This window comes from Thalassovita mediterranea (genome assembly GCA_019448215.1).
Lineage (GTDB): Bacteria > Pseudomonadota > Alphaproteobacteria > Caulobacterales > Hyphomonadaceae > Henriciella.
Genome location: CP080408.1, coordinates 2255940 through 2368213, shown reverse-complemented (window position 1 = coordinate 2368213; position 112274 = coordinate 2255940). Strand labels below are relative to the sequence as shown.

Sequence of the window (112274 nt, the reverse complement as noted above, 5' to 3'; positions counted from 1 at the left end):
TGACCGCGACCAGGCCGAAGTAGATGCCAAGCTCGACGCCATCGCGCTCGCGGCCGAAAGCGGCAAGGGCAACCTTCTCGCGCTCGCCGTCGAAGCCGCCAGCGCCAAGGCGACCGTCGGAGAAATCTCCGAAGCCGTTGAGCGCAGCCAGGGCCGTCACCAGGCCGTGATCCGCTCCATCAAGGGCGTCTATGGTGGCTCCATCGGCAACAATGACAAGGCCGAGGAAGCGCGCAACCTCGCTGAGGCATTCGTCTCAAAGAATGGTCGCAAGCCGCGGATTTATATTGCAAAAATGGGCCAAGATGGACATGACCGCGGCCAGAAGGTCGTCGCCTCCGCGCTGATGGACCTTGGCTGGGATGTCGAGATCGGCCCCCTCTTCCAGACGCCGGAAGAAGCCGCCCGTGACGCCCGCGCCGCGAATGTCGATATCGTTGCAGCCTCCTCGCTCGCCGCTGGTCACCTGACGCTCATTCCAGAGCTTCGCCGCGCCCTCGGCAATGAAGGCGCCGTCAGCACACAGATCATCGCAGGCGGCGTGATCCCGCCCGGCGACTATGATGCACTGAAAGCAGCTGGTGCGTCGGCCATCTTCCCGCCCGGCACGGTGATCGCGGATGCCGCACGCGCCATGCTGGAATCGCTGGGAGACAAACCAGCCCCGGCGGCGGCCGAATAGTTTGAAGTCGGAGCAGCCGGCATGAGACGTTTCGCGGGCCTGCTAACGGGTCTCAGCGCGATCGTCGTCGCTGGCTGCACCGTGGTGGTTCTCAGCGGCCACTTCTCAGCCCTTCACTGGGTGCTCGACTTTGTCGGCCAGTTCCAGCTGCCCGCGCTCTGGATCATGATGACCGCCGCCATCGTGCTCGTCGCGATGATGCCATTCAATAAGGGCCATCTGGTCAATCTGATCTTTGCCAATGCGGCCGTTATCGTCGCCGCGTTTGGCTGGTACTGGCTACTGCCAACCGCGCCAGACGTGGACGCCGACGAGAGCATAAGCGTCTACCAGCACAATGTGTGGGGCAATCACCCTGACCCCGCCCAGACGGTCGAGGGTGCGATAGAGGCCGACCGGGATATTACAGTGCTCATCGAAGCCTATGGCGACAGGCTCGGCCCTGTTGAAGACCGTCTGCGCGCACACTGGCCATACTACTCGCTCGACAAGATCGAAGGCCGCGGGCCATCGGGCCTGCGCGTCTATTCACGCTATGAGATATTGAGTGCGGTCGGGCAGAACCCTGACGGGTCGCCCGCAACGCTGGCCGTGCGCCTGCAGACGCCCGAAGGCGTCCTGACTGTGCTCGTCATCCACTTCACCCGGCCCTGGCCGTTCGAAGACCCGGAAGCCCAGCTACGTCAGCTGGAGGGCCTGCTCGACGTAATCGATGATATCGACGGCCCGCTTATCATGCTGGGCGATGTGAATTCAGCCGCATGGGGCCGGATCGCCTCGCCGCTGGTGGAGGAACATGGCTTCACACTGGTGAATGACCCACGCGCGGGGACCTGGCCCTCACGATTTCCGCTCAAATTCGATCTACCGAGCACCAGCCTCGCCCCTACGCTCGCCATACCCATCGACCTTGCCTTCTGCCGGGGTGAGATCGCTTGCGGACATCACAAGGTCGGCAGGCATCTTGGCTCAGATCATCGGTCCGCAAGCTTCGACGTCGAGCTGGGAAGCAACGAATAGCTGAACGGGTTGCTGCCACGGCGCGCCGATGCGAAACTCATACAGATTCAGATCAATAGGGATGTCCATGCTCAAAGCTTCGTACTGCCTCGCCGCTTCTGCCTTTCTGCTCGCCGGTATGGCCCACGCAGAACCAATTACGCCAGAGGGCGCAAGGCAGCTACTCGCGTCAGTCGATGCCGAAACCGGGAACCCGCCCGATGAGGATGGCTCTGTCTATGTTCTCAACTTTCGTCTGAACGGGCTATCCCAGACGCTTCGACTGACGGATTGCGAGCCAGAGAGCGGATGCCCATACGCGATCATTTTCGCAACGTTTGACCCACCTGCGGGCGTACCAGCCGTCCAGCTGCTCGACACCGCAAACCGCTATAATGACAGCTACCCCTTTGGGCGCGCTTTCGTTCTGCCAAATAACGATGGCTCGGTTCGGGCTATAGGCGTGGACTATTCACTCGACCTCCGAAACGAAACCAGTCTGGGTGAAGACGATCTCAATCTGTTTTACCAGATCGTCGTCGCCTATACCGACCACCATTCAGAAGGCGCCAGCGAATAGTCTTGCGTGCGGAGCCAGACCTCGACCGTTTTCAGGAAATGGCGGAAGCCGCCTATGCCGGCCTGCCGGAAAACTTCCGGCGCGCGGCAGGCCGGATCGAGATCCATGTGCGTGATTTTGCCGAGGCGGATGTTCTGGCCGAACTTGGCATACGTGACCGCTGGGAGCTGACCGGCCTCTACCAAGGCATCCCGCTAATCCATGACAGCGTGACCTTCCCGAGCCCCGACAGCCCGCGCATCTTCCTCTACCGCCAGCCGCTACTGGCAGAGATCAAAACCCGCCCGGATGTGACGCTGGAGGAGCTGATCGAGCATGTGGTTATCCATGAGCTTGGTCATCATTTCGGTTGGTCTGACGAGGAAATGCACCAGCTTCTGGAAGACGACTGAAGAAGGGCCTTCCAGATGATCACCGAAACAGACCGGCGCCACCTTAAACGTTGCGTCGAGCTTGCGCATGAAGGCGTCTCAAAAGGCCATGCGCCATTCGGGGCCCTGCTGGTCGACCGGAACGGCGAGGTGCTCAAGGAAGACTATAACCGGACTGGCGACGGCGACGTGACGGCGCATCCGGAGCTGGCGCTCGTCCAGTGGGCGAGCCTCAATCTCAGCGAAGAGGACCGGGCGGCAGCGACCGTCTACGCCAGCTGTGAGCACTGCCCGATGTGCGCGACGGGCCACGCCTTTGCAGGGATGGGGCGCATCGTCTTCGCCATTTCGGCGAAGCAAATCGACGGCTGGTTCAGCGAGTTCGGCTCTGGCGGCTTTCCAATCGAACTGGTGACCGTCCGCGAGCTGTTGCCGGACCTTGAGGTTGACGGACCGGATGATCGCTTCGCTGACGAAATGTATGACCTCTTCAATCGCGTGTTCGCAGACTAATCTTGCGCACGCAGGGCTTCCTGCGGGTATGCCTGTTCATCTTGCGGCTCTAGTGTTAGACACGCGCGATCGTTGGGTGATGCCTGCACCCAACATCTTTTACGCGTGTCTTGCTTTTTACTGCGCCGCGCGACAGGCTGATTTTATTCAGGTTTATTGAAAGACCATCTCGCTTGCCTCGATCTGCGCAACCTCCTGTCTTCTCCACCAACCGCGTTGGTGAGTATGACCTGCCGACCCGCTTCGCAAAGCAGCTTCCGCCTCTGGCGACGATGGTGATTTTTGGCCTGCTCTGCGCGCTGGCAGCAATCCTGCTCCGCGGCCTCCTGAGCTTTGGCATTGGCGGCGCAGGCCCGTATTCACTGATCTATCCGGCGATCCTGATCTCGACCCTTTTCGGGCGTTGGCGCGCAGGCCTTGTCTGTTTCATCGTCTCATTTCTCTATGCCTGGTATTTCATCCTGCCCTTTCCGGGCTCGTTCCAGTTCGAGAATGCGCAGGACGCACCTCGCACCCTGATCAATGGTGCTGCGGCCTTCGTGATTATCATCTTTGCAGAAACGTTCCGGCGCGCGGTGCAACGCGCTGTGGCAGAGCGCGATGTGGAGCTTGCCGCACGTGAGCTTCTGCTGAAGGAGCTCGACCACCGCACGAAGAATAATTTTGCCATGGTGGCAAGCCTGCTCGACATGCAGCGCCGCCAGCAGGTGAGCGAAGAGGCACAGGGCGTGCTGACGGCTGCCGCTGCGCGTGTGCAAAGCTTCGCCGCCCTTCACACATCGCTTTATTCGGGCCGCGCCTTTATCGAGGAAGTCTCAATGAGCGACTATCTCGCCTCGCTGCGCGATGATCTTCAGCGCGCCCTGTTCGAGACTGGCCGTATCGAGATTTCCCTGACCAGCGATGATTTCATGATGCCGCGCGACCGCGCGCTTGCGATTGGTCTGGTTACGAATGAGCTCGTCACCAATGCGGCCAAGCATGCCTTCAAGGACACCGGCAGCGGCACGATCAAGATCAGCTTCGTGGCAAAGTCAGAGGATGACTGGATGCTCACCATTGCTGATGACGGGGTGGGCATGCCGGACGACAGTATTGGCGGCAAGACGCCAACTGGCCTCGGCTCCCGCCTGATCGATGCCTTCACCAGGAAGGCCGGCGCGGAACTAAAGGTCGAGCGCGCTGAGCGCGGCACGGTTTTCATACTGGAAGCGCAGGGCGAGGCCTGATTTTTCCTTTCCCTCTCGCCGTGTAGCGTCCAGACTGGCACGCAGAAAACCGACGGGAGGAGAGGCAGGATGAAGGGTCTTGGAGACAAGGATGCGAGCGCGCTCGCCTCCATGGTGCGCAAGAAGGAAGTCTCACCGACAGAGCTTCTGGATCTCGCGCTGGAGAGCGCGCAGGAGGCGCAAGGGGGGCTTAATTGCTTCTCCGCCTTCTTTGAGGATGCCGCCCGCAAGCAGATCAAGGACGGCCTGCCGGAAGGCCCGTTTACGGGCGTCCCCTTTGCGGTGAAGGACCTTGGCGCGCGGCTGAAAGGCCAACCCATCACGAGCGGGTCACGCGCCTTCAAGGGCACGATTGCGGATTTGGACGCTACGCTGGTGAAGCGCCAGCGCGAAGCGGGGCTTGTCATCTTCGGCCAGACGACCAGCCCGGAATTTGGCCTCACCACATCGACGGAAAGCGCTCTTTACGGCAAGACGCGCAACCCGTGGAACACCGAGCATACCTCAGGCGGCTCCTCAGGCGGCGCGTCGGCTTGTGTGGCGTCTGGCGTGATCCCGATGGCGCATGCGAGCGATGGTGGTGGCTCTATCCGTATCCCCGCGGCCTGTACGGGCCTTGTAGGCCTTAAACCCTCTCGCGGACGCGTGCCGATGGGCCCGCCGCAGTCAGAGAACTGGTTCGGCCTCTCGACCAATCACTGTGTCGCCCGCTCGGTGCGCGACAGCGCAACGCTGCTGGATGTGACCCATGGGCAGGAGCCCGGCGCGCGCTATATCGCGCCGCCGCCGGAAGGCAGCTTCCTCTCTGCAGTCGACCGCGAGCCAGACGCGCTAAAGATCGCCGTCTGGAATACCGCCCCAAATGGTGTGAAGCCGGACAAGGACGCGCAGGCAGGGCTTGATGCGACGGTGAAACTGCTTGGTGCGCTGGGACATCATGTCGAGGAGGCGGGACCCTTCCTTGATGGCGAGGCGCTGGGCAAAGGCATGATGATCATGGTGTCCTCCTTCATGGCGTCCGTCGCCGATGAACGGGCCGCGCATTTCGGCCGTCCAGTGGGAGAGGAAGACTTCGAGCCGGTTTCGCTGCGCTTCATTGAGCTTGGCCGTCAGATCCCGATGTCGGAACTGGTGAAGACCAACAATGCTTTCATGGAAGCGGCCTGGCAGATGGAAACTTTCATGGATGAGGGCGGCTATGACCTCATCCTTGCGCCGACCCTGTCGCGGGCGCCGGTGAAGCTTGGCGTTCTGAGCCTCGATCCGCCGGATTTCGACCAGTATGGCGTCGACATTTCGAGCTTTGCTGCTTGGTGCCCTGTCTTCAACCAGACGGGCTGGCCAGCCATCTCTCTGCCCCTTCACTGGACCGATGACGGCCTGCCGCTCGGCATGATGTTCGGCGCGCGTCTCGGCAAGGAAGAACTTCTCTATTCGATTGCAGGCCAGATTGAGCGGGCCCAGCCCTGGGCTGACAAGCGCCCGCCTGTCTGGGTCGGGTAGGACAGGTATGGATCTATCAACACATCAGGGCGGGTGTCACTGCCGCGCCGTGCGTTTCGAAGTTGAGCTGACGCCCCATGTGGAGGTGGAAGACTGCAACTGCTCGATCTGCGCGATGAGCGGCAATGACCATATCATCGTCCCGGCGAGCCGCTTTCGCCTGCTTCAGGGCGAGAGCGCGCTGACCGAATACCGCTTCAACACAGGCGCAGCGCGTCACCTGTTCTGTAAGGTCTGCGGGATCAAGAGCTTCTACGTGCCCCGCTCCAACCCTGATGGCTATGCGGTGACCTGGCGTTGCATTGATAACTGGCAGGCGCTGGACGCCGCCGTAGAGCAGTTCGATGGCCAGAACTGGGAAGCGAACGCTGCCGCCCTAGCGCACAAATCAAAGGATTAGCGCGGCGGCGGGGGCCCGCGTCTCTCGCCGTCCTCATCAGGGCCGCCCCGGCGATCAAACCGGCCACGTCGCTCTGCCCGGCGCGCCTCGACCTCTTCAAGCCATTCGACGAGCTCCAGACGCTGGGCGTCATCAAGCGCGGCGAGCTGTTCTGTCAGCGTTGTCTGGAAGGTTTCGTTGAGGGAGCCATCTGCTGCGCGCATGTCGGCAAAGGCCTGATCAACGGCGGCGCGGTCGAAGGGCGTCTGACGCAGCGCTTCGACGAGACGGTCCTGCGCCATACGCTTTTCCCGCCACTGGCCGCGCGCAGAGCGGAAGGCATCGCGGAAGGCGCTGCGGATCTCGCCCCGCTCTGTTTCAGGCACGATGGACTGGATGCCGCGCGCGATCATGTGCTCGGTGCCGCGCGGGCCGCCGCGGCGCTCACGCTCCTTCTCACCAAGCTGGCCACCGATCAGGAAGCCGATGAGCAGCGCATTGGCCACGAGCGAGACGATCAGCGCAATCGAGGTTCTGGACAGGCGTTTGCGGTCACTCATCTAGGGGCGCCTCTTCAAGATAGGTGTCGTACTGATCATAGCCGAGCGCAGCATAGACGACGGCTTCAGCCTCGGTTTCATAAGTTGCAGGCACGCTTGACGCAGACGCTGTGTAGCCTGCGAACAGCCCCATGCCGAGGCTGGCGAGCGCTGCGCCAGCTGGCCAGCGCTGACCATTGGGCATCAGGATACGGGTGAGCCGGGCGCCCAGACTGTCCCGCGCTATGCGGGGCTGCGGCGCATCGGCAAGAATGCGCGCGGCAAGCGACGCGTCTGGCTCTGGCAACGGCTCAGCCTCGAACGCGGCATCGAGAAGCTGCGCCTCGGCCAACGCATCCGCAAACCTCTCCGGATGGGCGGCAAGGTGAGCCTCGGCCGCCTCGCGCTCCTCCTCGGGCCAGGCCATCGGCCAGGCCCCGTAGGTTTCGAGCAATTGAAGGACGCGCGCGTCAGTCATGTCTGTCTGTCTCATTCTTCCTGTCCTTCTGCCAAGCCCTGCCGGAGCGTTCTGCGCGCTCTCGATAACAGGCTTTCCAGTGCCTCTACGCTGACCTGCATCGCTGCGGCCGCTTCCTTGTTTCCCATCCCCTCCAGGGCAGAGAGGGTGAGGGCTTCCTTCTGGCGCTCGGGCAGCGCGTCTATCAGCGCGCTGATGCGGGCACCGGCTTGTTTCTGGTGAAGCGCCTGCTCTGGCGGCAGGTCACCTGCTTCGCGCTCGGGCAGCGTCTCCATCAGGACGGGCGCTTTCTTCTTCATCCGGTCACGGCAAAGATTGATCGCCACCGTGCAGGCCCAGGTCGAGAACTTTGACCTGCCCTCCCACTCGGGAAGCATTTTCCATGCCCGAAGGAAGGTCTCCTGCGTCACGTCTTCGGCCTCCTGACGATCGCGAAGCATGCGAAAGGCCACACGCCAGACGACCGGCATGTGGCGATTGACCAGCGCGGACTGGGCCATCCGGTCTCCGGCAGCTGCCCGCGCGATCTGATCTCTCTCAGAAGGGTCTGACACGTGTCGAGCATAGCGGCGGCCACGCGAGTTGCGAGGGAGGAAATCGTCATATCCCGCGCTGGCCGCCGCATCGCTCATTCCTGGCTAGTCCGGACGCGGACTATTCCTGGACCGGGCGTTCGCCGCGATGATGCCAGCCGCCACGGCGGTGACCGCGATGACCTTTCATCTCGGAAAGTTCAGCTTCGGTGATCTCACCGTCGCCATCAGCGTCGATGCGCTCGAACATCGGCATGCCGCGCGATTCAAACTCGTCGATCGAGATCACGCCGTCGCCATTGGTGTCCTGACGGTCAAACATGCGCTGCTTGCGCATTTCCATGCGGCGCTCGCGCTCTGCTTCGCGGAAGGCTTCGATTTCCTCGAGGCTCAGGCCGCCATCGCCATTGGTGTCGGCAGCGGCGAAACGTTCGGCTTTCAGGGCCTCGACTTCTTCGGTCGAGATCACGCCGTCACCATTGGTGTCGAACCGCTCAAGCATGCGCTGCTTGTGCATTTCGCTGCGGTCAGGGCGCTCGCCCTCTTTGTGATTGTCAGCGACAGCGAAGCCAGCTGCGGCCACGGACAGGATGCCGGTCATTGTTGCGGCAAGTGCAAGTTTCTTCATGTCGGGTCCTCTTATTTTTGCGTTACCCGACAAGTGAGACGATGACCGGTCAGGAATCCGTCGCGAGAGGCCCTATTTTTTTGCAGCGAATGTCAGCTACGGTCCGGCGGACCTCGCTGTAGCGATGCTCAAGCACCTGGAATCCGGGGCAATCTGCGGCCAGCGCCAAACGTTCTTTCAGGGCTCTTGAGAAGTCCTCAGACGACACTTCACTGCCAACCGCGACGCGCTGGACCTGTTGCAGCGATTGCAGGAGGCGGAAGGCATGGTCGAGTGACTGCGCCTCATCTTCTGACAGGAAGCCATCATCGCGAAGTGTCTCGATGGCCTCGCCGGTGTTTGCACGGATAATGTCTGGATTGCGGCTGAGCAGCATGCCCTGCTGCAGGACGAATTCCAGATCGACGAGGCCGCCCTCGGTGAGTTTGATGTCCCATTCCCCGCGCGGAGGCTTTTCACGCCAGAGGCGCCGGCGCATGTCGAGGATGTCGGCTTTGCGCTCTTCATCCGGCTTGCCGTTGATGATGGCGTCGCAGGCGACCTCCTCCATCCGGCGGGCCAGTGTCTCATTCCCAGCGACCGTGCGAAGCCGCGTCAGCGCCATCAGCTCCCACGTCCAGGCGTCATTGTGCTGATACTTGTCGAAGGCAGAGAGCGAAACCGCGACAGGCCCTGCCCGCCCTGACGGGCGAAGGCGCATATCGGTCTCATAGAGATTGCCTTCTGCCGTTTCAGCGGAGATCGCCGTGATGAGGCGCTGCGCAAAACGGGTGAACCAGCCGCCCGCTTCGAGAGCGCCCTCTTCGCTCGGCTCAAAGACAATGAGAAGGTCAAGGTCCGAGCCCGCCGTCAGTTCCCGGCCGCCGAGCTTGCCAAGGGCCGCGACAACCCAGTGTCCGGGTTGTGGACCGTATTTGCGCGCTGTCTCGATTGCGGCGGCGTCCGCCATGAGGCGCACGCAGGTATCAGCGAGGTCACTCCATGCAAGTGCGGCCTGCGACGCCGGAAGGCGCGAATGGAGCAGCCTGTGGCCGATCAGGAAGGCGCGCTCATTCTTCCAGCGGCGGACTTCGTCCATCCGGCTCTCGAAATCCATTGCCTTGTCGAAGGAGGGCGGAAATTCCGGCGCATTCTGCGAGACGAGCGTCTCGAGCAGGACGGGCCTGCGGGCCAGCGTCTGTGACAGGCGCGGCGCGATGGCGAGCGTGGTGACGAGGTCTTCCAGAAGCGCCTCTTCGGCGACCAGCATGGAGAGGGTCTGGATGCCGGCGCGCAGGCCTTCAAAGAACTGGGTGAAGCGCAGGAAGGCCGTGTCTGGCTCCCCTGTCCGGCTCATATTCAGGAGCAGGTCTGGCAGGAGGGCTGTGAGCAGTCCCCTGCCCCGTTCAGTACGGGTCGCCGCCGTCTTGCCGCGGTGCCAGTTCTGAATGGTGGAGATGACGCGGGACGGATCAGAAAAGCCAAGCGAGGAGAGCGTCGCGACGGTGCCTGGGTCCTCATCGACCCCGGTGAAGACGAGATTGCCTTCTGCGGCGGAGCGGGTCTTGCGCTCTTCTTCAGCAAAGAGATTGCTGTAGTGGCGCGAGACGATGGTCCGCGTGGTGAGTAGATCTTCGTCAAAGGCGGCAAGGTCATCATAGCCGCAAAGCCGGGCGACCAGCGTGCGGCGCTCCTTGTCCTTAGGCATGCGGTGGGTCTGCTCGTCCTGCAGCATCTGGATGCGGTGCTCTGCTGCGCGAAGGGCGATGTAGGCGGCCGACAGTTCCTCAGCGACAGTGGCCTCGACCGCCTTGGCCGCGACAAGCGCGTGCAGGCTGGAGAGAGTCTTGCGCCCGCGCAGGTATTCATCGCGCCCGCCGAGGATGATCTGCTGTGTCTGGACAAAGAACTCGATCTCGCGGATGCCGCCCGGCCCGAGCTTCACATCCGGCGCTTCATCAGCAAGGGCAGCCCCCGCCTTCGAGTTGATCATGCGCTTGACCGCCTGAACATCGGCGATGGCCCAGTAATCCATGTGACGGCGCCAGACGAATGGCGCGAGCGTTTCGAGAAACTCTTCGGCAGAGCCAATGTCGCCCGCTACAGCGCGCGCCTTGATCCAGACCATCCGCTCCCAGTTCTGGCCAACGCTTTCATAGTACAGGCTCGCCATGCGCGTGGAGACCGCTGGCGGGGTCGATGACGGGTCTGGGCGCAGGCGAAGGTCGGTTCGGAAGACATAGCCGTCGCCGGTCTGCTCCTGCAGGATACGCATCGTCTCCTGGATAACCCGGTTCGCCTTGTCCTGCGCCTCGCCGGAACCTTCATGAAAGACCTCAGCGTCGAAGAAGGCGGCAACGTCGATATCTGAGGAATAATTGAGCTCGAACGCGCCCATCTTGCCGAGGGCGAAGATGAAAAGGCCGTCGGGCTTCAGGCATTTTGCGTTCAGCGCCGCCTTGAGGGCAGCTCTCAGGGCGGCGTCGGCAAAGCCGGTCAGCTTCGCGGTGACGTCTTCCACTGGCCATTCGCCCGCAAGGTCAGCGGCGGCGACGGCCATGTGATGGGCGAGTTTCGCCCGGCGGAGGATGGCCATCGTCTCGTCGATGGAGGCAGCATTGCCAGCCACTTCGGCCTGCGAGATCGCATGGTCATGCAGCGCGCCGGCGCCCTCGCTTTTCAGAAGCTCCAGCGCCTCTGGTACGCGCCGGGCCAGCCGGGCGAGGTATGGCGCAATGTCTGAACCGGTCTGGAAGGCATCGGCCGCGGTGGCCGCGATAGGATGGATATTCAACATCCTGAGGGTTCTAGCGTTCGCGCGGCAGAGAAAAAACCGTTTTCAGACCAAAAGGCTCTGGTTCCTGATGTGCCCAGAGAAGCTCGATCTCGCCCTTGTGCAGGTCAGCGACTGAATCCACCAGCGCCAGACCGAGGCCGGAGCCGCTTTGGGTACGTGCCTCATCAAGGCGGAAGAAGCGTTCCTTGGCCCGCTCGCGCATGTCCTCGGCGATGCCGGGACCCGTGTCGCTGACCTCTATGATGATCTCATCATTGGTTCGCATGGCCTTCAGCGAGATGCTGCCATTTTCTGGCGTGTACTTGATGGCATTGTCGAGAAGGTTGGAGATGGCCTGCGCCAGAAGCTCGCGGTCACCCAGCACGAAGAGATTATGGCCGATCTCGCTTTCGAATTTGAGGCCTGCATCCTCGCAGGCCGGTTCATAGAGGTCAGCGAGTTCCAGCAGCATTTCGCGCATGTCGAAACGCACCAGTCGCCCTTCGGCGCCCGCGTCGAGCCTTGAGAGGCGGAGGATAGCATTGAAGGTGGCGAGCACCCGGTCAACTTCCTCGACGGTGTGAGCAAGCGTTTCGCGGGCGGTCTCAGTGTTCATTTCACCGAGCAGCGCCGTCTCCAGCCGGTTGCGCAGGCGCGACAGGGGTGAGCGGAGGTCGTGCGCGATGGAATCGCCGGTATGGCGGCTGGACGCCATCAGGCGTTCCAGTTTTTCCAGCATGGTGTTGAGGTGGGTGGCGAGCCGATCGAACTCGTCGCCCGAGCCCTGCACCGGGGCGCGAACATAGAGATTGCCCGCGACGACGGCTTCAGTGGTACGGGTCAGCTGTTCTGCGCGGCGGGCCGCATAGCGCGAGATGAAAATGCCGCCGATCAGCGCCAGAAGGACGCCAATTGGCGCGGCCGTCGTCACGGCCTGCGTAATCCGGCGGACGATCCGGCCACGCTCGCCGGTTTCGATCGCCACCAGAAGGACATTGCCATTCGGGAGGCGCACGATGCGTCCTTCAGCCTCGGTGAGGCCCGGCTCTGCGCCTGGTCTCGGGATTTCGATGGTGAGGCTGACATTGCTCACATCGCCGACTGTCGCAGGCGGTGTAACGGGCAAGTTCGGAAAGTCTCCGATGAGGCGTTCGCCGTCGGGCGTTTCAAGCTGATAGCGGAACGGCGCGCCGGGCACGAGCGCGCGCTCGATCAGCGACTGCTCTAGTCGCTCCATGCCGCCGGTATAATAGGCAAGCTCCAGCGCGCCCATTTCGGCTTCAAGACGTTGGTCGGCCTCTGCGCGCAGAGAGCCGACCGTTGCCTGGAAAAGGTAAGAAAGGAGGAGGAAGGAGAAGAGTCCGAAGAGAACTGAATAGACCAGCGCAAGCCGGAACGTCGTCGTCCGGACAAATGCGAAACGGCCTGACTTCATCCTTGCAGGCAGTAGCCTGCGCCGCGAACAGTCTGCAGGAGCTGCTCGTCGAAATCCTTGTCGATCTTGGCGCGCAGGCGCGAGACGTGAACGTCGATCACATTGGTCTGGGGGTCGAAATGATAATCCCAGACCTTCTCGAGAAGCATGGTGCGGGTCACGACCTGACCGGCGTGGCGCATCAGGAATTCCAGAAGGCGGAATTCGCGCGGCTGCAGGTCGATCTTCTGACCTTCCCGCCAGACCTTGCGGGCCAGCAGGTCCATTTCGAGGTCGGCCACTTTCAGCTTCGTGACAGGCGGCTCGCCCGTGGTCTGACGACGGCCGAGTGCCTCGACGCGGGCAGCAAGCTCCTGCGGCGCGAATGGCTTTGCGAGATAGTCGTCAGCGCCAGCCTTTAGGCCTTCGACGCGGTTGTCGACGTCAGACAGGGCAGAGAGGAAGAGGGCCGGCGTCTGCCCGCCCCCATTCCGGTATTCCTCAACGAGCTTGAGCCCGTCCTTTTCAGGAAGCATCCGGTCCACGACCAGCGCATCGAACTCGCCCTCGCGGGCCTGGATAAGGCCGTCTGCGCCGTTTTCGGCGATGGCGACCTCATGACCAGCCTCTGAGAGGACCTGATTGATGAATTTCGCATGCTCGCGATCATCCTCGATGACTAGAACCCGCATGAACCGGATCTCCTGTATGAGCGTCAGTCCGACGCTGCCTCACTAATGTCGGCAGTAACGAACAGTGTCCGCTGACCGTTCCGCACGGCGAGAAGCAGCTTGTCGCGGCCTTTCTCTTTCATATCGGCAATCGCCTCTTCGAGATCGTCGACAGAGCGAAGCGGTGAACCAGCTGCGCTCAGGATCGCCATGCCGGCACGAAGGTCGTATTCGGCAAGCGGACTGTCGCTATCGACGCCCGAGATCATCAGGCCAGCCTCATTGGAGCCAAGGCCGAGCGTACGACGGTCAGTGTCCGTGAACGGACGCAGAGCGAGACCAAGCGGGCCGTCCTTTGCAGAGTCAGCCGAGTTCTTCTCAGTCGAGCTGGAAGAGGACGAAGCGATCTCGTTCGGGTTTTCCGGGCGTTCGCCGACCTTCACATTGACGGTCTGCCGCTCGCCGCCGCGAAGGACGGTGAACGTGTTGTCAGAACCTGCCAGCAGGCCGCCGACAAGACGAGTCACGGAGGTGGCGTCCGTCGTGTTCGTGCCATTTACCGAAAGGATGATGTCGCCGCGCTGCAGACCGCCGGACTGGGCCGGGCTGTCTGGATTGACGTCAGCGATAATAGCGCCGCGGGCTTCTTCGAGGCCCTGCGCATCAGCCATGTCTTCCGTCACATCCTGGATGGTGACACCGAGCCAGCCACGCGAGACGCGACCGTCGCGGATCAGCGCTTCGGTCACGGAGACAGCAAGCTCTGCCGGGATTGCAAAGCCGATGCCGACCGAACCGCCGGTTGGTGAGAAGATTGCGGTATTCACGCCAACAACGCGGCCCTGAAGATCAAAGGTCGGGCCGCCCGAGTTACCGCGGTTGATGGCTGCGTCGATCTGGAGGAAGTCGGTGTATGGGTTGTTGCCGCCAAGCTCACGGCCATCAGCAGAAAGAATGCCTGCCGTTGCCGTGCCGCCAAGACCAAACGGGTTGCCGAGGGCTACGACCCAGTCGCCGCGGCGAAGCTGCGTGTCTGTCTCGAATTCGACAAATGGAAATGGGCCGCCTTCGGTGACACGGATCACGGCGAGGTCGGTCTGCGTGTCCGTGCCGACCAGTTCGGCCGCAAGTTCACGCCCATCTTCGAGGACGACTTCGATCTCGGTAGCATCCTGAACGACGTGGTTATTGGTGACGATGTAGCCTTCTTCGGAGATGAAGAAACCGGAGCCGAGCGAACGTGCCTCACGGGTCTGCGGCTCGTTCTCCATTTCCTCTTCACGCTCGCGCATATAGTCATCGAAGCCCGGAAGGCCGCGGAAGCGTTCGAAGAACTCTTCCATATTGCCCATACCGCCTACTTCGCGCTCAGAAACGACGTTCACGCTGACCACAGCGGGGCTTACCTTCTCGATGAGGTCTGCAAAGCTCATCGGTGCGCCGGCTGGCGGCTCGATCGAAATAGGCTGTCGTGCGTCAGCCTGCTGATAGAGGGCCGGGGCATAGACCAGAGCACCTGCGCCAGCAGCACCAAAGACAGCGGCGACGAGGGCCTGTTTCGACATAGAGATCGCTTTCATATTCCTCACATACTCCTCAGAATTTCTTGACTCGAATATTGTGCCTAATCCTCAGTGTGTACCAGTCCACAGACTGATTAAACATCGGTTAGACTTGAATTTTTCGGTTTCCCGGAAACCGTATTTGACTGCGACTTCCGTTCGATTGCGCTGCGCACCCTGCTGCCAGACTCAAGCGTCCTGTGTACGGGGCATCTGTCCGCGATCTCCAGCAAGCGCGCAAGCTGATCATCGTCCACGGCGCCCTCTATAGAAACCGTACGGGTGAATGTGTCGACCTTGTCGGCTTCTCCGCAGTCCGTGCAGTCCTCGGCGTGTTCGCGCTTATGATCTACGGCGACGCTTATATGGTCCACCGGCCAGCCCTTGCGGTCTGCGTACATGCGCAGCGTGATCGACGTGCAGCCGCCAAGCGCCGCAGACAACATCGAATAAGGGTCGGGCCCTGTATCACTGCCGCCAAGCTTGCGCGGCTCATCGATGATCTGGCGGAAACCGCGCGTGAGGACCTCGTTCTGATAGGGGCCAACACCCTGGGTTTCGCGGACGAGAACGCCGTCACCTCTGAAATCATCGCCCTGATCTGCATCAGGCGTCACATAACGCTCCGCCCAGCCAGCGATGACACTGGCGGCAAAATCAGTGTCTTCGTCGCGGTCGAGAAAATGCGAGGCGTCATCGAGACTGACAAAGCTCTTGGGATGGCGCGCCTCCATGAAGAGTGCAGTCGCATGGTCGACGCTGACTTCCTCGTCGCCCGGCGCGTGCAGGATGAGTATCGGCAGGCGAAGTCTGGAAATCGCCTGCCCGACCTGCGCTTTGCGCAAGTCTTCGAGTAGCGACTTGGTAATCGTGAAAGGACGCCCGCCAAGCTTTACCTCGGCAGATCCCTCAGCTTCAGCGCGTTCACTGCCGTCGCCGAACTGGCTAATGACATGCGCTGCCTCAGCGGGCGCGGCGATGGTGACGAGCGCTTTCAGCGTTTCCATGCCCGAAGCGGCGACGATCGACGCCGTGCCGCCCAGTGAGTGGCCGACCAGGAGCGATACGGGACGCCTCTGCCCTGCCATCCAGGACGCTGCGGCGTGGATATCAGCGACATTGCTGGAAAAATCGGTGTCGGCAAACTCGCCTTCGGACTCCCCTATTCCGGTGAAATCAAAGCGCAGGACGCCGATGCCGTGCTGAGCCAGCTCCCGCGACAGGGCCACCGCCGCGCGTGACTGCTTGGAGCAGGTGAAACAATGAGCGAAGATGGCCCAGCCGCCGAAACGACCAACCGGGTGTTCAAGCCTGCCGGAAATCGTCTGGCCGAGACTGCCTTCGAAGCTCACTTTCTCGCTGTACATGCCGCTTCCTCAACACCGCTGCGCCTTTCACCGAGATAGGCGCGCTGGGCATGAGTTGCCAGCAATCAGCACGAATGCCTCAGATACTGTCTTCCGGCGCCACAGCTTCGACCCGCCCGGATGCGCGGCGGTTACGGCTGATCATGAAGGCGAGCACACCGCCCGCGAGCAGGAAAATGAATGGCGCTCCCCAGAGGAGGAAGCCGCTTATTCCCCGCGATGGCGGGCGGAAAAGGACGAAATCGCCATAACGTTCTGCGAACCAGGTGCGAATTTCCTGATTGGTCTGACCTTCCGCGACCATCGCCCGGACACGCTCACGCATATCGGCGGCAATGTCAGAACCGGAATTGGAGATCGGCTCATTCTCACAGGCGACGCAGCGAATCTCACGCATCAGATCCTGTGCGCGTGCCTCTTCCTGCGGGTCGGCGAGCGGGCCTTCAGCGGCAAAGAGAAGGATCAGGGATGCGAGGATCGCTTTCATTCTTCAGCCTCTTTCGCTCGTGCCTTGCGCCCGAACATGCTGAGCAGCGCTCCAAGGCCAATCAGGATCGTCCCGAGATAGATGAGGTCGATGAACGGGTTGAGGAAGACTTCGAACGTCCAGCGCGTCTCGCCTTGCGTATTCCTGCGACCATCGCCGAGCGCGACATAGAGGTCAGCAAGACCTGTCTTATGGATCGCGGTTTCGGTCGTCGGCATCTGGGCGGCCGGATAGAAGCGCTTGTGCGGTTGCAGCTCTGTGACTGTGCCGCCGCGCCGGGCCGTGAGGGTGGCGCGTTCGGCGTACCAGTTTGGCCCTTCGATACTTTCCACATCGTCTAGCGTGAGCTGCCAGCCAGCCACATTGGTCGCCTGGCCTTCCTGTAGCGCAATCGTCGTGTGCTCGCGGCCCGATGTTTCCAGCACGGCGCCCATGACGAAGAAACCAAGGCCCGCATGCGCAAGCGTCATACCCCAGACGCGAGCCGGCATCTTGCCAAGGCGCTGCACTGTCTTGGCGCGGCGCCAGATCTCCATCGCAGCGCCCGCGATCAGCCAGACTGCGATGGCAAGACCGATGCCTGCGAGAAGTGGAATGTCGAACGGGCCGATCCCTGCGAGCCAGAAGACAGCGACGATCCCGGCAAAGGCGGCCGCCCATTGCCAGAGCGAGGAGAGGTCCGCCTTGCCCCAGCTCCAGGCCTGCACGATCGGCAGCGCAATCAGCGCAAGCGACATGATGGGGGTGAAGGTTAGATTGAAGTAAGGCTCACCGACGGACATTGTCTCACCTGCCGCTTCGGCGATAAGCGGAAAGAGCGTGCCGAGCAGGACCGTCGCTGTCGCAACGATCAGGACAAGATTATTGCCCATGAGCGCGCCTTCGCGGCTGCCGGTCGTCCAGTTCGGGCCCGCCTCCAGCTTGCCCGCACGAAGCGCGAAGAGAATGAGCGCGGCGCCGCCGAAGAAGAGGAGTCCTGCGAGCAGGAGAGAGCCACGGAGCGGGTCAACGGCGAAGGCGTGAACGGAAGTCAGCACGCCGGAGCGCACAAGGAAGGCGCCGAGCATGGAGAAGCAGAAAGCCAGAACCGCGAGGAGCGCCGTCCAGACGCCGAAGCTGCCGCGCTTCTCGGTGACGATCACTGAATGGAGCAAGGCCGCGCCAATCAGCCAAGGCATGAGGCTCGCATTTTCGACTGGGTCCCAGAACCACCAGCCGCCCCAGCCAAGCTCATAATAGGCCCAGTAGCTGCCAAGCGCGATTCCGACAGTCAGAGGTGCAAAGGCCGCGAGCGCCCAGAGCCGCGCGGTGCGCGCCCAGACCCTGTCGATACGCCCTTCAATGAGGCCGGCCGCCGCCAGCGCGAACACGAAGGAATAGCCAACATAGCCGAGGTAAAGCATGGGCGGGTGGGCTGCGAGCGCAGGGTCCTGCAAAAGCGGATTGAGACCTGCCCCCTGAAGCGGCGCCGGGTCGAGACGTGTGAATGGCGAGGACGCCAGCAGGAGATAGAGAAGAGAGCCGCCATTGAGCAGGCCCTGCACGCCGAGCGCGCGTGCCTCGAAAGTCGGCCTGCCGGTGGACAGCAGCTTCGCGGCGGCCGCGCCGAAACCGATCCCCACCAGGCACCAGAGCGCCATGGAGCCTTCATGATTCCCCCACGTGCCCGCAATCTTGTAGACGAAGGGTTTGAGCGTGTGGGAGTTGGCCGCAACCAGCTGGACCGAGAAATCCGAAGTCGCAAAGGCGACGACCAGCGTGGCGAACGAAAACGTCATCGCCCCAAATGCGACGATGGCAGAGAGACCCGCCGCGCGGCGTTGCCCCATCAGCCCTTGACCAGCCTGAAAGAAGCTCAGGATCAGCGCAAGGAACGCCGCAAAGTGGCCGGCCTCAATCATGAAGTGGCCTGGCGCGCATTCTTCAGTTCGCGCGGCTGATAGTTCTCATCATGCTTGGCGAGAATGTTTTCAGCCGTGAACGCACCGCTCTCGTCGAAGCGTCCGGTGGCGACGACGCCCTCACCTTCGCGGAAGAGGTCCGGCACGACGCCAGTATAGCTGACGGCAAGCGTCTCGCCCGACCCATCTTCAATGAGGAAGGTCATATCAGCGCCGTCGCCATATTCGATCGAATCGATCTGGACCCAGCCGCCAATGCGCACACGCTTGCCAACATCGGGCTGCCCCTGCTCGGCCAGCAATTGCGGCGTATAGAACAGGTCGGCGTGCTGTTTCAGCGCGACGGCTGACAGTGTCACCGCGCTCACCAAGAGCAGGCCAGCAATGGCCACGCCCCAAAGTCGTTTTGATCTTGCTCTCATAACAAGCGGGGTTTTAGTCGATACTGCAGGGTTTGACACTGCGACCGAAACATCCAGACTGCTCGCGTGTTATCGCAAGCCTTGTTTTTGCGCTGAGAGGTTCGACATGCCGCAATTCCCTCATCTCTGGGAAATCGAGAAGCAGCTATGGACCGGTCCTGCCGACGACTATGACAAGCTGATGGCGGAAAATTGCGTCATGGTTTTCCCCCTGCCTGCTGGCATTCTTTCACGCGAAGCCATCATCGAAACAGTGAAGATGGCGCCGCGATGGGATGATGTTGAGCTCGACAGCGTCAGCGAAATCCAGTCCAGCGAATCGACCGTGACGCTTGCCTATGTCGGACGTGGTCTCAAAGGTAGCGACACGTACGAAGCCTATTGCAGCTCGACCTATGTCTGCACCGATGGCGACTGGCGCATCGTACAGCACCAGCAGACGCCGGCCTGATCAGTCTTCTGTCTCGCGCGCTTCGCGGGCAGCGTCGGCTTCAGCGCGCATGGCGTTCAGCATGGCGCGGCGGGGGTCGTCCTCGGGCAGGTCTGCGAAGACACGCTCCCAATGCGCCTGTGCCGCGTCGAGGTCACCTGCCTGATAGGCTGGCATGGCGGCAAGAATGCCGGCGCGCGTCTGCGAATTATCGAGCCGCCAGGCGCGATCATAAAGGCGCGCGGCAGGCTCTGTGATCATTCCGCCATCGCGGGTCACAACGGCGTCAGCTAGACCGAGTAGCGCGGGGACATGGTCCGGATCACGCCGGAGCGCTGACTGGAAGGCGCGCAAGGCATCATCCGTCCGGCCCTGCGCGCGAAGCAGCACGCCGATATAGTATTGCGGCTCGGCCTCGTCGGGGCGTTCGCGCGCCGTGCGCTGCAGACGCGCAAGCATCTCACCAGGAGAGAGGTCTTCGGCCGGGCGTGAAGCAATCTCGGCCTCGCGGTCTGCATAGGGCTGGTCAGGCAGCAGCGGCTGGCCCTTCAGTAAGTAGGCGCCGCCAGCGAGCAGCACCGCTGCGCCCATCCATATGAGTGTTGCGTGCTTCATTGGCCGCGCAACGTGATCGTGGCGCGAAGGCCGCCTAAGGGGCTTTCGGAAAGGTCTAGCCGCCCCCCATTCATTTCAGAGATGTCGGCCACGATGGACAGGCCAAGCCCTGTCCCCGGCGCCGTCTCGTCCAGCCGGACACCGCGCTGGAGTGCTGCTTCCCTGGCTTCCGGGGCAAGCCCCTTGCCGTCATCATCAACATGAATGTGCATGAAGCCGTTCTGACTGCGGCTGCAGGAAACTTCAACGCGCGAATTGGCCCACTTGCAGGCGTTCTCCATGAGGTTCCCCAGCATCTCTTCCAGATCCTGCTGCTCGATCCGGGCCACCCTGTCAGCGCCAATTTCAGTCGTGACGGTGATGTTTCTCGCCTCGAATAGACGATTGAGAAGGCGCGCCAGCCCAGCTGCGACGGGGGCGATTTCAGTGCGCACGCCCAGCGCCTCAGACCGCGCTGCCGCCTGGGCACGCTTCAGATAGTGCTCGACATTGGCGCGCATGGATTCAGTCTGGCGCCGCACGACATCATCAAGTCCTGTGTCACCCGTGGCTTCATTGCGCAGCACGGCGAGCGGCGTTTTCAGCGCATGGGCAAGATTGCCGACATGGGTCTGCGAGCGTTCGACGATCTTGCGATTGCTATCGAGCAGCTTGTTGAGTTCATCGGTCAGCGGGATGACCTCGATCGGGTAATCACCATCGAGACGGGCTCGCTGCCCCTCGCTGATTTCGGCGATGTGGGACTGGACCCGGTCGAATGGGCGAAGTGCCACGCGCAAGCCGATCCAGAGCGCGAGGAGCGTCCCGCCTGCCAGCGTTGCCATAGCGACGAGGAGGATAAGGCGCAGCTGGTTCGCGCCTTCGTCCGTCACGGCGCGGTCTGCGGCGGCCATCAGAAGGATGGGGTTGTCGCGGTTGGGGACCGTGATGGATCGCACCGCGACGCGCAGGCGCTCATCATTCGGCCCGCTCGTCGTTCCGTATTGCGTCTCGCCCGGCGCGATGAGTGCGGCGTCAGCAAGGCCCCGCGGCAGGGGAAGCGGGCCGTCCCACACACTCTGGGAGCGGATATCATTGCCGAAGCTGCCGTCCGACTGAACGGCGATCATCGCCCAATACCGTCCGGAAAGTGGCAGCTGAAAACGTGAATCGCTTGGAAGCCGTTCTGGAATATCGATGACGCGGCCATCTGGCAGAATCTCCAGGGCCCGCGGCAGCGTGACCAGCGTGGAATCGAGTTCCTGCTGCAGGATACGCACGGTCTGGGTGCGATAGGCCGCGGTCATGGCGATGACGCCGCCGACAACGACGATCAGGCTCCAGACAATGGCACCAAGAAACAGGCGGCGAGAGAGCGACAGGCTCGGCTTCGCCTGCTGTGCCGTGTCGCTCATCCTTGCATCACCGGTTTCCGTCAGATCAGGCAAGGCCTGCTGTCTCACCTTCCGGCACGACGAGGCGGTAGCCGAGGCCACGCTCCGTCTGGATCCGGTCGGTGCCTATCTTCTTACGGAGCCGACCGATGAAGACCTCGATCGTGTTTGAGTCGCGATCAAAGTCCTGGTCGTAGATGTGCTCAACCAGTTCGGTACGAGGCACGACCCGGCCCTGATGGTGCATCAGGTAAGACAGGACGCGGTATTCATGCGCGGTCAGCTTCACAGGACGGCCATTGACCGTTGCCCGGGCGGCGCGGGTGTCGACGCGGAGGCTACCTGCTTCCAGCGCGGCAGCTGAGTGACCGGTTGCCCGGCGCAACAGCGCCCGAAGGCGTGCCAGAAGCTCTTCAGTGTAGAAGGGCTTGGTCAGATAGTCGTCAGCGCCCGCATCGAAACCGGCCACCTTTTCGCTCCAGCGGTCGCGCGCGGTCAGGATCATCACGGGGAAGTCCTTGCCGTCATCGCGCCAGCGCTCAAGGATCGTCACACCGTCCATCTTGGGCAGGCCAAGATCGAGAATGACGGCGTCATACGGCTCTGTATCGCCGAGGAAGTGTCCGTCTTCGCCATCGGCGGCAAGATCAACGGCATAGCCTGACTGGGTCAGGGCATCGGCAAGCTGCCGGCGAAGATCAGCATCGTCTTCAACAACAAGAATTCGCATAAATGTTTACCTAGCTAACGCTTATGATCCGACCAGTCTGTGCGTCGATCGTGAACTGCACGAGTTCACCCTGACGCGTCGTCCAGTCGATGACATAAACTTTTTGTCCGTTCCTATCAAAGAGGCCGACGAAACGGCGCATCTCGCCTCCATAGCGCGACTCGATAGGACGTAGAATGTTCTTCAACGGGAGTATCTCTCCGCGCTCACGAGCATTACGCGCGTCATCCGCCGTGAAGGAATTGCTCCACTGGCCTTGCGCGGTGGCGCAAGGCGAGAAGGCGGCAAGGCCAACGCAGAGAGAAAGAATGATCCGTTTCATGAGACGGGTTATGCACCTTCGGCCCTGAATACATGCTGAATGACAAGCGGGGAGTTTAGTCAGAATTGAAGTCAGCTCAACGCTGGCGGGCCCATTCGCGAAGGCCTTCATCCTTCGGATCTTCAAGCGTGACCTCCAGCCGGGCATAAAGATGCCCCGGCGTATCCTTGAACTGAACGCCTTTATTGCGAAGGCGAAGCACCATCCCCGTATTGGCGCCCTCGGGGACTTTGAGGGTCACCGTACCAGCGGGCGTGGGGACCTCGATATTGCCGCCAAGTACTGCCGTCTTGAGCGGCAGCGGCACTGACATTCGCAGGTCTGACCCTTCACGCGTCCAGGTCTTGCTTGGGCGCACGTGAAGCTCCAGCAGCGCATCGCCCGGCGGGCCGCCTGTCTGCGATGGCTCACCCTGGCTTTTCAGGCGCAGCACCTGTCCCGTGGCAACGCCCGGCGGGATGGAGACATTCAGGCTCTTATTGTCGGCCATCGTCATCTGACGCTTCGCGCCGAGGACCGAGTCCTCGAACGAGATATCGACGCGGTAACGGATATCGGCGCCCTTGCGCGGCCCTGCCCGGCGTCTCTGGCCACCGAACATGCCGGACAGGATGTCCTCAAACGGATCGCCCTGGAACGAGCTGCCGTGCTGGCGGAAACCGCCGCCGAAGCCGCCGCCATAACCACCGCCTGCACCCGCAAAGCCAGTCGGGTTACCATCGGCATCGATTTCGCCCCGGTCGAACTGGGCGCGTTTGGATTCGTCGCTCAGGATTTCGAAGGCCGCTGACGCTTCCTTGAAGGCGTTCGCTTTCTTCTCGTCATTCGGGTGAAGGTCGGGGTGAAGTTCCTTGGCCTTCTTGCGATAGGCCTTCCGGATCTCCTCGGTCGAGGCAGATTTGGTCACACCGAGTGTCTGATAGGGATCGCGGGTCAAGGACGTCTTTCTCTTTCTTCAAACTGAAAATCCAATGCCTAGTTAGAGTGCGCCCGCGCCGATTGAAACCCACCTGCCTAAACGTCCATCAGCTGCGACTTCCGCGACACGCAGCTCATTCACCAAAACGTCCAGCGCGACAGCCGATTCCGGCGTCCTGAAATTCACGACTTCTGTGCCGTCTCGCAGGCCGACAACCTCAAAAAGGCGCGGCCCGGTCGGGTCCGGCAGGTCCCAGCTATCAGGGATGTCCGGCGCGCTGGCGAGCCAGCTCACCTGCATTCCTCCAGCCGTTTGCTTGCCCCGCAGCTGAGAGACCGGCCAAGGCAGCCCGGCCCTGTCTTCATGCCTGAAGACTTGCGGGTCAGACCCACCAGCCCGCCAGTACATCTCGATACCAACTTCGGCGCGCTTGAGCGCAGACGGCTCGAGCGCGTCATCGATGAGGACGACAAGCGCGCCCTGCCCTGCCGCAGCAGGCGCTGAGCCGTAGAGTCCCCGGAGCAAGCCGGACAGGAGCCAGCTCCCATCCTCCTGCAAGTCAGCCCTTTGAAAGGATAGCGCTTCCCACTCCTCCGCGCCCTGCACCAGCAGTGTGTTGGCACCGGCCAGCACGCTTTCAGTTTCAGCACTGGAGACTTCACCATCGAAGAGCTCAAGCACTATCTCGGAGCCGGTATCCCATCGGTGCGCCGGTCCCGCGACCAGCGGCGCGAGCAACCGCCCTATGGAAGCAGGCGCTGGCACGCTTGCCCGTACCGTCAGTCCATTCAGGCTCCGCCCCGCTTCGACGGAGACGGGTCCCACCCACGGCGATCCGGTCGCCGCGACCAGCGGACCGTTGCCTGACTTACCCGGCAGCGCTGGCGCATCGATCAGTATGAGTTCGGGCGCCGCCGGAATGAGCGCGGCGGTGCCCGTGTCCGGTACCGAGCCAGCGAGCACCGACACCGCCTCTACCGGCCGCGACAGCTCTAGCCTGCGCGCGATGCCGTCATCAGTGATGTCGTCAATCACCCAGTCTCCGGGCAGCGTCTCAACCGATATCCGGTCGCCCGGCTCCAATGCCAGAAGGTGCGGTGGGAGCGTGAGCGATGCACGCTCGCTTTCCACCGCCGCGTTCAGCAAGTCATTTGCGACGCGGCTTGCCTCAGCCTCGGACATGAGAAGCGGCAGGCTTGTTTCGATGCGGTAGCGCGCGTCGCCGTCCGGAAGGCGGGCATGGGCAACGGCGGGAGCATACCCGTCATCGGCGCTGATATGGGTGAGCGTGAGATGACCCGGCCGCTTGTCGAGCAGGACATGCGTCATCGAGGGCCCACCCCCGGCAATCTCACCGCCAGCGACGTTCAGCGCGGCGCTTCTTGATGCTGGCCGCAATGAAAGCCCAGCCTCGCTCTCACGGCAGCTGAACCGGTGCAGCGCCTGAAGCGGCTCCAGCACCGACCGTAGCGTCGAGGGCGCTGGCACGCCGAAACCCTCCACCAGACCGTCGAGCGAGCCTGCCTCTATCTCTACGCTCGACATGGCCGACAGGTCTTCGATCACGGCAGAGAGCGGTACAAGGCCTGCCCGCCCGTTCAGCCAATGACCAAGCGACCAGTTCGGGCCATCGCTCCAGACGTCCTCGCGAACAGGAAAGTCGGGCCAAGGCCGCGCATCCCACGCCCAGGCGAAAGCGGCGTCGACAAAGGACTGCGCCTGCCAATAGGAGAGCGACACCTCCAGCGCCCGCCGCTGCAGCACATCATTACGCGCGCCATCCGAAAAGTGCGGCAGAGCACTCTCGGAGCTTTTCGGATCATAAAAGACATTCGGCGCATTCGTGCCGCGGTCGACGGCTGGAAAGCCAATCTCCATGAGGCGGACGGGTTTCAGGCCGGGCGTCCAGCTGGTCGCCGTCGAGGAGCGCGTGCCGCCGAGCCTTGGATAGTGCGACTGGCTTAACCAGTTCGCGATATCCTTCTGCCGGAAGACCCAATGCTCGCCATGAGCACTGTCCGCGATCGGCGTTCGCTCCTGTGCCGCGCGTGCCTCCGCGGAGGCATAATACCAGTCATACGCCTCCCCGCCCTGAAGGTTGGCGGCGAGGTAGGCTGCGTCCGAAGCCCCTTCGAAACCTGCCAGCGCATCGAGATGATCAGACCCGCTCCGCCAGTCGCTGAGCGGCGGGTACCAGTCCACGCCAATGAAATCCAAATCCGGTGATGCCCAGAGCGGATCGAGCGGGAAGAGCACGTCGCCAGACCCGTCCTGCGGGACGTAGGCGCCATATTCGGTCCAGTCCGCCGCATAGGAGATGAGCGTGTCGGGCCCGAGAATGTCTCTCGCCTCTGCCGCGATCCCGATGAGCGCCTCAACGAATGGGAAGGCGCCGGTCTCATCGCGAAGGCGCGTCAGGGCGACCATCTCGCTACCGATCAGGAAGGCATCGACACCGCCCGCCTCAACCGCAAGGCGCGCATGGTGCAGGATGAAGTGACGATACCCGAACGCGCTGTCGGTGCCGACGAAGGTGTCGATCTCTGTGCGCACCGATGCCGTCCCGTTCAGCAGCGAAGTGATCCGTCCGCGCCACGAGAAAGCGCCCTGCTCTTCCCCGCCGTAAGGGTCGGGAAATCCGTTTCCACTCGGAATGTCCATCAGCAGGAAAGGCGACAGCGTGACCTCGAGTCCGTCCGCCTTCATCTGCGCAATTGCTTGCAGAACCGACCTATCGGACGGCGTCCCGCCATAGTTCGCTTTTCCGCCCGACTGGCTGACGAGCCGCGCTTCCGCGCGTGAGAGACCCGCAACCTCCCAGCCGAAGGGCACGCTCATACGCTCACGGGTCTCGACACCTGGCCGAATGCGGCACGCACCTGCGCGAAGGTCATCCCCGAACCATGCGACCGTCAGGGCGGCGCGCCGAAGCTGCGGGAAATCATCCTGCGCCTGCGCCAATGAGTGGGTGAAATTGGCTGCGCCGGCAGGGTTATTCATGTTGAGCGGTGTCTCGACCCCCGGGAAGCGCCGTTCACGGACGACATCGGTCGCATAGGCGAACTCACCTGTCGCGGGGATGATGTCCAGCCCCTCGACGACGCGCCGCAGGCTGCCCTCATCTTCCAGCGCACGAAAGACCTCAAAGCTGAGTTGCGGCAGGCGATTGCCGAAGCGGTCCAGCGGCAAGTCCTCGAAGACGATATAGGCCGTCCCGCGATAGGCGGGCGCATTACCTGCGCCTTCCACCGCTTCAATCAGCGGATCTGGAAGCTGGCTCTCATCGCCGCGATAGAAGCGGTGATTGATGTCGGCGAGCGCCAGCACTTCGCCATTCGCCCAGATGCGCCCGACCCGCGTGACGGGGCCCTGCGCGATCGCGACAGCGAAGCTCACCGAATAGCTGTAGTCATTCAGTTTAGGGCCGCCCTTTCCGGCTGATCGCTCGCGGCGCTTTTCCTTGAACCGGGCCGCCCAGATCACCTGTCCACCGACCCGCGCGCGTCCATAGACAAGCGACAGGCCCGCGCCCTCGCGGCTCTCCATCAGGTGAAGCGCGCTCATTCGCGGGCCGTGAACGTCGCTGGCGAAAGCGCTGTCCACGGCCCGGCCCGCAAGCCCGCCCAATGCGCCGCCAAGGGCAGCGCCTGAAATCTCCGCTCCCAGCAGGTTGAGACCGCCCGGAAGCAGCGCGCTGCCAAGGGCCGAACCGGCCTGCGATAGAATGATCTGTCCCATGAGTATCAGTCCTCCAGACCGGGAAATGAGAAAGCGCCGGCGATGCGCCGCCGCCACCAGGGCACCAGCCGGGTCGCGCATACGCTGCGCCCCCAATAGGCGTGGATGATCGTGTCAGGACTGGTCGCGATGGCGCAGTGCTTGGCCGCGCAGCCTGCGCCCATCCGAAACATCAGGACATCGCCCGCATTCGCCGCGCCCACCGGGATTTCCCGCAACCAGATGCGCCCAGCCTCCAGCAGCGTGTCGTCACTGCTGATGTCTGCCCAGTCCGGCGTATAAGGCGGCACAGGTTCCGGCTCCGCGCCGACAAGTTCGCGCCAGACGCCGCGTACGAGGCCGAGGCAATCAGCCCCCGCGCCCCTCCGGCTTGCCTGATGCTGATAGGGCGTGCCCAGCCAGCCGCGCGCGGCCTTGACGATGTCGGCACGTCTCATCGACGGCCTCCATCATTGCCTGCCGCTGCGGGCCCGGAAAGCACGAAATCCTGTCCGGGCAGATGCGGAAATCCGCGATAGTTTTCGGCGTTCGAGAAGACATCGCGGCAGGTCTCGAATCGCTTGTCGCAGCTCTGCCCATCCACACCCGCAAGTCCGCACCTTGCATCGCCCAGCGCGGCATCGCAGCGGCGCGAGACGAGACGGCCCACTGGCCGCTCGAGTTCTGCCTTCAGCGAAATCAGCTCGGCCTCGAACTGGTCACCGCGCTGCGTGATCTCACTCAGAAAGCCGGTCCAGATGAGGATGCAATCTTCGGTCGACTGCCAGTCCACGCGGTAAACATGCACCCGCGCCCGCGTCCACAGACCCGCAGCAAGGTCTGCCTCTGTCAGCGCGTCCGCGACAAGCGCGCCGTCACCGCTCGCCCGGCCGGGCCGCAAGCCGCCGGCAGTTTCAAACCTCGCCGCCGAAAGGGCCGCGCCGGGGCTGTAGGTCAAGCCGTCAAACGACAGTGCACGGTCATGATCCGTCAGTCCCAGCGTAAAACCGTCCCGCCGCTCTAACCGCCAGCAGAGGCAGGTGGTCGCCGCGCCGCTCGCGAGCCTCGCCTCAAACGCTTCGCTTATCTGTTTCATGTTGCCCCCGCTCAGAAAATTTCGACCAGAGGTAAGCTCACCACCCGCCCGGATCCGGCCGTCTCGAAGCTCACTTCCAGGGCGTCCGTGTCGAAGCGCACCGGCCAGTCATATTCGAAGCCTGCTGTGAGGATGGCTCCCGCTTCCGGGGCGACGTCGAAGGTGACCTCGCCCGTCACATCGTCCACCTCCCACCCACTGAGGAGTTCGGCGCCATTCACGCCGATGCGCACACTCCCAGGGGCAGGTTTCAGGACGGGGCGCTCAATGCCGCCATCCGCCATAACCAGCTGGAATACGACGCGGGCCCCATCTCCCGTGCCAAGCGCTTCATCTGTGGGCGACACGGCCATGCCGGGCGCTGCGCTGGAGAAGGCGGCCGGGTCACGAAAGCGGAAGCCTGACAAACGCCCGCGCCGCGCATTGAAGAAACTGACCAGACTGTCGAACGCCTCCACATTGAGCGGCGGTGTCAACACGTCCCAGCGCCGCTGTGGACGCGACCAGCGGGCATTGCGCACTTCCCTTCCGCTCGACAGCACCAGCGTCTCGGTCTCCCAGACAGGCCCGCTGACAGAGCCAAACCCGGGCGGCACCGGCAGGCGGCCTTCGTGAAATCCTGCAAGGCTCATGTGAACCTCCGCCCGATTGCGGCGGCTTTTGCCACGGCCTTGGAAAGCTCGCGTGTCGAGGTGGCTTGTGTGGCAGCTACACTTGATCGCGGCAGGTTGAAGGTCAGCGACGTACCCGCCCCGCCAATACCAGCCCGCGCGAGCGCCGCCTCTGCCGCAATACTTGCCAAGTCCGCCAGAACCGCCCGCGTCATCTGCGAGAAGTCGAGCTCGCCAGACCGCGCGGCGCGCGACAGGGCCGCTTCTATGCCTGCGCCTGCCTCACTGAAGGCGGCCTCAAGCGACGCCGCCGCGGCCTGTCCCGGCCCCTCTGCGAGAGCGGCCAGCGCATCGCCTGCGCGGTTCAGCTCTGTCGTGAAATCATCCATTCGCCTCTGTCCTTTCATCCGGACGTGTGTTCATCATCAGGTCGAATTGCTCACGCGGCAGCGCCGGACCGGAAGGGGTCGTCAACGCGCGCCATTCGCGCAGGCTCAGTTTCCAGAATTGCGCAGGCGCGACCCCCATAAGGGCCGCCGCGCGCAGCATTTCACTCCACGCCAGCACGGAACGCCTCCGCTACGGCCGCCGCAGCGGCTGCCGGCTGGATGTTGAGCTGCGCCAGCTCTTCCGGCTCCAAGCGTTCTCCGCCGCCGTTCATCAGTATAGAAACAAGCTGCAGGAACTCCGCTGCCGACAGGCGTTTCAAGCGCGCCTGAAGGTCTGCCAGAGATGCACACCCGAAGGCGCTCTCGATCTCGGCTAGCGCACCTAGCGTCAGGCAGAGGACCCGCTTCTGGCCAGCCACGTCCAGGCTCACTTCCCCCCGCGCGCCGTTCATGCGCTTGCCTCGAATGTGATCTGTCCGGCGCTCTGCAGGTCGATCGAGAAGGTCGCCTCGCCATCGAAACTACCCGCCCAGCCAAGCTGCGCGATCTGGAATGGCCCGGTGAAGTCTCCAAAGCCCGGCACGCACAGCTTGAAACTGCAAAGCTCCCCCGAAAGAAACACCGCGCGAAGCCGGGCGTCACTGGCCGCATCCTTGAACAGGCCGCGTCCCCGCACCCGTATGGAGCGCAGCCCTGCCTCGCCGAGCAGTTCACGCCAGCCACCCGGGCTGTCCATGCTCGTCGCGTCCACACTCTTCTGTTCGAGGTCGAAGCTGCTTGTGCGGATGCCCGCCACCGTCGAAAAGGTATCCGGCGTGGCGCCGTCAGAAATCTTGATCAGGACGTCGCGTCCTCTTTGCCCGCTCATTCGCCCACTCCCTCAAGAATAATCCGCACCCGGAGCACACCACGAAACTCACGAAGGTCCGGCGTGCGCATCACGTCGCTATAGAGCGTCTGGGACAGCACACTTCGCAGCCCTTCAGAGGCAAAGGAAAACGCGTCCATCACACGGCGAAGCTCGCTTAGAATGCCCATCGCCTCAGCGCGCCCACCCATCCGGCTTCGCAAGCCAAAGCTCAGCGTATGAGCGCTTCCGGCATGGCCTGCACTCCCATTCGGGCGCACATCGTGGCGCTCCAGCTCGACACAGGGAAAGACGGGCTCATCGCTATCGCCATCAAAGATCCGCGCAGGATTTCCGAGATAGGCCTGCACACCCGCATCGCTGCGCAAAGCCTCCATCACGGCAAGCTGGAGCTCTGTCTCGACGCCTGATGGGAATGTCGCTGCGCTCATAGCCGCACCTCACGGCGCGCAGCGATGATCGCCTCTGCCGCTTCGGATACGATGACATCACTGCTGCCGCGCCGATAAGCGGCGTCGGCCATGACCAGCACCGCAAGCGACAGGTCCTCTGGCACATCCGCCGCGCCGCCAAACCCAGCAACGAAATCGACGTCCACCCGCGCGCCTGCCTCTATCGCTGGCAACCAGCTGCCTTGGCGCGGGCACAGGCGCTGGCCATCCAGCACGAAGCGGCTGGTCAAGTCGGTCTCAACCTCCCCCGCCCAGCTCCGAACAGACACAAGCTCGCTGACAGGCCCGGCGGGCAGCCTGACACCAGACCTCACCATCAGGTCACGCGGCCAGACCGCAAAGCTCCACCGCAGCGTCCGGCGCACCAGGCACAGCCCGGCTTGCGTTTCCAGCGCCGCGCGCGCCCCGGCGATGAGCGAGGTCACCAGCTCATCTTCGCCGTCATGCCCGATGCGCAGATAGGATTTCGCCTTTGAAAGAGACACAGGCTCTTCGTCTGGCGGTGTAAGAACCGTCAGCGTCATAATCGTTTTCCATCTATTGAGAGCTGCCTGCCCGACGGGCGACACGAGGCGGTCGCGGTACGGGGCGGTATCAGCCTGCGATCGCTCGCAGGCTGACTTTGGTGACCGCGCTAGAAGACCATGGCCTTGATGGCGTCGAAGTTCTGGACGCCGCCGCCCACACGCTTGGTCGTGTAGAACAGGACATATGGCTTGGCCGAGTAGGGATCGCGCAGCACCTGCGCGCCCTGCCGGTCTACGATCAGATAGCCGCGCCGGAAATCACCAAAAGCGATCGCCGCATTGCCCGTACCGATGTCCGGCATGTCTTCCAGTTCAGTCACCGGATAGCCGAAGATCGTCTGCCCCTCGCCATTCATGCCAGCGCGCCAGAGATAGCGGCCGTCCGCATCCTTCAGCTTACGGACGGATGCGACCGTCTTGCGGTTCATCACGAAACGACCATTGGAGCGGTACTGGCTCTTAGGCGTCTGGATGAGGTCGATGATCTGGTCACCCGCATCGCTGGCGGTAAAATCGCCCGCGACCGAGCCGATCTTGCCCCAGACATGGCTCGCCTCAGCGACGACATCATAATCGAGGAAGCCCCTCGGCTTGCCGTCGCCATCACCTGTCACGAAGGCTGCGCTCTCCTGAATGGAGAAGGCTGCCTCGACCTCATCGGCCAGCCAGGCATCGACGTCGGCATAGCTGTCATTGAGCAGCGTCTGCGTCGCTGCTGGCATGGCATAGAGCTCGCCCGCAGGGAATTCGAGCAGGCTGAGCCCCGCCGTCGTCGTTTGCGCCCGCGCGCCCGTTTCAGCAACCCAGGCCGCACCGACACCGAGGCTGACAGGCTTGCGGTAAACGCCTGCCGTCGTCTGGCGCACGCTTGCAATCTGACGCATCGGCGAGGCCTGCATCAGCCTTGCCTCAATCAGGCGATCGAGTTCCGGCGGCGCTGTATAGCCGCCCTGATCATCGGTGCCCGCAGACAGGGATTTGACATCCAGACGTGCCAGCCCACTCTCATCGCCGCTGCGCAGATAGCGCGACCAGGCCTCGCCCTGCTCGGTGCCCGATCGTGCTGGTGAGGCTTCTTCCGGGCGGGCAGCTTTCAGGCTGATCTCATCAAGGCGGCGGTCCAGCTTTTTCAGCTTTGCATCCAGCAGCGGGTCATGCGTGCCCTTCGCCTCGATCTCGGCAAGGCGCTCATCATTGGCCTGCTTATAGGCCTCGAACGCCGCCAGCACGTCGGCTGTCGCAGCAGCGCCTGCATCGGCTGCCATCTTCGTTTCCTTGGTCATTCTTCTCCTTCCTCAGGCCGCCCGCGCGGCCCCTCCAATCTGTGTGAACCGGGCGAGTGGCTGCATTGGCGCGGCCACCAGCGATATCTCGACAAGGTCTATGTCGATGAGGTCACGCCCGCCTTCGGGCCGGGGCTTCCAGAGCCGCGCGCGAAAGCCGATAGACAGGCCCGAAAGCCCAGACTGAATTGCGCGCGATGCGGCAGCGCCATCAATCAGCCCGCGGACGAAAAGCCCGCGACCATCCTCGACAAGGCGCGTCCAGCGCCCGGCGATTGCACCGGACCGATGCTGCAACAGCATGGGCACAGCGCCCGCTCTCAGGCTGCGCGCAAACGCACCGGCCCGCACCACGTCGCCAGACAGATCCGCCGCGCCAAACAGGGCCGCATAGCCTTCAACCAGAAACGGCGCGGTTTTCATGGCTTCGCCTCCAGCCGGGCTTCAATCCGGTCCAGCTGGTTCTCGATGGCCGCGAGATGGGCTTCCACGCGCGCCAGTCGCTCGGCGACCGGGCGTGCAATATCCGCGCGCTGTTCCAGCATGGAAATCCGCTCTGCCGCGGCCCCTGCCCAGACGAGCGCCCCGCCCGTCTGAAGCGCGAGCGCCAGAATGAAACCGGCCGTTATCTTGCGCTCGATCATTGGCTGAGCCCCGCGAGCACACGCTTCTCTTCGGTGGTCAGGAAACTCGCCGCCTCAAGCCGCGCCCAGAGTGCATCACGCTCACCTGAAAAGGCTGGCACATTCTCAAGGTCCGGGCGCACCTCGACATCCTCGAACCGTCCCGACAGCCAGACACTCAACGCGTCGGCAACCTTGTGGACCAAAGGCAGAACCGTCAGGCGCCAGAAGGCGAGGTTCGCTTCCTTATAGGTCGCATATGTGTTGTCGCCCGGAATGCCGAGCAGCATGGGCGGCACGCCGAAGGCGAGCGCGATCTCTCGCGCGGCCGCATGGCGCGTGCCTGCAAAATCCATCTCTGCGGGGGACAGTGACATCGGCTTCCAGTCGAGTCCGCCATCGAGCAGCAACGGACGCCCGGCATTCGCCGCACCCGAATGCGCGCTTTCCAGCTCTTCCTTCAAACGGTCGAATTGCGACGGCGTCAGGCCCGCCCCCTCGCCGTCATAGACCAGCGCGCCAGAGGGCCGCGCCGCATTCTCGATCAGCGCTTTTGCCCAGGCTGCGGCGCCATTGTGCAGATCCAGCGCCTTGCGCGCCGCCGCCAGTGGGGAAAGCCCCATCACGCTGTCAGACGGGTGATAGAGTTTGAGGTGCAGTACAGGGCTCCAGCCATCGGCCTCGCGATAGATGATCCGCTCGCCGCGGCGCTTGCGCACGGCCCATCCGATCAGGCCGCCTTCGCTATTCATCTGTAGACGGACGGTATTGGCGCGCAGCCCGTAAAGACCTTTGGGCGTGGCCTCCCCGGCTAGCGTCACGGCCTCTGCCCAGGCATTGCCCGTAATCTGCAGATCGCCATAAAGCCGCTCTAGCAGCACCCTGCCCGCTTCATCTGGCGACGGCCGCGACAGGAGCGCGCTTACATCTTCATCATTCGTCGTCAGCGGTATGGACGCGGCCGCCTCCGCAATCATCCGCACGCAACGGTAGGCGATTGCGTTTCCGGCATAGCCATCGCGCATCAGCGCGCTCGCATCATGACTGCCCCAGCCTGCGCCCGGCAGGCTCGCCAATGCGATAAAGGAGGTCTGCGCCGAACGCGTCTCGACTGTCTGCCAGGGCCATCTCATCTATCACCGCTCTCCTTCGCTTGGGGCGCTCCGCTAAGGCGCGCCCCGTGTTTTTCAGCGTTGATGAAGTTCTAGCCGGGAGAACCCTCCGGTCGGACGAAATGGCGGGACGCCAATAGTGGCGGCTGGATCGCGCGGGACACCGCAACATCCGTCCCAGTACGAAACTACCAGAGCTGACGAATGCTCGGCTGACGCCCGGTAGCTGTCTCCAGCGTCGTGATTGCCCAGACCAGTGCATCCACCCTGTCTGGTGAGCCCTGCATCCCGCTGCTGCCAAACTGCAGCATCTCTTCTTCCAGTTCGGCAAACTGTCCCGCATGCGACACTCGCCCGCGCTCATAAAGCGCGATCACGGGCGCCGCCCGCGCTGTCTTTGAAAGCCGCGCATGCACAAGCTGGATCGGCACATCGCACCCGCCTGACCGCAAGACGGAACGGACCAGTTCACCGCCCTGATTGGCTTCGGCAACAATCCGGCTCGCGCCCATACGGACCGCCAGCGTCACGGCCGCTTCAGCCCATACTGCAGGCGATTTTCCCAGAAGCGTTGCATCCTCCAGCACCCAGAATTGAACGCCACCTCCGGCCGCATTGGTCGTTCCTGCCGCGATCAGGCCGCAGGCATCGGCGCCTTCCCCGATACTGACAGGTGGGTCGACCGCGACGATGATATCGCCGAGCTTTGACGGCGGCCTGCCCGCACGCGCAGCCAGCAGCATTGCGCGGGTCCAGAAAGCACCGTCTTCGGCCTCGAGAAACTCACCCTCCAGCTCCTGACGGCCAAGACGCGTGCCACCCATGCGAGCCTCGATGTGCGAGATGAAGGCAGGCGATAGGAAGTCGGCATTGTCCCGCGTGGCGCTTCGAGTGACGGCCACACCGCCCTCACTCATCAGCTGACGGATGAGCGGCGTTCGCCGCGGCGTCGTCGTTATGACCGCGCGCGGATGCCGCCCGAGGCGCAGGCCAAGCTGCAGCATCTCGAATGTATCCTTGTCTTTCTTCCAGGCGGCCACCTCATCGCACCAGGCCCCGTCAAATTGCGGGCCGCGCAGACTGTCAGGGTCCTCAGAAGAAAAAGCCTGCGCCACCGCGCCATTCGGCCAGACGAGCCGCCTGCGGGAGCTTTCATAGACAGGCGGCGCCTCGCCCGTCCGCGCGATCTGGCAGAGGCCGGAGACCCCGTCGATCATCGTCTCACGCACATCATGCAGGGTCGGCCCGACCAGAGCGATGGAACGCAGCCCGCCAAACAGCGCGCCAAGTCGCACCCATTCAGCCCCAGCCCGCGTCTTGCCAGATCCCCGCCCGCCAAGCGCCAGCCAGCTATTCCAGTCGCCAGCGGGCGCGCACTGCGGGCCACGCGCCGTCAGCACAAATGGCAGGGCCGCATCGCCCGCCAGCTCATTCACTGTATCTGTCATCGCCCGCAGACTAGCTGCGCAGCCAATACGGTCGGAGAGATTGCCGCCCCGCCCCAGCCTGCTAAGCTTGGCAGCGTGGGGAGGAAGCCAACATGTTCCTGTTCTTGCTCTGGTGGTGCGTTGACGACCACCTTGCTGCCGCGCTGGAAACACCGGGCCTCGGCACCCTGCCGATCTGGGTCCCGCTGATCCTGTCGCTCGCCTTCAGTTTCACGCTCCAGGGCGCCGTCAAGAAACGCAAAGACTAAGCGTGGCCGCTACATCTCCACTCTCAAGCGCCCGGCCCGCGCCTGCGGCCGGCTCATCTGCCGTCTCATGGATCTGGCGACAGGTCTGCGCCCTCATTCTCCGGGTCGGGAGCTGGAAGGTCGATGGCGACTGGCCGCAGGCCGACAAGGTCGTCCTCGTCGCTGCCCCGCACACCTCGAACTGGGATGGCTTCTGGATGCTCATGGCGGCCGGATACTACCGGGTAAAGCTGCGCTGGATGGGCAAGAAATCCCTCGTTGATCATCCGCTGGGAGGCTTCATCCGCTGGCTTGGCTGCGTACCTGTCGACCGCGATGCCGCCGGTGAATTCGTCGACCAGATGGCAGGCGCTTTCGACGCTGCAGACAGGCTCGTCCTCGCCGTCGCGCCAGAAGGCACGCGCGCGGGCACTGTTGTCTGGAAGAGCGGCTTCTACCGCATCGCCCTTCGCGCCAAGGTGCCCCTGCTCATCACCGTTCTCGACTATGGGTCACGCACGATCACGGTACGCGGCCTGTTCCAGCCGACAGGCGACTACGCCGCCGACCTGCCGAAGATACGCTCATACTATGCAGGCGCGCAGGGCCGCCACCGCGCAAAGTTCTCGATGTCGGAGGACGGCGAACCCTAGTTCGGCTCAGACACCTGCACGACCAGCTTTCCGAGGTTCTTGCCTGTGAAGAGACGCTCCAGCGAAGATGGCGCATTCTCAAGCCCTTCGACCACGTCGGTCTCGAACTTCAGCTTGCCTTCCATCAACCAGCCAGCCATCGCCTGCATCCCTTCCGGGAAGCGCTCGATATAGTCGGTGACGATATAGCCCTTCAGCGTCACATGCCGCATCAGCAGCATGGAGAAGTTGTACGGCCCCGGCACCGGCTCGGTCGCATTGTAGGATGAGATCAGGCCGCAGAGCGGCATGCGCGCAAAATCATTCAGGCGCATCAGGATCGTGTCCATGATCTCGCCGCCGACATTCTCAAAATTGATGTCGATCCCGTCCGGGCAATGGCGGTCCAGCGCCGCGCCGACATCTTCTTTTTTGTAATTGATCGCGGCATCGAAGCCTGCGGTCTCGGTCAGCCATTTGCACTTGTCATCAGAGCCAGCAATGCCAACGACGCGGCAGCCCTGGATCTTCGCGATCTGGCCAACCATGGAGCCTACAGCGCCCGCAGCCGCCGACACCACGACTGTCTCGCCCGGCTTAGGCTTGCCGATATCCATCAGGCCGAAATACGCCGTCATCCCCGTCATGCCGATCGGCCCCATGAAAGCCGTCAGCGGCACACCCGGCAGCTCTGGCAGCTTGTTAACCTCAGCACCCGACTTCACCTGATAGAGCGACCACTGGCCAAGCCCGGTATTGACGATGTCGCCTGCCTTGAGTCCGTCGAAACGGCTCTCCTCGACGACGGAAATACCGCCGCCGCGCATCGGGTCACCAATCTGGACGGGCGGCATGTACTGCTCGCGGTCAGACATCCAGATGCGGTTGGTCGGGTCCAGCGACAGATAAATGGTCCGCAGGCAGACCTCACCGTCCTTCAGGTCGCGCACCGGGCTTTCGACAAGGTTGAGGTCGCCCTCGCCCACATCGCCGACAGGCCGCTTCTTCAGGATCCAGGTCTTGTTCATTCGTGCCACGGCGAGTTCCTCCAGCTTCATGCATCTCTCTTACATGCTTGAAGCGCAGAACGCGCGGCGAGATCAATACTGACCTCACGGGAAGCGGCCCGGGCGGAACGCCTCGCCCCGCCCGCAGCGTCTAGTTCGTGGCGCCGGTCACTGCATCGACGGGGATGTCGTAGTGGCGCGCACAGAACTGGCAGTCGACGCCCAGCGTGCCGTCTTCTTCGGCCATCTCCCGCAGCGACTCGTCCGGCATGCCCGACAGTGTGTGGCGCAGTCTTTCTTCATTGCAGGTGCAGTTGTCGTCCAGCGGCTCTGGCGACTGCATCCGCACCCCGCCCTCATGGAACAGGCGATAGAGAAGATCCTGCGCTGGCAGCTCCTCTGAACAGAGCTCATCAGCTTCGAGCGTGTTGAACAGCGCCATCGCCTCGCGCCAGCCCTCGTCTGTGTCGCCGCGCGCGTCATCGCTTGCCATTTTCTGGATCATCATGCCGCCAGCATGCCACTCACCGGCCGCGTCCCGCTTCACGGATAGCGCGAGACAGGTCTGCACTTGCTGCGACTGATGGAAATAGTCCTCAGCACACTCAGCCAGAGAGCCTTTCATCAGTGGCACGATGCCCTGATAGGGCTGAACATTGCGATTATCCTGGATGATGATCAGCGCCAGCGCACCTTGTGGCCCGAAGAGCTGCGGCATGTGCGGTTTCTCTCCGCGGTTTACCTTCTCCAGATAGGCCCAGCGTTCGGCCTCATAGCGGGAATAGGCGCGCACACTGCCATCAGTGCTGTATTCGCCGACCAGCATGGAGACAGGCCCGTCACCCTCTGCCTGCGCCAGGATCCGGCCCTGAAACTTCATCGCCGACCCGATCAGCGTAGACAGCAGAACGGCTTCACCGAGGATTTCTCCAAGATGGTCTGGATAGGCGTGACGCTGTAGTATTGGCGACAGGGAACGCGGCCCCATGCGCGCAATGCGCCCGGTAATCGGCAGCGCGTCAGAGGTGAATGCGGCCACGAAATCATCTTGCGCTGGTGATACTGAGCTCAATTTCAGTCCTCGCTATCTCTCGTCTTCGCGCGTCATGTGGCGGCTTGCATGTCCACAGACAAGAAGCAGGCTGCAGGCCCTGAAAACCGGCCGAATGCCTGACTGTTACCGAATTCGGTGAAATCGCACATATGCCCGAAAGCGCAATTTAAGCTCAATTGTCTAAGCGGGAGTCCCAGTAGACTAAAAAGGACGTCGCCGTGCTTTCCAACCTGCGTTCATTCCTGACACTTGAGCCAGAAGACGTCGAAGTCAACCGCGCCCGGTACGCGGCCCTCAGCAAGCAAGTCCCATTGATGTACAGCATCCTTGGCATCAACCTGCTTGGCCTGTCCCTCACCCATTTCGGCTCGGCGCCAGATATGATGACGGTCTACATACCAGCTGTCATGCTCGGCTTCATGGCGCTAAGGGCCCTCAAATACTTGCGGACGCGCAATACAACGCTGACCGATGCGCAGGTTTTCTCCAGCCTTCGCAACACTATCCTGCTTGTTGTCCCGGTTGGCGCCATCTTTGGTGTGTGGGGAATCCTGTTCCTGCCCTTTGGCGACACCGGCCAGAACGCCCAGGCCATCTTTTTCAACGCGGTGTCAGTCTCAGCTTGCGCTTTCTGCCTCGTCCATCTGCGACAGGCCGCCATCCTCGTGCTGGCAACAGTAACGCCGTTGACGTGTATCCTGCTCTTCTCGCAAGGCTCGTTTGCCTACACGTCGGTCGCCTTCAATCTCGCGCTCGTCTCTGTTGTGCTGGGGCACATTCTCATCAATATCGAGCGCGACTTCGTCCAGCTGGTTGAGCAGGAACTGGAACATGGGCGCCAGCGAAACAAGCTCCAGGCCTTGTCGGAAGAAAATCACCGGCTTGCCAACACGGACAGCCTGACCTCCCTGCCAAATCGCCGCCAGTTCCTGTTCGAGATCGATGAACTGGTTGAGCAATGCTCCGGCAGCGACTGCACCTTCGTCGTCGCCCTGCTCGACCTTGATGGCTTTAAAGCCGTCAATGACGTCTTTGGTCATCCGGCAGGTGACGCCGTGCTGATTGAGACCGCCAGCCGCCTGACGGAAGCCTTCGCCGACTATGACGTCACAGTGGCCCGGCTTGCGGGCGACGAATTTGGCCTGTTGATCCGCAGCGAGCTCAGCGATGAGGACGTCACAAAAGTCGCGCGACAGGCCTGCGAGATGCTTCGTCAGCCCTACGATTTCGACGATGGCTCGGCCAATCTGTCAGCCACCATCGGCCTTGCACGCTTCCCACACACTGCCGACACGCGCAGTCACCTCTTCGACCGCGCCGACTATGCGCTCTATTACGCCAAGCATCACAACAAGTCCGAACCGGTCTTCTTCTCTCAGGAGCATGAGCGGCTCGTCTTCGAGAATAGCGCCATTGAGCAGGGCCTGCGTCATGCAGACCTCGAAAAGGAGATGTCGGTGGAGTTCCAGCCAGTGCTCGACCTCAATAAGGGGCACACCTGCGGCCTGGAGGCACTTGCACGGTGGTACTCGCCAACTCTCGGAAACGTTCGCCCCGACCGTTTCATCCAGATCGCCGAGAATTCCGGCATCATCGGCCGCTTGAGCGAAACCCTGTTCCGCAAGGCCGTCACGGAAGCCTGCCATTGGCCGGGTGAGTTGACGCTCAGCTTCAACCTCTCAGCCGTCAGCCTCAACACGCCGGGCGCTGTCTCGCGTCTGCTGTCCATTGCCCGCAAGGCCCGCTTCCCGGTTTCCCGTCTTATCTTTGAGATCACCGAGTCGGCCGTTCTCAAGGACTTCGAAAGCGCGCTCGACGTGCTGGAAGAGATCAAGGCTGCCGGTGCGCGCATTGCCATCGACGATTTCGGCACCGGCTTCTCCAGCCTCGCCTATGTCCACCGCTTGCCGATCGACGCGTTGAAGGTTGACCGCAGCTTTGTCCGCGACCTGACCCACAATCAGAAAAGCGCGAACGTGCTTCGTTCAATCCTCGACCTCTGCGAAAATATGGGACTGTCCTGCGTCGTCGAAGGCGTCGAGACCCAGGAACAGTTCGATCTGATCAGCGATCTTGGCGCCGGCCAGATACAGGGTTTCTACTATTCGAAGCCACTCTCTGGCGGCGACACCCAGATGGTCCTGCAGATCGAGTTTCACGACCAGCTCCTGTCGCTGGCGAGCTAGAGCGTTTCCGACTTTGATGGAAACGCGGAAGCGAGCAAGGCGAGCCCGGCGCGAATGCACCGCCCCCGCGGAGCTTCGGAGCCGGTCGCGCAGCGATCATTTGATCCAGTGGATCAAATGAAGGCGGAGAAGGCCACGCCAGTGGCAGCTTCAACGGGCTGGCGTGAGCGCAAACAAACCGACGACCGATCCCGCTGAAAGCGGAATTGGTCTAGGCTATTTCACCCAGGCGCCCGGCGCGTTCGACCGGTAGCCGAGGGCCCGGTAGGCCGCATCGATGAGAGACTGGCCGCGCTCATTCATCAGCAGGCCAAGGCCCATCTGTGACATCGTATAGCTGAAGGCGAGACCGCATTCGGGGTCAGCAAAGCCGATATGGCCACCCGCGCCGACATGGCCGAACGCTTCCTTGCCGATAATGGCCGACTGCGCCTGCGCCCCCGGAAGCGCGCGGTTGTCCATCGACTTCATGAAGCCGGACGCAAAGCGCGTTGGCACCAGAAGCGTCGCATCCCGCTGGGTCGCCGTGGACACCATCGACATGGCCGACACGCGATCCTTTGACACTAGAGAGCCATCATTCACGGCCAGCGGCGTGTACATGGCGACCTGACCGCGCGCATTCGAAATACCGCCAGCCCCGCCAATCTCAGCCTTGTGCGCATCCTTGTCATTGGCGCCCCACCCGCCATTATTCAGAAAGGACAGCGCCTGAATGGAGGTCGGGTCCCCCATCAGAAGACCCGCAAAATCAGAGACCGGGTCACCCTTCTGTGGGATGTAAGGCAGTATATCAGCGATGTGCGGCTCAACGCCGTCCGGCAGGCCGATCCAGAATTTCGCCCCCGTCGGCCCGGCCACTTCATCAGCAAAGAACTGCCCCAGCGACTTGCCGGAAACGCGGCGCACCAGCTCGCCGACCGTCCAGCCAAAATTGACCATATGATAGCCATTGCGCGTACCCGGCTCCCACCAGGCTGGCTCGTCTTCCATGCGCTTGATCATGTAGTCCCAGTCGAGGAAGCCCTTCTCTTTCACCGGCTCCCGCAGCGCTGGAATGGCGCTCTCATGGTTCAGCATCATCTGGACCGTGGTCTTTTCCTTCCCGGCCTTCGCAAACTCAGGCCAGTAATTCGAAACCGGCGCCTGCAGCTCAAGCTCGCCGCGGTCGATCAGGATATGCGCGCAGATCGCAGTCGCAGCCTTGGTGCAGGAGAAGACAATCGAGACCGTATCCTCACGCCATTCCTCGCCCGTCTTCACATCCGCAACGCCGCCCCAGAGGTCGACCAGCGTCTCACCGCCAACACTGAGGCAGACCGATGCGCCCTTCTCGCCGCGCTCGGCGAAATTGCGCTCAAACTCTTCGCGGACTTCAGCAAATTTCGGATCGCAATGCCCGTGGACCTGACCTGACATGACGCTCATTCCTCCCATATCTTTTGACGCGGATATGAAACGAGCGCCCGCGCGATATCAAGCAGAGAGATATCTGACGCAGGGTCAGCTGAAGAAGACGAGATAGGTCGCAAAACCGGCAAACAGTAAAAGTCCGCCAACGAAGATCTCGACATCGTACTTTTTGAGAATCTTCTCGGCACTCTGACCAACGATCATCACAAGAGTGGCGATAACAAGAAACCGGATTGAGCGCGAAGCCGTCACAGCCACGATGAAAAGCAGGACCGAGAAGCCAGCCGCGCCTGCAGCCGCCACACCGACCTGGAACGGGAACGGCGTCACGCCAATCATGAACAGGGTCGTGAACCCATCCTCTCTCAGTTTCTGAAGTGTCGCGTCATAGGTTTCCTGCGCGCCAAACATGGAGATCATTGGCTGCAGCAAGTCATCCGCTAGAACTGCGCCCAGCCAGTAGATGAGCAGGCCGCCCAGCACATTGCCGAGCAGTAGCGCCAGCGCGACAAGCCAGGCCTGTTTGCGCTTCATTACCATCATCGGAATATAGACGGGCTCCATCGGCACGACGACAAAACTGCCTTCGAGAAAGCCAACAAGAACAGCGATGGGATAGAAAAGCGGACCCTTGGCCCAGGATGCAATCTTGGCCCGTACGGACTGGTCGGGCTGCTCTGTCAGGGTCTCCGTCATGCATCGCAAACGGTTATTGGAACCGCGATGTTCCCTTCACCACTGGCAAAGCCGCATGGGACTTAATGGCACTGTATTGACCTGCCAGAGCGGTGACCTACCTGCGCTGAGGCCCCGTGCAGGAGGAAGATTCCAAGCCATGTCCGAAACAACGCTCGACAAGGCATACCGTATGCTGACGTCAGATGATGACGGACGCGTCTGCCGCGACATTCCCGAAAGCGCCTGCAACGATCAGCCTCGCAACTTCATCACCCATATCGCCTCCCTCGGCGCCACCAAGACGGCCGACGGCCTGATCGACCCAAAGCTTGTCCTGTCATGGCTTCTGACCCAACTCGGCGCGCCTGCCGTCTTCATCGGCCTCCTCGTACCCGTCCGGGAGTCCGGCGCCCTCCTGCCGCAACTTCTGACCGCCGCCAGCCTGCGGCGGCTATCGAAGCGCAAATGGGCCTGGAGCGTTGGTAGCGCCATCCAAGGCCTCAGCGCCGCAGCCATCGCACTCGCCGCCATTTACCTTGAAGGTGCCGCTGCGGGTATCGCCATCGTGACCGCACTTGGCGTCCTTGCCCTCGCCCGCAGCGTCTGCTCGGTGACTTATAAGGACGTGCTCGGCAAGACCGTCTCAAAGGCACGGCGCGGCACCGCAACCGGCACGGCGAGCTCGCTCGCCGCCTTCTTCGTCATCATTTTTGGGGCAATCCTCGCCACCGGCACACTCTCACGAATGCCTGTGGTTCTCGCAGGCCTGCTTGTCGCTGCAGGTCTCTGGCTTCTTGCTTCCGTGCTTTTCTCCACCCTGCAGGAAGAAGCGGGCGCGACCGAGGGCGGCGCCAATCCGCTGGCGGCCGCCATGGAGAATTTCGGGCTTCTCGCAAAGGACGCGCAGCTTCGCCGCTTCATTGCGACACGCGGCCTGCTAATTTCGACTGCGCTTGCCCCGCCTTTCATGGTTGCTCTCGGCTCAAATGGTAACGCTGAAAATGCATTCGGGGGCCTCGGCCTCCTCGTCATCGCATCGGCGGGCGCCTCTCTGCTCAGCTCCTATGTCTGGGGCCGGCTAGCTGACCGCTCCAGCCGGAAGGTGCTGATCTTCTCGGCCATCGCGGCCAGTATTGCCCTTGCCGCGACTCTTGCCCTGAACGCCATCGGCCTGCTGACTTCTGTCTGGGGCCTGCCGGCTGTTATCTTCGCGCTGATGCTTGCATATCAGGGCGTGCGCCTCGGTCGCTCCACCCACCTTGTCGACATGGCCACACAGGATACGCGCGCGGCCTATACCGCCCTGTCGAACACCATCATCGGCCTGCTACTGGCCGCAGGCGGTGCCTTCAGCCTCCTGGCAGAATATGCTGGCGTTTCGGTCGTGATAGGCGTTCTCGCCGCGATGAGCGCGCTGTCCGTTCTGGTAGGTCTCGGTCTTGAGGAAGTGCAGGAGAAAGACGGTTAGGTGATCGCGGGTGCCAACCGGTCGTCTTCATCGTCGTCAGCCATTTCGTCGACCGTCGACTCCTCTGGCTCCGCCAGCTCTTCCTGCGGAATTGCGTCAGGCGCCGCGCAGACATCTGACCCTTCATCGTCCAGCGCCTCGCTGACAATGGCATTGTCTTCCGGGTCACATTCAGTGCGGCCTTGCAGGAAAGTATCCAGCCATGACAGCTCAGGTGTACGCTCAGTGAATGCTTTCAGCGCGATCAGCATTGGCGTCGACAGGAACATGCCAACGAACGACCAGAGCCACGCCCAGAAAGCGAGCGACAGGAAGACCGCCACCGCATTGAGCTTCAGCCTGCGGCCTACGGCAACAGGTGTCATGAACTGGCCTTCAGCGGTATTGATCAGCCAATAGACGAAGGGCGGTGCCAGCGTCATGAACAGGCTGTCGAACGTTACCAGTGCCATGATGAAGGCAAAGCCAATCCCTGCCAGCGACCCGACATAGGGGATGAAGTTGAGCGCAAAGGCGATCACCCCGAAAAAGACCGGGTCCGGCATACCGAGCGCCCACATGGCGAGCGCGATCACGATGCCAAGAACCAGGTTGATGACGAAGATGGTCAGGAAATAGGTCGAGAGCTGGTTCTCCACCTCCCGGGCAATGCCCACAGAGGTCCGCTTGCGCGACGCTGTCGGCATGACGCGGACCAGTTTCTCATAGAACATGTCGCCCGACCCGATCAGGAAGGTCGCCAACACGATGGCCAGGGCAGCCTGCCCCAGCACATAGGGGGTCGTCTCTGCCCACAGGCTGAAGATCCCTTCTTCGCGCACGACCACGCGCTCCGGGCCTTCATTATTGGCCTGCATTTCCTCGATCTGTTTGCCCGCCTCGCGCACGGGTTCCAGCACACCGGAAATCTCCTGCAGGCGCTCCTGTATCCGGTTCATGATCTGAGGCTCGTCGCTGAGAATCGTCGCGAGCGAGTTGGAAATCACGTAAAGCGTCACGAAAGCGGCCAGGCAGAAGACCGTCATGATAATGGCCGCCGCAAAGGCGGGTCCGATCCCTGCCTTGCTCATCCACCGGCGAACCGGGCTGAATATCAAGGCCAGGAAAAGCGCGAAGACGACTGGAATGAAGAAGGATTGGGCAAATGAAAGGGCGCCCACCGCCATCAGTACAAATAGCCCGATAATGGCCCAATGTGTGGCCGGCTCGACCTTGCCTGACAGAATACCGCTTTTCAAATCGCCCTACCCGGATTGCCCACCTCCTGGCGCCAGTGCCGGGAGCTTCATCCGATAACGGGCTACTTGCAGGAGCGTTCCCCTTGAGTGCTGCGCCTTGTCTGCGGGCCGCGCCGCCTGCGCCTCAATCTCGACGGGCCACCCCGGCCGGATGGGGCCAGACATCCTCTCGCCACAACCCTCTTCTCGCGGCGACCTTGCACACTGACACAAAACCGTCATATCCCCTGCATCCATAAACCCGGCCAAAGGCAAACCCTGACCCATGCAAGACGCTTTTCGCGCCGCCCTACGTTTTCTCCTGATCGCCGTCCTTGCGGTTTCTTCCGCGGCGGGGTTTGCCAGCGCCCAGAACCTCTCCTCCGTGTCTGGTCCGACGGTGTCAGCCGATAAGCGCGAGGTTGAATACCGTCTGGGCTGGGTCCCTGCCGAAAGCGGCGATGATGCGAGCATCGGACACCGCATCGCTTATGGTGCTTCCCTCAATGAGCGCACCGCCTTCAAGGTCTTCGCGAACCTGTCAGACAGGCCGGGTGACGATCTCAGGATCCGGAACCTCAATGCCCAATACCTCATAGAGCTATCGCCGGAGAATGCGCGTATCTGGCAAACAGGCATCCGCGTTGATGCCCGCCTGTCCACCGGCCCGGGGCCCGAGCGCATTGGCGTCAACTGGCTCAATCAGTGGCGCCTCTCTGAGACTCTCCGCGCCCGTGCCCAGTTCATTGCGACGCGGCAGCTTGGCGACGGTGCACGCGAGACGGTCGATTTCTCCTTTAGGTCCAGCCTGACATGGAAAGCCACGGACCAGTTCGACATCGCACTTCTGGCGTTCACCGACCTCGGAAACACCGATGATTTCGGTATCGACGACCGGGTACAGGAAGCTGGCCCGGCGATCAGCGGCGATTTGCCAAACGGCTATGGCTGGACGCTCGGCACGCTCTTCGGCCTGACCGACCGCGCCCCCGATCACGACTTCCGCTTCTGGATCACCAAAAGCTTCTGACCGCTTGCCCTTGCGTCCCCATTAGACAGCGCCCCTGCCTCTGCTACTCAATCCCTCAACATAGGATATGACGGAGCAGGCAATGACATTGAAAGTGGAAAAAGGCGACGGCGTCTGGACGGTCAAGTTCAACCGGCCAGAGCGGATGAACGCCATCAATGAGCCGATGTCGGTAGAGCTTTTGGAGCTCTTCGAAGACCTCCGGCGCAACGAAGACGTCCGCGTAGTGATCCTCACCGGCGAAGGGCGCGCCTTCAATGCGGGCGCAGACCTGAAAGCAGGCGGCACACCCGAAGCCCTGCGGGACGGCCCACGCGGCGACTGGCGCCTGCGCGATACGATCAAGGCGATGCGCGCCTGCCCGCAGCCGATCATCTCCCTCGTGAATGGCGCAGCCGCCGGCGGGGGTCTCGCCCTTGCGCTCGCCAGCGACATCATCGTCGCCGCCAAGGGCGCAATGCTAGTGCCTGCCTTCATCAAGATCGGCCTGTCAGGCTCAGAGCTTGGCGTCAGCTGGCGGCTTCAGCGCACAATGGGCATCTCGGCAGCGCGCGAGTTTCTTTTCACCTCACGCCCGATGAGCGCCGAAAAGGCGCTGGACCATGGCATCGTCTCCGCCGTTGTCGAGCCAGAAGAGCTCATCGCCTATGGCAACCAGCTTGCGAGCGAGATGCTGCAGGCAGCGCCGGACGCCCTGCGCGTCACCAAGCGAACGCTCGATGCCGCGCTGGAAATGTCCGACCCTGCCCTGCTGATGGAGCTTGAAGAGCGCTCCCAGTCTTCCTTCGTCCGCCGCAATATCCGCCAGCGCAAGGCAGAGACCAGCTAGTCGAACATTACGACCTGGCGGGCGACCGTGCCCTTATTGTCCTTGAGGTTCTGCAGCGCGCCCGTAATCCCCTCGAGACCGATCCGGTCGGAGACGAGATCGTCGAGGTGCAAACGGCCCTGCTTGTAGAGCTCAATGAGGCGCGGGAAGTCGACCCGGAACCGGTTCGAGCCCATGACAGCGCCCTGCAGACGCTTCTCGGTCACCAGAAGCTCAATGCCCGGCACTTCGATATTCACGCCCGGCGGGATCATGCCGATAATCGTCGAGACACCGCGCGGGCGCAGCATCAGATAGGACTGCTCGGCCGTCTGTTTGAGGCCGATACACTCAAATGAGTAATGCACGCCGCCGCCGGTCAGCTCTTTGACCTGCTCGATCGGATCGCCATTCTTCGGATTGACGAAATCGGTCGCGCCAAACTTCTTGGCCATCTTCAGCTTGTCGTCGGAAAGGTCGATCGCGATGATCCTGCTCGCCCCGGCAATCGCTGCCCCATTGATCGCCGACAGGCCCACCCCGCCGCAGCCGACCACAGCAACCGTTGAGCCCGGCTCAACTTGGGCTGCATGAAACACGGACCCGACACCGGTAATCACACCGCACCCGATCAGCGCGGCCCGGTCCATCGGCATCTCAGGGTCGATGGCGCAGAGCGTGTTCTCATGCACCAGGATCTGCTCTGCAAAGGAAGAGAGGTTCAAAAACTGGTTGAGCTTTTCCTTGCCCGCATAAAGCCGCGGCGCGTCATCCTCTGCGCGCTGGAAGAGCGGCCGGTTCACCGTATGGCAGACCGACATGTGACCCGTCAGGCAATGCTCGCACGTCCCGCAGAAGGGCGAGAGGATGGAAACGACATGGTCGCCCGGCTTCACGGCCGACACCATGCTACCCACCTGCTCGACCACGCCCGCGCTCTCATGGCCAAGGATCGTCGGCAGTTCGTGCGGGAACGCCCCATCCCAGAAGTGCACGTCGGAATGGCAGACACCAACCGCCTTCAGGCGCACCAGCACCTCACGCGGCCCCGGCTTGGAAATCGAGACCTCTTCAATCGACAGCGGCTTGTTCGGCTCGCGCAGTACGGCAGCTTTCATGGGGTTTCCTCCTGTTTGCGGGCTGCTTTGGCGCAGCCTCTTCAAGCTGGAGAAAACGCTACCATGAGGTCAGAGACCTGTCATTGCAGACGCGGCGTCACCCTTGGGGCGACGCCGCTTCCACCTACTGGCGGATCTCGTAGACGAGGCAGGCTTCGGCGCTGACGCCCATCCGGTCCGGCGTGTTTGGCAGCTCCAGCGCGTCGAGATCGTCATCGGTGATCTGCGAGGTGCCCGGGCCTGGCGGCGGCGGTGGAGGCGGTGGCGGCGGCGGCGGAGGTGGTGGCGGCGGCGCGCTGTAAAGCGAATAGCCCTCAGAGCCGCGCCATTCACCAAGGCACGGGCCAGAGCCTTCCTGCACCACCAGAAGCCGTCCGAGGCTGACTCCGACGGCCTCTGCCATCAGCTGCGCGCGCTCTCGCGCATCGACGATGGCAGCGCGATAGGCGGCCTGAAGCACATCGGTGTCGCGCTCAAGGCTGTTGCTGAAATAGCTGGACGTTTCAGGCCCCATGGCGAGCGCTGCGGCGCGCGTGCGGCTTGCCTTGGACAGGTCGCGCACACCGACCGAATAGGTCACCGTCGCTTCATAGGCGCGAATATTGTCGGCCGAGTAGTCAGTGCGCAGGTTCCCTTCGTCATCCTCGACCTGATTATAGATCGCCGAGACACTGACGCGGCTTTCAATGGTGAGGTCCTCACCAGCGACACGCTCCATCGCATCATAGGCGCTCTTTGCACGGGCCGTGGCCAGCCGGGTCGCCTCAGCTGCGGTTGCGGCCGTATTCTTGAAACCGACGGAGAAGGTCGAGCGGTTCGGATTGACCTGAAGCTCGGCGCGGCCGATCGCCTCGATGACAGGCTTGTCGATCCAGTATGGCTTGCTGAAAGTCGCCGCCTCCTGGGCAAAGGCTGGTGCGGCCAGCGCAAAGATTGCGAGTGCCGGAATAGTCTGACGCATTTGGATATCCCCCTTCTGATCTGCAATGAAATTTGCACAAAGGAAGGTGGCTCGCCAGCGGAAACTTTAAGGCGTTTTCAGGGTATTGCGCTCAGGCGAAAGGCGCGTCGATCGATTTTGAGAACGGGCTGAACAGCTTCGGCCCGTCTTCCGTCATGTAGAGGCAATCCTCCAGACGCACGCCAAACTCACCGAAAATATAGATGCCCGGCTCATTGGAGAAACACATGCCCGGGGCGAGTGGAGTGTCCTCGCCTTCGACGAAATTCACTGGCTCATGGCCATCAAGGCCGATGCCGTGCCCAAGCCTGTGAGAGAGCCCCGGCGTCCTGTAGCCCGGACCGTAGCCCTTCTGCTCATAGAAGGCCCGCACCGTCTCATCGACGAGGCCCGCCCGCACGCCAAGCTGCGCGGTTTCAAGCGCCAGCTCCTGGCCTTCCTTCACCGTATTCCAGACCTCGCGCTGCTTGGCCGTCGGTTCACCGAACACCCATGTGCGCGAAATATCCGACTCGTAGTCATGCACCCCGCAGCCGCAATCCATCAGGATGACAGAGCCCTCGCGAACCGTCTGCGGGCTACGCGTGCCATGCGGATAGGCGCTCGCCTCATTCAGCAGCACCATGGAGAACTCAACCGCGCCGCCCAGCTGGCGGGTCGCATCGCTCATCATGGCTGAGATGTCACCCTGGCTCATGCCGAGCTCCACTCGGGGATAGATGTATTTATAGGCCGCAAGCGTTATGTCGTTCGCCGTCTGCATCAGCGCAATCTCTGCAGGCGACTTGTACATGCGCACACCGCGCGTCACGCTCATGCCAGAGACGAGACTGAAAGCGGGCGCAGCCTCTGCCACACCATTCGAGACAAAGTGCCGGACGGTCTCCTCAATCGCGACCTTGCCACCCTCATAGCCCCAGTCGCTGAGCGCGCCCGCAACCAGCGCGAAAGGGTTTTCATTCTCGTGCCAGGTCCGCACCTCGACATCGGCCTTCACTGTCTCGCGGACGGACGGCTCCTCAAAGTAAGGCGTGATGACGACCGGCATGCCCTCCTGAGGGATGATGACGCCGGTAAAGCGTTCTGAGCGCCACCATTGAAGACCCGTAAAATAGACAAGCGCCGACCCCGCCTCGATGACCAGCGCCTTGATGCCCCGCGCCTGCATGAGGCTCTGGGCTTTCGCGATGCGGGCTTCGTGTTCGGACTTGCTGATCGGCTCTGCGCCGTCTGCCATGCTTTGCAGCGCACCGGCTTCAGGTGTCTGCGCGCGGGCTGCACCACTGCCTGCCGCGAGGATCAGGCCGGCTGCGCCGCCTCGCTTCAACAGATCGCGTTTCGTCAGCATGTGCAGTCCTCCCGGCGTTTCTCTACCGGGCAGCACTCTGACGGCGCGCGCCTATTTGTCCAGACACCACCGCATGATCGCCTTTTGCGCGTGCAGGCGGTTCTCTGCCTCATCGAAGACGAGCGAGTTCGGCCCGTCGATGACTTCACTATCGACCTCTTCGCCGCGATGCGCAGGCAGGCAGTGCAGGAACTTCGCGCCCGGCTGGGCAAGGTCCATCAGCTCTTCTGTGACAGCAAAAGGCTCCAGCTCCTCGAGCCGCTCATCGGCATCCGTGTCGCCCATAGACACGAAGGTATCAGCGATCACGACGTCGGCGCCCGCGACAGCGTCTTCGGCATTGCTGTAAAGCTCCACCCTGCCCTGCAGCTCGCGCGCAAGCTCGATATCGTCATCGTCCGGCACGTAACGGTCCGGCGTGCCGACAGCGAGCGTGAAGCCAAACTTCGGCGCGGCGTGGATGAAGGACGAACAGACATTGTTGCCATCGCCCACCCAGGCGAGCCGCGCGCCTTTTAGGTCCAGCCCATTCTCTTCCAGCGTCATCAGGTCCGCCATGATCTGGCAGGGATGCGAGCGATCGGTCAGGCCATTGATCACCGGCACACTGGCGGCGTCGGCAAAATCCTCGACATCGCTGTGATCATTGGCGCGGATCATCACCATATCGACATAGCGCGACAGGACGCGGGCGGTATCGCCAATGCTCTCGCCGCGGCCAAGCTGCATATCGGCAGAGTTCAGCACAATCGACGTGCCGCCAAGCTGGCGGATGCCAACATCGAAACTGGTGCGTGTGCGGGTCGACGACTTCTCGAAGATCATCGCCAGGATATGCCCATCCAGCGGTGCGCCCTCATCGACACGGCCCTTCGGCCAGCCTTTGCGGGCGGACTTCATGGCATGCGCAAGATCGAGCATCTCGCGAAGCTCGCTGGCTTCCAGTTGCCAGATATCGAGGAAATGCCTGATCGCCATGACCTGCCTGCCTTCCGCTTGGCGCCCCATGCACCAGAAATTGAAGCGCGCGCTGTAGAGCAAAACGTCTTAGGATGCAAAATTTACCATTTTGCAGACGACCACTGGAACCAATCTTCACACCAGACGATTTCATACATTTGGTACTGTACACCCCTCGCTTGTGGCGCTGGACTCTGTCGAATAAGTGCCGAAAGACACTGGTGACGAATTGGAGAGGGGCCAGCAGTTAGATGTCGAATTTGAGGCTACGCCTGCGCGAAGAAACGCGTGACGCGCATGCGTCGGTCGATACCCTGTTTGGCCAGCACGATATCGCCACCCGCGAAGGCCTTTCCATAACTCTGCAGGCGCACGCCATTGCCCTGCGCCGGACGCTCGCCGCCCTGCCCGGCCGCCAGACATTCGCCCATGCCCGCACGCTGCTTGTCATGCTGGCGGCAATCGAGTCCGATCTCGCCGCCCTGGATGAGACGCCAAGCACGGCAGATCAGACCGAAGAGATGGACAGCGCCTCTCATCCACTTGGCTTGATCTATGTAATTGCAGGGTCGCGCCTCGGTGCGCGCATACTTCTTTCAGACATTGAAAGATCCAGTGACCCCGACGTCGCCTCCGCCACCCGTTATTTTGCCTGTCCAGAGAGTGACGAGATGTGGAAAAACGTCAGCAGAACGCTCAAGCTGTGGACAGGCAGCGAAGATGAAGAAAAAGAGATAATCGCCTCAGCTCAAACCGCTTTTCGCTGGTTTGAGGCAGCGCATCGCACAGTTCAGAAAGCCAGTATCCCTGCATGACCCGTAATACCGTGTCGCCCGACACCAAGATTGACCTCACCAATTGCGATCGCGAGCCCATCCACATCCTCGGCCACGTCCAGCAATTCGGCTGCCTCATCGCCGTGAATTCCGACTGGCTGGTTCAGCACGTCTCCGTGAATGTTGCAGACTTCCTTTCGAAAGATCCGGAATCGCTCATCGGTGAGCCGCTGAAAGAGATCATCGCGCCAGATGCGCTTCAGGATATCCGCAGCCGCGTCCAGCGTCTTGATGGCGAGGACGCTGTCGAGCGTCTTTTCGGCCTGAAGCTGCTGACTGGCTCGGATGAGAAGTTCAACACCGCTGTCCACATGTCGGGCCAGTCGGTCGTCATCGAGATTGAGCCACAGCGCGCCGAGATGACCTCGGACTATACCTCCTATGTGCGCCCGATGATCGACCGGGTACGCAAGGCGAAGACGGTGCCCGAGCTTTGCAAGATTGCCGCGCGCCAGATGAAGGCGCTGACCGGCTTTGACCGCGTCATGGTCTACCGTTTTGGCGCCGACCAGTCCGGCGAAGTCATCGCCGAGGCTGTCAGCCCGAACGTGGATTCCTTTTTTGGCCTCCACTACCCGGCGAGCGACATTCCGCAGCAGGCGCGCGAACTCTACCGCCGCAACTTGCTGCGGATCATCTCGAACGTTGGTGAAACTGTCTCGCCAATCATTCCAGAGCGCAGCCCTGAAGGCCAGCCGCTCGACCTTTCAATGAGCGGGCTTCGTGCCGTCTCACCCATACATATCGAATATCTGAAGAATATGGGTGTCGACGCGTCTCTGTCGGTGTCGATCCTCCACCGCGAGGACCTCTGGGGCCTCTTCGCCTGCCACCATTACGAGCCGCGGGTCCTGTCCTACGAAATCCGCTCGGCCGCAGAACTCTTCGCCCAGCTTTTTACCTTCGTGCTGGGCCAGCTGCTCGCTGACGAAGCGAGCGAGCATACCCGCCGCGTTCAGGTGCTGCATGACAAGCTGATGGCCCAGCTGGCAGGCGGCCAGTCGGTGCGCGACCACTTCTCGACCATTGCCGAAGCCTTGAGTTCCGTAATCCCGAATGACGGCGTTGCTGCCTATGTCGATGGGGATTTCGTCACGCTGGGCACCACGCCCACGCGCGAAGAATTCATGGGCATCATCCGCTTCCTGAACACAACCGCCGGCGGCCGGGCCTATGCGACGGATGAGCTTGGCGCCGTGCATCCACCTGCGCAGGATTATGTCGACCGCGCCGCAGGCCTTCTCGCGGTTCCGGTATCACGCCGCCCGCGCGACTACATCGTTCTTTTCCGGCAGGAATTTACCCGCAAGGTGAACTGGGCCGGCAATCCGGAAAAATCCGTGACTCTCGGACCGAACGGCGCGCGCCTCACCCCGCGCAAGAGCTTCGAGACCTGGCAGCAGACCGTCACCGGTCAGTCGGTGCCTTGGCTCAAGTCAGAGATCGCCGCGGCCGAGCAGCTTCGAGTCACCCTGCTCGAAGTCGTCCTTCGCATGTCGGACGAGGCCAATCAGGAGCGCATGCGCGCGAATGAGCGCCAGGAGCTTCTCATCGCAGAGCTCAATCACCGCGTCCGCAATATTCTGAACCTGATCCGCGGCCTTGTCGGCCAGAGCTCACGCGAGGCGAGCTCCGTCGAGGAATTGAGCAATATTATCGGAAACCGCGTGCATGCGCTCGCCCGCGCCCATGACCAGCTCACCGAAGACAATTGGGGCCCTGCTTCGCTACAGTCATTGGTCCGCACGGAAACAGAAGCCTATCTTGGCAACAAGGCTTCTCGCGTGCGGGTCGAAGGGCCGGATGTCCTTCTCATGCCAAACGCGTTCAGCACAGTCTCCCTCGTCCTGCACGAGCTGACGACGAATTCGGCCAAATATGGCGCCCTCGCAGATTCTGACGGCGAAATCATTATCACGATCAAGCCAGAGGCCGACGACGATCTCACGCTTGAATGGCGAGAGCGTGGTGGCCCAGCTGTCCAGGCCCCATCCCGTCAGGGGTTCGGCACGACGATCATCACGAGGTCGATCCCGCATGAGCTCGGCGGTACGGCCGACGTCCGCTACGCGTTTACGGGTCTTGAGGCTGATTTCGTCATTCCATCCAAGCACGTGTCGAAGTTTGTCGAGACGGCGTATGCGCCGACGACCGCCGCGCCCCTGCCGGCCGCGCGAGAAACCGGTCAATCCGGTCTTCAAGGCCCCGTTCTCCTAGTCGAAGACAATATGATCATCGCGCTCGATGCTGAAGACATCCTGCGTGATGCCGGGGCCGAAACCGTGTCGGTCTGCTCGTCAGTGCGTGAAGCGCGACAGGCAATGGCCTCGACGGAGTTCCGCATCGCCCTTCTCGACGTCAATCTCGGCAATGAAACGAGCGAGCCGGTCGCGCATGATCTGAAGGACAATGGTACGCCCTTCATCTTTGCAACGGGCTATGGCGACTCCAGTGTCCTGTCCTCAAAGTTCCCGTCAGTGCCGGTGCTGAAAAAGCCCTACAACAAGACAGACCTGCTGAACGCGCTCAATTCTGCCATGTCGAAGGACTAATCAGCCCGTCTCTTCCTTGCCTTTAGGCCCGTCAGACGTACAGTTTGAGCGATGACAACTGCACTCGTTCCAACAGAAACGCCGAGCGTCCCTGACAAACCGGCCGATGGCCCGATGCTTATCGGCTGCATCCTTGATGGCCGGGGCGGCGCGACGGAGATTGACTGGCAGACCGCAAAGAATTGGGTGCCGTCGAGGTCCGGCGAAGTCCTCTGGCTCCACCTCGACCGGATGTATGAGGATCTGGACGATTGGCTGATCGAGTCGCTGAACCTCTGCGAGGCCACGGCCGAACTCCTTCTCTCTAACGAAACACGCCCCCGCGCCTTTCGGGAGCGCGACAGCCTGATCACCGTCCTGCGCGGCATCAACTTCAATCCGGGCGCAGAGCCTGAAGACATGATCGCCATGCAGATCTGGAGCGATGGCCAGCGGCTGATAACGCTACGCCGCAGACGTCTTCAGACGCCGCGCGATATCCATCAGGAATTACTGGCCGGACGCGGCCCCTGCTCGGCTGGCGACCTCTTCACCACGCTTGCCGAGCAGCTTGTCATCAAGATGAATTTTTCCATCGTCGACATGAACAACCGTATCGATGAAATGGAAGAGGATGAGGACACTGACGTCGACGAACTCCTGTCCGAGATCGCCACGATCAGGCGCAATTGCCTCGCGCTAAAACGCTATATGTCACCGCAGCATGAGGCGATGCTGGCCGTCCAGAAATCGCCGCCGCCCTGGCTGTCGGAAGACAACCTCACCGACATCCGCGAGATTGGCGAGCGTCTCAAACGTTATCTCGAAGACCTTGATGTTTCGAAGGAAAGCGCCATCGTCCTGCAGGATGATCTCAATAATCGCGCGCAGGCCAAGATGAACCAGACGATGTACATGCTGTCCATCGTTGCGGCGATCTTCCTGCCGCTCGGCTTTCTGACCGGTCTTCTCGGGATCAATGTCGGCGGCATGCCCGGCGTCGATTCTTCCAATGCCTTCTGGATCACCTGCAGCGCGCTGGTCGTCCTGATGGGCTTCCAGTTCTTCATTTTCAGGAAACTCAAATGGCTCTGATGACGATTGCCTCATTCCTCGCCCGGCAAGCCACACCAAGCGAGCAGATCGCCGAGGAGTTGCCTGCCGGTGAGGAGGATGCCCAAGACGGATCTGGCAGCGACGCCGCCGACAACAGCGAAAGCAGCAATAGCGATTTCGTCCAATCGAACATTGAGTGGGAAGACATTCGCGAAAGCGCGATCTCGACCTTTCAGAGCTTTCAGGAGAACTTCATCTCATGGGGCTCGCTCTGGCAGCTTCTGGCCGTGCTGGCTGCGCTGGGCCTTGGATTCGTCGCCTCCCGCTACCCGACCAAACGCCTTCGGGCCTGGGCAGATGCACGTGAGACGCGCGATGTCCTGACAAGGCTTGCCCATTCGGTCGCCAAGATCATCTGGCCCGCTTTCACCGTCATAGGCCTCTGGATCGCCACCGCCGTTTTCGAGGCGGTCGGCTTCCCGAATGAAGGCCTGCGTGTCGCTGCAAGCCTCATGAATGCATGGATCGTGGTACGTTTTGTGACCGCGAACATGCAGCCAGGCTTCTGGCAGACGGCCATCGCTGTCGTGGCGTGGACCGTCGCAGCCCTCTACATCCTGCACCTTCTTGACCCTGTCACGGACGCGCTGAACGCCGCTGCCTTCACGGTCGCTGGCGTCAAGGTGACCTTGCTGCGCGTCATTACGAGCATCTTCATCGCGGTTGTCGCGCTCTGGCTTGGACGGATAGCCGGGGATGCGGCGCAGTCCCAACTGAAATCGAACAAGTCGCTCAATCCGTCTATCGCCGGCATTCTGGGTCAGGTGCTCAAGGTCGGCTTCATGGCCGCCGCGATCATCGTCGCCATGTCGACACTAGGCATCAATCTGACGGCGCTGACCGTCTTTGGCGGTGCCCTCGGTGTCGGTATCGGTTTTGGCCTTCAGTCGATCTTCTCGAACTTCATTTCGGGCGTCATCATTCTCTTCGAACGCTCTGTTAAAGTTGGAGATTTTATCGAGCTTCAGTCAGGCGTGACGGGTCTCGTGAAGGAGATCAACATTCGCTCGACGCTGGTCACCACGAACGACAATGTCGATATCCTGGTCCCCAATGAGGAGTTCATCAAGGCGCAGGTCATCAACTGGACACTGCGCGATGCGCGCCGGCGTATGCGGATCGGTTTCGGTGTCGCCTATGGCACTGACAAGGAGCTGGTGAAGAAAGCCGCGCTCGAGGCTGCCGAAGCCGTGCCCTGGACGTTCAGCGGCATCCCTGGCCGTGAGCCGCAAGTCTGGCTCGTCGGCTTTGGCGACTCCAGCCTCGACTTTGAACTCGTCGTCTGGCTGACCGAAGAAGCCGTGAAAAAGCCATCGCGCGTGAAGGCCGACTACTATTGGGAGCTGCATACCGCGCTCTACAAATACGAGATCGAGATCCCCTTCCCGCAGCGCGATATCAATTTCCGCAATGTCGGAGAGATCGCCCTGCTCAAGGATGGCGCGCGTGTCAGCGACGCAAAGCCAAAGCCCGAGCCTCTGCCGCCGTCATCGCCATCGCCGCTGCGCGACGAGGCAGAGGGCGGCGCCTCGAGCCTTGCGGGCGAAGGTGACGATGGCGACGGGGATGCTGGCGACTAGCGGCTGAGCCAGTCCTCGGCGGCCTGCAACGCCAGATCTGGTCCATCGCCATTGTCAGCAATGACGGGGTATGGCGGGTGCCAGACATGCCGCTCCATGCCCTTGATATGATAGAGATCGTAGCTCGGCAGGCGAACCGACCAGCCGCTAGCTGGCAACTGGAAGCTCTCGACCCCGCCGGCAAGCGCAGCCATTCGAGAGCCGAAAACGCGCGCCCGGCGAAGGCCATCAAAGCCGATCGCCAGCCCCTCGCCCATACTGCCCGTCCAGCGCCCGGCGAGCACGGCAACCCGGCCTTTGACGCGCCAAGGCCCGCGTGAAGCGACATGCCGGACGGCCTCGCCTTCCCAACGCGGACCAGCCTTCTGATAGGGTTTCACGCCCCGAATAAAGCGGCCAAGCATCGGCTCTGCGACGCCCGTATTGCCGCCGCTCGGCGTATTTCGAAGGTCAATGATCCAGCCGGATGCGCCTTGCAGCGCTTCAAGCGCAGCGTCGAACGCGGCAACGGCCGCTTCATCGCCAAGCGAATCCTCGATGCTGATATAGCCGATATTGCCTTCGAGCCGCTTGTAGGTGACCGGCTCCTTGGGCTGTTCAGGCATAGGCTCATCGAGGATCAGATTGAGCTCCGTCCCGCCCCGCTCGACGGTGACACCGCGCATCTGGCCGCGATATCCCGCCGCCTGCGCATTCAGCGCCCAATTGAGCCGCGCTTCGCTAACCGCGTTTCGGCCATACCGGATCCGGTCACTGGCCGCGCTCAACACAGGCATGCCATTCATCGCGACGACGCGGTCGCCCACTTGCAGACCAGCATTGGCCGCCCCAGAGCCCGGCCGGACCGCCGTCACCACGGCATCGCCGCCTTCGAAATCAAGCCAGTAATCGCTCCCCGATGGCACTAGCCGCGGTGAGGTCGAGGAGTTGATGTTCAGCGAGGCGTGATTGTCCCAGAGCTGGTCGAGCATGTGTTCGAGCAGCTCAAGGTGCCCGGCTGGCGTTGCCGCAGCCTCTGTCAGGGCCGCCTCCCGCGCCGCTTCGCAAGTCGCCTCCCAGACGCTCTTGCGCGGCGCGAAGTAGACATAGTGCTCACGCACGAGCGCGCAGAGCGCCTCGACATCCTTCAGCGCGTCGCTCTTTTCCTCAGTTGGAAAGTCTTTTGCAGGTCCAGAGGATGTTTGCGCGTATCCATGGTGCACTGACGGTGCAGCCACGGTGCATAGGCAGGCCATCAGTGCGGCCCGGAAAAAACCTGCGAAATTCCTCACCAATCAATTCTGGCGCAAACCGGTGGCGCGCGTCTATCGGCTCAGCTGCGTTTAAACCGGATGGTCTTGCCGAGGACGAAACCGATGATGACGCAGATGAAGATCAGAAGGACCCGGCGCGTCTCAAAACCAAAGCCAAGGAAGTTGACGCTGATCAGCTCCATGTTCTGAAGCGCGAAGATCAGGATCAGCGCAACGAGAATGATGGCGAGCCAGTTTTTCGGGTTTTTCATCATGGGTCTTCCCTCCAGATATCAGCTTCACCCAATACTGGCCGGGGGGCGGCCTGCGTCAAGGCGACGCCGGAACAGGCCGGTATGGCCGGAGTTGATAGTCTGATGATTGGTTCGGACATTATCTACAAGATCAGGAACGCCCCGCTTTACCAGCGCTGGGGCCATCCTGTCGTGAACATCGTGACGCGCACCTTCGGGCGTATCGGCGAAGACGATGTGGCGCTGGTTTCTGGCGGGGTCGCTTTCTACGCCTTCCTGTCTGTCTTCCCGGCCGTCGCCTGCGCGCTGATGGTCTGGGGGCTTTTTACAAGCTCTGCCGACCTTCGCGAGTACTTCGAGATCATGCAGACCTTCCTGCCTGACGAGGCTTACCGGCTGATCACGGCGCAGATGATCCGCATCGCGGATTCGCAATCCTCAGGCCTTTCATGGGGCGCGCTTGTCTCGCTCGTCGTTGCGCTCTGGTCGGCATCGCGGGGCGCCAACGCCCTGCTGCTGGCAATTGCTGTGACCTATGACCGACCCGCCAAGCGCGGCTTTGTCCAGCAGAACCTGCTGGCGCTTGGCTTTACAGCTGGCGCGATCGTCTTTGCCATCATTTCGCTTGCTGCAATTGGCGCCGTGCCGCCAATCATCGAAGCGCTTCAGCTTGGCGCGTTTCTTGACGCGCTGCTCCGCATCATTCGCTGGCTCGGCCTGATCAGCCTCTTCCTGCTTGGCATCTATGCTTTCATGCGGACCGCCCGCCCCCACAGCGTTCGGGCCCATGAAAGCCGCGCGCGCCCCATCCTGCCGGGGGCGATTGTGGCGGGCGTCATCTGGCTGCTGGCTTCGGTCGCCTTCTCTTTCTATCTCAGCGCCTTTGCCGACTATAATGAGACGTTTGGCTCGCTTGGCGCCGTCGCCGCGCTTCTCATGTGGCTGTGGCTCTCCTCTTTCGCGATTTGCGCCGGCGCCGAAGTCAACGGCGTCATCAGCCGCCGGGAACGCGGCCTGACGACAAAGACAGCCAAGCAAAAAGCCGAGAACACTGAAAAGCCAAGGCGCTTCAGGCGCCAGAAGAAGGCTGACTGAACCCTGCGTCATGGCTTGCCGACCTGGCAGGCGCCGATAGTCTCGCGCGTCAGAGAAGACAAGAAACGCCCGAGGAGACGCGCCATGAAACTCTATAATTCAGTCGGACCGAACCCGCATGTCGTTCGCATGTTCATGGCCGAGCGGGGCATCGAAATCCCGACAGAAGACATCGACATCATGGTCGGCGCGAACCGCCAGCCTGACTATCTGGAGAAGAACCCGCACGGCCAGTCGCCAGCGCTCTTTCTCGATGACGGCTCGCTGATCACCGAAATCACCGCGATCTGCGAATATCTTGATGAGACCAATCCCGGCGACAGCCTGATCGGCTCAACGCCTGAAGAACGCGCCCAGACGCGCCGCTGGACACGCTGGGTCGATCTCAAGATCGTTGAGCCCATGACCACGGCCTTCCGCGGCGCTGAAGGCCTGCCAATGTTCAAGGACCGGATGCGCTGCCTGCCGGAAGCCTCTGACGGCCTCAAAGCCTTCACGCAGGACAATATCGCCTTTCTCGACAAGCAGATGGCCGGCCGCGACTATGTCGCTGGCGACAAGCTCACGCTCGCTGACATCCTGCTCTTCTGCTTCCTCGCCTTCGGCGAGCAAGTCGGCCAGCCGCTGAACCGCGACTTCAAGAATGTCGCTGCCTGGTTCGACAAGGTGTCGAAACGCGAGAGCGTAAAGGCTTAGGGCCTACCCCTCAGCCTCGACCATCGATTCCTCGTCGCAGAGGGCGATGATGCGGTTCAGCTTTTCGGTGAATTGCAGCAGCGCCTCTGCGCCGAATTCCTGTTCGATGCGGCGGTTGATGGCGATGGGGTGGTTTACAGCCCGGTCGATCGCAGTCTGGCCCTGTTCGGTCAGCTTGAGCACGAAGGCCCGGCTGTCGCTTTCGCTACGCGTCTTTTCCAGCATCCCCATACCAATCAGGCGGCGCACCATGGCTGTGATCGCGGAGTCATTGAGCCGAAGGTCCCGCGCGAGGCTTGTCTGGTTGAGCGCCTTTGCCGCGCCGACGCGCGTCAGCACGCCGAGCTGCGGCGCTGTCAGGCCTGCCGTCTCGACCAGCTGTCGATCTGCAACCTTGCGATACAGCTGGGCGGCGATCTGCAGGCGCGAGTAAATTCGCGGGTTTCGTGTGTCGTGCGTCATTCCTGCCCCTTGCGAGTCCTCGTCCCGGAGGATATACTTCACTAGTGAAACAATCAACTGTTCGGCCAGTCCCAACCCTGTCCGGGCAGATGTCCGCTTAACACTCGATCTTTGGGAGGATCAGGAAATGGATACCGCAACAATCGGCACAATGGGCGTTCGCGATGAGCTGAATGACCTGCGCATGTCGGAGAAGACCGTGCCGCTTTACGAGCACGTGAAGCGCTTCATCAAGGAAGAAGTCGACCCGATGAGCGTCGAGTTCCACAAGCTTGGCGAAGGCCGCGCAGAGCGCTTTTCCTACGCGCCGGGCCAGCTGGAGCTGCTCGACGCCGTAAAGCAAAAAGCCAAGGACCAGGGTCTCTGGAACTTCTTCCTGCCAGACGCTGAAACCGGCGAAGGCCTGCCAAACCTCGACTATGCGTATATCGCTGCCGAGCTTGGCAAGAACTCGCTCGCGTCCGAGTGCATGAACTGCGCTGCGCCTGACACGGGCAATATGGAAGTGCTGGAGCGCGTCGGCACCAAGGCACAGAAAGACCAGTGGCTGAAGCCGCTGCTCGAGGGCGAAATCCGCTCCTGCTTTGCGATGACCGAGCCGCACACGGCCTGCTCTGACGCGCGCAATGTTCGTACCCAAGCTGTCCTGAAAGACGGCAACTGGGTCATCAATGGCGAGAAGTACTACGCCTCCGGTGCTGGCGACCCACGCTGCAAGATCATGATCGTCATGGTCCAGACCGACCCCGACGCGCAGAGCCACCAGCAGCAGTCGCAGATCCTCGTGCCTATGGACACACCAGGCGTTGAGGTTCTCGGCCCGATGCACGTCTTCGGCGAAGACGACGCGCCACACGGCCACATGCACATCCGCTTCACGGACGTGACCGTGCCGGAAGAGAACATCCTGCTCGGCGTTGGCCGCGGCTTCGAGATTTCCCAGCTGCGCCTCGGCCCAGGCCGTATCCACCACTGCATGCGCTCCATCGGCGCCGCAGAGAAGGCCCTCGACCTGATGCTCGAGCGCGGCATGAGCCGTGACGCCTTCGGCCAGCCGCTCATCAAGCTCGGCGGCAACCAGGAGAAAGTCTCCCGTGCGCGCATCGAGATTGAAGCCTGCCGCCTCATGGTGCTGAAAGCAGCCAAGGCGATGGACGTCCTCGGCAACAAGGAAGCCCGCGTCTGGATTTCCATGGTGAAAGCGATGGTGCCGGAGAAGGTTTGCAAGATCATCGACGACGCGATCCAGATGCACGGCGCAACCGGCGTGTCCCAGTGGACCCCGCTTGCCCGCATGTACACCAGCCAGCGCACGCTGCGCCTCGCTGACGGTCCGGACGAAGTGCACCACATGGTCGTCGGCCGCAACGAGATCGGCCGCATGGGCATGAAGGGCATGACCAAGAAGTAGGTCCTTGCCTTAGCCAGATATGAGAAAGCCGGCCTTTCGGGGCCGGCTTTTTTTGTGCGTGTCCGTTATGGTCAGGCCTGATCCTCGCTGCGCTCAGCAGGGTAAGAGCGCAACCGAATTGCCAAACAAACCCGTTATACCGTTCATGACAGAGCTGGTGATGCGGGCTCTGTTCGCGGCAATGTCCACCATCAGCAATACGAGCCCGCCAAGCAAGACGCTGTAGGTCCAGCCCCAATATGAGCTGAACAGGATTGTCGTTATCCAGTCCTGACCAAACGCGTACCAGACCACTGCGAGCACCGTCGCCGTGGTCAGGCATAGTGAAATTGGCAGTAAATGCGCTGCGGCCCGACCGCGAAACACTGACAGCAGAAACGCAAAGACTAAAGCGACCGCACTGCTGCCGGTGAAGATGCGGAGATCGAGGCGAAGCTCGTGCATCACCTCATCATATTTGCCGACGACAAGGGACTGAAGCCGATCAAAAGCCATCTGGTTGCGCAAGATCGAGCTATTCAGAACGTCGCGGACGGCAGCGGCCGCCTGATCGCGGCGTTCGCAATCCAGCTTGCACGCAGATGCAAGGACGTCTGCAATCAGCTGGTCGACACCAGAATCAAGACTGTCTCTCGCCTCTTCGATGCGCGACTGCAATCGGCTGGAAATGCCACCGGCAAATTCCGACAATCGGTCTGCACCTTCAGATTGGGCGAGATTGCCGAGCTGCTCATCGACTTGCCCGCGAACTTGCTCGATGGCGAATTCACGCGTGTGCTGATCGAAGTCATCAGGAGCAAACGTGATGTAGAGGAACAGACTGACGAATATGAAGGCGCCGAGAAATGTCAGCACCATATTCACGAGGCGGATCTGGTCCAGTTTCAATTGATCGCTCCCATCACGCCTGAAACCTTATGGTTGAACCACCGCATCCATGTCTAGCCGATCGCTCTCGAGTTGGAGAGGAGATAAGCTATTACATGTTTCTGAAATTGCGCCGATGGCCCGTGGTTCGACTTCGCTCACCATGCGGGCCCATGAGAGGTCAGAAAAACGCCCGCATGGTGAGCGAAGTCGAACCATACGGGCGAATGCCTGGACGGTGGATACCTAACTGGGGAGTTAGAGCCCTACCCCTCCATCTCCCACTCGCTCAGAGCTTCATCCATGACGCTGACGGCCTTGCGGACGTCGCTATCCTCGATGATGAGCGGCGGCGCGAGACGGAGGACATTGTTGCCGGCGACGCCGACAAGTAGGCCCTTCTCGCGGCAGGCATTCTGGACAGGCTTTGGCGCTGATTTCAGCTTGAGACCCGTCAGCAGCCCCTTGCCCGTGACGCCTTCGACCTTGTCTGGATGGCTGTCTGCGAGCGATTTGAGGCCCTGGCTGACCGTGCCGGAAACACGGCGCACTTCGGCAAGGAAGGCCTCGTCAGAGATGATGTCCCAGACGGCATTGCCAACGGCCATGGCGAGCGGGTTGCCGCCATAGGTGGAGCCGTGGGAGCCGGGCTGCATGGGCAGGCCGACCTCTTCGGTCATCAGGCAGGCCCCGAACGGGAAGCCGCCGCCGACGCCCTTGGCGACGCACATGATGTCCGGTTGGGCGTTCTCGGCCCACTCATGGGCGAAGAGCTTGCCCGTCCGGCCCATGCCGCACTGGACTTCGTCATAGATGAGCAGCGTGCCGGTCTCGTCGCACAGCTTGCGCAGGCCCGTCAGGCATTCTTCAGGCATGGCGCGTACGCCGCCCTCGCCCTGCACAGGCTCCACGAAGACGGCGCAGGTCTTGTCGGTCACCGCCTCCTTGAGGGCGTCATGGTCGCCCCATTCAAGCTGGCGGAAGCCTTCGATGGCGGGGCCGAAGCCTTCGAGATATTTCGGGTTACCGCCGGCATTGATCGCGCCGAGCGAGCGGCCATGGAAAGCGCCCGTGAAGGTGATGAACTCGATGCGGTCATCATTGCCCTTGGACCAGTGATACTTGCGGGCCGCTTTCAGCGCGCATTCCACCGCTTCGGTACCGGAATTGGTGAAGAAGACGCGGTCGGCAAAGGTGCGCGCGCACATCTTGTCGGCAAGCTCCTCGCCTGCGCGCACGCGGAACATGTTTGAGAGGTGCCAGAGATTGGCGGCCTGGTCCTGCAGGACCTCGACGAGCTTAGGGTGCGAGTGGCCAAGTGAGCTCACCGCGATGCCAGCGACGAAATCGAGATACTTGTCGCCGTCCTCAGTGATGAGGTTCACCCCCTCACCTCGCACGAACACCTCCGATGGCGGGGCGTAGACGGGCATGATGTGGGCGCGAGGATCTGACATGTCTCTTTGTGCTCCTGGGGCGTTGGGACTGAATTTCGCCTTCGATGGCTGGGGCTGATTCCAAAGTCAACACATGGGCCTTTGCAGCCGCAAAGGCGAGCAGGAAGTTGGCTTGGGCAAAACCGTTTCAATTGCAACTTTGCATGCAAGCCATGCCAGTTGCCCAGTGGTCAAAACAGGTTTGGGCGATTATGTGCGCCGCTTCCGCTCACCGAATGGGCTGGATTACGAAGATTTCATAATGTTTTTCGATAAGCGCTTGACGTTTATCGATAAGTAATATATTGAAAAACAATAATAACAAAGCCCGGCTGGTTGCAAACCCTGACGCCCTGACCCTGAGCCGCCAGCCGGGCCCTCCAAAAGCAGAGACTTACCCTTGAAGGCCCCACCGGGGCCTTTTTCTTTTGGTGGTCTGACGACGGGTCCCAACGCAACTTGATCGGGGCATAAAAAAAGGCGCGGCTTGTGGCCGCGCCCGTAAAAAGTATTGCAGCGTTTCCTCCCAGAAACTTGCCTCATCTGAATGCTAATTTTCTGTCACAGAGTCAAGCACGTGTCGAAAATTGGGCAATGAATGCCTCATAGGAGGGCGTCGCCTGGGAAAAAATGAAGTCCGACTTCAGGATCGAGACAGAATTAACGCCGGATTCAGTGAGTTTCCGGGCATTTTCCACCGCTTTCTCGGATGGGCTGAGGAAGGAATTGGCCGAGACCTCTGTGAGGCCAAGCTCGGCGCGCAGTGATTCTTCGACCCTTCCGCCAACGACGAGGAGGCTGGTCGCGTCTGCCGATTCGACCGCTTCGATCGAGGCGAGCAGTTTCTGAAGAACGTCTTTCGCCCCGCCCGACCAGTCGGCGCGAAGCGAGCCAGCGAGGGCAGCGCGGCTTTTCAGGATCACGCCATCATCGAGAACCTTGAGACTATTGGCGCGGAGCGTCGTGCCGGTCGACGTAATGTCGACGATGACTTCGGCCTGGCCGGAGGCCGGGGCGGCCTCTGTCGCGCCCGCGCTTTCGACGAGGCGATACTCACCGACGGACTTCTGCGCGAAATAGTTTCGCGTGAGGCGAAGATACTTTGTGGCGACTTTCATGCGGCGGCCATGACGCTGTCGGAAACGGGCACCAGCAGCTTCGAGGTCGGCCATCGTGTTCACGTCGAGCCAGGCCGAAGGCACGGCGACGACCACGTCGGCCCCGCCGAATTCGAGCCGCTTGATGACGGATGCGTCGCGGGCAAGGTCAGCCGAGAGGTCATTGAGCAGATCCTCACCAGTCACACCTATATGGAAAGAGCCATCGATCAGGCCCTGCGCGATTTCACGCGCAGAGAGGAGCAGCACGTCGGCCTCGGGCAGGCCTTTCAGCTCTGCGGTATAGCCGCGGTCACCACCGGACTGGCGCAGTTTGAAGCCAGCGCGGGCAAGCCAGTTCTCTGCATTGTCCTTGAGGCGTCCCTTGGACGGGATAGCGAGTTTGAGCCGGGTCATGCGGTGGCTCCTTTTGTCAGGCGATCCGGGCGGACGACGCCGCCAATGCCGGTCGCTTCGACCTTGCCGCCCGAGAGGCGCGCCAGCAGCGTGTCATAGCGCCCCCCTGCCCCGAATGGGCGGCGGCCATCGGCTTGCCCCGGATGAAACAGCTCAAACAGGAAGCCATCATAATAGTTGAAACGGCGGCCGAATGGCGTGCCGAAGCGCGCATCGGTCATGAAAGCGGGCGCAAGCGCGCTCATGCGGTCGGTCCGCGTCTGCAGCCGGTCGAGGACCGGGTCGAGGCCTTCAAGGCCTGCCTGACGGGAAATGGCCAGCAGCTTGTCTGCCGCCTGCGCGGGCGGGCAGTTCACAGCCATGACGGCTTCGAGCGTCTGGCGCGCTGTGTCAGGCGCCGCGCCATGCTCGGCGTCAGCGGCCTGCGCCAGAAGGCCTTCGACAATCTCATCAAGGGTGCGGTGGCCCTGAGGCTGTATGCCAGCAAGCGCGAAGATGTCGGCGACAATGGCTTTCGCCTCCTTCGGGCGCGCGCCCTTGAGGCGGGCGGCGAGGCCGTGGACCGGCTGAGAGCCTCCAGAGTTCAGGAGCGCGGAGACACCGCCTGCCTGACGGAAAGCCCGCTTCAGCGCGTCGGCCAGACCCGGCGCGAGGCCGAGTGCATCGACGAAAGCCGGGAAGACGGCGAGGTCACCCATGCGTGCTTCGCAAGCGGTGACGCCAGCGGTACCCGCGGCTTCGCAGACGAGGGCGAAGGTTTCGGCATCGGTGTCGGCATTGGACGGCGCGCCATAGCGCTCAAACCCGACCTGCGTAAACTCCAGTGCATCGCCCGCGACAGCTGGCAGGCGGAAGGCCCGCGCTGCATAGCGTTTGACCGTCTCGCCGCCCACGCCCTCTTCGGCCTGCGCCAGTGCGACAGGGAGGGTGAGGTCGGGGCGGAGCGCACATTCTTCGCCGAGTTCATTCACGAAGACGCAGAGGCGCGCGCGAACCGCTTCGCCCGAAAGCTCCAGCGGCTGGCTGGCCGGCATGACAATGGGCGGATCGACGATATCGCCGCCGAGGCGGGAGAAAATGTCAGCTGGCGTACTCATTCGGACGCCTCCACGATTTCGCGGATGCGGGCGACCATTTCGCTGCGCGGGGCTTCGAACTGGCCGGGGCGGGCTTCGCGGTATTCCTCATTGGACTTGATCGCGGCGGCCTGTTTGGCGCCCTCTTTCAGGTCCTTGATGGTGACGACGCCCTTGGCGATCTCATCCTCACCGACCATGACAGCGACGGGCGCGCCGCGACGGTCAGCATATTTCATCTGAGGCCGCATGCCGGAGCTGCCCATATAGGCCTCAGCGCGGATACCGGCGGCGCGAAGCTCCGTCGCGAGTTTCAGCGCTTCAGTCGGATCGTCCCGGTTCATGTTGACGATGACGACCGGGCCGTTCAGCGTCTCGATCTCCCCAGAGATGGCAAAAGCTGTCGCGAGGCGTGAGATGCCGACCGAGAAGCCCGTCGCAGGCACTTTCTCACCTGTAAAGCGGGCGACGAGATCATCGTAGCGTCCACCGCCGCCAACGGAGCCGATGCGGACGGTGTTGCCACCCTCATCGACCGTCTCACGCAGCAGCTCAGCCTCGAAGACAGGGCCGGTATAGTATTCAAGGCCGCGCACGACGGACGGGTCGAACAGGACATCCGTATCCGGACAATTGAAGGCTTCGAGCCCGCGTGCGATGGCGGTGAGTTCGGCAAGGCCAGCCTCAGCCTCTTCGCCGGTCCCCACGGCGCGGCCAAGCGCTTCAAGCGTTTCGCCGCGTGTCGGGCGACCCGCTTTTGCGAATGCCATCACGCGGTCAATCTCTGACGTGCCAAGCCCTGCGCCCTTGGTGAAGTCGCCGCTTTCGTCTTCGCGGCCCGGGCCGAGGAGGAGCTTGACACCGTCTTCGCCAAGCCGGTCCAGCTTGTCGAGTGCGCGGAGGATTGTGAGGCGGGCCGTGTCGCTATTGGCCCCGACGCCATCGAGGACCGCATTGAGCAGGCGACGCGTATTCACGCGAACAGCAAACTCGCCGTCGCCTGCGCCCGCCGCACGCATCGCCTCAGCCGCCATGGCGACCATTTCAGCATCCGCATGCGCGCCTGCCGCGCCAACCGTATCGGCGTCGCATTGCAGGAATTCACGGAAGCGGCCAGGGCCCGGCTTTTCATTGCGCCAGACGGGACCGGCCGCATAGCGGCGGAATGGCTTTGGCAGGGTCTGCCAGTTCTCAGCGGCAAAACGGGCAAGCGGCGCGGTCAGGTCATAGCGCAGCGAGATCCACTGCTCGTCATCATCCTGCATGGAGAAGACACCCGCATTCGGGCGGTCATCGTCAGGCAGGAACTTGCCGAGGGCATCAGCATATTCCCATGCGCCGGTATCAAGCGCCTCGAACCCCCAGCGGCGATAGACCGATGTGACGCGGTCGATCATCTCGGCCTGTGCATGGATCAGCGCCTCGCGGCGGTCAGGAAAACCGCGCGGCTTTCGCGCGAGGTCCTTGCCGCTTTTCTGGGCGTCGGCGTCCTGTTTCTTCTTGGCCATTTGCTAGTCCTGTCTGGTCGTGCGCGCTCCGCTTAGACGAAGCCGGGATAAGAGTGAAGCAGACGCGGGCAACAAGACGCGGGACCGGAGCTATCCGTCTGCGGGCCTCTGGCGGTTCAATGTTAGAAGATGAACACTGTGAGAGAGGCGCAGCCGGACCGGTTCGCGCCTCATGCGGCGCGTCACGCGTGGTGATGATGGTGATACAGCGTTGTGTTCATTACCGGGCTGGATATGGAGCGCACCGGGGGAAGTCAAGCAGCCCCCTAGATGAGAAGTTCATTGTCCTCTTCTTCAGCCCGCGTCTCATCATGCATGGCGATGGCGATACCGAATGTCAGGATGCCAACGCGGCCCGCTGTCATAAGGACAATTATGATGAGCTTTCCGAGCGAAGACAGATCACCCGTTATGCCCATGGAGAGGCCAACCGTGCCGAGTGCCGAAATGACCTCGAACACAACGCGGTCGAAGGTGAATTGCGGATCCGTGAGACCGAGCAGAAAGACCGCGACGGCCAGAAGCACGATGAAGTAGACCGCCGAAGCGCCAGCTGCCTGAAGGCGTGACGCCGCGATTGGACGTTTGAAGAAGCGTACGCGGCTGCGCTGTTTCAGCGTGGAGCGCATGATCGCCAGCAAGGCAGCGAAAGTGGTCGTCTTCAAACCGCCCCCTGTCCCCGAAGGCGATGCACCAACTGCCATCAGTACAAACAGAACCATCAGCACGGACATGGAAAGTGCACCGATCGGCACCGTGTTGAAGCCGACTGTCGTGGTTGCCGTCATCGTCTGGAAGAAAGCCGCGAGCAGACGCTCTGTCGGCTGCAGGGCTGCGATGCCCGGGTCGGCCACGAACAGGACGAGCGTGCCTATGAACAGAAAGGCCCCGGTAATGCGAAGGATCACCTTCGTGGTGAAACCGAGATGGAAGGCTGCCGACGTGAAATTGCGCCAGACGTCATGGATGACCAGAAAGCCCATCGCGCCAAGCAAGCTGAGCACCGATATGACGACGTTCAGCCCCACATTACCGCTATAGGCCTCGAAACTGTTCGGGTTGAGGCTGAAGCCGGCCGTACAGAACGCAGAAACAGCATGGAAAATGGCGCTCCAGATGGCGTCGTCCTGACCTGCCCCCGCGAAGATGAAATAGAGCGCCAGCGCGCCGATCGCTTCGCAGACCAGCGTGAAGATCACGACTGTGAGAATGAAATGGCCGGGCTTCAGATCCTTCGGGAGTGCGAAGGCGGCACGGGTCATCTTCTCGCGAAGCGGCGAGAGCTTGTGCGCCGTCGCCATGACCGCGAAAGACCCGATCGTCATGTATCCGACGCCGCCCACCTGGATCAGGAGGAGGATGATCAATTCGCCGAAGAAGCTGTAATTCGAGCCGGGGTCCACCGTGACGAGACCCGTCGTCGAGACCGCTGAAACGGCGATGAAGAAATTGTCGATCGCCTCGACCGTTCCCTCATGCGCGAAAGGAAGCGAAAGCAGCAGCCAGCCGGCCAGCATGTAGCCAGCATAACCAACGACAAGAAGCTTGGCGGGATTGGTGCGGAGCATGGCAAGGCGCGTGCCCCGCCACAAATTGCTCAGAAACGATCGTTGTTTGCGACCGGACGTTTCTGTTGGCATCTGGTGGCTGTCAGCCTCCCTCAAAATGTGCGGGTCCAAACGCGCGGACAAAAGAATGGTTTCACTGGCATTCCTGCCAGGCGACTGGCATTGCGCTTGCTTCGCGTCTCAGGAGAATTATGAAAGCTGTATCCCGATGAAACGTCTGATCGCCTCACTTGTCCTTGTCGCCCTGCCCTTCTCAGCGGCAGCGTCGCCGGACCTTGCCCGGGACTGGGGGACAAAGGCGAGCGCGCTTTACGAAGATACGATCGAGCTTCTGGAGAGCGATGCCGATATTCCCGACAGTTATGAGACCGAGATTGGCCGCTTTGCGCTGACCGCCGGGCGTCTTGGCAGCTGGATCGATGGTTCAGGCGGGCCGTCTGACCTTGGCTGCATCTTCCGCGGTATGGCCGAGGAAGGCGAAACGCAGCTCATGGCGCTGGAAAGCGCTGAAACGCCGGATGCGCGCGAAGACAGTCTGAAGCGTCTTGCGACCATGTTTTCCGACGCGGAAGCCATTGCTGCGGCCGCCGCTTTGTCAGCTGAAAAGGGCCGTCCCGCCGAGCTGCATACAGGTCAGAACAGCTGCGCAGCGAACTCCGCTGCAACCCACGCTATCCTGCAATAGACATTACAGCTGACCCATTCTGGGACACTTTATTTTTCTGCAGATAATTGGGAACGCTTCGCCCCCCTCGCGCATAGTCTAGGTCAGGAAGGCAGAATGCTTTTCCGATGACAGATCAGCTGCGGGCAGAAAGCCTGCAGCCTGTCCTATCCCCCGCACGGCCAGAATGGCTGCGTCCCCAAAAAGCCGGACCTGGTGACAGAATGCACCCCGGCACTTTTGCGGCGTGTTTTAGCGCCGCCTTCTCCCGAAAATCAGGACTTTTCGAACCGTGCCTTGAACGCCTCAGGGTCGAAGAAGCGGATGATGCCGGACTGGCTTCCGGTGGCCATCAGCGTGCCATCGTCGGCGAACATGGCGACGCGTCCATGCACAAAGCCATTGTGCACGCCCTCAATCTGGATGTCGCAGCAGACCCATTCAGTCTTAACGATCTGATGAATGCGCAGCGTATTGTCGAGCGAGTTCGCGCCAGCAGGCAGGCCGAGCGCATGGCTGGTGCCTGAGGGGACGAAGTCATTGATGATGGCGAGCATGGCCGAATCGATCGGATGACCCGTCTTCGATCGGCCCCAAAGGACGACGCGGCCATCCTTGCTGCTGCCCCCTTCGATAGCGCGGTCCGGTGAGTAACGCCCCTGCGCAACGCGCATGTCGAGATAATGGTGCAAGTCGACATTGTGCTTGTCGAAGCGCGGCATGGGCGGGCAGTCCTCTGGCCGCGCGACGTCGGGCTTGGTCTGCCATTGCTGGGAATGTTCGGACTCGCGCTCACCCACGGCGGCGTTCACCGTAAAGATCTCGCGGTCCTTGATATGGCCGAGAACACGCGCCTGGGTGATGTTCTTGCCGACCACGGGCGAGCGGACATCGACGTCGAGCACATCCGGCGGATTGGCAAAAGAGAGGTACTGCGCTGTCGCCCAGATGCAGGGGCGCCCTGTCGTGCGCTCCAGCGCCGTAATCGCGATACCGAGGCCGACGCCGCCAAACAGGAATTTCTTGCCGGGCGGGCCGACGCAATAGCGCTCCTCAACCGGCAGGTACCAGCGATAGGGATTGTGAGTCGATTTGAGATCAATGAAGGGCGCGTCTGTCATGGCGTTGGGCTTTAGCGCAAATTTTGCTGGCATGAAAAGCCGCTTGGAAGGTGACGCAGCGTCTAGCGCTCTTTCGGGTCGAGCGCGTCGCGCAGGCCATCGCCGATGAAGTTGAGGCAGAGCAGCGTCACCGCCATCAGGATGGCAGGCGCCATGAGCAGCCAAGGCTTGTCCTGCATTTCCTTTGCGCCGTTTGAGATCAGCACGCCGAGCGAGGTCAGCGGCTCATTCACGCCAAGACCGAGGAAAGAGAGGAAGCTCTCTGCCATGATGACGACCGGGATGGTCAGCGTCACATAGACGGCGACCGGACCAACCACGTTTGGCAGGATATGGCGGCGGATAATGGCCGGGCCAGAAACGCCTGCAGCGCGGGCGGCCTCGATGAATTCCTTGCCCTTGATGGCGAGGGTCTGGCCACGCACGATCCGGCTCATGGTGAGCCACTCCACAGCGCCGATGGCAGCGAAGATCAGGATGATGTTGCGGCCAAAAACGGTCAGCAGCAGGATCACGAAGAAGATGAACGGCATGGCATAAAGCACGTCCACGAACCGCATCATGAGATTGTCGGTGCGCCCGCCAACATAGCCGGCAATTGCGCCCCAGGTGACGCCGATGACCAGCGAGACGAGCGTTGCGACCATGCCCACGGCCAGCGAAATGCGAAGGCCGAGCAGGTTGCGCGCGACAAGGTCGCGGCCCTGCTCATCGGTGCCGAGCAGGTGCCAGTTCTCGAAAGTCGGGGCGAGCTCTGTCTGCGCCGAGATGCGGCTATAGTCGTGCACCCACAGCATTGGGCCAAAGGCGGCGAGGAAGATCATCACGCCGAGCACCCACATGGAGATCACGGCCGCCTTGTTGTTGAACAGGCGACGCTTGGCATCATCCCAGAGCGAGCGACCGCCAGCGAGAGCCTGTTCGACCGGATCCTTCCGGCCTGTCATGTCCAGTGTGTCGACCATCAGTCGTATTTCACTTTCGGATCGAGGAGTGCGTAGAGGATGTCGGCGATCAGGTTGAACAGCACGATCAGCGTTGCATAGATGATCAGCGCGCCCATCACGAGCGTGTAGTCACGGTTGATGGCGCCGTCGACAAAGTAGGAGCCCATGCCCGGCAGGCCGAAGATGCGCTCGATGACGAGTGAACCGGTCATCACGCGCGCCATGGCCGGGCCGGCGTAAGACACCAGCGGCAGGATCGCAGATGGCAGGACGTGGCGCATAATGACCTTGCGCTCCAGCAGACCCTTGGCGCGAGCGGTGCGCACATGAGGCGAGCGCATCGTCTCAATCGTCGAAGCGCGCATCAGGCGCGAAATGATAGCGATCTGCGGCAGGGCGAGCGTCAGGACCGGCAGGGTCATATTGTTGAAGCTCATCCCGATATTTGGATACTCACCCAGCCCGCCGACAGCGAACCAGCCTGCGCCGAGCGCAAAGGCGAGAATCAAGAGCGGGCCGGTCACGAATGTCGGGATTGAGATGCCCGCCATGGCAAAGCCCATGACGGTGTAATCGCCTGCTGTGTTCTGGCGAAGGCCTGCAAAGATACCAAGCCCCGTGCCGACGATCAGCGCGACCAGCATGGACATCGACCCGATGGCGAGGCTGACAGGAAGGCCATCAGCGATCAGATCATTCACGCTCTTGCCGAGCGTCTTCATCGACGGGCCGAAATCGCCCTGGACGACGCCCAGAAGGTAATCGACAAACTGCTTCCAGAGCGGCTGGTCCATGCCGAACTTGGCGGCGATGGCCGCTTCAGTGGCTGCGTTCAGCTTGCGCTCGCCGTCAAACGGGCCGCCAGGGGCAAGCCGCATCATGAAAAATGCGACAGCAATGATGACCAGAAGTGTCGGGATCGCGAACAGCAAACGCCGGATCACATAGGCCCAAGGAATGCGGGAAAGGCTTCGCTGCAGCGCTGACACGTAAGGAAACTCTCAGGCGATCTTCAAACAGAGGCGAAAGGCGGACTTGGCAGCCCGCCAGTGGCTTCCTAGGTTCACGCCAGACGAATGCTTGTCAACGCTACATGACACCGAGGTACCAGATGGCCGATATCCGAAACGTGACAGACAGTTTTTCTGTCGCGCCGCAAATTTCCGAAGACGATGTAGACGCCATCGCAAAGGCTGGTTTCAAGACCATCATTGCCAACCGGCCCGATGGTGAAGGCGGCGTTGACCAGCCGCGCATGGGCACGATCCGCGCCCGCGCAGAAGAGCTTGGCCTGACCTTTGTCGCCTTGCCTTTCTCAGGCGCTCCGACACCAGAGATCATCGAGCGCATGAACTCGATTCTCGCAGAGGCCCCTGCCCCCGCACTTGCCTATTGCCGCACAGGTACACGCTCGATCACGGCCTGGGCGCTCAGCCATGGCGGCCAGGGCCAGTCGGATGAGATCATCGAGGCTGGCGCAGCTGCTGGCTATGACCTCTCCGGTCTCAAGCCCCTGCTCTAGGCGGACCTGTCGCAGCGATAGCGGCAGTAAAAGTTTGATCACGAAACTTCAGGGCTTTATGAATTGAAGCTGAGAGGAAGTCGTGCGATTCCGGCGCCGGTCATGAACTGACCATCGTCCGCACGCAGGGGATAATGCATGTCCAGAAATTGGCTGGCAGATTTCAAGTATGAAGATGGCGCCTGGCTGGTGAAGAAAACCGGCCACCGCGTGCCTGCTAACCGTCAGCTGGCAAACGACATTTTCACCTGGCTGACCTTCTACACCATGGCTCAGTCTTGGCGCACCTGGCGCCGCATTACCGGGCACAAGCGCCCAACCATCGCCTTCCATCCTGACAAGCCGCGCCCCTGGTACTTCATCTGGCCCGTCATGCATGCCTCCGGCGCGAAGCTGATCTCTGACGTCTCGCAAGCCGACATTGTCTTCCAGTTCGACGACTCTACGCATGTGGATTCGGGCAAGCCGAAGACGAAACCGGGCGCCCGGCTCGTGAATTTCGGCTGCAATGACATCTCCAAGACCTGCGTCGCCGAAAGCTTTGGGCGCGCAGCAGGCTACAGCCTGAAAGTCGATCCGCGGACATTTGATGGGCCTATGGTCGAGAAGTCCGAAAAGAATGCATGTCATGATGGTCGCATCATCGAGGGCCCGATGGAGCCGCTCGACGGCAAGACCTATCAGCGCCTCATCGACAATGAGATCGAAGGCGGCCTCGTCGAAGACCTGCGCTGCTGCATCGTTGGCGGCGCACCGACCGTGGTGTTCCGCAAGCGCCGGCCGATCGCGCGCCGTTTCCTGAACGAGAATGTCGACGTCATCCTGGATGAGCCGCGCAAATGCTACTCGGCCGAGGAGATCGAGGTGATCTCTGCCTTCGCAAAGGAAATCGGCCTTGAATGGGGCGGCGTAGACGTGCTGCGCGACCGCAAGTCCGGCAAGATCTTCATTGTCGACGCGAACAAGACGGATATGGGCCCGCCCGTCGCCCTCAATCTGGGTGACAAGCTGAAAGCGACCCGGCGCATGGCACGCGCCTTCGTCCTCGCTTTCGCCCCACGCCGCAGCGCCTGAGACAGGCAAGTAAAGTTTCACAATTCAAGGTGAGGGAGTTCACTTGGGAATTCCATACATCAAAGATATCGACTTCGAATATGGCAAGGTCGAGCAGGTCAGCCCGCTCATCCGCCGGGTGATCGCGAACAATCCTGGCCCGTTCACCTTTGTCGGTACAGGCGTCTACATCATTGGCCACGGCAAGGTCGCGGTCATTGATCCGGGTCCTGACCAGTCCGAGCATTTCGACGCGCTGAAAGAAATCCTCAAGAACGAGACGATCACGCATGTGCTCGTCACGCATGGCCATTCAGACCATTCGCCACTGGCAAAGCCTCTGGCCGACTGGGCCGGCTGCCTGACCTATGCGAAGAATTCGGGCGTGCCGACCGCAAAAGGTGAGCTTGGCTCTGCCGACGATCTCGGCTTCATGCCGGACGTCCAGATCGGTGATGGCGACGTCATCTCCGGCCCCGGCTGGACGCTGGACGTGATCGAGACGCCCGGCCACACCTGCAACCATCTCTGCTTTGGCCTTCGCGAAGAGAATGCCTGCCTGACCGGCGATCACATCATGGGCTGGTCAACGACGATCGTGGCGCCGCCGGATGGCAATATGGGCGACTATATGCGCTCGCTCGACAAGATCGAGGAGCGCAATTTCGACATCATGTGGCCCACGCATGGCTCGCCGATCCGCGAGGATGTGAACGGCTTTATCCAGTCCTATCGCAATCACCGTCTCGACCGGGAATCGGCCATCATCAAGCATCTCGAAGCGGGTGAAACCAACATCCCGAAAATGGTCGAGACCATGTATGCCGACGTCGACAAACGCCTGCACCCGGCCGCTGCCCTTTCCGTCCTCGGCCATATGCTGAAGCTCGTCGAGGAAGGCCGCGTAGAGACCACCGATGCCAGTCCGACGGTGCGTTCCGAGTTCCGCTGGAAGGCGCTGCAACAGACGTCGTAGCGCATTGCGGCTTCATCCTTCGACAGGCTCAGGATGAGGGTGCGATTTGTCTCTCTGACAGACTTTGTCCCCAATAGGCTCATCCTGAGCGAAGTCGAAGGACGAGGCCCATCTGGCCGCGCGGGTGGCCTGCCCGGCAGGGCAGTGGCTAGAAGCCGAGCCCCTTCGCTATCGCTTTGACCTTGTCGCTTCGCCCGGGTGCGGACTTGTTCACCAGCCCCCAATAACGCTCCAGCGTCGCCGCATCAGCCTTGTCAGGTGAGCCGCTATCGAAAGGCGGCTGCGGGTCATACTCGATGGAAAGCTGGATGAATCTGGCGTGGTCTTCGCCTCTGATCTTTGCCGCGAGGGCGAGACCAAAATCGATGCCGGACGTTACCCCGCCGCCCGTCACCCGGTTGCGGTCGAAGACGACGCGCTGCTTCACCGGCTCCGCGCCGAAGAAAGCGAGCTGATCATGCGATGCCCAATGGCTCGTGGCGCGGTAGCCTTTGAGGAGGCCCGCCGCGCCGAGCACGATGGAACCTGTGCAGACGCTGGTGATCCAACTTGCGTCAGCGCCCACCTTCCGCACCCAGCCAAGCGTCTCTTCGTCCTGGATGATATCCATTGTGCCAAACCCGCCCGGGACGCAGAGAATGTCGGCGCTTTCAATATCGGCACATGTCTTGGTCGGCAGCAACGCAAAACCCGCATCCGTCGGCACGGGGTCTTTCGTCTTCCAGACAAGATCCACGGTCGTGTTGCCCAGCCGCGAGAGCACCTGCGCAGGCCCTGTCAGGTCAAGCTGGGTGACGTTCGGAAAGACGAGAAAAGCGACAGAGATTGGTGAAAGCTCAGACATTGGCAGCCCTCCTTTGAAAGGTGAGGTTCATGCCCAGGCGCACGGCGTGTCAACGCCGCGCTCCCCGGTGGTAAACCACCCAAGCGCCAGTCACGCGGCAGTCCTTTTATACTGCCAAGTCAGTCACCGGTCGATGCATCTGAAAATGAATTTTTGAGCTGCCCTCTTCCGCCCTCCCAGCGAAAGCTGGGACCCATGGCGGTTGAGAGCCCAGCCGCCATGGACCCCACCTTTCGGTGGGGAGGCGGTCTTCTTCGCAGGTGGAATTGAGCGCGTGAAGCTAAGGCTGGCGGCGGCCGTCTGCGCGTGATTCCAGTTCGTCCATGAAGGTGGAGACGCGGCGCGCGTTCATGCCGAGGTCGGAAAGGCCCACGCGGCTGATGGAGCGCATGTCGACGCGGGTTGCCCCTTCAACAGCACGGATGCGGATGGCGACGTCATCCTTGAAGCCGAACCAGGTCGAGGTTTCGGTGGCCTCAAGCGTGGTGCGTTCGACATCCTGACCGGTTTCCGGACGCGAGAAGATGTCCCAGCCGCGGCTTTCAGCGATCTGGAGCGCGTAGGAGGCGATCTCACCCGGCGACTGATCGAAATAGACCGGTTCAATCGGACGGTCGTAAGCAGGCTCAACCGTCTCACCGTCCACGGTGCGTTCGCGCTCGGCTTCTTCCTGCACTTCGGCGACGCGGCGCCCGCCCATGCCCGGCCAGCGGCCATCAGCGCTCTCATCAATGGTCGGATCATCCTGAACTTCATTGAGCGCGCCGTCGCTGCGGCGCTGGGCAATGAGCGATTCAGAAAGCGCAATCGGCTCTGACCAGTCGGTCTGGACGTCATGGATCGGCGGAAGCGATGCGGCCTGCGCCCCAAACCCTGCGAGCCGGAAGAAGACCATTAGCGCAATGAGGAGGGCCGCCAGCGCGAGCAAGCCGGGCTGGAAGCGCGGCGCTTTGATCAAAGCGACAATCATTGCGATAACCGAGAGGCCAAGCGCCAGGAAGGTCAGCCACTTGCCCCACTGCATGACCAGAGTGCCGAGGCCGAACTGCCAGCTCCAGAGCCCGAACTTCGAGCCAAGCGCTGCAGCGGCAAACCAGAGCACCGTAAAGATCGACACGCCGAGCGCGGCGCCCGCCACGGTCAAACGCCATCCAGCCTTTTTCGTCGTATCGCTCATTCCAGCCTCCCCGACTGTACCTATGAAACTGCGCTGAGATTTAACTCAGGCCCGTGCTTTGACAAACCTTCCCCTTGAGGAAGCGGCGGCTATCGCGTCTGGCCGCCATCGACAGGGATAATCGCCCCAGTCACGAAACTTGCCCGCTCACTAAGAAGATATGCTGCGGCCGACCCGATTTCTTCTGGTTTGCCGAAGCGCTGGAGCGGGACTTCGCGTCGTATCCACTTCTTCCAGACATCGCCGCGCTCACCCCCGCTGCGTTCTTCCCAGGACCCGCCCGGGAAGATGATATTGCCCGGTGAGATGGCATTGATGCGGATCCCGGCTGGCCCGACGACACGGGCCAGCTCCTTGACCATATGGTTCATCGCCGCCTTGGCTGTGCCATAGGTGAGCGGCGTGCCCAGCGCGCCCATGCCAGCGATGGAAGAAATAGCGACGATCGACCCTTCTCGGCGTGGCTCCATCTTGCGCAGGCAGGTGCGGGCAAGGCGGAAGGCGCTGTCGAGGTTCTGCTGCATGCCGGCCGTCCAGGTGTCGTCATCGACATCGAAGCCTGGAGGGCAAGGATGAAGGCCGACATTGGCGACTGCGCCCCAAAGCGGGCCGAACTCGCTCTCGATGGCGTCGACCATCTCTTCGAGCGTCTTTGTCTCGCGCAGGTCTCCGGCACGCGCCCAGAGACGATCCTCTCCATACTGGCTAGCGAGGCGGGCGCGCTCTTCTTCAAGCTTCTCAGCGCCGCGCGCCGCAATGGCAACGCGCGCGCCTTCTTCGAGAAGTGTTTCAACGATCCCGAGGCCGATGCCGCGGCTAGCGCCCGCGACAAAGACCACTTTGTCCTTCAAATTCAGATCCATCGGATCAGGCCGTCGGCAGCTTGTAGTCTGCGAACATCTCGCGGAGTTTCAGCTTGTTGATCTTGCCGGTCGCGCCGAGCGGGATCTCGTCGACGAACTGGACATCATCCGGCGTCCACCATTTGGCGATCTTGCCTTCAAGCTGTTTGAGAACGTCTTCCTTGCTTGGGTTTTCGCCCGGTGCAGGCTGCACGATCAGGAGCGGCCGCTCATCCCATTTCGGGTGGTAGATGCCGATAGCGGCAGCGTTCGCGACTTTCGGGTGACCGACAGCAAAATTCTCGATGTCGATGGAGCTGATCCACTCACCGCCGGACTTGATGACGTCCTTGGCGCGGTCGGTGATCTGCATGGTCGAGTACTGGTCGAGCGTCGCAACGTCGCCTGTGTCAAACCAGCCATCGCCATCAATCGCGAGCTCATCGGCCTTGAAGTAGGATTTCGAGATGGCCGGGCCGCGGCAGACGAGGCGGCCGGACGTCTTGCCGTCGCGCGGCAGCGTCTTGCCTTCATCGTCGATGATCTTGAGCTCCACACCGAATGGCGGACGGCCCTGCTTCAGCTTGAATTCCATCTGCTCTTCGTGGGAGGCGTCGATCAGGCTAGGCGGCAGCGCGCCGAGCGTACCCATCGGCGACAGCTCTGTCATGCCCCATGCGTGGAAGACGTCGACATCATAGTCCTCTTCAAAGGCGCGCAGGATCTTCTCAGGCACAGCCGACCCGCCAATCACGACCTTGCGAAGGTGTGGCAGCTTCAGATTGTTTTCCTGAAGATAGGTGAGCAGCAGGAGCCAGACGGTCGGCACGGCGGCCGTGATCGTGACCTTCTCCTTGTCGAGGAGCTCATAGATCGCCTTGCCGGACATGTCGGCGCCCGGCATGACCAATTTCGCGCCCGTCGCCGGACACGCAAAGGCGAGACCCCAGGCATTGGCGTGGAACATCGGCACGACCGGCAGAACCACGTCTGCTGCGCCCATGCCGAGCGTATCGACGCCCATGGTGATGAAGGTGTGGAGCACGTTGGAGCGGTGCGAATAGAGCACGCCCTTCGGATTGCCTGTTGTACCGGACGTATAGCAGAGGCCGCAGGCGGTCTGCTCATCAAAGTCGCCCCAGATAACATCCGTCGACTTGCCCTTGATCCAGTCCTCATAGGAAACCGCGCCCAGCGAGTTTTCCGGCATGTTCTCCGGAGAGGTCAGGATGATGTACTTCTCGATCGTCTTGATCTGCGGCTTTGCCGCCTCGACCAGCGGCAGGAAGCTCGTATCGAACATCAGGATACGGTCTTCTGCATGGTTCGCGATCCAGGCGACCTGATCGGGGTGAAGGCGCGGATTGATCGTGTGCAGCACGGCGCCGATGCCCATCGTGCCATACCAGGCTTCCATGTGGCAGGCCGTGTTCCAGGCCAGCGTTGCAACGCGGTCGCCGAGCTTGATGCCCTCTCCCTTCAGCGCCGAGGACACCATCTTGGCGCGCTCATGGATCGCCTTGTACGTCGTGCGCGTGACATTGCCTTCGACTTCGCGGGTGACGATCTCGCGGTCGCCATGATTGTGAGCGGCATGGTCGAGCACCTTGTCGACGGTGAGCTGCCAGTTTTGCATCAAGCCGTGCATGTTCTTTCCTCCAGATTTTTTTCACGGGTTTCCGTGGCGTTCGGTTTCTTCTATGTCCCAGCTACTTCAACGGCAAGCGATGGCGAGCGAGGTCAAATGTCCCAGACTTATTTTCTGGCGAGCGCCCTGATGCTGGGCACGGTTCTGACAGGCTGCAACGAGGCCGCGACGGCGCCAGCCGAGACCTCTGATACCGCGCCAGCAGAATCATCCGTCGAGCAGGAACAAGCTGCAACGCCCGTTTCAGGCGGGCGCGACCTGCCCCGGCTGTTCGATTGCGTGCGCGAAGAAGGCGGCGTGCTCATCGCTGCTCATCGCGGCGGCCCTGCCCCCGGTTTCCCGGAAAACGCCGTGGAGACATTCCAGCACGCCCTCGATGCCGGTATTCCGATGATGGAGATCGACGTTGCCGAGAGCCGGGATGGTGTCCTCTTCCTGATGCATGACCGCTCCCTCACCCGCACGACAACGGGTGAAGGCCCTGTGGCCGACACAAGCTGGAGCGAGATTTCGCAGCTGCGTCTCGTTGATAATGAGGGCCGGGTCACCTCCTTCAATCCGCCAACGCTGGCCGACGCGCTGGAATGGGCGGTGGAGACAGGCGCGATCCTCGAACTCGACCGCAAGGAAACAACTAGCTTCCGCAATATCATCGGTGAGGTCCGCACGGCTGGCGCCGAGGACAATGTCATCATCATCACCTATTCGGATGAGGAAGCCTGGCAGGTCGCCGAGATTGCGCCAGACCTGATGATGACGGCAGGCGTCGGCAACCGCGAGCATGAAGCCGCCCTCCTCGAAGGCGGTGTTGATCCTGACAAGCTCGTCGCATGGACGGGCACGCGCGAGCCAAGCTTCGGCAAGTGGCGCGGGCTTGCCAGCAAGGATATCGAAAGCGCGTTCGGCACGCTTGGCCGCCCGGGCGAGCGCCTCGACGATCAATACTGGGCCGATGGCGACCCCTCGGAATACGTATCACTGATAGAAAACGGCCTTGTTTTGCTCGCAACCGACACGCCTTACAGACTTGTGAGTGACAATGGGCTTCCGGCGCGTTTTGTAAACGCAACTGAAACCTGTCTCGACTAGACAGGGGAAGGCTTTCAGCGATGCGGAGTCCGCCCAAAAGGCTTCAAAATTTTATCTTTGGAAAGATAATATTCACCTTTTGGGGCGATTAATCCTCAGTAGAAGAGCCGGTTGGCCAATGGGAACACATGTCCCACCGCCAGCCTGAGTTCTGTGAAGGGGGTTTATCCGGCTATGCAGAAGCGTTTGCTGCGTCGAATATTCAAATTGGGACCGATGCTATTCGGCCTCGGCTTCCTGACCCCGCTTGCCGCCCAGCTACTCATCGCTGCGAATGTGTCACTTCCATTCGGTATGACGCCGCTGCTCGCTGGCTTCCTCATCGCCATGGCACTTGCCGTTCCCGCACAGATCCGGGGGCGCTGGATCTGATGTCGAACCGCGATCTCTCATCCCTGACGCCAAAGGAACTGGCGCGTATCGAACGCGATATCGCCCGCAGGCATATCGGCAAGTTTCCGTGGCTCGCCGTCACGGCAGGCATTGGCGTATTCGTCGGATGGCTGGCGCTCTGGCCGCTGGTGCTGATGGATGTCATCCCGGCATGGTCAGGTTTTATCGCTGCAACCATCCTTGCGATTATCGGCTACCTTCCCTCACATGAGGCTCAGCACGACATTATCGCGCGTCCCGGCTCAAAGCTGCGCTGGCTGAACGAACTGGTTGGACATGTCTCAACCATTCCGCTTGCCCTGCCTTATGGCCTCGCCCGGGTGACCCATAGAGAGCATCACAAGCACACGAACCATCCTGAGCATGATCCCGATTACAGCTCGCGTGCACCGGGACCGCTCAGCGCCATCTGGCAGGCGATCCAGAACGTCCAGCCGCGCGCAAAGGGCGGCTATAATGCCTATGGCCGGACCTTGAAGCGGCTTGGCAGGACGGATGTGCTAAGAACCGCTGCGCTTTACAGGTCTGCCTGGTTTCTGACGCTGTTCGCGCTCGCCTGGAGCGGCCACGCCATCGAGGCAGCGGCGCTCTGGTGGCTGCCGCACCATGTCGGCTATATCTATATCCAGTATTATCTGAGCTGGGCGCCGCATCACCCGGCCAATGAAACCGCCCGCTACCGCCATACCCGCAGCTTCCGCGCCGCGCTCGGCAACATTGGCTCGCTCGGCATGCAGTACCACATCGTGCACCACCTGCACCCGCGCATCCCTTTCCTGCGCACGCCCGAAGCCTATTGGGAAATGAAGCCGGTACTGGAAGCACAGGGCGCCCGGGTCGAAGACCTTTAGCGCCGCCCGCACCTTCCCGCTTTTCTGCGGCCTTTCCCAAATTGATTGACGTTTCGCCCGATCAGGCGTATGTGCCCGCCCCAAGGTGAGAGACGCCTGCCGTTCGCCGGACGAATAGTCCGATGGTGAAGATCTCCGGGGCGAAAGCCTCGTCCTCCCGGAACTGTCCTTCCCATCAGGGGACCGGTCCAGCGGTAAGGCGAACATCCGCATCATGCGCCCGGTCTATCGATGTGAAAGACGAACGGAAGATGTCACTCAACATTACGACGAGAGCGCAGGCAAAAGCCCATGCGCGAGAACTACGTGCCGAGGCAGCCCAGCGCGGCGAAAGCCTCAGCCATGCCCGCGCGCTCGAAGCGGTGGCGCACAAGCTTGGCTATCGCGACTGGAACACCGCGTCAGCGCGCCTGTCGAACCAGGCCGACGTGCCGATCCAGGTCGGTGAGCGTGTGTCTGGACGCTATCTGAAACAGCCCTTCGAAGGCCGCGTGCATGGTGTGCGAGAGCTTGCCGGCGGCATGGGCTATGAGATCACACTCCACTTTGATGAACCTGTGGATGTGGTTGAATTCGATAGCTTTTCCGGCCTTCGCCAACGCGTCAGCGCGATGATCTCCGAGGAGGGTATCTCCTGGGACAAGACCAGCGATGGGGTGCCGCACCTCATCGTGCAACGCGACAGCGCTGGCCTGATCTGACCTTTGGGCCCGGGCGGCCTGCCTTTTTATGTCCTTGTTTTTGCGCAAGTATCCGTTCGCAAACGATCCCGTTTGCTCCGAACTTGCTCTAGGGGTAGAGCCGCTCGGGTGTCCAGACGCCGTTCTTCATGGTGAATTTCAGCCGGTCATGCATCCGGAAGGCCTGGTCCTGCCAGAACTCGATGCTTTCCGGCACCACCCGGTAGCCGCCCCAATTGTCAGGACGCGGAATATCCTCGCGGCCATCATATTCCTCGCTCAGCGCGTCGATACGCTGGGCAAAGACATCGCGCGATGGCAGCGGGCGGGACTGATCGGACGCGATCGCGCTGATCCGGCTCGCCTTGGCGCGTGAGGCGAAATACTCGTCGGCTTCTGCATCCGGCACAGAGATGACGCTGCCGCGCACGCGGACCTGCCGGCGCAGAGACTTCCAGTGAAAACCGAGCGCCGCATGCGGGCTGGCCTTCAACTGCTCACCCTTGGCGCTTTCAAAGTTGGTGTAGAAGGTGAAGCCCTCCTCACCGACCGACTTCAGAAGCACCACCCGCACGTCCGGGCGCCCGTGACCGTCAACAGTGGCGAGCGACATGGCGTTGGAGTCGTTGAGCTCCTTCTCGCGCGCCGTCGCCATCCAGTCCCTGAACAGGGCAAGCGGGTCAGCAACATCCGGGATCAGCGGATTTCCTTCACTGTCGCGCTTATAGTCCGCCTCTGTCGGCGTTGGCGGGATGACACTCTTGTCGCTCATCTTCTGCTCTTTCAGTCGTGATCAGGCGAGGATGCCGCCATCTACGCGCAGCACCTGTCCGGTAATATAGTCTGCCTTGTCCGAGGCGAGGAATGCGACAGCATCAGCAATGTTCTGCGCACTGCCCCAGCGCCCTTCCAGCGGGATGACTTTGGCGATGCCCGCCATCGTCTTCTCCCGGTCAAGTCCGCTCTCGAAAGCAGTCGTCCACATGCCATCATCGATCACGCCCGGCGCGACAGCGTTCACGCGGACCCCTGCCCGGCCGAGGTCGATCGACATATTGCGCGTCATGGAATTTACCGCGCCCTTGGAGGCCGAGTAGGCGATCTGGCCGATGCTGCCCGTGCTGGCAGACACCGACGAGATGTTCACGACATTGCCTTTGCGCGACTTCAGGCTGTCGGTCAGTGCGTCGGTGAGCAGGATCAAATTGCGGACATTTACATTCAGCGTGTTGTCGAGGCCGTCTTCCGTGACGCGGCCGGCCGGCTCATGCACGCTGACGCCGGCATTGTTCACGAGGATATCGACGGGGCCGAGCTGTTCCAGGATGGCTTCTGCCGTCGGCTTCCAGCCATCGGATGAGCCAAGGTCAGCGTGAATAACAACCGGCTCACCGGGCAGCTCCTTGGCCAGTTCCTCGAGCGCCTCGACACTGCGAGCGACGAGGGCAAGGCGCGCGCCGCCCTCGGCCAGCGTCTTTGCGATGGCCCGTCCGATGCCGCGGCTCGCGCCGGTCACGACGGCATTCTTGCCTTTGAAGTCGTATGTCATGCTTTCTTCCTCCTCATCTTTTCTCTGTGCTGATGAGCGTATTGCGTTCGCCAGCCCTTTCAAACAGCAAACTGGCGCAGGGTGAGCGCGCTGCGGCCATGTGCGGCGCTTGCCCTCGCCCTCCAAATTCGCCATTGATGCGCGCAATAGACAGAACGCCAATGCTGGAAGGAAACCTCCCATGAAAAAGCCCGTCAAAGTTGCCGTTACAGGTGCCGCCGGTCAGATCGGTTACGCCCTGCTCTTCCGTATCGCCGCTGGCGACATGCTGGGCCCGGACCAGCCCGTAGATCTTCACCTGCTCGAAATCACCCCGGCCCTCGGCGCGCTCGAAGGCGTGACGATGGAGCTCAATGACTGCGCCTTCCCGCTGCTGAACAAGATCGTGCAGACCGATGACCCGAACGTCGCCTTCAAGGATTGCGATTATGCGTTGCTCGTCGGCGCGATGCCGCGCAAGCAGGGCATGGAGCGCAAGGACCTGCTGTCAGCCAATGGCGGCATCTTTGGCCCACAAGGCAAGGCGATCAACGATCACGCCTCGCGCGATGTGAAAGTCCTCGTTGTTGGCAACCCGGCCAACACGAACGCGCTCATCGCCCAGCAGAACGCACCGGACCTCGACCCGAAATGCTTCACCGCCATGGTCCGTCTCGACCATAACCGCGCGATGAGCCAGCTCGCCGAGAAGACCGGCGCGCACAATACCGACATCAAGAACGTCATCATCTGGGGCAACCACTCGGCGACCCAGTATCCGGACATCCACCACGCAACGGTCAAAGGCAAAGACGCCAAGCCGCAGGTCGACGATGCCTGGTACACCGACACCTTCATCCCCGACGTGCAGCAGCGCGGCGCGGCGATCATCAAGGCACGCGGTGCCTCCTCTGCCGCTTCGGCTGCCTCTGCCGCCATCGACCATATGCGCAGCTGGGCCCTCGGCACGCCTGAAGGCGAGTGGGTGTCCATGGGCATTCCGTCCGACGGCTCCTACGGCATCGAGCCGGGCGTCATCTATGGCTATCCGTGCACCTGCAAGGACGGCAAGTATGAGATCGTCCAGGGCCTCGAGATCAATGAATTCTCGCGCGGCAAGATGGATGCAACCGATGCGGAGCTGCGCGAAGAGCGCGCCGCTGTCGAGCACCTGTTCGCCTAGGGCCTCGGACCTCCTGAAAAAGACGGGCAGCCATGTCGCACAATACGTTCGGCCACCTCTTCCGCGTGACCACCTGGGGCGAAAGCCACGGGGCGGCGATCGGATGCGTGGTGGATGGCTGTCCGCCAAACCTGCCGCTGGATGAGGCTTATGTGCAGGGCTTCCTCGACAAGAGAAAGCCCGGCACCAGCCGCTTCGTGACCCAGCGCAAGGAGCCGGACGAGGTGCGCATCCTCTCCGGCGTCTTCGCTGACGACCGCACGGATGGCCAGGTCACGACCGGCACGCCCATCTCGATGATGATTGAGAATGTCGACCAGCGCTCCAAGGACTATTCGGAAATCCGGGACCGTTACCGCCCCGGCCATGCCGACTATGCCTATGACCGGAAATACGGGATCCGCGACTATCGCGGCGGCGGGCGCAGCTCTGCGCGCGAAACCGCGATGCGGGTTGCTGCAGGCGCCGTAGCGCGGCGTGTTCTGGGTGATAGCATTACGATCCGCGGCGCCGTGATCCAGATCGGCCCGCACATGATCGACCCGGAAAACTGGGACTGGGACGAGACGGGGAAGAACCCTTTCTGGTGCCCGGACGCCAAGACGGCCGCGCAGTGGGAAGACTTTCTGGACGAGACCCGCAAGGCTGGCTCCAGCGCCGGTGCCATTGTCGAGGTCCACGCCTCAGGCGTGCCTGCCGGATGGGGCGCGCCCATCTATGGCAAGCTCGACAGCGAACTTGCGAGCGCCATGATGAGCATCAATGCCGCGAAGGGCGTCGAGATTGGCGCTGGTTTTGCCTCCGCTTCATATTCTGGCGAAGAGAACGCCGACGAGATGCGCATGGGCAAAGAAGGCGTGCGCTTCCTGTCGAACAACAATGGCGGCGTCGCAGGTGGTATCAGCACGGGTCAGGACGTTGTGGTCCGCGTCGCGATCAAGCCGACCTCATCCATCCTGTCGCAAACCCGCTCTGTGACCCGCGACGGCGACGAAGTCGATGTGCGCACAAAAGGCCGCCACGACCCCTGCGTCGGAATTCGCGCTGTGCCTGTCGCCGAAGCGATGATGGCCTGCGTGCTGGCGGACGCAAAGCTGCGTCATCGCGGGCAGATGGGTTAGTCAGGTAGGCGCCCTCATCCTCGGCGATGTCCGAGGACAAGAGCGCGCCATGAAAGACGGCTATCGGCTTAATAAGAGCCGAGCGCGTTCATTAGATCCCTTGAGCAAATCATCCGGGTTGAATAGTCCGCGTTAGGCTCATGGTACCAGGTTTTCGACCTTTCGCCGGGCTCTACACCGTCAGAGAAATCGAGAAAGTCATCCCCTTGGGATCGACCGTCTGCGTAATCGACGAATGCGGTCACGCCCTGCTGTCCATGATTGACGAAATAAACATAGCCTCGACCGCCGCTCACGCCTGAATGGCGGCTTACACGACTGCCATCATCGCAATAGTTCTCACTCGTATGCGACTGATCTGGATAGTAATAGTCAGAAGTGCTTTCGCAGCCCGACAAGAGCAGGGCGCATGCCCCGACAACCAAATATACAGCTTTCATTGATTGGAATCTCTGGGTGGAAGAGAGCCCTATCTATCCATCCTGCATTTTCCAGCGCAACTGAAATTTCGGGCCTGTAGGGGGCGTCCCTACCCCACAAACGCCTTCTCGATGACAAACTCGGCCGGAGCGGCATTCGAGCCTTCGGTCAGTCCGGCTTCCTGCATGAGGTCTTTCATTTCCAGCGTCATCGGCATGGAGCCGCAGATCATCACACGGTCCGTCGACGGATCGAGCGGTGGCAGGTCCAGCTGCTTGAACAGCTCGCCAGAGCGGATGAGGTCCGTCGGGCGGCCCATGCGGTCTGACTGCTCCTGCGTGCAGGAGGTGAAAAGTTTCAGCTTGCCATGCACCATCTCACCGACGAGCGGATCATTGACGAGGTCCTCGACCAGCTTGGTGGAGTATTGCAGCTCCCCATTCTGGCGGCAGGTATGAGTGACAATGACGTCCTCGAACTTCTCATAGGTCTCCGGGTCGCGCACCAGGCTGGCGAAAGGCGCAAAGCCCGTACCCGTAGAGAACATGTACAGCCGCTTGCCCGGCGTCAGCGCATCGAGCACCAGCGTGCCGGTCGGCTTCTTGCCTAGCAGCACCTTGTCGCCCGGCTGGATTTTCTGAAGGCGGGAGGTCAGCGGGCCGTCCGGCACCTTGATCGAATAGAATTCCAGAGACTCGTCCCAGGACGGCGAGGCCACCGAATAGGCCCGCAGCAGCGGTTTGCCGTCTTCGCGCGGCAGGCCGATCATGACGAACTCGCCCGAGCGGAAGCGGAAGCTTTGCGGGCGCGTGATGCGGAAAGAGAAAAGCCGGTCGGTATAATGCTCTACCGAGAGGACAGTCTCTTCGGTTGGCGCGTTCGGATTGACGCGTGGCGCGGCAGATTGCTGGCTGGCAGTCGTCATTGTTTCGTCCCGATAATCACTGGTCGATGGGTGACATGACGGCGAAAGCCTCGATGTGCAAGCGGCGTAACGGTCGCATTAGCAGAACTAAATAAGGAAAGGCAGGCACGGCGATGGGGAGCCGGCCTGCCTTTCACAGGTGGTGCGCAGCTGAGGTTCAGGGCATTTGCGGCGCACTCACCCAGTTCACGTCCGGATCATTCGTACTGACGAGCTCTCCCAGCTCATAGACATTGGTGTAGCCATAGCCGTGCAGGTTGATGAAGGTCGGGATGTTCAGCGCGAGCGGGGCCCGCTTCAGCATGACCGGCGCGATATCGTCAGCGAAATTGTTGTTGCAATAGATGAGGATGCGCGTGCCGCGATGGGCGATGAGGTCGGAAAGCTTCTCATCAGTGAAGTCGGCAAAGTTGATATTGATGGCACCGTCGATGTGGCCCAGCGCGAAAGCCTCCGCGCTTCGGCTATCGAGAATGATCGTGTCAGCTTCGCTCGCCATCTCATTGAATTCGGCGAGGCTGACGAGGCGTGTGGCGCGCAGCGCCATGACATCCTCACCTGCCTGCATGAAGCCGGCATAGTCGATTTCTGGCGAGCCTGCGGCCTGCGCGTCGGCCTTGGCGCTCACACCTGCGAGAACGAATGAAAGCAGCGCCGTCAGCGCGAATGCAGTGTTGCGGCGAGCACCCATGACCTCTCCTCCTCAGTCAGTGCGATGAGGAGACAGTCACCCGCAAATGGGGCGGCAATCGGGTGAGGCGCGGGCGATTGAGGGGTTTTCATAAGAAAAGCGGCGCCACATTCGCAGCGCCGCTTCCCTCAAGATTTGCGTGGGATCAGTCGGCGCCGACGACCCAGTAGCGCTCGACCTTGTAGTAATCGAAGGCCGCATCGCGCGCGGCTGCGCCATCATCCTTGGTCAGTTCTTTCAGGCTGTGCGAGGGGGCCTGCTTCAGCTGTTCCTCGCTGAACGGGACGATATAGCCGCCCTTGTCCTTCTCATAATCGAGCGAGGCCCATGGAATGGCGTGAAACTTCTCACCGAGGCCAAGGAAGCCGCCAAAGCCGACGACCGCAAACATGATCTGGTTGTCGAGCTTGTTCAGCATAACGTCCTCGATCTCGCCGATCTTGTCGCCGCTGGTGGAGTAGACATCCGTCCCGATGACGCGGGAGGCGCGGATGGCAGTGGTATGTCCGTCTGGTGTGGGCATTTTCAATTCCTTTCTGGTTTTGCGTCGAAGCGTTCTGCTCCTGCCCAATCAACCAGATGGATCGCCCGCTTGTTCCTGTCAGTCCGCTTGCAAACCGGTAACTTCTTTCCAGTGCTGGCGGCAGAGCGACAGATAGTGGTCCTTGTCGATATCGACCTGCTGGCCCTCGGTCTGTGGCTGACCGGCCTCATCTACGCGGGCCGTCATCGTCGCCTTCTTGCCGCAATGGCAGATGGTGCGGATTTCCCGCAAGCTGTCGGCGATGCCGAGCAATTCAGCCGAGCCATCGAACAGCTTGCCCTGGAAGTCGGTACGAAGGCCATAGCAGAGAACGGGGATACCCAGCTCGTCTGCCACGCGTGACAGCTGCCAGACCTGCGCAGGGCTGAGGAATTGCGCCTCATCCAGAAGGACAGCGCTTAGCGGCGTGCCTGCATGCGTTGTCTCGATCGCAGAGAAGAGATCGACGTCGCCATTGAAGCGGTGGGCGTCTGAGGCAAGACCGATCCGCGACGAGATGCGCGCATCCTCGACATCGTCGGCCTTGGTGAAGTGCGACGTCCAGAGCATGACCGTCATGCCCCGCTCGCGGTAGTTATGGGCCGATTGCAGGAGGATGGTCGATTTGCCGGCATTCATCGCCGAATAGGTGAAATAGAGCTTCGCCACGGTCTTTCCTCATCTCAGGCAGGGCCTGCCTTTCGCAGACATTTGGCTTGGCCTGATTCCGTCCGCTGCCGGACACTCAATCGGCAGGCGCCTCGATCTCTTCTGTCAGGAAATGGCGCGCTTCGCGATCCTCGATCTCGATCACCCAGAGGTCGCTGTCGCGGCTTCGGGCGCGGCGAACGTAATCATCGGCCTCTGCCTCGCTTTCGCCCACGCCCTGAAGGCGCACATCAGAGAAGATACGGGTGCCTTCCATGCTCGTGCGGGGGACGTAGACGCGCGCGCCGCCCTTCAGATCAGCCACCTTCACGATGACGTCGCCCCTCTCGCGGTCGCCCTTCTGCAGGATGAAGCAGCTGGCACCGGCCACCTGTACCCGGCGCACCAGCGCATCGACCCAGAGCCATGTGGGCAAGCGTTCTTCAAACATACCGTCCGGCTCCTCTCATCCGGCACGCCCTTTGCAAGTTGCGTAATCGTTAACGATTTACTAATACGCCGCCAGGGAGTGGGCCATGTTCAACATCGTCATTCAGTCAGGCGCCGCCATAAAGGCTGCCAGTGAAACCGCAAGCGTGAATGCCCTGTCGCTCGGCGGCAAGGATTTCCTGTCGGCGCGCGCCATTGATGTCACCGGCTCGCCTGTCCTGCCGCTCGAAGTCGTGATCGTCATGATCGGCGCGCTTCTGGTCAGCGGCTTTGCGCTTCTTCTGCGCGAGACGCGCATCGAACGGCGCAAATTCAAGTCCTGAAACGACCAGGCTGTCTCAAGCTCTAACTAGACGCTGGTCGTCTCGAGCAGCGCACTTTCGGTTTCTTCGAGGTCTGCCTTTGGCAGGATGACGCGCACGCGCGTGCCCTCGCCGGGCGCGGTATCGATGATGACCTTGCCCTGCATCAGGTCTGCGAAAGTCTTCACGACAGCGAGGCCAAGCCCCGTACCTGCCCTGCCCTTCGCATTGCTTCCCTGCTGGAATGGCCGCGCTACCTGCTCCAGGTCGCTGGCGCTCATCCCGGCACCCATATCCCGCACAGACAGGGCAACGGTCGAGGAACCTGACCGCGCATCGATGCTGACCATTGAGCCTCTCGGCGAGTATTTGATCGCGTTCGACAGGAGGTTCTGCCAGATCTGGCGCACTGCGCGTGCATCTGCCAGCGCCCAGACTTCATTGCCTGCCTTCTGGCGGATGGAGACGCCGGCCCGGTCCGCAAAGGCAGAAAGCTGCGCGATGACGGACTCGCTGCTGGCGACGAGATCGACCGGCTCAAGGTCGAACCGGATATGTCCCGACTCTGCCTTGGCATAGTCGAGGATGTCCTCAACGGTGAGAAGCAGGTCCTGCCCGCTCTCATGGATCAGCTCGACATATTCGCGGTAGGCTTCCGGCAGGTCGCCGCGAAGCTCATTACGCATGAGATCGGAGAAACCGAGAATGGCGTTGAGCGGGGTCTTGAGCTCATGGCCGAGGCTCGCAAAGAAGGCGGTGCGCTCTGCAAGCGCCTCTTCGGCGGCATGGGCACGGACGAGTGCCTCATCGTCACCCGTCTCCAGATTCTCTTCTTCCGCTTCCGGTTCTTCGACCAGGCTCATGAAGACGCGCATGCCGGCTGCATGCGGATCAAAGATGAGCTCAAGCGGTGCGCGGCCAATATCGATATCAAGGCGTGTGCCGTCGGATGAGAGGGCCGCCTCGATCCTCGGCCGGTGGGGTTCGTCGAACGCCTCAACGAAAGGTTGCTTCTGACGCGGGCTGACCGGCGCATTGATCTCGCCCGACACCATGCGCACGCGCCCGTCATCGGCGACGTCCACGATCATGACAGGGCCAGTGCGCGCAGGCGTGTCTTCCTTGATCTCAGGACCGGCCCTCACGGGCGCAAGGGCCGTAGCGGCGAACACGTCTGCAGGCTCACGCCGCAGGATCGCCACGAGCAACAAGGCCCCGGCAAAGATCGCATTCAACGAGAGCACACCGCTGAACATGTCCAGCGCAGGATCATCGAGCGCGCCATTGAGGAAGGCAGCGGCGAGAAGGCTGCCGGCAAGCCCCAGAAGCGCAAAGACGCAGATTTCCACCACATGGGAGCGCCAGCCAAACGCCAGCACGAAGAGCGGCGCCAGCGCCCCCGTCGCAATCGCAGGCGAAAAGAAACCGCCCGTCACGAAGACAAGACCAGACGCAAGCGCGATCCATGGCAGGATGGCGAGAACGGATTTGCGCGCGACAGGCCAGCGGCGCCCGCGCAAGGCAACGAGGATGGTCAGGACAGATGGCAGCGCCGCGCAGGCGAACACAGCAACCGCAATCAGACCCGGCATGCCTTCGCGAACTGCAAGCACAGCTGCAGCGACGGCCCCGGCCAGCCAGATCAGGGAGGCAGATGTTACCGCGATTTTAGACGAGCTGTTCATCTGTCGGTTAGAAATGCCACGCATCCTTGCGGCTGAAGAATTCAAGTTGAGTCGGTTGCCTATTTTGCCGTAGATTATGGCGAGTTGCGCAAGAATGATAGAGCGAGGCATGCCTTCGCGTCTCAGGGGAAACAGAATGAAACTCGGAAGAATTCACGCAGCAGTGACCGCCGGCATGCTCGTGGCGCTTGCCGCCACAGCTCAGGACAGCACCCCAGAACAGGCTGCTGAACCCGCGACCGCGCAGGCCATTCCAACGGTTCAACCTTACAGCGTTGCACCGGCGCCAGACCCGCTCGCGACGGCCGCAGCCGTCTATGCCACCTATCAGAGCGATGTGACCCGTCTTGAGCAGCAGAAGTTCGAGGACGTCGCCTCGATCCAGACCGCGCTCAGCGATCTTGGCAGCCAGAACCATGACCAGCTGTCGCGTGGCTGGATCGCCTATTCGGCGCTGATCGCCTCGCAGGACCCGGAATTCCGCGCCGCTGTGCGCGACGGTGAAGCCTATTACGGCCGCGACTTCCTCGTGCGCGGCCTGCAGAATGATGTTCGCTTTGCCCGCACGATGCACGGCGGCTCGGCCGCTGTTAGCGCCGCCCTCAACGCAGGTGCCGCCGATGCCCAGCGCCTTCAGGCCACCGCACAATCAGTTAAGGAGCAAGCCTACAGCCTTCAGGCTTATGGCTGGGCCAAGGGCACGCTGGGCGACTCTGGTGCGCTTGCAACCCGCCTTCGCGCTGACTCCCTCGTTGGCCGTACCGCCAGCAGCGACATGACGACCGCTTTCCGCGCGCCTGATATCGGCAACGTCCTCTCGACCGCAGGCCGGGCCGGCACGCCCTCTATCTGGCGCAATATCACAGGCGCGACTGACCGTGTCCGCGTTGCAAATGTCGGCACCATCACCCGTGGCACACGCCGGACCGTAGCGCCTGGCAGCGAGCAGGTTGCCGACAAGATCGCAACGCTTGCCGCCTACCGCGTGCTTGGTAGCGAGCAGACCGGCCCTGCCCCGATCCAGGGCGCGATGACCGAAAGCCAGACCTCTGGCTGCATGAACATGGCCAATCTGAACCTGCAGCAGTGCATCGCCGCGACGCACCAGCATTTCGAAGTGCCATTCTGCCTCGGCGAGCATGCGCTTGCTGAGATTGGAAGTTGCATCGCCAAGGTCAGCAACTAGGATAACGGGTATTCAATCTCTCGCCCCGACCCTCAACTGGGGGCCGGGGTTTTCTTTTGCCTGTTTCTGCCCCAAATGACCGGCATGACCGTTACAGAACGCGCACAGGACATCACCGCAGAGTTTGAGTTTCTCGACGACTGGGAGACCCGCTATGCCCACATCATCGATATGGGCAAGGCGAACCCGCCGCTTGAGGCAAGCGAGCGGAGCGAAGAGACCCGCGTTCGCGGCTGCGCCTCTCAGGTCTGGATGGTGATTGAGCCAGAGAATGGCGATCATCTGAAAATCCGCGCCGAGTCTGATGCGCTGATTGTTTCAGGCCTGATCGCGATTCTCATCCGGCTTTATTCAGGAGCGAAGGCCACAGAGATTGCGGCCTTCGATGCAATGGCGTTCTTCGATGAGATCGGCGTCAGCGAAGCGCTGTCAGCGCAGCGCTCCAATGGGCTGGCTTCCATGCTGGAACGGATCAAGTCGGTCGCCGGCACTGAAGCGGCCGCTGGTTAAGGCCCCGGCGCTCGCCCGACTGGCCCACATCTGCTGCCTCACGCAGCTTGTTCTCCATCAGGTCGAGCCAGGCATCGATATCCGGATCATCGCGCATATCCTCGATCCTGTGGCAGCCATGCGCCACGGTGGACCTGTCCCGCTCCATCGCCATTGCGACGCGCGCAAGGCTCATCCCCAGCCCGACATGTGAGAGATACATCGCGACCTGCCGGGCCCGCACGACATTGTGGTCGCGCGCCGATGCGGACAGGATCGCCTCTGACGGGATCTGCAGCGCATAGCCTGTCAGCCCCACGGCAAGGCGGACGCTGTGCTCATCATGGAGCCTGTTCTTGGTAGAGTTCATTTCCTACTCCTTTTGTCTCGTGCGTCCCACCTTAAGGCGAGCAAGACAGGTGTAGGATATTTTTCCTAATTATATACTTGACAAAGCACACCCCGTGGCTACCTTAGCAGCCAAGGAGAACAGCCAATGTCTATCGCTCTTACAGACCCGATCTTCACCGACGAGGACGCAGCGCGCGAGCATCTTGAAGCGCAGCGCTGGCCTGACGGCGCGGTGTGTCCACACTGCGGCTGCGTAGGCGAGGATCACGTTACTCCGATCAAGGGTGCCCGTGCGCGTCCGTCCAAAGCCCATCCAGAGGGCAAGGAGCGCAAAGGCCTCTATCAATGCAACGGCTGCCGCAAGCAGTTCACCGTCACCGTTAAAACCGTGTTCGAGCGCTCCAAGGTGCCGCTCAACAAGTGGCTGGCCGCCACCTATCTTCTGGCGTCCTCAAAGAAGGGCATGTCTGCCCACCAGCTGCACCGCATGCTTGGCGTTACCTACAAGACCGCTTGGTTCATGTTTCACCGCATCCGCGAAGCCATGAAGGAAGACAACTCCACGTCTGGCCCACTCGGCGGCGAGAGTAAGATTGTCGAAGCCGACGAAACCTATATCGGCAAGCGTGACGTGCCTTACGTCTCCCCGCGCCGCATCAAGGAGGGTCGCCCGTTCCTCAAGTCAGGCGGCAACCAAAAGCGCCCTGTCGTCGCTCTTGTCGAGCGCGGTGGCCGTGTCCGTTCCTTCCATATTCGTATCGCCAACAAGGCGCAGGTCCGTGACATTCTGGTGCGCAATGCAGACCGCAAGTCTCGCCTATTCACTGACGAGTCGCGCCTCTACACCACGACTGGCACCGAGTACGCAGACCACAAGACGGTCAATCACTCCGCCAAGGAGTACGCACGCGGCGAAGTCCACACCAACACGATTGAGAACGTCTTCTCCGTCTTCAAGCGTGGCATGACTGGCGTGTACCAGCATTGCGGCGAAGCCCATCTTCACCGCTACCTTTCAGAGTTCGACTTCCGCTATAACCGCCGTCAGGCACTCGGCGTGAATGACGAGGACCGTCACAACCAGCTTCTCAAAGCCGTGGCAGGCAAGCGCCTGACCTATCGGCGGACTGGTGAAGCCGCGCTCGCCTAAGCAGCTGGCGCGCGCCTTCAAGCGTCACCGAAAACGCCGTGAGAACAAACCGGGAAAACGGTAAGGTATTATTTACCAAATGAGGTAGAGTCCGACTTGGGTCGGGTGATTCGCCGGAGAAATCCGAGAAGCCCCGACCCGAGCGGTATGGAACCTGAGGCTACAACCTCGCCCCTGTATTGAGCCCAAGGTATGGCGGCTAACCTCGCCTTGGCCTCTTGCAGGTCGCGTGCGCGTATCTCAAGCGCCCATTCTGCTCCATCGTGGCGATACTCAAACAAGTATCGCTTTGCTTGGTCCGATTCTGGAGCATTTAACATGTACTATCTCGTCTACAAGGACATCAATGGGCATTGGCGCTGGACGCTGTATGCCGCCAATGAACGCAAGATCGCAAACAGCGGTGAAGGCTACTTTAACAAGTCTGATTGCGTGCACGGCATCAATCTCGTTGCTGGCTCGAACGGCACTCCTATTCGCTATCGCAATTAGGAATCTCGAAACCGCCGCTTAATCGGGTCGTCGGGTCTAAGCGCTTTGCGCCTTGCCTCTTTGCGGTCCTTAGCGGCGGTTTCCTTCACATCCTCTTGCGGCTTTGGCTTCTGATCCATCAGCCGCTTGAGGGTGTCGTTGAATTTCTTATCGTCTTTGGAGTCGGCCATGCCTAAACCCTTCAACCCAATTATTGGACCCGCGATAGTTGGCTTTCTAGGAGCGTCGGACATTCCCGAAAAGTCCGCCGCCGCCGCATTCCGGGTCATTGCTGCGATGTCAGGCCTAGATCACCAAAGAACGCGCCTTTTTGTTGACCTTCTAGGTGGCCACACGGCAACCGCCACCGCAACTTATCTTGCTTTGGACACCAGGGGGCCAAAGCTGGCAGCGATACAAGCCGCTGCGCGAAACCGATTATCACTCGACCAATATCGTATCTTCGCCCGCATTTTAAAATACCAGAAGCACCTAGAGGCATATCGCGACAAGCTAGCTCACTGGAGGGTTTGGGACACTAGCTGCACAGACGAACACCTCGTACTGCAAGACCCCCGAAAGGTCGCAGATAAGAAAGAAATGTTCTCTCATGATGCGCGCTTCCTGTTCTCCGTAGAAGAAATGGAAGAGCATCGAGCATTAGCGAACACGGTCGCAGGATGCATTCTGCGCTTCAAGATTTTGCTAAACGAGCCTCAGCCTTGGCAAGGAGAGCTATACGATGCGCTATGTCGCGACCTTGAAGTCTTAGCCAAGCGATACCCTCATCGCCGGCAAGATCCATTTCATCCATCAGAATGGCCTCAATGGCTTCAACAAAGCCCGGACTGACGTAGTCAGCGTCTGCGACTTCTGATGTTGGCTCAACGCCTTCATTCCTATCCTTCATAGGTATCCTTCCAGATACTCAACAATGGCGGGCGAATCAGAGGCCTACTTTGTCAAGTATATAATTAGGATATTTTTCCTATATCAGGAAATCAATCTCTTGTGGATCAGGCGGCTACGGCGCGCGGCGCTGAGGGATGGAGAGAGAAAACAGGCCGGGACATACGGGTCTGTTTCCGGCGCAGGATGTCATGGCAAAGCACCATTGTCGGCGCGTCATCGGCAGCAGAATGGCGAAGCGGCAGACGGAGCCAGGCGTGATGGGTCTCACCAAGATCGACGACGCCTTGCTGCGGCTGGCAGCCTTCAAGCAGGGAAAGTCCGCCCATCCGCCAGATAGAGGCGTGCTCTTCGGGGAGGTCATCAATCCGGCAGCCGCGCATATCGGCCCCGACCAAATTGCGAAGCTGGGTACCGATCAGGCGGAAGGTCGCGCCGCCCTGCCCGTCCAGCTCAAGGATCGAGATACAGTGGAGGTGAGCGCGCAGCGCGCCCGGGTCTATGTCGGCGCGAAGGGGCGCCAGACCATCTTCCCTTCTGGAATTCCAGTAATCGACAATCTCTTTCTGAGCATCGATCAGGCTAAAAATATCTGATTGACTCTTCATCGTCAGCCACCCCAAGCGATTCGATAGAATCAGGTGTGTCTGAATTCGATTCGTGCCGCAAGAGTCAATCTAAGAAAAAATTAACCTAGATTGCCAAAGTATTTCATTTCGCAAGCGTAACGATCCTGGTTGTCAGTATTCGGGCGACGCGCCGAAGATGACCAGCCTATTTCTTGCCGGTGCCGAGGCCCATCTTCTTGGCAAGCTGCGAACGCTTGCGGGCATAGCTTGGCGCGACCATCGGATAGTCGAATGGCAGGCCCCACTTCTCGCGGTACTCGTCCGGGGTCATGTCATACTTGGCGCGCAGGTGACGCTTCAGCGACTTGAACTTCTTCCCGTCTTCCAGACAGATCAGATAGTCGTCGGTGACCGACTTCTTGACCGGGATGGCAGGTTTCGCCTCAGGCGCCTGGACTTCTTCGGTGGAGATGTTCGTCAGCGCATCATGGACATTGCGGATCAGATTGGCGAGGTCGCTGCTCTGCACAGGGTTATTGCTCACATAGGCCGCCACGATTTCTGTGGTCAGTTCCAGTGTGTCGACGCCAGGGGCTTTCTTGTCTGTGCCGGTATCCACGCTTCTCTCCTTTACGCTCAAGTCCAATCAATTCATCTGAATGGGCTTGGTTCCAAGTACTTCGAAATAAGTACAGTCACGTTCAATAGAATACGCAAATCGAGATTGCACTGATTTATATCAAGATCAGCGGCTAAAACTTTGACCGGGAACAGCTGGCAGTGCCTAGCGGATAAAGAAGGCAATCAACAGGGCAAGACCAAGCAGGACGGCCGTCCAGATCGCCATGCCATTATAGAGTCCGCCTGACGCCAGCGTACCACGCGGACTGAAGGCAGCCTCCAGCCGCGAGAAGGTCCGCGCACCAAGACCGCCGAACACGCCGCTCATCGCCGGGCCAACCTTGTTCCAGACAAGGCCCGCCCAGTTCGCAAGGCCATAGCCAGCCTTGCGATAGATAATGTCGGTATCGATGATGATACCGCGCTTTTCTGGCGGATAGGCACCGAGGCGCTGCAGCAGGGCGAAGGCGAAGATGGCCAGCACGAGGAGCTGCATCTGCGTCAGGATATGGTCGCCGGTATAAGGCTCATAGCGCACCGTATACGGGTCGTTGGCGAATGGCAGGATCGAGTAGAGCCAGTTGAAGCCAAAGCCAGGGAAGAAGGCTGGCAGGCCAACAGCGATACAGATGAAGGCAGCAAGGCCCATCGCGACCAGCATGTTGAACGGCGCTTCCTTGGGACGCTTGCCGCTATCATGGCCGAAGAAGGCAAAGTACGGGATCTTGATGCCCGAATGCTCGAGCACACCAGCCGACGCGAAGAGCAGCATCAGCCACGGGATCAGGAAAGCCCCGCCCGCAACCGCGCTCATGGTGAGCGACTTCGACACAAAGCCGGAGAAGAGCGGGAAGGCCGAGATCGATGCCGCGCCGATGAGACAGAAGACCGTCGTCCATGGCATGGTGCGGAACAGGCCGCCAAGCTCGGTCGCCTTCGCGGTGCCCGTCCGGTAGAGGACGGCGCCCATACTCATGAAGAGCAGCGACTTGTACATGATGTGGCAGAAGGCGTGCGCGGCCGCGCCGTTAAGCGCCAGCGGCGTGCCGACACCGATCGCACAGACCATGAAGCCGAGCTGGTTGTTCAGCGAGAAGGATAGAACCTTGCGCAGGTCATTCTCCACCACAGCGAAGAAGACCGGATAGACCGTCATGATCGCGCCGATCCAGATAAGGCTCTGCTCGCCAGCAAAAGTCCGCGCGAGCGCATAGATAGCAAGCTTGGTCGTAAAGGCAGACAGGATGACCGTGCCGACCACGGTCGCCTTTGGATAGGCATCCGCGATCCAGGTGTGGAGGAATGGGAAGCCCGCCTTGATGCCGAAAGCGAGGAAGACCAGCAGCACGCCCGGATTGCCAAGCTCCAGCGCGCGGATACTCATATCGCCCGTGTCGAAATAGATCTGCATCGCACCGAACAGCAGCAGCACACCCGACAGGATGTGCAGGCCGAGATAGCGCATACCGGCCTTGTAGGCGGCCCGTGTGCCAGATCGGAAGATCAGGAAGACCGACGTGATGGCGGTCAGTTCCCAGAAGACGAACAGGCTGATGAAGTCGCCGCAGAAGGCAGCAGCCACAGCCGCGCCCATATAGGTCAGCCCCATCGTGTCTTCGAACTGGCTGTCCTGGTGCAGCGCGTAGACCGCATTGATGAAGGCCGCGATCAGGAAGGCGAGGCCAAAGATGAAGGACAGCGAGTCGACACGGTACAGCACCATGTCAAAGCCCATCATGGACAGGCTGGCGAGATCGGTCTCACGCGGGGCCGCGAGCAGAAGCGCCGTCGCGATAACCGGCGCGAGGAGCGCCAGGATCTGACGGACACGCTGGACAGGAATGACAGCGGCCAGCATCCCCGCAAGGATGAGCACCAGGCCCGGATTGATGGTTGCAAGCAGGCCGTTCATGGATGCGGCTCCGTTCCGGCAGGTTCCTGCTCGTCCTCGTAATAGTCTTCAGAGCGGCGCAGCAGCCGGCCAAGTGGCCAGCCAGCCAACACAACGAGCGTGAAGGCGCCAAAGCCCCAGATGGCGTTAAAGCCTGTCGTGCCGTCGATGCTGAAATATGGATGGCGGAAATGCTCACCCTCTGGCGCCAGCATTTCCAGCACAGGCTCAATGGCAATCAGCAGGATCGAAACGACCAGAAGTCCCCAGAACAGGGCCTTGCCGATCCACGGTTTGGTCGTCCAGCCGAACAGGGCGCGGGCTGCTGGAACCGTCTGGCTCTCATCGGGCGCATGTTCTCCATGATCGCTCAGATGAGGCGGGGTTGCATGATCGCTCATGGCTGGCCTCCAATCGCTGGAAGAAGGAAATCGTAGAGCTCGCCCATGAAGAAGAACAGCACGAGCGTTCCGATCGCCGTGAAGACGGGCGCAGCAACAGCAAGTGCCGGGGCCCCTTCTGGGCGTTTGTATGGTGCAGGCTCTGGCGTACCGCGCGGCGGCATGAGGCCGAGGATGGCGATCGGCAGCAGGTAGGCGATGTTCAGGAGCGACGAGATGATCAGCACCCAGGCGACATACGCGTCACCGCTTTCAGACGCGCCGAGCATCAGCAGGACCTTTGGCCAGCCCCCTGCGAGCGGCGGAAGACCGATGATCGACAGGGACCCGATCAGGAAGGCGGTGAACACCCATGGCATACGCCGGCCAAGCCCGCGCATTTCCGAGATCGCCTTCTTACCGGTCGCGACATAGATCGCACCCGCGCACATGAAGAGCGTCATCTTGCCGAAGGCGTGCGCCGGGATCTGCAGCGCGCCGCCCATCATACCCGCCTCATTGGCCAGCATCACGCCTGCCGTCACATAGGCGAGCTGGCCGACGGTCGAATAGGCAAGCCTTGCCTTGAGGTCGTCCTTGGTGAGGGCAATCAGCGAGGCAACGACGATGGTGAAACACGCCACGAAGAGGACGAAGTCGCGCGCAGGCGTGTCGGCCAGTAGGTCTATGCCAAAGACATAGATGCCCACCTTGGCCATGGTGAAGACGCCAGCCTTCACAACAGCCACAGCATGCAGGAGCGCAGACACCGGCGTTGGCGCGACCATGGCGTTTGGTAGCCAGAAATGGACCGGCATCAGCGCCGCCTTGCCGATACCGAAGGCAAAGAGGATGAGAAGCGCACTGGCGATCGCGGGCGTCACGCCCTCTACCCCGGCGAGCAGGCCGCCCGGCACAAAGTCTATGCTGCCAGCCAGCGTCGCCGTCCAGATGATCGCGACGAGCAGCAGGCCGATGGAGGTCGCGAGCAGCGTCATCAGATAGATGCGGCCACCGCGGAGTGCATTGGCGTCGCCCTTGTGCGCAACCAGCGGGAAGGTCGACAGCGTCAGCACTTCATAGAAGACGAACAGCGTGAAGAGGTTCGAGGCCATGGCAACGCCCATGGCGCCCATCAGCGCGATGGCAAAGCACATATAGAAGCGCGTCTGATGGCGCTCCTTGTTCCCGCGCATATAGCCGATGGAATAGAAGCTGTTCACGATCCAGAGGCCGCTCGCCACAAGCGCGAACATGGCGCCGAGCGGCTCAAGCTTGAACGCCAGATCAAGGCCAGGAACGACGGTGCCGAGCACGTATTCGGCAGGCTCACCGCCCATGACGGTGCCGGTCAGCAGGCAGGCCACGACAAAGAGTGCAGCTGAACCGACAAGCGTGACGCCTTCGCGCACATCCGGGAAGCGGCCGGTCAGATAAATACCGGCCATGGTAATCAGCGGCAGGATAAGCGCCGCTAGGATCAGGATTTCACCGCTCATGACGCGCCTCCGATAAAGAGCGCCTCAGCCGCATCGGTCGCAAGGCCGTAGACAAAGCCGCCATCGATACCGACCCAGATATTCGCAATGGCGAGGATCCAGAGCGGGACGAGGATGAGCAGCGGCGCTTCGCCATGTTCCTTGTGCGGGTTGGTCGGCGCGCGGAAGAAGACGGCCTCCAGGATGCGGCCCATATAGATGACCGCGAGCACGCTGGAGAACACCACGATAAGCGCAGCCCACCACCAGCCGCTTTCGAGCAGCGCGGAGACGAGTGCGAACTTGGACTGGAAGCCTGCCGTCAGCGGCACACCGATCAGCGAGAGACCTGCAATGGCGAACGCGGTCATCGTCCATGGGGCGCGGCGGCCAAGGCCTGCAAAGTCGTGGATGCGTGCGCCCTGATAGGTCAGCACAGCGCCTGCGACAGCCATGAACAGCGCGCCCTTCATCAGCGCGTGGTTGATCAGGTGGAACATGCCTGCAGACACACCCGCCGCCGTCCCAAGGGAGATGCCGAGCAGCATGTAGCCGACCTGCGCAACCGAGGAATAGGCAAGTGTGCGCCGGATATCAGCCTGGAAGATGGCCTGGAACGAACAGGCAAGCATCGCCGCAATACCCATTGGCGCAAGGATCAGCGCGAGGCTCATGCCCTCAAAGGCGAAGTCGAGCGAGAAGACGCTGAACAGGAAGCGGACAAGGGCGTAGATCGCAACCTTGGTCGCGGTCGCCGCGAGGAAAGCCGTCACGAAGCTCGGGCTGTAGGAATAGGCGTTCGGCAGCCACTGGTGCAGCGGGAACATCGCCGCCTTGAGGCCGAGGCCAACAAGGATGAAGGCAAAGCCGACCTGAACGGCGCGATTGCCGCCAACATCCTGAAGCTGGATAGCGAGGTCCGCCATGTTCAGCGTACCGGTCGCCGCATAGAGGAAGCCAACGCCGACGACGTAGAAACTTGCCCCGATCGTGCCCATGAGCAGGTAGTTGATCGCCGCTGGAAGCGCACGCCGGTCACGCCCAGATCCTAGCGCCACAAGCACATAGGTCGCGATGGACGACAGCTCGAGGAACACGAAGAGGTTGAAGGCGTCGCCCGTCGCCGCAACACCAAGCAGGCCCATGAAGCAGACCTGGAAGGCGCCAAAGAACATGGCGCGCTTGCCGTCGGCAATCTCTGCCTTGATCGTCGGCCAGCCAAAGATGCTGGTCAGGAAGGCAATCACGCTGACGAGCAGCAGCACGAGCACGTTGAGCGCGTCGATGCGGAATTCGATACCATGAGGAGGCGCCCAGCCGCCCATGGCGTAGGAAATGATCGCGCCGCCCTCAATCGAGCGGACCTGCGCCAGCAGGATCAGCGATAGCAGCGTACAGAGGCCGGTGACGATAACCGTCATGCCCCAGGCGACGCGGCCACCGCCCGGCAGGAATGCCGCGATTGGCCCGGCCAGCATTGGCAGCAGGATGAGCAGCGCGGGTGCGTGCGCTTCAGCGAATGCTGGCGCGATTTGAAGGATCCAGTCCATCATGCCGGGTTAGCCTCATCAGCCTGATCCACGGCATATTCAGCGCGCGCGACTTCAAGGTCGGTTTCGCGGATCTCATCGCTTTCGATCGTGCCGTATGCTTCCCTGATGCGCACGACGATGGCGAGGCCGACGGCGAGCGTCGCGACGCCCACCACAATGGCGGTCAGCATCAGAACGTGTGGAAGCGGGTTGGAATAGACATGCTCGAGCCCGTGGCTGGCAGCGCCGTGTGCAGCGTCAGCTGCCCCGTGTGCTGCGTCCGCGGCGCCATGGGCCGCATCGCTTGCCGCGCCATAGGCACCGGCAGATTCATCATGGCCGCCGCCATGACCCTTTGCGTCCTTGCCATAGAGGATCGGCGCCGTGCCGCCATCAATGCGGCTGAGCGAGATGTAGAAGAGAATGATCGAGGTCTGGAAGATAGAGAGACCAACGAGCTTCTTGATCAGGTTTGTAGCGGCAAAAAGCGTATAGAGGCCGAGCATCATCAGGCCGATGATTGCCCAGTAATTGCCGCGCTCCAGAACAAAATCCAGCATTACCAGTCCTCGTCCTTGATCTCGGTGACGCGGCCCGCGAACGCGTAGAAGATCGACAGCATGGAGCCTGCGACCGCGAACAGCACGCCGACCTCGACCGCGATGATGCCATAGTGCTGGCCCATATGGCCGCCCGGCTCTTCGTTGAAGAGAACGTCATAGTCGAGGAAATTGCCGCCCATGATGAGCGCCCAGACGCCCACCCCGGCAAAGATGATGAAGCCGAGCGCCGCAAGCGATCTTGCGAACACCGGCGGCACAGCGCGCATGGCAGGCGTGATGCCAAAAATCAGCGCATAGAGCACAACGGCAACGACGATGATTACGCCGGCCTGGAAACCGCCGCCCGGGCTATAGTCACCATGGAAGTGAACATAGAGCGCGAACAGCGCAATGATCGGGATCAGAGGCTTTGCGACAACGCGCAGGATGACGTGATGGTCTGTACGCGGGCCGGCCATTATTTCTTGTCCTTCTTGCGGTTGAAGGTCGCCGAGAGCGAGCGCTCACCAAAACCAAGCAGGAGGATCACAGCCAAGGCCGCGGTAAACACGACGCCCGTCTCACCCAGCGTATCGAAACCACGATAGCTTGCGAGAACGGCGGTCACGATGTTCGGAACGGCGATCTCCTTGGGCGTGCGCTCAAGATAGTCGGTGCCGACATAGGTATTCGCCGGGCTGTCCGGATCGCCAAAGGCTGGAAGATCGATCGACGCATAGACCAGCATGGCGCCCGTCGCGATTACGACGAGGATCGGCACGATGCTCCGTGCGAATGGTTCGGGTTTCGCCGTGCGCGCGGTCAGCAGCATCGCCCCAAGGAGGAGCGCGGTGGAGATACCTGCACCCACGGCAGCTTCGGTGAACGCCACATCGACCGCGTCGAGCGCGACAAACCAGGTTGCAGAGATCAGGGAATAGATGCCCGACAGCATGACGATGGCGAACAGGCTGCGCATACGCGCAATCGCCACGCCGATCACGAACAGAAGGCCGAGCAAAAGGACGTTGATGAGAGCGATGGCGAGATCTGCGCCAGAATAGCCAGCGATCATGCCTCCTCCTCTCTATTGTCTGGGCGCTTCAGGTCGCGGCCGAGAACAGGCTGGAGGCCTGCCGTGTGGGCTGCATTTGCAAGCGCGTGTGAACCGGTCGGGCTGGTCAGGAAGATGAACAGCCAGATTGCCGCCAGCTTGAACACGACGAGCCAGTTCGGGGCGAGGATCGCCATGCCGAGCAGGCCGAGCGTGACGGCGCTGGTATCAGTGATACTGGCCGCATGCAGACGGGTGAAGAAATCAGGAAAGCGCAGCACGCCGATCGAGCCGATCAGCGCAAGCAGCGCCCCGATCACGCACAGGATGCCGCCGACCCATGGCTTGATGAGCAGAAGGATGCCGAGAAGCTCAGACATTGTCTCCCCCCTGCTCTGTCGGCGCCTTCGGGACCGGCCTGCGATGCAGCGGCACCTGGAAGGAGCGGTAGCGGAAGAACTTCAGGATCGCGATCGTCGAGACGAAGTTGATCAGCGCATAAAGCACTGCAATATCAAGCCAGTCCGGGCGACCCAGCACAAAGCCGAGGAAGCCGATGAAGAGGACGATCTTGGTCCCGAGCGAGTTGACGGCCAACACGCGGTCATAGAGCGTTGGCCCCATCAGCGCGCGAATGAGCGTCAGCCCGATCGCGATGATAATAGCGACGGCAGCGATCTCGGTCATGCAGCCAGCTCCTCCTTGCGCTTGCCATCGGCAGCGCGATAGGAACGCTGATCCATCTCGTCAAACGAGGCAGGCGTTGCTGCTTCCTCGAACAGGGCGTGGATCAATAGTTTGTCGCCCTCGACCTCTACCGTCACCGTGCCCGGCGTCAGCGTGATCGAGTTGGCAAAGATGGTTTTGGCAAGGTCGCTTTCGCAGCGCGTCTTCACCCGCACGAAGGCTGGATTGATGTTCAGATTGGCGCTGACACACGCCTTGATGACCGGCCAGTTCGCCTTGAAAATCTCAACCAGCAGCCACGCCCAGTAAGACAGGATCGGGATTGTGCGGCCATATGGCGAGCCTTCCCGGTCAACTGTTTCAAGACGCGAGGCCAATACAACGGATATGAGAATCGAAATGCCGGCAAGGATGAGTAGTAACGGCTTGTAGATCCCCGAAAGGCCAAGCCAAAGTGCGGCGAGCACAAAGATCAGGCCTGCAAAATAACCCACGAGTTAGCCGCTCCCATTCCGCCACAAGACAAATATGGGTCGCTGTTACTCGCTCGACAGGGGTTTGGCCAGACCCTCTTCCAGTCTATGCGCCGAAAACGAGCTGAGCTGTCCGTCGCGACGTCGAGAAACGGGTCTCGTTGGGCGATTCTGTCGCATCTTCTGCAGCGTGGCCTGCGCGCGGCGAGTAGGAGGAAGAGAGCGACCAGTTCCAGTAGCGTAGCGTCGTCTGCGCCTTCGCCACGGCCAGAAGCTCATAGGTCTCGGACAGGTAGGCAAACTGCGGGTGAAGCGTTCCATCGTCCAGCTTCAAGGGCCTGCGCAACGCGTGCCAGAGGCGCGCAAGATAAGGCCGTTTGAGGCCAGTCGCCTTGCAGAGAACGGCAAGCCCCTCCCCGCCAGCATCGCTCAGAATCTTTGCAATCGTGATGGGTTTGACACCGGCCAGAAAGCCGATTTCCTGAGCAAGTTCCGGCGTGAGGCCTTTGTCCGCAGCAACTTCAACGGCGTGTTCGAGACTGTCATACGGGCTCTTTTCGATGGCCGCGCGGTTCCTCTGGCGCCGCTCGATCAGCTGCAGCGTCTTTCGCGCAACGGGATCGGACCAGTTCTCCTCCGCCGCGACAGCAAAGACGTCAGAGCAGAGGTCAACAAGTTCGAGACGGTCAGCCGCCTGCCTTTGCAGGATGATGCGGCGGGTCGCACCATCGGCCCACCAGAACATCGCCATGGCCTGGCTTGGAATGAGTTCGAGCCGCTTGATGAGCAGCGTCGTAAGGCCCTCCACCGTGCGCGAATGCTGGACCAGAAGGTCCATGCCGCGCTCTGAAATTTCGGCGCCCTTGTTCTGCAGAAGCGCCTTCAGGACCGCTGGCTCCTCGCGCTGGCAGAGCGCTTCAGAAACGCAAGGATCCAGCCGCTTGCGTTTTGCGATCAAAAGTCTGTGATCGAGCGTCGTTTCGTCCGCAATCGTGGCGAGGTCAGCCGCATCGAAGCCTTCATTCACCTCCAGAATCGGGCGGGCGACGTCGAGGTCCGACATGGCGAGATAGCGCATCAGGCGGCGCGGCGCTTCCTTGTTCACCTGCAGGCGCTGGGCACAGAATCGCCTGTCATCGGGCGCGGCGTGAAACAGCATTTCCAGAAGGATGTCGCCGCCCATGGAGCGGTCCTGCGGCGCAACGGCGGTCGCTGGCAACGCGACAAAGTCGATAAGGCGGCGCAGGAGAAGCCGTCTCGCGCGCCCGCCGCTCTCCCCCTCAACCTCGGGCAGAGCAGCCTCTGATAATTGTTGTAGTCCTGACATGGCGGCCTGTTCGCTCAGCGTCGATCAAGCCACCAGATTGCCAGCCTCAGGTTAACAGCGCGTTTGGCGCGTCAGACCTCATCCATCTCAGGCGTCTTGCGCACGGGGTGCGAAAAGAAGAGCAGGATCGAGGCCGCCAGCATCGCAATGGACAGCATGAAGACGCGGCCAAAGTCGGTTCCGCTCTCAAAAACGGCTGTGGATGCAGGCAGTTCGCGGCCAAGAACATCCGGCATCATGTGAGCCGTGACCGCGCCCATCATCAGGAGCGCCGAAAGCGCCGCCCCGAAACGCCGGGACCCGGGAATCAGCAGCAGGACACAGAGCAGAAGCTCAAATACGGCAACGACAACACGGCCGGTCGGCTCGAGGAGCTCGATGCCCGTCTTGTCGGCCATGGTCTGGAAAATAACATTATCCCCCGGACGGTCGAACAGCTTTACAAAGCCTTCGGGCGGGTCTGGCAGCGGGTGAAGGGTCGCGTTGACGTAAACGAAGATCAGGAACACCGCGAACAGCCAGCTTAAAAGCAGGCGCAAGGCAAACATCACGGTTCCTCCCGGAGGGCGACGACAAGGGACAAGCATAGTCCTCAACAATTGAACCTCAATGAGAGGTGTGACGTCAGGCGACTTTGGAGCTGCGAATGCAGCCAGTAGGGGAAAAACGCTTTTCTGAAGGGCCGCAGACAGTAAGGTCGCGCCTTCGCCGAGAGGGAGACGGTATCGCGAATGGATGAAGACGAGCGCCAGCTGGAAAGTCGCGGCGAAGACCGCACCGGTCAGGTGAAATCGCCGGTCAGCGGCCTCGACAGCGCCACAACCGCGGGCGCTTCGGTTGAGTTTACGGCGCGCAGCCTGTTTACCCGGCGCACGCACCGGCGCGTGAAATCAGAACTTCCCGCCTATCTGATGATCCAGTGCAGCTGGTTTACCGCCTTCGGCCTTCAGATGGTGCTTTTCCCCTACCTCATTACCAATCGGCTTGGTCTTGATGGCACCGAGCTTGGCCTTGCCAACATGGCGCTGTCCGGTCCGTCGGTCATCTTCCTCCTGCTGGGCGGTGTCATTGCAGAGCGCGCCTCCGGCAAGTCGCTTCTGATGCTGCTTCACCTGATGGCGGCCGTGCCGGCGGCGATTCTCGCCTTCGTCCTTGCGACCGGCAATCTCGCCTATGGCTATATGATCATCTATGGCGTCGCGATGGGCACGGTGGGCGCATTCATGATGCCCGCGCGCGATTCCATCATCAACGAAGTCGTCGACCGGCGCGCCCGCGTTGGCTCTGACGTTACGCTTCAACAAGGCGTCGCCTTTGCGACCATCGCCCAGTTTGCCGCCCAGATCTGCGGCCTCATCATTGGCGGATATGCCGACAAGCTGACCCGTATGCCGGACTGGCTGGGCGGCTTTTCGATTGGCCCGATCCCGAGCTGGGAGCTTCTGGCCTTCCAGGCCATCATTGTCGGGCTCGGCGCGGGCTTCGCTCTCTTCCTTGCCCATGGCCGCCGGGTGAAGACCGGCCGGTCCGGTCTTGGCGCCGCCTATGGCGACATCAAGGAAGGCTTTCAGGTCGTCGTTGCCGACGGCAAGCTCTGGGCGATGACCGTGCTCATGTTTGGCGTTGGTATCTTTGTGATCGGCTCGTTCCTCGTCGTCCTCCCGATCATCAACCGGGACATTTATGGCCTCTCCTCAGACGGCATTCGCGACATGTTCGTGACTTTCTGGCTTGGCGCCTTCGTATCCTCGGTGACGCTATCTCTCTTCAGGCATATCAAGCGTCAGGGCCGCCTGCTCCTGACAGCGCAACTTCTCGGGTCGCTCGCCATTCTCATCATGCTGGCCAAGCCGCCGCATTATGTCTTCCTTGGCATTGTCTTCGCCTGGGGCCTCGCAGCCGGTGTCTCCATCGCCATGAGCCGCTCCATCGTCCAGGACGCCGCGCCAAAGAACCATCTCTCGCGTGTGCTTTCCATCTATCAGCTTGGCTTCATGGCCGGGGCGCCGTTTGGTGCCGCCCTCATGGGTTGGCTGATCGATTTCTTCCCCGACCAGCCCCAGCGCGTCGCCGTCGTCCCGGCGCTCGGCATGACACTCCTCATCGCCTGGATGGTCATCCGGACCCCCATCTGGAACATGAAGCATATGCCGACGGCAAAGGGATGAGGATAAAAAAAGGCTGCGGGGCCTGAAGCGCCCGCAGCCTTTGCTCATTCAGCTGACCTGATCGGGGATCAGCCGCCTTTTTTGGAAATCCATTTGAAGGACGGGTCATTCCACCATGGGAAGAAGGTCGGCATGTCCTTGGAGACAGAGCCCTCGTACTTCGCAGGGCGCTTCTCGAGGAAGCTCATCACGCCTTCCTTGGCGTCTGGCGACTGGCCACGCTCATAGATGGAGGCCGAATCGACGATGTGGGCATCCATCGGATGCTCTGCGCCCAGCATGCGCCACATCATGTGGCGGGTGAGAGCGTTAGAAACCGGCGCGGTGTTGTCAGCAATCTCACGCGCGAGCTCCTTGGCGCGGGACATGAGGTCGGCTTGCGGGACAACCTCAGAGACCAGACCGCCAGCAAGGGCTTCAGACGCCGGGAAGACGCGGCCGGTATAGCACCATTCGAGCGCCTTTGAGATACCAACGAGGCGCGGCAGGAACCAGCTGGAGGCCGCTTCCGGGTTGATGCCGCGCTTGTTGAAGACGAAGCCGAAGCGAGCATTGTCCGATGCGATGCGGATGTCCATTGGCAGCTGCATGGTAACGCCGATGCCGACAGCCGCGCCATTGATGGCACCGATGACCGGCTTCAGGCTCTCGAAGATGCGGAGGGTGACGCGTCCGCCACCATCGCGCTGGACATCTTCGCGGCTGGTGCGGCCAGCTTCGCCGTCACCGGAGCGGGCGTCATAGTCGAAAGTCTTTGCGCCCGATGAGAGGTCGGCGCCTGCGCAGAAGGCGCGATCGCCCGAACCGGTGACGATTACGGCCTTGATGTCGTCATCCTTGTCGGTCTCGTCGAAGGCGGCGATCATTTCCTGCATCATCTTGCCGGTGAAGGCATT

The 112274-nt window shown here is 61.4% G+C and carries 120 protein-coding genes and 1 pseudogene (2 of these 121 cut by a window edge); 39 read left to right on the top strand and 82 right to left on the bottom strand.

Annotated elements, in window-relative coordinates:
- From scpA to KUV46_11635, 8 genes are all read left to right on the top strand, one after another.
- Positions 1-682: the 3' portion of a methylmalonyl-CoA mutase gene (gene scpA, locus KUV46_11670; protein ID QYI99995.1), read on the top strand. The gene continues 1472 nt to the left of window position 1, outside the view; the window shows 682 of its 2154 coding nt (coding positions 1473-2154); its start codon lies off the left edge, out of view; the stop codon is at positions 680-682.
- Positions 683-703: 21 nt separating this feature from the next.
- The gene (locus KUV46_11665) at positions 704-1702 is read left to right on the top strand and encodes a hypothetical protein (protein QYI99994.1); all 999 of its coding nucleotides are present in this window, start codon (positions 704-706) and stop codon (positions 1700-1702) included.
- 67 nt (positions 1703-1769) lie between these two features.
- Complete coding sequence (locus KUV46_11660; GenBank protein QYI99993.1) at positions 1770-2261, top strand: YbjN domain-containing protein; 492 nt, start codon at positions 1770-1772, stop codon at positions 2259-2261.
- Between the two features lie 38 nt (positions 2262-2299).
- Positions 2300-2653, top strand: coding sequence for a metallopeptidase family protein (locus tag KUV46_11655; GenBank protein ID QYJ02401.1), 354 nt, complete (start codon positions 2300-2302; stop codon positions 2651-2653).
- A gap of 15 nt (positions 2654-2668) precedes the next feature.
- Positions 2669-3145, top strand: coding sequence for a nucleoside deaminase (locus KUV46_11650; protein ID QYI99992.1), 477 nt, complete (start codon positions 2669-2671; stop codon positions 3143-3145).
- 173 nt (positions 3146-3318) lie between these two features.
- On the top strand, positions 3319-4374 hold the full coding sequence (locus KUV46_11645; GenBank protein ID QYI99991.1) for a DUF4118 domain-containing protein: 1056 nt from the start codon (positions 3319-3321) through the stop codon (positions 4372-4374).
- A gap of 69 nt (positions 4375-4443) precedes the next feature.
- Positions 4444-5877, top strand: a complete 1434-nt coding sequence (locus tag KUV46_11640; GenBank protein QYI99990.1) for an amidase — start codon at positions 4444-4446, stop codon at positions 5875-5877.
- Between the two features lie 7 nt (positions 5878-5884).
- Positions 5885-6277: a GFA family protein gene (locus KUV46_11635; protein ID QYI99989.1), complete on the top strand. Its 393-nt coding sequence runs from the start codon at positions 5885-5887 to the stop codon at positions 6275-6277.
- On the opposite strand, the gene KUV46_11630 is transcribed toward KUV46_11635, so the two are convergent.
- The 12 genes from KUV46_11630 to KUV46_11575 form a co-directional block, all read right to left on the bottom strand.
- On the bottom strand, positions 6274-6816 hold the full coding sequence (locus KUV46_11630; protein ID QYI99988.1) for a periplasmic heavy metal sensor: 543 nt from the start codon (positions 6814-6816) through the stop codon (positions 6274-6276). The genes KUV46_11635 and KUV46_11630 overlap by 4 nt on opposite strands.
- Complete coding sequence (locus tag KUV46_11625; protein ID QYI99987.1) at positions 6809-7288, bottom strand: hypothetical protein; 480 nt, start codon at positions 7286-7288, stop codon at positions 6809-6811. Before KUV46_11625 ends, KUV46_11630 begins: the two co-directional genes overlap by 8 nt.
- A complete protein-coding gene (locus KUV46_11620) occupies positions 7285-7773 on the bottom strand; it encodes a sigma-70 family RNA polymerase sigma factor (GenBank protein ID QYI99986.1) in 489 nt (162 codons plus the stop codon). Before KUV46_11620 ends, KUV46_11625 begins: the two co-directional genes overlap by 4 nt.
- Positions 7774-7927: 154 nt before the next feature.
- On the bottom strand, positions 7928-8434 hold the full coding sequence (locus KUV46_11615; protein ID QYI99985.1) for an EF-hand domain-containing protein: 507 nt from the start codon (positions 8432-8434) through the stop codon (positions 7928-7930).
- Between the two features lie 49 nt (positions 8435-8483).
- A complete protein-coding gene (locus tag KUV46_11610) occupies positions 8484-11210 on the bottom strand; it encodes a bifunctional [glutamine synthetase] adenylyltransferase/[glutamine synthetase]-adenylyl-L-tyrosine phosphorylase (GenBank protein ID QYI99984.1) in 2727 nt (908 codons plus the stop codon).
- 10 nt (positions 11211-11220) lie between these two features.
- Entirely contained in the window at positions 11221-12624 is a 1404-nt protein-coding gene (locus KUV46_11605; GenBank protein QYI99983.1) for a HAMP domain-containing histidine kinase, read from the bottom strand.
- Complete coding sequence (locus tag KUV46_11600) at positions 12621-13295, bottom strand: response regulator transcription factor (GenBank protein ID QYI99982.1); 675 nt, start codon at positions 13293-13295, stop codon at positions 12621-12623. The genes KUV46_11605 and KUV46_11600 overlap by 4 nt, the downstream gene beginning before the upstream one ends.
- Before the next feature lie 23 nt (positions 13296-13318).
- Positions 13319-14854 (bottom strand): Do family serine endopeptidase, encoded by a 1536-nt coding sequence (locus KUV46_11595; GenBank protein ID QYI99981.1) that lies wholly within the window; start codon positions 14852-14854, stop codon positions 13319-13321.
- Between the two features lie 77 nt (positions 14855-14931).
- Entirely contained in the window at positions 14932-16203 is a 1272-nt protein-coding gene (locus KUV46_11590) for a bifunctional alpha/beta hydrolase/OsmC family protein (protein QYI99980.1), read from the bottom strand.
- Positions 16204-16282: 79 nt separating this feature from the next.
- Positions 16283-16690, bottom strand: coding sequence for a cytochrome c-type biogenesis protein CcmH (locus KUV46_11585; GenBank protein QYI99979.1), 408 nt, complete (start codon positions 16688-16690; stop codon positions 16283-16285).
- Positions 16687-18591 carry a heme lyase CcmF/NrfE family subunit gene (locus tag KUV46_11580; GenBank protein QYI99978.1) on the bottom strand — a complete coding sequence of 635 codons (1905 nt, stop codon included), beginning with the start codon at positions 18589-18591 and terminating at the stop codon, positions 16687-16689. The genes KUV46_11585 and KUV46_11580 overlap by 4 nt, the downstream gene beginning before the upstream one ends.
- The gene (locus KUV46_11575) at positions 18588-18983 is read right to left on the bottom strand and encodes a cytochrome c maturation protein CcmE (GenBank protein QYI99977.1); all 396 of its coding nucleotides are present in this window, start codon (positions 18981-18983) and stop codon (positions 18588-18590) included. Before KUV46_11575 ends, KUV46_11580 begins: the two co-directional genes overlap by 4 nt.
- Positions 18984-19119: 136 nt before the next feature.
- Between KUV46_11575 and KUV46_11570 the strand changes: the two genes are divergently transcribed.
- Complete coding sequence (locus tag KUV46_11570) at positions 19120-19464, top strand: nuclear transport factor 2 family protein (protein QYI99976.1); 345 nt, start codon at positions 19120-19122, stop codon at positions 19462-19464.
- On the opposite strand, the gene KUV46_11565 is transcribed toward KUV46_11570, so the two are convergent.
- The 20 genes from KUV46_11565 to KUV46_11470 form a co-directional block, all read right to left on the bottom strand.
- Positions 19465-20058, bottom strand: a complete 594-nt coding sequence (locus tag KUV46_11565) for a tetratricopeptide repeat protein (protein ID QYI99975.1) — start codon at positions 20056-20058, stop codon at positions 19465-19467.
- On the bottom strand, positions 20055-21452 hold the full coding sequence (locus KUV46_11560; protein ID QYI99974.1) for a histidine kinase: 1398 nt from the start codon (positions 21450-21452) through the stop codon (positions 20055-20057). Before KUV46_11560 ends, KUV46_11565 begins: the two co-directional genes overlap by 4 nt.
- A 25-nt stretch (positions 21453-21477) precedes the next feature.
- Positions 21478-22161 carry a response regulator transcription factor gene (locus KUV46_11555; protein QYI99973.1) on the bottom strand — a complete coding sequence of 228 codons (684 nt, stop codon included), beginning with the start codon at positions 22159-22161 and terminating at the stop codon, positions 21478-21480.
- A gap of 10 nt (positions 22162-22171) precedes the next feature.
- Positions 22172-22483: a hypothetical protein gene (locus tag KUV46_11550; GenBank protein ID QYI99972.1), complete on the bottom strand. Its 312-nt coding sequence runs from the start codon at positions 22481-22483 to the stop codon at positions 22172-22174.
- A 76-nt stretch (positions 22484-22559) separates the two neighbouring features.
- Positions 22560-23420, bottom strand: a complete 861-nt coding sequence (locus tag KUV46_11545; GenBank protein ID QYI99971.1) for a J domain-containing protein — start codon at positions 23418-23420, stop codon at positions 22560-22562.
- Between the two features lie 42 nt (positions 23421-23462).
- Positions 23463-27140 carry a glycoside hydrolase/phage tail family protein gene (locus KUV46_11540; protein ID QYI99970.1) on the bottom strand — a complete coding sequence of 1226 codons (3678 nt, stop codon included), beginning with the start codon at positions 27138-27140 and terminating at the stop codon, positions 23463-23465.
- Positions 27141-27145: 5 nt separating this feature from the next.
- Positions 27146-27577 carry a C40 family peptidase gene (locus tag KUV46_11535; protein QYI99969.1) on the bottom strand — a complete coding sequence of 144 codons (432 nt, stop codon included), beginning with the start codon at positions 27575-27577 and terminating at the stop codon, positions 27146-27148.
- On the bottom strand, positions 27574-27822 hold the full coding sequence (locus tag KUV46_11530; GenBank protein ID QYJ02400.1) for a phage BR0599 family protein: 249 nt from the start codon (positions 27820-27822) through the stop codon (positions 27574-27576). The genes KUV46_11535 and KUV46_11530 overlap by 4 nt, the downstream gene beginning before the upstream one ends.
- A gap of 404 nt (positions 27823-28226) precedes the next feature.
- Positions 28227-28847 (bottom strand): DUF2460 domain-containing protein, encoded by a 621-nt coding sequence (locus KUV46_11525; protein QYI99968.1) that lies wholly within the window; start codon positions 28845-28847, stop codon positions 28227-28229.
- Complete coding sequence (locus tag KUV46_11520) at positions 28844-29215, bottom strand: hypothetical protein (protein ID QYI99967.1); 372 nt, start codon at positions 29213-29215, stop codon at positions 28844-28846. Before KUV46_11520 ends, KUV46_11525 begins: the two co-directional genes overlap by 4 nt.
- Complete coding sequence (locus KUV46_11515) at positions 29208-29393, bottom strand: phage tail assembly chaperone (protein ID QYI99966.1); 186 nt, start codon at positions 29391-29393, stop codon at positions 29208-29210. Before KUV46_11515 ends, KUV46_11520 begins: the two co-directional genes overlap by 8 nt.
- On the bottom strand, positions 29377-29634 hold the full coding sequence (locus KUV46_11510; GenBank protein QYI99965.1) for a gene transfer agent family protein: 258 nt from the start codon (positions 29632-29634) through the stop codon (positions 29377-29379). The genes KUV46_11515 and KUV46_11510 overlap by 17 nt, the downstream gene beginning before the upstream one ends.
- A 29-nt stretch (positions 29635-29663) precedes the next feature.
- On the bottom strand, positions 29664-30083 hold the full coding sequence (locus tag KUV46_11505; protein ID QYI99964.1) for a phage major tail protein, TP901-1 family: 420 nt from the start codon (positions 30081-30083) through the stop codon (positions 29664-29666).
- Positions 30080-30514 carry a DUF3168 domain-containing protein gene (locus KUV46_11500; protein QYI99963.1) on the bottom strand — a complete coding sequence of 145 codons (435 nt, stop codon included), beginning with the start codon at positions 30512-30514 and terminating at the stop codon, positions 30080-30082. The genes KUV46_11505 and KUV46_11500 overlap by 4 nt, the downstream gene beginning before the upstream one ends.
- Entirely contained in the window at positions 30511-31059 is a 549-nt protein-coding gene (locus KUV46_11495; protein ID QYI99962.1) for a phage head-tail connector protein, read from the bottom strand. The genes KUV46_11500 and KUV46_11495 overlap by 4 nt, the downstream gene beginning before the upstream one ends.
- 110 nt (positions 31060-31169) lie before the next feature.
- On the bottom strand, positions 31170-32345 hold the full coding sequence (locus KUV46_11490; protein ID QYI99961.1) for a phage major capsid protein: 1176 nt from the start codon (positions 32343-32345) through the stop codon (positions 31170-31172).
- Positions 32346-32357: 12 nt separating this feature from the next.
- A complete protein-coding gene (locus KUV46_11485; GenBank protein QYI99960.1) occupies positions 32358-32768 on the bottom strand; it encodes an HK97 family phage prohead protease in 411 nt (136 codons plus the stop codon).
- Entirely contained in the window at positions 32765-32989 is a 225-nt protein-coding gene (locus tag KUV46_11480) for a hypothetical protein (protein QYI99959.1), read from the bottom strand. The genes KUV46_11485 and KUV46_11480 overlap by 4 nt, the downstream gene beginning before the upstream one ends.
- Positions 32986-34101, bottom strand: coding sequence for a phage portal protein (locus KUV46_11475; protein QYI99958.1), 1116 nt, complete (start codon positions 34099-34101; stop codon positions 32986-32988). Before KUV46_11475 ends, KUV46_11480 begins: the two co-directional genes overlap by 4 nt.
- Before the next feature lie 167 nt (positions 34102-34268).
- Complete coding sequence (locus KUV46_11470; GenBank protein QYI99957.1) at positions 34269-35528, bottom strand: terminase family protein; 1260 nt, start codon at positions 35526-35528, stop codon at positions 34269-34271.
- A 92-nt stretch (positions 35529-35620) separates the two neighbouring features.
- On the opposite strand from KUV46_11470, the gene KUV46_11465 reads away from it, so the two are divergent.
- Positions 35621-35776, top strand: a complete 156-nt coding sequence (locus tag KUV46_11465; GenBank protein ID QYI99956.1) for a hypothetical protein — start codon at positions 35621-35623, stop codon at positions 35774-35776.
- Between the two features lie 2 nt (positions 35777-35778).
- Positions 35779-36408 (top strand): 1-acyl-sn-glycerol-3-phosphate acyltransferase, encoded by a 630-nt coding sequence (locus KUV46_11460; GenBank protein QYI99955.1) that lies wholly within the window; start codon positions 35779-35781, stop codon positions 36406-36408.
- On the opposite strand, the gene KUV46_11455 is transcribed toward KUV46_11460, so the two are convergent.
- Both KUV46_11455 and KUV46_11450 read right to left on the bottom strand, forming a co-directional pair.
- Positions 36405-37445, bottom strand: coding sequence for an NADP-dependent oxidoreductase (locus tag KUV46_11455; GenBank protein QYI99954.1), 1041 nt, complete (start codon positions 37443-37445; stop codon positions 36405-36407). The two genes, KUV46_11460 and KUV46_11455, sit on opposite strands and share 4 nt — an antisense overlap.
- Before the next feature lie 100 nt (positions 37446-37545).
- Positions 37546-38433: an Hsp33 family molecular chaperone HslO gene (locus KUV46_11450; GenBank protein QYI99953.1), complete on the bottom strand. Its 888-nt coding sequence runs from the start codon at positions 38431-38433 to the stop codon at positions 37546-37548.
- A gap of 233 nt (positions 38434-38666) precedes the next feature.
- On the opposite strand from KUV46_11450, the gene KUV46_11445 reads away from it, so the two are divergent.
- Positions 38667-40634, top strand: a complete 1968-nt coding sequence (locus tag KUV46_11445) for an EAL domain-containing protein (GenBank protein ID QYI99952.1) — start codon at positions 38667-38669, stop codon at positions 40632-40634.
- Between the two features lie 216 nt (positions 40635-40850).
- Here KUV46_11445 and KUV46_11440 read toward each other — a convergent pair whose 3' ends face one another.
- On the bottom strand, positions 40851-42062 hold the full coding sequence (locus KUV46_11440) for a beta-lactamase family protein (protein QYI99951.1): 1212 nt from the start codon (positions 42060-42062) through the stop codon (positions 40851-40853).
- Positions 42063-42137: 75 nt separating this feature from the next.
- The gene (locus KUV46_11435; GenBank protein QYI99950.1) at positions 42138-42743 is read right to left on the bottom strand and encodes a VTT domain-containing protein; all 606 of its coding nucleotides are present in this window, start codon (positions 42741-42743) and stop codon (positions 42138-42140) included.
- Positions 42744-42882: 139 nt separating this feature from the next.
- Between KUV46_11435 and KUV46_11430 the strand changes: the two genes are divergently transcribed.
- Positions 42883-44193 carry an MFS transporter gene (locus KUV46_11430; GenBank protein ID QYI99949.1) on the top strand — a complete coding sequence of 437 codons (1311 nt, stop codon included), beginning with the start codon at positions 42883-42885 and terminating at the stop codon, positions 44191-44193.
- Here KUV46_11430 and KUV46_11425 read toward each other — a convergent pair.
- On the bottom strand, positions 44190-45431 hold the full coding sequence (locus tag KUV46_11425; protein QYI99948.1) for an AI-2E family transporter: 1242 nt from the start codon (positions 45429-45431) through the stop codon (positions 44190-44192). The genes KUV46_11430 and KUV46_11425 overlap by 4 nt on opposite strands.
- Before the next feature lie 265 nt (positions 45432-45696).
- Between KUV46_11425 and KUV46_11420 the strand changes: the two genes are divergently transcribed.
- Together KUV46_11420 and KUV46_11415 are read left to right on the top strand one after the other, a co-directional pair.
- Positions 45697-46440, top strand: a complete 744-nt coding sequence (locus KUV46_11420) for a hypothetical protein (protein QYI99947.1) — start codon at positions 45697-45699, stop codon at positions 46438-46440.
- 82 nt (positions 46441-46522) lie between these two features.
- Positions 46523-47269, top strand: coding sequence for an enoyl-CoA hydratase/isomerase family protein (locus KUV46_11415; protein ID QYI99946.1), 747 nt, complete (start codon positions 46523-46525; stop codon positions 47267-47269).
- Here the strand turns inward: KUV46_11415 and KUV46_11410 are convergent.
- The 4 genes from KUV46_11410 to argF form a co-directional block, all read right to left on the bottom strand.
- Positions 47266-48366, bottom strand: coding sequence for a Zn-dependent alcohol dehydrogenase (locus tag KUV46_11410; GenBank protein ID QYI99945.1), 1101 nt, complete (start codon positions 48364-48366; stop codon positions 47266-47268). The two genes, KUV46_11415 and KUV46_11410, sit on opposite strands and share 4 nt — an antisense overlap.
- Before the next feature lie 124 nt (positions 48367-48490).
- Positions 48491-49327, bottom strand: coding sequence for an SIMPL domain-containing protein (locus tag KUV46_11405; GenBank protein QYI99944.1), 837 nt, complete (start codon positions 49325-49327; stop codon positions 48491-48493).
- Between the two features lie 91 nt (positions 49328-49418).
- Positions 49419-50675, bottom strand: coding sequence for a Xaa-Pro peptidase family protein (locus KUV46_11400; protein QYI99943.1), 1257 nt, complete (start codon positions 50673-50675; stop codon positions 49419-49421).
- A 51-nt stretch (positions 50676-50726) separates the two neighbouring features.
- Positions 50727-51647, bottom strand: coding sequence for an ornithine carbamoyltransferase (gene argF / locus KUV46_11395; GenBank protein QYJ02399.1), 921 nt, complete (start codon positions 51645-51647; stop codon positions 50727-50729).
- Between the two features lie 239 nt (positions 51648-51886).
- On the opposite strand from argF, the gene KUV46_11390 reads away from it, so the two are divergent.
- The 4 genes from KUV46_11390 to KUV46_11375 are packed head-to-tail and all read left to right on the top strand — an operon-like array spanning position 51887 to position 57698.
- A complete protein-coding gene (locus KUV46_11390) occupies positions 51887-52450 on the top strand; it encodes a biliverdin-producing heme oxygenase (GenBank protein QYI99942.1) in 564 nt (187 codons plus the stop codon).
- Positions 52447-55023, top strand: a complete 2577-nt coding sequence (locus KUV46_11385) for a GAF domain-containing protein (GenBank protein ID QYI99941.1) — start codon at positions 52447-52449, stop codon at positions 55021-55023. The genes KUV46_11390 and KUV46_11385 overlap by 4 nt, the downstream gene beginning before the upstream one ends.
- A 51-nt stretch (positions 55024-55074) precedes the next feature.
- Complete coding sequence (locus tag KUV46_11380; protein ID QYI99940.1) at positions 55075-56097, top strand: zinc transporter ZntB; 1023 nt, start codon at positions 55075-55077, stop codon at positions 56095-56097.
- Positions 56088-57698: a mechanosensitive ion channel gene (locus KUV46_11375; protein ID QYI99939.1), complete on the top strand. Its 1611-nt coding sequence runs from the start codon at positions 56088-56090 to the stop codon at positions 57696-57698. Before KUV46_11380 ends, KUV46_11375 begins: the two co-directional genes overlap by 10 nt.
- Here KUV46_11375 and KUV46_11370 read toward each other — a convergent pair.
- A complete protein-coding gene (locus tag KUV46_11370; GenBank protein ID QYI99938.1) occupies positions 57695-58915 on the bottom strand; it encodes a PDZ domain-containing protein in 1221 nt (406 codons plus the stop codon). The genes KUV46_11375 and KUV46_11370 overlap by 4 nt on opposite strands.
- A gap of 95 nt (positions 58916-59010) precedes the next feature.
- Positions 59011-59205 carry a LapA family protein gene (locus KUV46_11365; protein QYI99937.1) on the bottom strand — a complete coding sequence of 65 codons (195 nt, stop codon included), beginning with the start codon at positions 59203-59205 and terminating at the stop codon, positions 59011-59013.
- Between the two features lie 81 nt (positions 59206-59286).
- Between KUV46_11365 and KUV46_11360 the strand changes: the two genes are divergently transcribed.
- Both KUV46_11360 and KUV46_11355 read left to right on the top strand, forming a co-directional pair.
- Positions 59287-60279 (top strand): YihY/virulence factor BrkB family protein, encoded by a 993-nt coding sequence (locus tag KUV46_11360; protein QYI99936.1) that lies wholly within the window; start codon positions 59287-59289, stop codon positions 60277-60279.
- 84 nt (positions 60280-60363) lie between these two features.
- Entirely contained in the window at positions 60364-60975 is a 612-nt protein-coding gene (locus KUV46_11355; protein ID QYI99935.1) for a glutathione S-transferase family protein, read from the top strand.
- A 3-nt stretch (positions 60976-60978) separates the two neighbouring features.
- Here the strand turns inward: KUV46_11355 and KUV46_11350 are convergent, their stop codons facing one another.
- A complete protein-coding gene (locus KUV46_11350) occupies positions 60979-61437 on the bottom strand; it encodes a MarR family winged helix-turn-helix transcriptional regulator (GenBank protein ID QYI99934.1) in 459 nt (152 codons plus the stop codon).
- Between the two features lie 184 nt (positions 61438-61621).
- On the opposite strand from KUV46_11350, the gene KUV46_11345 reads away from it, so the two are divergent.
- Entirely contained in the window at positions 61622-62848 is a 1227-nt protein-coding gene (locus KUV46_11345; GenBank protein ID QYJ02398.1) for an acyl-CoA dehydrogenase family protein, read from the top strand.
- A gap of 93 nt (positions 62849-62941) precedes the next feature.
- Here the strand turns inward: KUV46_11345 and KUV46_11340 are convergent, their stop codons facing one another.
- From KUV46_11340 to KUV46_11315, 6 genes are all read right to left on the bottom strand, one after another.
- Positions 62942-63736: a hypothetical protein gene (locus tag KUV46_11340; protein QYI99933.1), complete on the bottom strand. Its 795-nt coding sequence runs from the start codon at positions 63734-63736 to the stop codon at positions 62942-62944.
- Between the two features lie 245 nt (positions 63737-63981).
- Positions 63982-65148: an aspartate aminotransferase family protein gene (locus tag KUV46_11335; protein ID QYJ02397.1), complete on the bottom strand. Its 1167-nt coding sequence runs from the start codon at positions 65146-65148 to the stop codon at positions 63982-63984.
- A 572-nt stretch (positions 65149-65720) separates the two neighbouring features.
- A complete protein-coding gene (gene hisG, locus KUV46_11330) occupies positions 65721-66665 on the bottom strand; it encodes an ATP phosphoribosyltransferase (protein ID QYI99932.1) in 945 nt (314 codons plus the stop codon).
- Positions 66662-67762 carry an ATP phosphoribosyltransferase regulatory subunit gene (locus KUV46_11325; protein ID QYI99931.1) on the bottom strand — a complete coding sequence of 367 codons (1101 nt, stop codon included), beginning with the start codon at positions 67760-67762 and terminating at the stop codon, positions 66662-66664. Before KUV46_11325 ends, hisG begins: the two co-directional genes overlap by 4 nt.
- Complete coding sequence (gene hisS, locus KUV46_11320; protein ID QYI99930.1) at positions 67759-69249, bottom strand: histidine--tRNA ligase; 1491 nt, start codon at positions 69247-69249, stop codon at positions 67759-67761. The genes KUV46_11325 and hisS overlap by 4 nt, the downstream gene beginning before the upstream one ends.
- A 266-nt stretch (positions 69250-69515) precedes the next feature.
- The gene (locus KUV46_11315) at positions 69516-70889 is read right to left on the bottom strand and encodes a potassium transporter KtrB (GenBank protein ID QYI99929.1); all 1374 of its coding nucleotides are present in this window, start codon (positions 70887-70889) and stop codon (positions 69516-69518) included.
- 55 nt (positions 70890-70944) lie between these two features.
- Here KUV46_11315 and KUV46_11310 point away from each other — a divergent pair, with 55 nt between their 5' ends.
- A complete protein-coding gene (locus KUV46_11310; GenBank protein ID QYI99928.1) occupies positions 70945-71502 on the top strand; it encodes a hypothetical protein in 558 nt (185 codons plus the stop codon).
- Between the two features lie 254 nt (positions 71503-71756).
- On the opposite strand, the gene KUV46_11305 is transcribed toward KUV46_11310, so the two are convergent.
- From KUV46_11305 to KUV46_11295, 3 genes and pseudogenes are all read right to left on the bottom strand, one after another.
- The gene (locus KUV46_11305; protein ID QYI99927.1) at positions 71757-72635 is read right to left on the bottom strand and encodes a thioesterase family protein; all 879 of its coding nucleotides are present in this window, start codon (positions 72633-72635) and stop codon (positions 71757-71759) included.
- A 29-nt stretch (positions 72636-72664) separates the two neighbouring features.
- On the bottom strand, positions 72665-73549 hold the full coding sequence (locus KUV46_11300; protein ID QYJ02396.1) for an ABC transporter permease subunit: 885 nt from the start codon (positions 73547-73549) through the stop codon (positions 72665-72667).
- A gap of 17 nt (positions 73550-73566) precedes the next feature.
- Positions 73567-74496: pseudogene (locus tag KUV46_11295) on the bottom strand (ABC transporter permease subunit).
- 164 nt (positions 74497-74660) lie between these two features.
- On the opposite strand from KUV46_11295, the gene KUV46_11290 reads away from it, so the two are divergent.
- From KUV46_11290 to KUV46_11280, 3 genes are all read left to right on the top strand, one after another.
- Positions 74661-75071 (top strand): TIGR01244 family phosphatase, encoded by a 411-nt coding sequence (locus KUV46_11290; protein ID QYI99926.1) that lies wholly within the window; start codon positions 74661-74663, stop codon positions 75069-75071.
- A 138-nt stretch (positions 75072-75209) separates the two neighbouring features.
- On the top strand, positions 75210-76145 hold the full coding sequence (locus KUV46_11285) for a hypothetical protein (GenBank protein QYI99925.1): 936 nt from the start codon (positions 75210-75212) through the stop codon (positions 76143-76145).
- 43 nt (positions 76146-76188) lie between these two features.
- Positions 76189-77100, top strand: coding sequence for an MBL fold metallo-hydrolase (locus KUV46_11280; GenBank protein ID QYI99924.1), 912 nt, complete (start codon positions 76189-76191; stop codon positions 77098-77100).
- Positions 77101-77248: 148 nt separating this feature from the next.
- Here the strand turns inward: KUV46_11280 and KUV46_11275 are convergent, their stop codons facing one another.
- From KUV46_11275 to KUV46_11260, 4 genes are all read right to left on the bottom strand, one after another.
- Positions 77249-77944, bottom strand: coding sequence for a DJ-1/PfpI family protein (locus KUV46_11275; protein QYI99923.1), 696 nt, complete (start codon positions 77942-77944; stop codon positions 77249-77251).
- 280 nt (positions 77945-78224) lie between these two features.
- Positions 78225-79121 carry a DUF1499 domain-containing protein gene (locus tag KUV46_11270; GenBank protein QYI99922.1) on the bottom strand — a complete coding sequence of 299 codons (897 nt, stop codon included), beginning with the start codon at positions 79119-79121 and terminating at the stop codon, positions 78225-78227.
- A gap of 89 nt (positions 79122-79210) precedes the next feature.
- Entirely contained in the window at positions 79211-79972 is a 762-nt protein-coding gene (locus tag KUV46_11265) for an SDR family oxidoreductase (GenBank protein ID QYI99921.1), read from the bottom strand.
- 16 nt (positions 79973-79988) lie between these two features.
- On the bottom strand, positions 79989-81611 hold the full coding sequence (locus KUV46_11260; GenBank protein QYI99920.1) for a long-chain-fatty-acid--CoA ligase: 1623 nt from the start codon (positions 81609-81611) through the stop codon (positions 79989-79991).
- A gap of 96 nt (positions 81612-81707) precedes the next feature.
- Here KUV46_11260 and KUV46_11255 point away from each other — a divergent pair, with 96 nt between their 5' ends.
- The 4 genes from KUV46_11255 to KUV46_11240 all read left to right on the top strand — a co-directional run bounded on the left by KUV46_11255 (position 81708) and on the right by KUV46_11240 (position 84645).
- On the top strand, positions 81708-82700 hold the full coding sequence (locus KUV46_11255) for a glycerophosphodiester phosphodiesterase family protein (GenBank protein QYI99919.1): 993 nt from the start codon (positions 81708-81710) through the stop codon (positions 82698-82700).
- A gap of 207 nt (positions 82701-82907) precedes the next feature.
- Positions 82908-83072 carry a hypothetical protein gene (locus KUV46_11250; GenBank protein ID QYI99918.1) on the top strand — a complete coding sequence of 55 codons (165 nt, stop codon included), beginning with the start codon at positions 82908-82910 and terminating at the stop codon, positions 83070-83072.
- Positions 83072-83944 (top strand): fatty acid desaturase, encoded by an 873-nt coding sequence (locus KUV46_11245; GenBank protein QYI99917.1) that lies wholly within the window; start codon positions 83072-83074, stop codon positions 83942-83944. Before KUV46_11250 ends, KUV46_11245 begins: the two co-directional genes overlap by 1 nt.
- 251 nt (positions 83945-84195) lie before the next feature.
- Positions 84196-84645, top strand: a complete 450-nt coding sequence (locus tag KUV46_11240) for a hypothetical protein (protein QYI99916.1) — start codon at positions 84196-84198, stop codon at positions 84643-84645.
- 88 nt (positions 84646-84733) lie between these two features.
- Here the strand turns inward: KUV46_11240 and pdxH are convergent, their stop codons facing one another.
- Positions 84734-85396 (bottom strand): pyridoxamine 5'-phosphate oxidase, encoded by a 663-nt coding sequence (pdxH, locus tag KUV46_11235; GenBank protein ID QYI99915.1) that lies wholly within the window; start codon positions 85394-85396, stop codon positions 84734-84736.
- 21 nt (positions 85397-85417) lie between these two features.
- The gene (locus KUV46_11230) at positions 85418-86173 is read right to left on the bottom strand and encodes an SDR family oxidoreductase (GenBank protein QYI99914.1); all 756 of its coding nucleotides are present in this window, start codon (positions 86171-86173) and stop codon (positions 85418-85420) included.
- A 181-nt stretch (positions 86174-86354) separates the two neighbouring features.
- On the opposite strand from KUV46_11230, the gene KUV46_11225 reads away from it, so the two are divergent.
- On the top strand, positions 86355-87335 hold the full coding sequence (locus tag KUV46_11225) for a malate dehydrogenase (GenBank protein ID QYI99913.1): 981 nt from the start codon (positions 86355-86357) through the stop codon (positions 87333-87335).
- A 32-nt stretch (positions 87336-87367) separates the two neighbouring features.
- Positions 87368-88456: a chorismate synthase gene (gene aroC / locus KUV46_11220; GenBank protein QYI99912.1), complete on the top strand. Its 1089-nt coding sequence runs from the start codon at positions 87368-87370 to the stop codon at positions 88454-88456.
- Positions 88457-88985: 529 nt separating this feature from the next.
- Here the strand turns inward: aroC and KUV46_11215 are convergent.
- The 5 genes from KUV46_11215 to KUV46_11195 all read right to left on the bottom strand — a co-directional run bounded on the left by KUV46_11215 (position 88986) and on the right by KUV46_11195 (position 92114).
- On the bottom strand, positions 88986-89801 hold the full coding sequence (locus KUV46_11215; protein ID QYI99911.1) for a ferredoxin--NADP reductase: 816 nt from the start codon (positions 89799-89801) through the stop codon (positions 88986-88988).
- A gap of 157 nt (positions 89802-89958) precedes the next feature.
- The gene (locus tag KUV46_11210) at positions 89959-90492 is read right to left on the bottom strand and encodes a rhodanese-like domain-containing protein (GenBank protein ID QYI99910.1); all 534 of its coding nucleotides are present in this window, start codon (positions 90490-90492) and stop codon (positions 89959-89961) included.
- Positions 90493-90637: 145 nt separating this feature from the next.
- A complete protein-coding gene (locus KUV46_11205; protein ID QYI99909.1) occupies positions 90638-91015 on the bottom strand; it encodes a PRC-barrel domain-containing protein in 378 nt (125 codons plus the stop codon).
- Between the two features lie 78 nt (positions 91016-91093).
- A complete protein-coding gene (locus KUV46_11200) occupies positions 91094-91684 on the bottom strand; it encodes a thymidine kinase (protein ID QYI99908.1) in 591 nt (196 codons plus the stop codon).
- A 76-nt stretch (positions 91685-91760) separates the two neighbouring features.
- On the bottom strand, positions 91761-92114 hold the full coding sequence (locus KUV46_11195; protein ID QYI99907.1) for a DUF1491 family protein: 354 nt from the start codon (positions 92112-92114) through the stop codon (positions 91761-91763).
- An 85-nt stretch (positions 92115-92199) separates the two neighbouring features.
- On the opposite strand from KUV46_11195, the gene KUV46_11190 reads away from it, so the two are divergent.
- Positions 92200-92436, top strand: coding sequence for a hypothetical protein (locus KUV46_11190; protein QYI99906.1), 237 nt, complete (start codon positions 92200-92202; stop codon positions 92434-92436).
- Between the two features lie 26 nt (positions 92437-92462).
- On the opposite strand, the gene KUV46_11185 is transcribed toward KUV46_11190, so the two are convergent.
- Complete coding sequence (locus KUV46_11185; protein ID QYI99905.1) at positions 92463-94100, bottom strand: HAMP domain-containing histidine kinase; 1638 nt, start codon at positions 94098-94100, stop codon at positions 92463-92465.
- Positions 94101-94236: 136 nt separating this feature from the next.
- Here KUV46_11185 and KUV46_11180 point away from each other — a divergent pair, with 136 nt between their 5' ends.
- Together KUV46_11180 and KUV46_11175 are read left to right on the top strand one after the other, a co-directional pair.
- Positions 94237-95286: a hypothetical protein gene (locus KUV46_11180; protein ID QYI99904.1), complete on the top strand. Its 1050-nt coding sequence runs from the start codon at positions 94237-94239 to the stop codon at positions 95284-95286.
- A gap of 75 nt (positions 95287-95361) precedes the next feature.
- Positions 95362-95796 carry a SufE family protein gene (locus tag KUV46_11175; protein QYI99903.1) on the top strand — a complete coding sequence of 145 codons (435 nt, stop codon included), beginning with the start codon at positions 95362-95364 and terminating at the stop codon, positions 95794-95796.
- On the opposite strand, the gene KUV46_11170 is transcribed toward KUV46_11175, so the two are convergent.
- Positions 95759-96145 (bottom strand): hypothetical protein, encoded by a 387-nt coding sequence (locus tag KUV46_11170; GenBank protein ID QYI99902.1) that lies wholly within the window; start codon positions 96143-96145, stop codon positions 95759-95761. The genes KUV46_11175 and KUV46_11170 overlap by 38 nt on opposite strands.
- A gap of 126 nt (positions 96146-96271) precedes the next feature.
- On the opposite strand from KUV46_11170, the gene KUV46_11165 reads away from it, so the two are divergent.
- Together KUV46_11165 and KUV46_11160 are read left to right on the top strand one after the other, a co-directional pair.
- A complete protein-coding gene (locus tag KUV46_11165; protein QYI99901.1) occupies positions 96272-97276 on the top strand; it encodes an IS1595 family transposase in 1005 nt (334 codons plus the stop codon).
- A 318-nt stretch (positions 97277-97594) separates the two neighbouring features.
- Positions 97595-97768 (top strand): DUF1508 domain-containing protein, encoded by a 174-nt coding sequence (locus KUV46_11160; protein QYI99900.1) that lies wholly within the window; start codon positions 97595-97597, stop codon positions 97766-97768.
- Here the strand turns inward: KUV46_11160 and KUV46_11155 are convergent.
- On the bottom strand, positions 97765-97938 hold the full coding sequence (locus tag KUV46_11155) for a hypothetical protein (GenBank protein ID QYI99899.1): 174 nt from the start codon (positions 97936-97938) through the stop codon (positions 97765-97767). The two genes, KUV46_11160 and KUV46_11155, sit on opposite strands and share 4 nt — an antisense overlap.
- On the opposite strand from KUV46_11155, the gene KUV46_11150 reads away from it, so the two are divergent.
- Positions 97937-98599 carry a hypothetical protein gene (locus KUV46_11150; protein QYI99898.1) on the top strand — a complete coding sequence of 221 codons (663 nt, stop codon included), beginning with the start codon at positions 97937-97939 and terminating at the stop codon, positions 98597-98599. The two genes, KUV46_11155 and KUV46_11150, sit on opposite strands and share 2 nt — an antisense overlap.
- 164 nt (positions 98600-98763) lie before the next feature.
- Here KUV46_11150 and KUV46_11145 read toward each other — a convergent pair whose 3' ends face one another.
- The 14 genes from KUV46_11145 to KUV46_11080 form a co-directional block, all read right to left on the bottom strand.
- Complete coding sequence (locus KUV46_11145; protein QYI99897.1) at positions 98764-99264, bottom strand: PAS domain-containing protein; 501 nt, start codon at positions 99262-99264, stop codon at positions 98764-98766.
- Positions 99265-99430: 166 nt separating this feature from the next.
- Positions 99431-99802 (bottom strand): MucR family transcriptional regulator, encoded by a 372-nt coding sequence (locus tag KUV46_11140; protein QYJ02395.1) that lies wholly within the window; start codon positions 99800-99802, stop codon positions 99431-99433.
- Positions 99803-100009: 207 nt separating this feature from the next.
- Positions 100010-101758, bottom strand: coding sequence for a Na(+)/H(+) antiporter subunit D (locus tag KUV46_11135; GenBank protein QYI99896.1), 1749 nt, complete (start codon positions 101756-101758; stop codon positions 100010-100012).
- Positions 101755-102138 carry a hypothetical protein gene (locus KUV46_11130; protein QYI99895.1) on the bottom strand — a complete coding sequence of 128 codons (384 nt, stop codon included), beginning with the start codon at positions 102136-102138 and terminating at the stop codon, positions 101755-101757. Before KUV46_11130 ends, KUV46_11135 begins: the two co-directional genes overlap by 4 nt.
- Positions 102135-103616: a monovalent cation/H+ antiporter subunit D family protein gene (locus tag KUV46_11125; GenBank protein ID QYI99894.1), complete on the bottom strand. Its 1482-nt coding sequence runs from the start codon at positions 103614-103616 to the stop codon at positions 102135-102137. Before KUV46_11125 ends, KUV46_11130 begins: the two co-directional genes overlap by 4 nt.
- Positions 103613-105148, bottom strand: coding sequence for a monovalent cation/H+ antiporter subunit D family protein (locus KUV46_11120; GenBank protein ID QYI99893.1), 1536 nt, complete (start codon positions 105146-105148; stop codon positions 103613-103615). Before KUV46_11120 ends, KUV46_11125 begins: the two co-directional genes overlap by 4 nt.
- Positions 105145-105687 (bottom strand): cation:proton antiporter subunit C, encoded by a 543-nt coding sequence (locus KUV46_11115; protein QYI99892.1) that lies wholly within the window; start codon positions 105685-105687, stop codon positions 105145-105147. Before KUV46_11115 ends, KUV46_11120 begins: the two co-directional genes overlap by 4 nt.
- Positions 105687-106148, bottom strand: coding sequence for a Na(+)/H(+) antiporter subunit B (locus KUV46_11110; protein QYI99891.1), 462 nt, complete (start codon positions 106146-106148; stop codon positions 105687-105689). The genes KUV46_11115 and KUV46_11110 overlap by 1 nt, the downstream gene beginning before the upstream one ends.
- Complete coding sequence (locus KUV46_11105; GenBank protein QYI99890.1) at positions 106148-106744, bottom strand: DUF4040 domain-containing protein; 597 nt, start codon at positions 106742-106744, stop codon at positions 106148-106150. The genes KUV46_11110 and KUV46_11105 overlap by 1 nt, the downstream gene beginning before the upstream one ends.
- Entirely contained in the window at positions 106741-107103 is a 363-nt protein-coding gene (gene mnhG / locus KUV46_11100) for a monovalent cation/H(+) antiporter subunit G (GenBank protein ID QYI99889.1), read from the bottom strand. The genes KUV46_11105 and mnhG overlap by 4 nt, the downstream gene beginning before the upstream one ends.
- Positions 107096-107410, bottom strand: a complete 315-nt coding sequence (locus tag KUV46_11095) for a cation:proton antiporter (protein ID QYI99888.1) — start codon at positions 107408-107410, stop codon at positions 107096-107098. Before KUV46_11095 ends, mnhG begins: the two co-directional genes overlap by 8 nt.
- The gene (locus KUV46_11090; GenBank protein QYI99887.1) at positions 107407-107904 is read right to left on the bottom strand and encodes a Na+/H+ antiporter subunit E; all 498 of its coding nucleotides are present in this window, start codon (positions 107902-107904) and stop codon (positions 107407-107409) included. The genes KUV46_11095 and KUV46_11090 overlap by 4 nt, the downstream gene beginning before the upstream one ends.
- Positions 107905-107989: 85 nt before the next feature.
- Positions 107990-109210: a DUF2336 domain-containing protein gene (locus KUV46_11085; GenBank protein ID QYI99886.1), complete on the bottom strand. Its 1221-nt coding sequence runs from the start codon at positions 109208-109210 to the stop codon at positions 107990-107992.
- A gap of 71 nt (positions 109211-109281) precedes the next feature.
- Positions 109282-109758, bottom strand: a complete 477-nt coding sequence (locus KUV46_11080) for a hypothetical protein (GenBank protein QYI99885.1) — start codon at positions 109756-109758, stop codon at positions 109282-109284.
- Between the two features lie 183 nt (positions 109759-109941).
- Here KUV46_11080 and KUV46_11075 point away from each other — a divergent pair, with 183 nt between their 5' ends.
- Positions 109942-111378 carry an MFS transporter gene (locus KUV46_11075; GenBank protein ID QYI99884.1) on the top strand — a complete coding sequence of 479 codons (1437 nt, stop codon included), beginning with the start codon at positions 109942-109944 and terminating at the stop codon, positions 111376-111378.
- Positions 111379-111446: 68 nt separating this feature from the next.
- Here the strand turns inward: KUV46_11075 and KUV46_11070 are convergent, their stop codons facing one another.
- Positions 111447-112274: the 3' portion of a crotonase/enoyl-CoA hydratase family protein gene (locus tag KUV46_11070; GenBank protein QYI99883.1), read on the bottom strand. It continues 93 nt past the right edge of the window; only the last 828 of its 921 coding nucleotides appear in the window; its start codon lies beyond the right edge, outside the window; it ends in the stop codon at positions 111447-111449.

What these genes read in the sequence shown, in the direction of transcription:
- KUV46_11665 (QYI99994.1), top strand. Translation starts at nt 704, where the DNA reads ATGAGACGTTTCGCGGGCCTGCTAACGGGTCTCAGCGCGATCGTCGTC.
- KUV46_11660 (QYI99993.1), top strand. Translation starts at nt 1,770, where the DNA reads ATGCTCAAAGCTTCGTACTGCCTCGCCGCTTCTGCCTTTCTGCTCGCC.
- KUV46_11655 (QYJ02401.1), top strand. Translation starts at nt 2,300, where the DNA reads ATGGCGGAAGCCGCCTATGCCGGCCTGCCGGAAAACTTCCGGCGCGCG.
- KUV46_11650 (QYI99992.1), top strand. Translation starts at nt 2,669, where the DNA reads ATGATCACCGAAACAGACCGGCGCCACCTTAAACGTTGCGTCGAGCTT.
- KUV46_11640 (QYI99990.1), top strand. Translation starts at nt 4,444, where the DNA reads ATGAAGGGTCTTGGAGACAAGGATGCGAGCGCGCTCGCCTCCATGGTG.
- KUV46_11635 (QYI99989.1), top strand. Translation starts at nt 5,885, where the DNA reads ATGGATCTATCAACACATCAGGGCGGGTGTCACTGCCGCGCCGTGCGT.
- KUV46_11630 (QYI99988.1), bottom strand. Translation starts at nt 6,816, where the DNA reads ATGAGTGACCGCAAACGCCTGTCCAGAACCTCGATTGCGCTGATCGTC.
- KUV46_11625 (QYI99987.1), bottom strand. Translation starts at nt 7,288, where the DNA reads ATGAGACAGACAGACATGACTGACGCGCGCGTCCTTCAATTGCTCGAA.
- KUV46_11620 (QYI99986.1), bottom strand. Translation starts at nt 7,773, where the DNA reads ATGGCCCAGTCCGCGCTGGTCAATCGCCACATGCCGGTCGTCTGGCGT.
- KUV46_11615 (QYI99985.1), bottom strand. Translation starts at nt 8,434, where the DNA reads ATGAAGAAACTTGCACTTGCCGCAACAATGACCGGCATCCTGTCCGTG.
- KUV46_11610 (QYI99984.1), bottom strand. Translation starts at nt 11,210, where the DNA reads ATGTTGAATATCCATCCTATCGCGGCCACCGCGGCCGATGCCTTCCAG.
- KUV46_11605 (QYI99983.1), bottom strand. Translation starts at nt 12,624, where the DNA reads ATGAAGTCAGGCCGTTTCGCATTTGTCCGGACGACGACGTTCCGGCTT.
- KUV46_11600 (QYI99982.1), bottom strand. Translation starts at nt 13,295, where the DNA reads ATGCGGGTTCTAGTCATCGAGGATGATCGCGAGCATGCGAAATTCATC.
- KUV46_11595 (QYI99981.1), bottom strand. Translation starts at nt 14,854, where the DNA reads ATGAAAGCGATCTCTATGTCGAAACAGGCCCTCGTCGCCGCTGTCTTT.
- KUV46_11590 (QYI99980.1), bottom strand. Translation starts at nt 16,203, where the DNA reads ATGTACAGCGAGAAAGTGAGCTTCGAAGGCAGTCTCGGCCAGACGATT.
- KUV46_11585 (QYI99979.1), bottom strand. Translation starts at nt 16,690, where the DNA reads ATGAAAGCGATCCTCGCATCCCTGATCCTTCTCTTTGCCGCTGAAGGC.
- KUV46_11580 (QYI99978.1), bottom strand. Translation starts at nt 18,591, where the DNA reads ATGATTGAGGCCGGCCACTTTGCGGCGTTCCTTGCGCTGATCCTGAGC.
- KUV46_11570 (QYI99976.1), top strand. Translation starts at nt 19,120, where the DNA reads ATGCCGCAATTCCCTCATCTCTGGGAAATCGAGAAGCAGCTATGGACC.
- KUV46_11565 (QYI99975.1), bottom strand. Translation starts at nt 20,058, where the DNA reads ATGAAGCACGCAACACTCATATGGATGGGCGCAGCGGTGCTGCTCGCT.
- KUV46_11560 (QYI99974.1), bottom strand. Translation starts at nt 21,452, where the DNA reads ATGAGCGACACGGCACAGCAGGCGAAGCCGAGCCTGTCGCTCTCTCGC.
- KUV46_11555 (QYI99973.1), bottom strand. Translation starts at nt 22,161, where the DNA reads ATGCGAATTCTTGTTGTTGAAGACGATGCTGATCTTCGCCGGCAGCTT.
- KUV46_11550 (QYI99972.1), bottom strand. Translation starts at nt 22,483, where the DNA reads ATGAAACGGATCATTCTTTCTCTCTGCGTTGGCCTTGCCGCCTTCTCG.
- KUV46_11540 (QYI99970.1), bottom strand. Translation starts at nt 27,140, where the DNA reads ATGGGACAGATCATTCTATCGCAGGCCGGTTCGGCCCTTGGCAGCGCG.
- KUV46_11535 (QYI99969.1), bottom strand. Translation starts at nt 27,577, where the DNA reads ATGAGACGTGCCGACATCGTCAAGGCCGCGCGCGGCTGGCTGGGCACG.
- KUV46_11525 (QYI99968.1), bottom strand. Translation starts at nt 28,847, where the DNA reads ATGAGCCTTGCAGGATTTCACGAAGGCCGCCTGCCGGTGCCGCCCGGG.
- KUV46_11520 (QYI99967.1), bottom strand. Translation starts at nt 29,215, where the DNA reads ATGGATGATTTCACGACAGAGCTGAACCGCGCAGGCGATGCGCTGGCC.
- KUV46_11505 (QYI99964.1), bottom strand. Translation starts at nt 30,083, where the DNA reads ATGAGCGGGCAAAGAGGACGCGACGTCCTGATCAAGATTTCTGACGGC.
- KUV46_11500 (QYI99963.1), bottom strand. Translation starts at nt 30,514, where the DNA reads ATGAGCGCAGCGACATTCCCATCAGGCGTCGAGACAGAGCTCCAGCTT.
- KUV46_11495 (QYI99962.1), bottom strand. Translation starts at nt 31,059, where the DNA reads ATGACGCTGACGGTTCTTACACCGCCAGACGAAGAGCCTGTGTCTCTT.
- KUV46_11490 (QYI99961.1), bottom strand. Translation starts at nt 32,345, where the DNA reads ATGACCAAGGAAACGAAGATGGCAGCCGATGCAGGCGCTGCTGCGACA.
- KUV46_11485 (QYI99960.1), bottom strand. Translation starts at nt 32,768, where the DNA reads ATGAAAACCGCGCCGTTTCTGGTTGAAGGCTATGCGGCCCTGTTTGGC.
- KUV46_11480 (QYI99959.1), bottom strand. Translation starts at nt 32,989, where the DNA reads ATGATCGAGCGCAAGATAACGGCCGGTTTCATTCTGGCGCTCGCGCTT.
- KUV46_11475 (QYI99958.1), bottom strand. Translation starts at nt 34,101, where the DNA reads ATGAGATGGCCCTGGCAGACAGTCGAGACGCGTTCGGCGCAGACCTCC.
- KUV46_11470 (QYI99957.1), bottom strand. Translation starts at nt 35,528, where the DNA reads ATGACAGATACAGTGAATGAGCTGGCGGGCGATGCGGCCCTGCCATTT.
- KUV46_11465 (QYI99956.1), top strand. Translation starts at nt 35,621, where the DNA reads ATGTTCCTGTTCTTGCTCTGGTGGTGCGTTGACGACCACCTTGCTGCC.
- KUV46_11455 (QYI99954.1), bottom strand. Translation starts at nt 37,445, where the DNA reads ATGAAGCTGGAGGAACTCGCCGTGGCACGAATGAACAAGACCTGGATC.
- KUV46_11440 (QYI99951.1), bottom strand. Translation starts at nt 42,062, where the DNA reads ATGAGCGTCATGTCAGGTCAGGTCCACGGGCATTGCGATCCGAAATTT.
- KUV46_11435 (QYI99950.1), bottom strand. Translation starts at nt 42,743, where the DNA reads ATGACGGAGACCCTGACAGAGCAGCCCGACCAGTCCGTACGGGCCAAG.
- KUV46_11430 (QYI99949.1), top strand. Translation starts at nt 42,883, where the DNA reads ATGTCCGAAACAACGCTCGACAAGGCATACCGTATGCTGACGTCAGAT.
- KUV46_11420 (QYI99947.1), top strand. Translation starts at nt 45,697, where the DNA reads ATGCAAGACGCTTTTCGCGCCGCCCTACGTTTTCTCCTGATCGCCGTC.
- KUV46_11415 (QYI99946.1), top strand. Translation starts at nt 46,523, where the DNA reads ATGACATTGAAAGTGGAAAAAGGCGACGGCGTCTGGACGGTCAAGTTC.
- KUV46_11410 (QYI99945.1), bottom strand. Translation starts at nt 48,366, where the DNA reads ATGAAAGCTGCCGTACTGCGCGAGCCGAACAAGCCGCTGTCGATTGAA.
- KUV46_11405 (QYI99944.1), bottom strand. Translation starts at nt 49,327, where the DNA reads ATGCGTCAGACTATTCCGGCACTCGCAATCTTTGCGCTGGCCGCACCA.
- KUV46_11400 (QYI99943.1), bottom strand. Translation starts at nt 50,675, where the DNA reads ATGCTGACGAAACGCGATCTGTTGAAGCGAGGCGGCGCAGCCGGCCTG.
- KUV46_11390 (QYI99942.1), top strand. Translation starts at nt 51,887, where the DNA reads ATGTCGAATTTGAGGCTACGCCTGCGCGAAGAAACGCGTGACGCGCAT.
- KUV46_11385 (QYI99941.1), top strand. Translation starts at nt 52,447, where the DNA reads ATGACCCGTAATACCGTGTCGCCCGACACCAAGATTGACCTCACCAAT.
- KUV46_11380 (QYI99940.1), top strand. Translation starts at nt 55,075, where the DNA reads ATGACAACTGCACTCGTTCCAACAGAAACGCCGAGCGTCCCTGACAAA.
- KUV46_11375 (QYI99939.1), top strand. Translation starts at nt 56,088, where the DNA reads ATGGCTCTGATGACGATTGCCTCATTCCTCGCCCGGCAAGCCACACCA.
- KUV46_11365 (QYI99937.1), bottom strand. Translation starts at nt 59,205, where the DNA reads ATGATGAAAAACCCGAAAAACTGGCTCGCCATCATTCTCGTTGCGCTG.
- KUV46_11360 (QYI99936.1), top strand. Translation starts at nt 59,287, where the DNA reads ATGGCCGGAGTTGATAGTCTGATGATTGGTTCGGACATTATCTACAAG.
- KUV46_11355 (QYI99935.1), top strand. Translation starts at nt 60,364, where the DNA reads ATGAAACTCTATAATTCAGTCGGACCGAACCCGCATGTCGTTCGCATG.
- KUV46_11350 (QYI99934.1), bottom strand. Translation starts at nt 61,437, where the DNA reads ATGACGCACGACACACGAAACCCGCGAATTTACTCGCGCCTGCAGATC.
- KUV46_11345 (QYJ02398.1), top strand. Translation starts at nt 61,622, where the DNA reads ATGTCGGAGAAGACCGTGCCGCTTTACGAGCACGTGAAGCGCTTCATC.
- KUV46_11335 (QYJ02397.1), bottom strand. Translation starts at nt 65,148, where the DNA reads ATGCCCGTCTACGCCCCGCCATCGGAGGTGTTCGTGCGAGGTGAGGGG.
- hisG (QYI99932.1), bottom strand. Translation starts at nt 66,665, where the DNA reads ATGACCCGGCTCAAACTCGCTATCCCGTCCAAGGGACGCCTCAAGGAC.
- KUV46_11325 (QYI99931.1), bottom strand. Translation starts at nt 67,762, where the DNA reads ATGAGTACGCCAGCTGACATTTTCTCCCGCCTCGGCGGCGATATCGTC.
- hisS (QYI99930.1), bottom strand. Translation starts at nt 69,249, where the DNA reads ATGGCCAAGAAGAAACAGGACGCCGACGCCCAGAAAAGCGGCAAGGAC.
- KUV46_11315 (QYI99929.1), bottom strand. Translation starts at nt 70,889, where the DNA reads ATGCCAACAGAAACGTCCGGTCGCAAACAACGATCGTTTCTGAGCAAT.
- KUV46_11310 (QYI99928.1), top strand. Translation starts at nt 70,945, where the DNA reads ATGGTTTCACTGGCATTCCTGCCAGGCGACTGGCATTGCGCTTGCTTC.
- KUV46_11305 (QYI99927.1), bottom strand. Translation starts at nt 72,635, where the DNA reads ATGCCAGCAAAATTTGCGCTAAAGCCCAACGCCATGACAGACGCGCCC.
- KUV46_11300 (QYJ02396.1), bottom strand. Translation starts at nt 73,549, where the DNA reads ATGACAGGCCGGAAGGATCCGGTCGAACAGGCTCTCGCTGGCGGTCGC.
- KUV46_11290 (QYI99926.1), top strand. Translation starts at nt 74,661, where the DNA reads ATGGCCGATATCCGAAACGTGACAGACAGTTTTTCTGTCGCGCCGCAA.
- KUV46_11285 (QYI99925.1), top strand. Translation starts at nt 75,210, where the DNA reads ATGTCCAGAAATTGGCTGGCAGATTTCAAGTATGAAGATGGCGCCTGG.
- KUV46_11275 (QYI99923.1), bottom strand. Translation starts at nt 77,944, where the DNA reads ATGTCTGAGCTTTCACCAATCTCTGTCGCTTTTCTCGTCTTTCCGAAC.
- KUV46_11270 (QYI99922.1), bottom strand. Translation starts at nt 79,121, where the DNA reads ATGAGCGATACGACGAAAAAGGCTGGATGGCGTTTGACCGTGGCGGGC.
- KUV46_11260 (QYI99920.1), bottom strand. Translation starts at nt 81,611, where the DNA reads ATGCACGGCTTGATGCAAAACTGGCAGCTCACCGTCGACAAGGTGCTC.
- KUV46_11255 (QYI99919.1), top strand. Translation starts at nt 81,708, where the DNA reads ATGTCCCAGACTTATTTTCTGGCGAGCGCCCTGATGCTGGGCACGGTT.
- KUV46_11245 (QYI99917.1), top strand. Translation starts at nt 83,072, where the DNA reads ATGTCGAACCGCGATCTCTCATCCCTGACGCCAAAGGAACTGGCGCGT.
- KUV46_11240 (QYI99916.1), top strand. Translation starts at nt 84,196, where the DNA reads ATGTCACTCAACATTACGACGAGAGCGCAGGCAAAAGCCCATGCGCGA.
- pdxH (QYI99915.1), bottom strand. Translation starts at nt 85,396, where the DNA reads ATGAGCGACAAGAGTGTCATCCCGCCAACGCCGACAGAGGCGGACTAT.
- KUV46_11230 (QYI99914.1), bottom strand. Translation starts at nt 86,173, where the DNA reads ATGACATACGACTTCAAAGGCAAGAATGCCGTCGTGACCGGCGCGAGC.
- KUV46_11225 (QYI99913.1), top strand. Translation starts at nt 86,355, where the DNA reads ATGAAAAAGCCCGTCAAAGTTGCCGTTACAGGTGCCGCCGGTCAGATC.
- aroC (QYI99912.1), top strand. Translation starts at nt 87,368, where the DNA reads ATGTCGCACAATACGTTCGGCCACCTCTTCCGCGTGACCACCTGGGGC.
- KUV46_11215 (QYI99911.1), bottom strand. Translation starts at nt 89,801, where the DNA reads ATGACGACTGCCAGCCAGCAATCTGCCGCGCCACGCGTCAATCCGAAC.
- KUV46_11210 (QYI99910.1), bottom strand. Translation starts at nt 90,492, where the DNA reads ATGGGTGCTCGCCGCAACACTGCATTCGCGCTGACGGCGCTGCTTTCA.
- KUV46_11205 (QYI99909.1), bottom strand. Translation starts at nt 91,015, where the DNA reads ATGCCCACACCAGACGGACATACCACTGCCATCCGCGCCTCCCGCGTC.
- KUV46_11195 (QYI99907.1), bottom strand. Translation starts at nt 92,114, where the DNA reads ATGTTTGAAGAACGCTTGCCCACATGGCTCTGGGTCGATGCGCTGGTG.
- KUV46_11190 (QYI99906.1), top strand. Translation starts at nt 92,200, where the DNA reads ATGTTCAACATCGTCATTCAGTCAGGCGCCGCCATAAAGGCTGCCAGT.
- KUV46_11185 (QYI99905.1), bottom strand. Translation starts at nt 94,100, where the DNA reads ATGAACAGCTCGTCTAAAATCGCGGTAACATCTGCCTCCCTGATCTGG.
- KUV46_11180 (QYI99904.1), top strand. Translation starts at nt 94,237, where the DNA reads ATGAAACTCGGAAGAATTCACGCAGCAGTGACCGCCGGCATGCTCGTG.
- KUV46_11175 (QYI99903.1), top strand. Translation starts at nt 95,362, where the DNA reads ATGACCGGCATGACCGTTACAGAACGCGCACAGGACATCACCGCAGAG.
- KUV46_11170 (QYI99902.1), bottom strand. Translation starts at nt 96,145, where the DNA reads ATGAACTCTACCAAGAACAGGCTCCATGATGAGCACAGCGTCCGCCTT.
- KUV46_11165 (QYI99901.1), top strand. Translation starts at nt 96,272, where the DNA reads ATGTCTATCGCTCTTACAGACCCGATCTTCACCGACGAGGACGCAGCG.
- KUV46_11160 (QYI99900.1), top strand. Translation starts at nt 97,595, where the DNA reads ATGTACTATCTCGTCTACAAGGACATCAATGGGCATTGGCGCTGGACG.
- KUV46_11150 (QYI99898.1), top strand. Translation starts at nt 97,937, where the DNA reads ATGCCTAAACCCTTCAACCCAATTATTGGACCCGCGATAGTTGGCTTT.
- KUV46_11155 (QYI99899.1), bottom strand. Translation starts at nt 97,938, where the DNA reads ATGGCCGACTCCAAAGACGATAAGAAATTCAACGACACCCTCAAGCGG.
- KUV46_11145 (QYI99897.1), bottom strand. Translation starts at nt 99,264, where the DNA reads ATGAAGAGTCAATCAGATATTTTTAGCCTGATCGATGCTCAGAAAGAG.
- KUV46_11135 (QYI99896.1), bottom strand. Translation starts at nt 101,758, where the DNA reads ATGAACGGCCTGCTTGCAACCATCAATCCGGGCCTGGTGCTCATCCTT.
- KUV46_11130 (QYI99895.1), bottom strand. Translation starts at nt 102,138, where the DNA reads ATGAGCGATCATGCAACCCCGCCTCATCTGAGCGATCATGGAGAACAT.
- KUV46_11125 (QYI99894.1), bottom strand. Translation starts at nt 103,616, where the DNA reads ATGAGCGGTGAAATCCTGATCCTAGCGGCGCTTATCCTGCCGCTGATT.
- KUV46_11120 (QYI99893.1), bottom strand. Translation starts at nt 105,148, where the DNA reads ATGATGGACTGGATCCTTCAAATCGCGCCAGCATTCGCTGAAGCGCAC.
- KUV46_11115 (QYI99892.1), bottom strand. Translation starts at nt 105,687, where the DNA reads ATGCTGGATTTTGTTCTGGAGCGCGGCAATTACTGGGCAATCATCGGC.
- KUV46_11110 (QYI99891.1), bottom strand. Translation starts at nt 106,148, where the DNA reads ATGGCCGGCCCGCGTACAGACCATCACGTCATCCTGCGCGTTGTCGCA.
- KUV46_11105 (QYI99890.1), bottom strand. Translation starts at nt 106,744, where the DNA reads ATGATCGCTGGCTATTCTGGCGCAGATCTCGCCATCGCTCTCATCAAC.
- mnhG (QYI99889.1), bottom strand. Translation starts at nt 107,103, where the DNA reads ATGTCTGAGCTTCTCGGCATCCTTCTGCTCATCAAGCCATGGGTCGGC.
- KUV46_11095 (QYI99888.1), bottom strand. Translation starts at nt 107,410, where the DNA reads ATGACCGAGATCGCTGCCGTCGCTATTATCATCGCGATCGGGCTGACG.
- KUV46_11085 (QYI99886.1), bottom strand. Translation starts at nt 109,210, where the DNA reads ATGTCAGGACTACAACAATTATCAGAGGCTGCTCTGCCCGAGGTTGAG.
- KUV46_11080 (QYI99885.1), bottom strand. Translation starts at nt 109,758, where the DNA reads ATGTTTGCCTTGCGCCTGCTTTTAAGCTGGCTGTTCGCGGTGTTCCTG.
- KUV46_11075 (QYI99884.1), top strand. Translation starts at nt 109,942, where the DNA reads ATGGATGAAGACGAGCGCCAGCTGGAAAGTCGCGGCGAAGACCGCACC.